Origin of the sequence: Pseudomonas sp. RGB, from assembly GCF_007713445.1 — a bacterium.
Taxonomy (GTDB): domain Bacteria; phylum Pseudomonadota; class Gammaproteobacteria; order Pseudomonadales; family Pseudomonadaceae; genus Aquipseudomonas.
In genome coordinates this window covers 173,015-288,357 of the sequence record NZ_VMSH01000004.1, presented here as the reverse complement: position 1 = coordinate 288,357, position 115,343 = coordinate 173,015, and the positions used below count along the sequence as shown (strand labels likewise).

Genomic DNA, 115,343 nt, shown 5'->3' with positions numbered 1-115,343 from the left:
TCGTCGCCAATTTCGTCCAGGCCAAAGAAGGTGTAGCTGACGATGGCGGTGAACACCGGCGTCAGCCAGCCCAATGGCTCGGCCATGGCAAACGGCAACAGAATGCAGAACAGGTAGATGGTGCGGTGCAGCAGCAGCGTGTAAGGGAAGGGCAGCGGCGTGTGCTTGATCCGCTCGCACGAAGCCTGCACCTGGCTGAGGCTGACCAGTCGGGTTTCCAGCTGGGTGTAGCGCCATTCGCTGATGACGCCTTGCTCGGCCAGCCCGCAAAAGCGCGCGCCCAGTTGTTGCAGCACAGCGTCAGGGAGGTTCGGGTGCGCGCGATCAATGCCGATCCACGGCGTGATGGCGCCGGCCTCGTCTTCATGGCGCAGGCGCGCAATCAGGCCATGGGCAAAACCGCACAAACCCCGCAGTAACCCACTGCGCTCAACCGGGTCAGTCAGCACCTGGGTTTCGCGGATCAGCGAGCGCACATCGATGATCATTTGCCCCAGCTGCTTGCGGCCTTCCCACCAGCGGTCATAGCAGGCGTTGTTGCGAAAGCTCATGAAGATAGACAACGACAAGCCCAGCAAGGTGAACGGCGTGGCGTTGACCTTGGAAAAGTACGCCGGGTGCAGGGTTTCAACCAGCACGATCACCGAGGCCAGCAAGGTCACCAGCAGGCTGCGCAGCGCGATGCGCTTGGCAATCGAGCCCTTGAGGGAAAACAGGATACCCAGGAGGTTGGGTTTGGGACGAACGATCATTGCAGGCAAGCTTCTTCGGTGGCGCAGGCCCCAAGGTTAGAAGCAACCCCGGCGAGCGTCCAATCACTTGAACTGACCGGCTGATCAGCGCGATCAATGATTGGCCAAACCAGTCAGCCAAGTTGAAGGCTTTGACCATTGCTGCTGTAACGCTGCAGAGCGACTATTTCCACGGTTTACGTGCTCAAAAACGTCCTGAAAATAAAAACCACAAGGATTTGAAGCGATGCGTGAGTATTTGGCTGCCACTACCGAGTTTGATTACCAGCACACCGTCGACGCCGCACTGGCCGGCAACCTGCAGGCGCTCAATGCCTGCGTGGAATGCTGCGACCGGCACGCACTGCCGGGCCGCATCGCGCTGTTCTGGGAAGGCAAGGACGGGCGCAGCGCCACGTCCACCTTCACCGACTTGCAGGACCAGGCTGCCCGCTTCGCCAATTTTCTGCTGGCCCAGGGCGTCAAACGCGGCGACAAGGTGGCCGGCCTGCTGCCGCGCACCGCAGAATTGCTGGTGGTGGTGTTCGCCACCTGGCGTATCGGCGCGGTCTATCAGCCGCTGTTTACCGCCTTCGGGCCCAAGGCCATCGAGCATCGCTTGAGCAGCTCCGGCGCCGCGCTGGTGGTCACCGACGCGGTGAACCGGCCCAAGCTTGTGGACGTGGAAGGTTGCCCGACTATCGTCACCGTCGCCGGGCCCAAAGGCGAAGGCATCGTGCGCGGCGACTACAGCTTCTGGGCCGAATTGCCGAATTACGCCAACGCCTGCGAGCCGGTGATGCTGGACGGTGACGCGCCGTTTCTGCTGATGTTCACCTCGGGCACCACCGGCCCGTCGAAAGCCCTGTCGGTGCCGCTCAAGGCCATCGTTGCCTTTCAGCGCTACACCCGTGACGCAGTAGACCTTCGCCCCGAAGACGCCTTCTGGAACTTTGCCGACCCGGGTTGGGCTTACGGCATCTATTTTGGCGTGACCGGGCCGTTGTCCATGGGCCACCCGATCACCTTTTACGATGGGCCGTTCACCCTGGAGAGCACCTGCCGGGTGATCAACAAGTACGGCATCACCAACCTGACGGGCTCGCCGACCGCGTACCGCCTGCTGATTGCCGGCGGCGAGCAGTTCGCCCGCGCGATCAAGGGCAAGCTGCGCATTGTCAGCAGCGCCGGCGAACCCCTGAACCCGGAAGTGATCCGCTGGTTCGCCGATAACCTGGGCGTGACCATCCACGACCACTATGGCCAGACCGAACTGGGCATGGTGCTGTGCAACCACCACGGCCTGGCGCATCCGGTGCATGTCGGCTCAGCCGGGTTTGCCTCGCCGGGGCACCGCATCGTGGTGCTCGATGACAACCATCAGGAACTGCCCGCCGGCCAGCCGGGCATTCTCGCCATTGACCGCGAACAGTCGCCGATGTGCTGGTTTGCCGGTTACGACGGCGTGAAGACCAAGGCCTTTGTCGGCAAGTACTACCTCAGCGGCGACACCGTGGAGCTGAACCCGGATGGCAGCACCAGTTTTGTCGGGCGCAGTGATGACGTGATCACCACCTCTGGCTACCGCGTCGGGCCCTTCGACGTGGAAAGCGCCTTGGTCGAGCACCCGGCCGTGGTCGAAGCCGCGGTGGTCGGCAAGCCGTGCCCGGAACGCACCGAGCTGGTGAAAGCCTTTGTGGTGATCAACGAGCAATACCGCGCCACGCCTGAGCTGGCCGAAGAGCTGCGCCTGCACGTGCGCAAGCGCCTCGCCGCGCATGCCTACCCGCGAGAAATCGAATTTGTCAGCGACTTGCCGAAAACCCCGAGCGGCAAGCTGCAACGTTTTATTTTGCGTAATCAGGAAATCGCCAAGGCTCAAGCAGCCTTGGCGTGATCCCTTTCAAAGGAAATCAAGATGCAGATTGAAAACAAGGTATTCCTGGTCAGCGGCGGCGCTTCGGGCCTCGGCGCGGCCACCGCTGACATGCTGGTAGCCGCCGGCGCCAAGGTGATGCTGGTGGACCTCAACGCCGAAGCCGTCGCGGCCAAGGCCCGGCAGTTGGGCGATAACGCCCGCAGCGCGGTGGCGGACATCAGCCAGGAAGCCGCTGCCGAAGCGGCCGTGCAAGCCGCCGTCGCTGCGTTCGGCGGTTTGCATGGGTTGGTGAACTGCGCTGGTGTGGTGCGTGGCGAAAAAATCCTCGGCAAGAACGGCCCGCACGCGCTGGCAAGCTTTGCCCACGTGATCAACGTCAACCTGGTCGGCAGCTTCAACCTGCTGCGCCTGGCCGCCGCCGCCATCGCTGAAACCGAGGCGAATGCCGACGGCGAGCGCGGCGTGATCATCAATACCGCGTCGGTGGCCGCCTTTGACGGGCAGATCGGCCAGGCGGCGTATGCCGCGTCCAAAGGCGCCATCGCCAGCCTGACGCTGCCTGCCGCTCGCGAACTGGCGCGCTTCGGCATCCGGGTCATGACCATCGCCCCGGGCATTTTCGAAACGCCGATGATGGCCGGCATGACCCCAGAGGTGCGCGATTCCCTGGCCGCCGGCGTGCCATTCCCGCCACGCCTGGGCAAACCGGCCGAGTACGCCGCGCTGGTGCGGCACATCATTGAAAACAGCATGCTTAATGGCGAGGTCATCCGTCTCGACGGCGCCTTGCGCATGGCCGCCAAGTAAGGAGAATTTTTCATGCACGATCCGATTGTTATCGTCAGCGCCGTCCGCACGCCCATGGGCGGCTTCCAGGGCGACCTCAAGGGCCTGACTGCGCCGCAACTGGGGGCCGCCGCGATTCGCGCCGCCGTCGAGCGCGCCGGCATCGCCCCGGACGCGGTGGATGAAGTGCTGTTTGGCTGCGTATTGCCCGCAGGTCTCGGCCAGGCGCCTGCGCGTCAGGCGGCATTGGGCGCCGGGCTGGACAAGGCCACGCGCTGCACCACGCTGAACAAAATGTGTGGTTCGGGCATGGAGGCGACCATTCTCGCCCACGACTCACTGCTGGCCGGCAGCGTCGAGGTAGTGGTGGCCGGTGGCATGGAAAGCATGTCCAACGCGCCGTACCTGCTGGACCGCGCGCGCAGCGGCTATCGCATGGGCCACGGCAAGGTGCTCGACCACATGTTCCTCGACGGCCTCGAAGACGCTTACGACAAGGGCCGCCTGATGGGCACCTTTGCCGAAGACTGTGCCGAGCACAACGGCTTTACCCGTGAAGCCCAGGATGCCTTCGCCATCGCCTCGCTGACCCGTGCCCAAGAGGCAATCACCCACGGCAGCTTCGCCGCCGAAATCGTCCCGGTGCAGGTCACCGTCGGTAAAGAGCAAAAAACCATCCTGCATGACGAACAGCCCCCCAAAGCCAAGCTGGACAAGATCGCCAGCCTGAAACCGGCCTTCCGCGAAGGCGGTACGGTGACGGCGGCCAACTCCAGTTCGATCTCCGACGGCGCGGCGGCGCTGATGCTGATGCGTCAGTCTGAAGCGCAAAAGCGTGGGCTCAAGCCGCTGGCAATCATCCATGGGCACGCGGCGTTCGCCGACGAGCCGGGGCTGTTTCCGGTGGCGCCGGTGGGGGCGATTCGCAAGCTGATGAGCAAGACCGGCTGGCACCTTGGCGACGTGGATTTGTTCGAGATCAACGAAGCCTTTGCGGTGGTCAGCCTGGTGACCATGAGCAAGCTGGAAATCCCCCACAGCAAGGTCAACATCCACGGCGGCGCCTGCGCGCTGGGGCATCCGATCGGCGCTTCGGGCGCGCGCATCCTGGTGACCTTGCTCTCGGCGCTGCGCCAGAAAGGCCTCAAGCGCGGCGTTGCGGCCATTTGTATTGGCGGCGGTGAAGCCACGGCCATGGCCGTCGAATGCGTGTATTAAGGACTTTTTATGCTGCCCAATGACGAACAACTGCAAATCAGCGACGCGGCCCGGCAATTTGCCCAGGAGCGCTTGAAACCTTTCGCTGCCGAGTGGGACCGCGAGCACCGCTTTCCCAAGCAAGCCATTGGCGAAATGGCCGAGCTGGGCTTTTTCGGCATGCTGGTGCCGGAACAGTGGGGCGGTTGCGACACCGGCTACCTGGCCTATGCGATGGCGCTGGAAGAAATCGCCGCCGGTGACGGCGCCTGCTCGACCATCATGAGCGTGCACAACTCGGTGGGCTGCGTGCCGATTCTGAAATTCGGCAACGATCAGCAGAAAGAACAGTTCCTCAAGCCGCTGGCCAGCGGTGCCATGCTCGGCGCCTTTGCGCTGACCGAACCGCAGGCCGGTTCCGATGCCAGCAGCCTGAAAACTCGCGCGCGCCTGGACGGCGATCACTACGTGCTCAATGGCTGCAAACAGTTCATCACCTCCGGGCAGAACGCCGGGATCGTGATTGTGTTTGCGGTCACCGACCCGGCCGCCGGCAAGCGCGGGATCAGCGCGTTTATCGTGCCCACCGATTCCCCCGGTTACACCGTGGCGCGGGTCGAAGACAAGCTCGGCCAGCATGCGTCCGACACCTGCCAGATTCTGTTTGAAGACGTGAAGGTGCCGGTCGCCAACCGATTGGGCGAGGAGGGCGAAGGCTACAAGATCGCCCTGGCCAACCTTGAAGGCGGCCGCGTCGGCATCGCTTCGCAATCGGTGGGCATGGCGCGTGCGGCATTTGAAGCCGCGCGTGACTATGCACGCGAGCGCGAAAGCTTCGGCAAAACCTTGATCGAACACCAGGCCGTGGCGTTTCGCCTGGCGGACATGGCCACGCAAATTGCCGTCGCCCGGCAGATGGTGCATTACGCCGCTGCCCTGCGCGACAGCGGCAAGCCAGCCTTGGTCGAGGCCTCGATGGCCAAGTTGTTCGCCTCGGAAATGGCCGAAAAAGTCTGCTCGGCCGCCTTGCAAACCTTGGGCGGTTACGGTTACCTGAGCGACTTTCCCTTGGAGCGGATCTACCGCGATGTGCGGGTCTGCCAGATTTACGAAGGCACCAGCGATATCCAGCGCATGGTCATCTCACGCAATCTTTAAGGAGCCATTACATGAGTTACGAAACCATTTTGCTCGAGGTCCAGGACCGCGTCGGGCTGATTACCCTTAATCGCCCGCAAGCCCTGAACGCCTTGAATGCGCAACTGGTCAGCGAGTTGAACCAGGCGCTGGACAGCCTGGAAGCCAACCCGCAAATCGGCTGCATCGTGCTGACCGGCTCGAAAAAAGCCTTCGCCGCCGGTGCCGATATCAAGGAAATGGCCGAGCTGACCTACCCTCAGATTTACCTGGACGACCTGTTCAGCGACAGCGACCGCGTGGCCAACCGCCGCAAGCCGATCATTGCCGCCGTCAACGGCTTTGCCTTGGGCGGCGGCTGTGAGCTGGCGTTGATGTGCGACTTCATCCTCGCGGGCGACGGCGCCAAGTTCGGCCAGCCGGAAATTAACCTCGGCGTGCTGCCGGGCATGGGCGGCACCCAGCGCCTGACCCGCGCGGTGGGCAAGGCCAAGGCCATGGAAATGTGCCTGACCGGGCGCTTTATCGATGCGGTGGAAGCCGAGCGTTGCGGGATCGTGGCGCGTATCGTGCCGGCGGATGAGCTGCTCGAAGAGGCGCTGAAGGTGGCGACGCTGATCGCCGGCAAATCCGTGCCGATCAGCATGATGGTCAAGGAAAGCGTGAACCGCGCGTTTGAAGTAAGCCTTTCCGAAGGCGTGCGCTTTGAGCGCCGGGTGTTCCATGCGGCGTTTGCAACGCAGGATCAGAAGGAAGGGATGGCAGCGTTTGTGGCCAAGCGCGCGCCGGAGTTCAAAGATAAGTAACCGGCTTTAGGACTGCTGAAACGCAACTGGTGGGAGCGGGCTTGCTCGCGAATGCGCTGGATCAGTCGATACATTCGCTGACTGATACGCCGTATTCGCGGGCAAGCCCGCTCCCACTTTGGTTTTGCGGCGTGTTGATTAGCCTGGTGAGCGCTTGATGTGGGAGCTGGCTTGCCTGCGATAGCCTCACCTCGGTCCGGCACGTGAACCGAGGTGCCTGCATCGCCGGCAGGCCAGCGCCTACACAGCCGGTATTGGCTTAGAGCTGGTAGTTTTTCAGCTCGCGCGCGATCACCATCCGCTGAATCTCGCTGGTGCCCTCGTAAATCTGCGTGATCCGCGCGTCCCGGTAGTAACGCTCCACCGGATAATCCTCCAGATACCCATACCCACCGTGAATCTGCATCGCGGAGGAGCAGACCTTTTCGGCCATTTCCGAGGCGAACAGCTTGGCCTGGGACGCCTCCGACAGGCACGGCTTGCCGGCACTGCGCAAGCGCGCGGCGTGCAGGATCAGCAACCGTGCGGCATTCAGGCGGGTTTGCATGTCGGCCAGCAGGTTGGCGACACTCTGGTGCTCGATAATCGCCTGGTTGAACTGCACGCGATCGCGCGCATACGCCAGCGCCGCCTCAAAGGCCGCGCGGGCGATGCCCAGGGCCTGGGCAGCAATGCCGATGCGCCCGCCCTCGAGGTTGGACAGGGCAATGGCCAAGCCTTTGCCACGCTCACCGAGCAAATTGGCTTCGGGCACCGTGCACTGGTTGAGGGTGACGGCGCAGGTATCCGACGCGCGAATGCCCATCTTGTGTTCTGTGCGGTCAACCACGAACCCTGGCGTACTGGTGGGCACCAGGAACGCGGAAATGCCGCGTTTGCCCAAATCCGGATCCGTCACCGCAAACACAATGGCCAGCTTGGCGCGTTTGCCGTTGCTGACAAACTGCTTGGCGCCATTGATCACCCACTGGCCATCGCGCAGTTCGGCGCGTGTGCGCAGGTTATGGGCTTCGGAACCCGCCTGGGGTTCGGTCAGGCAAAAACAGCCGATGGCCTGGCCACTGGCAAGGTCGGGCAGCCAGGTTTCTTTCTGCGCTTGTGTGCCGTAGTTGAGGATTGGCCCGCAACCGACTGAATTATGGATACTCATCAGGGCGCCGGTGGCGCCGTCGCCGGCCGAGATTTCTTCGACCGCCAGGGCGTAGGCGACGTAATCGACATAGGTGCCGCCCCATTCTTCGGGCACCACCATCCCCAGCAGGCCCAGTTCGCCCATCTTGGCGACCAGGGCATCATTGATCCAACCGGCTTTCTCCCACGCTTGGGCATGGGGCGCGATTTCACCGCGGGCAAAGTCGCGCGCCATGTCGCGAATCATCACTTGTTCTTCAGTGTATTCAATATCTTGCATGGCTTATCTCCCAAACTGCTTGAAGTCGTGGAAGAAGCTCTCCACATGGCTGGCGTCCAGTTCGTGGATCGTGGCTGGCCGCCAGCGCGGCGTTTTGTCCTTGTCGATGATCAACGCGCGCACCCCTTCGATCAGGTCGCCGCGCTCGAACCACTGGCGATCCAGGTGCAATTCCAGCGCGAAGCACTGCTCCAGCGGCAGGCGGCGGCCACGGCGCAGCATTTCCAGGCTAACGGCCATCGCCAGCGGTGAGCGGGTCTGCATCAGGGCGACGGTGTTCAGCGCCCACTCATGGGTGTCGGCGACGGTGACTTGCTGCAACTGCTCGACGATGCTTGGCACGTCCGGCAGGGCGAAGAAATGGTCGATAGCCGGGCGCAATGCTGCCAGCGGCGCGTCGGGCAATTGCTGGACGGCCAGTTTGGCGAGCACGCCTTGCAAGTCCTTGAGCGGCGAGTCCTGCCATTGCAGGCGGTCGAGTTTCTGGTCCAGGTCAGTGAGCCGGGTGCTCTCCAGATACCAGTCCGCCAACCCGCAATACAACGCGTCGGCCGCGCGGATCTGTACGCCGGTGACGCCCAGGTAAATCCCCACCTCGCCGGGTATGCGCGGCAGGAAGTAGCTACCGCCCACATCCGGAAAATATCCAATGGCCGTTTCCGGCATCGCCAGGCGGCTGCGCTCGGTGACCACGCGCAGATCAGCGCCTTGCACCAGGCCCATGCCGCCGCCGAGCACGAACCCGTCCATCAACGCCAGGACGGGTTTGCGGTAATGGTGGAGGGCCAGGTCGAGGGCGTACTCCTCGACGAAGAAGTCGGCGTGCAGGCTGTCGCCGTTCTTGAAGCTGTCGTACAGCGAACGGATGTCGCCACCGGCGCAAAAGGCTTTTTCGCCAGCGCCGCGCAGCACCACGGCGTAGACCTGCGGGTCATCCGCCCAGGCCTGTAACTGCGCCGTCAGGCTGCGAACCATGTCCAGGGTGATGGCATTCAAGCCAGCGGGGCGATTGAGGGTGAGGTGGCCAATGTGGTTGCGAACGTCGGCCAGCACTTCGTCCTGAAGAATTTCGGCGCGGCTTGCTTCGGATGAAACCTGAGCAGTCATCTGTAACTCCCTGCTTTTATTGTTCTTTATCAAGATGTTCGCGGAGGAACTATCTCGCGATCGTACCAGTGCAAATTTGCCCAGTACAACCCGGAATCATGCAGGTCGTTTTTGCATTTATGCACGCAGGCTCAGGCGGCGCGACGGGCCAGTACTTCGCCGATGCTGCGGCGTCTTGCGTGGCCTTCTGCGGCATGGATCAACTGTTCGAGCTCGCTCGGTTGCACATCGTAAAACTGCTCCATCTCGGCCAGCGCCAGCTTCAAGTCGGCCGCCGTGATTGCCGGGTCTGTTGGGGCCGCCGCACTGCCAATGACCGCCGCAGGCGACTCGACCGCACCCCTGGGATAGCGCGTGCGCGTGGCGTTGTTATACGCCAATGCACACGTCAGCAGCGCGCCCGCGCCGAGCATGACCGGCGCCAGTTCCTGCCATCCAAGGGCCATGGAGGCCGGGTCTGCCAGTACCAGCGTCATCGCCAGGCCACCGGCCGGCGGGTGCAGGCAACGCAGCCAGCAAATCAGGATAACGGTCATGCCCGCCGCCAGGCACGCGCTGCCCAGCGTACGCCCCAATACACGGGCGACCAGCAGTGCCACCACGCCCGCGCACAAATAGCTGCCGATGATCGACCAGGGTTGAGCCAGCGCACCGGAAGACACCGCAAACAGCAACACAGCCGAGGCACCGAGCGGGCCGAGCAGGTGCAGCGCGACCTGCATGCCAAACACTTGGGCGCACAGCCAGACACTGAACAGCGTGCCCAAGGCCATGCCGATCGCGGCACGGCTCCATTCAGCAGGGCGGGTATTGATTGCAGCAGGTAACCAACGGGTAAGCATTCAAAGGGTCCTGAACGTGCGGGCGAAAAAAAAGGCTTGCCTGGTTGCCCGGAAAAGCCCTTGAAAGTTCCAACGTTTGGGGAGGAACCTGCACAGTGTGCCGACCTTTGCTGATGGGCTCCACTGCATATTAATGAGGGTTGAGTGCAAGTTTATTGAACTCAAATCGCTTTGCGTGAGCTTAAATGACTTCGCCGAAAGGAATCAGGCGCGTCATCTGCGCAAAGGGTGGGCTGATATGGCCCAGTACGCGCCTGTCGATTTCTTCATTGAACAGCTGTTTTTGCAGGTTTTCCCGCAGTGTCAGGTCGCTGGCCAGCGGCCCCTTCAACGCCACCAGGGCGTCGCGCAGTGCCATCAACCGATCCAGCTTCGGCACGGGAATTGACATCGGATCTTCCGCCACGGCATTGCCCTCGTATGCGTAAGCCGCCGTGTGTATGGGCAGCCTACTGCGTCCTTGTTATCCAGGGTGCGCCAGCCTCGAGCTGGCGAGATAAGCCACACGTTGGGGCTGTAATGGGTTACCGCACCTGGCAAACGAGTCTACATTTGGGTTCCAGGCGCCGGAAGACAAAGTGCACCAGCCATTACGCATAGCTGTGTAGGTGCTTTCTCGGTTGCAGCAACGAAAACGCCCACTCTTGTTGAAGTGGGCGTCGTCTTGTACACGGGGCCAATACTGCGATCAGGGCGCCGGGGTTTTCTCCAGATGCAGCAACACATAAGGGTCTTTGTCGAACTCCCCGGTGAGCGTCGGCGTAACCGATTTCAAGCGCGGATCCTGCAGGTTTTCGAAATCCTGCGCGCTCATCACCAGCCAGGCAGGCCCTTGCAGCGGCGCCAGGTCCGCTGAGGAATGGGTAAACAACGGCACCTTGTCACAGTTGAAGTTGACCATGAACTTGATGGCTTTCGCATCCTTGCCCAACCCGTGCAGTACCACAGGCGCCGGCTGCTGCGTGATCTGGTCTTTGACCGCAAGGGTGAAGGTGCGCGTGTCGTAAAGCGCACGCTCCAAGGGTTCAACCACCACGATGTAAGTCGTCCAGAGCGCCAGCACCGCAGCGAAGGCCGGCCCCGTCGCGCGTAACCGCACGTTGAAGACCGCCAGCAGCGCCACTACCTGAAGCACGCCCAGTACGCCGAAGATCACCCCCAGGCTGCCCAGTTGCTCTGCGTAACGTCGGCGCGCTACCACCAGCCCGACGGCCAGCAGTGCCGGCATCAGCGTCCAGATGCCCAGCATCAAGGCGCGCAGCCCTGCAAACAGCCGCCCCTGGGTGACCTGGAACGGGTAGGCCGCCAGGATCGCCGCCATCGGCAACATCGGCAGGATGTAGCGCGCCTTTTTTGCCTGAGGCACCGACAAGCCCAGCATCACCAGCAACCCGGCCGCTGCGCAATACAACACCAGCTGCAAGGCCGGGTCTGGCGTGCGGCGCCCGCCGATGGCCACCGCCACCAGCACCAACAGTGCCAGTGGATAGGCCAGGGCGTAATTGCCCAGGGAGCTGGTGAAGTAATACAGCGCGCCGCTGGAACCTTCGGTGCCATCCATGCGCCCCAGGAACTGCATGCGGATCACGTCCTGCATGAAGTCCTCGCCACCGCTGAGCTTGGCCAGCAGCAGCAACAGGCCCACACAGGCCGCCAGCAGCGCCAGGGCAATCAGGCCGAAGGTGAACAGTTGGCGCCACTGCCGGTTGAGCAAGTAATAGCTGCACAGCACGCCCGTTGGAATTACCAGGCCGATCGGCCCACGGATGGCGAAGCCGATGATCAGCAACAGGAACAACCAGTGCAGGCGTTTCGGGCTGGCGAAATGATCATGCGCATAACCCAGGTAAAACACCGCCAAGGCTACCGCCGCGAGCATCTGGTCGAGGGACACCGCCCGGGTTTCACTGATGAACGTGCTGCTGAGCAGCAACATCGCAATACTCAGCAGGCCCCAACGCACGGAGTAGGGCGCCGTCAGCCGATACACCAGCACCACGATCAGCGCCGAAGCGATGGCCGTGGGCAACCAGGCGGTCAAGCTGGTGACCTGGCCCAGGGGCAACGAGAACAGCCACGTCAACACGGTCGAGGTGGCCAGGTAATCGGCGTAGGGCTGCCCGTAGGTCGTGGGGAAAAAACTCGGCCCATGACGCAGCATTTCCTGGGCAAACACCACGAAGCGCGAGTCAAACCCGATAATCGCCTGGTGCCAGTTGCCGGCAATAAACAGCACCAGCGCCAGGAGCCCAAGCCCCAGCGACTGGTGACGGATCGTTGCAGTGAGCAGGGGCGGATAAGCTTTGTTCACGTATCAGGCTTCCTTGACCTGCTCTACCCAGTTTTGCTGAGGGATCGGCAGTTCACACGAGTCGCCACGGCCCATCGGGAAGTACTTGAAGCCTTTGCGTGCCAGGCGTTCGCCGTCATACAGGTTGCGACCGTCGAAGATCACCGGGTTTTTCAGGCGAGCGTGGATCAGGTCGAAATCCGGCGCCTTGAACTGCTGCCATTCGGTGCAGACGATCAGCGCATCGGCGCCGCTCAAGGCCGATTCCGGTGTGCCCAGCAGCGTCAGGCGTGACTCGTCGCCGTAGATGCGCTGGGTTTCCTGCATGGCTTCCGGGTCAAATGCACGGACATTGGCGCCCGCGGCCCACAAGGCTTCCATCAGCACGCGGCTCGGTGCATCGCGCATGTCATCGGTGTTGGGCTTGAATGCCAGGCCCCACAAGGCAAAGGTCTTGCCCTGCAGGTTGCCCTTGAAGTAAGCGTTGATGCGCTCGAACAGCTTGCTCTTCTGGCGCTGGTTGATGGCTTCCACGGCTTCCAGCAAGTCACTGGAGCAGTTGGCTTGCTTGGCGCTGTGGATCAAGGCGCGCATGTCCTTGGGGAAGCAGGAGCCGCCGTAGCCGCAACCGGGATAGATGAAGTGGTAACCGATCCGCGAGTCGGCACCGATGCCCAGGCGCACGGCTTCGATGTCCGCGCCCAGGTGTTCGGCCAGCTCGGCGATCTGGTTGATAAAGCTGATCTTGGTCGCCAGCATGCAGTTGGCGGCGTATTTGGTCAGTTCGGCGCTGCGCAGGTCCATGAAGATGATGCGGTCATGGTTGCGGTTGAACGGCGCGTAGAGGTCGCGCATCACTTCACGCACTTCCTCGCGCTCGCAGCCGATGATGATGCGGTCCGGACGGCGGCAGTCGGCAACGGCCGAGCCTTCCTTGAGAAATTCCGGGTTGGAGACGATATCGAACTCCAGGTGCCGGCCGGCAGTGCGCAGGTTCTTTTCGATGTGCGCACGCAGGGTGTCGCCGGTGCCGACGGGAACGGTGGATTTTTCCACCAGGATCACCGGCTCCACGCGGTGGCGGGACACGGCATCACCCACCGACAGCACGTATTTGAGGTCGGCCGAGCCGTCTTCATCCGACGGCGTGCCCACGGCAATAAACAGCACTTCACCGTGTTCGACCGCGAGCTTTTCATCGAAGGTGAAGTGCAGGCGCCCGCTTTCCAGGTTTTCCTTGACCATGGCCGCAAGCCCCGGCTCGAAGATGGTCACATGGCCTTTCTGGAGCGACTCGACCTTGCTCTTGTCCACGTCCATGCAGATCACATCGTGACCGACTTCGGCCAATACGGTGGCCTGCACCAGACCGACGTAACCGCTACCAAATACACTGATTTTCATGGGGCATTCCTGGGGCTTGCAACGCTAGCACGACGAGAGTTAATAACCAGAACACCGAGGATGACCAACGCCACCCCCAGGGTTTTTGAAAGCGAAAAAGCTTCGTTGAACACCGGCAGGCTGGCGGCCAGCAGGTAGACCAACGCGTAGCTGATGCTGAGCAGCGAATAGGCGCGGCCCAGCGGCAAGTGCTTGAGTGCGCCGAGCCAGCAGAGCATCGACAGCGCATAGGCGATGATCGCCAGGATCACCACGCCCAAGGCGCCAAGGTCGATGGCATTGCTGTTGAACGCGTTCAGCCAGTCGGCTGGCAGCGGCAGGCGCGTCATGCTCCAGCGCATGCCCAATTGGGCGGCGCTGACCAGGCCGACACTGCCAAGGGCCAGGGCAAAGCCTTGAGCCCGGCTCATACGTGACGCCCCAGCAACACCACACCGCCGATCACCAGCGCCACGCCCAGCCAGTGCCGGCCGTCGATGTGTTCATGAAAAACAAAGCGTGCCATCAGCGTGACCAGTACAAAATTCAGGCTGAGCATCGGGTAGGCGATGCCCACTTCCAGGCGCTGCAGCACCAGCAGCCAGACCAACAGGCCCAGGCCCAGGCACACCAGCGCCGACCACAGCCACGGCGAGCGCAATTTGGGCGCCCAACCGTCTGGCTGGTCGCGCCAGCTTTCGACAGCAAACTTTTGCGAGACTTGGCCCATGCACGTCAGCAGGCATGCGCCCAGCAATAGAAGCAGGGTGATCATTGCGCGGCCTGTGGGAAAATCAGGATCACAATGTTGCCTTGCTCATAGCGTTTACCGTCCTTGGGCAGCAGGTTGACTTCGGCGACTTCATCGTCACCCTTGACCCGCATGACCACACCGACAGAACCTTTCTTGCGCGCCTCGCTCATCCATTGCTGGACTTCGTTGGTGTCGATCCTGCGGTGCGCGGTGTCCGGGTAGGCGATGCCGTATTTCACTTCGCCGACCGTGTTGTAGAGGCTGACGTCCGGACGCCCCATGCGCCACGACAGCGCCGATGCCGCGCCAAGGTCATTGCTGAGCAGGGAGGCAGTGGGTTGCAGTTCGTCCAGGTGATCGATGATGAACTGGTCCGGGGTCTTGTTGTAAACCACCGAATGCGGCAACGCGGCGGGCACCAATGCCACCAGCAACCAGCTGCCGATCACCGGCGCGGCCCACAGCTTCAGCGGTCGCGCCGCCTGGAGCAGGTTGACCACGATCCAGCCGAACAGGAAGGTGAACAGCAGCACCAGGCTGAAGGTTTCTTCGCCGTGTTCATACACGGGCTTTTTCAGTTGGAACCAGCTGAGCGCCAGCACCGCCAGAACACCCAGCGCCAGGTTCAACCCGCCGTTGATGCGCAATGCGCGGTCGTGGCCCAGGGCAAGCTTGTCGCTCAGGGTCGAGCCCATCAACAAGGCCAACGGCAGCAGGCACGGCATGATGTAAGACGGCAGCTTGCCTTTGGCCAGGCTGAAAAACGCCAGGGGCATCAGCAGCCACAGCAACAGGTAGGCAGTCTGCGGCACGCGCTTTTGCAGCCACGCCTGTTTGATCGTGGACGGCAACAGGGCAATCCACGGCAACGAGAACGCGACCATCAGCGGCAGGTAGAACCAGAACGGCTCGGCGTGCTGGGCGTCGTCACCGGCAAAACGCTGGATATGTTCGTGCCAGAAGAAGAAGTTCCAGTAATCCGGCTCTTGCAGGTGCACGGCCAGCGCCCAGGGCAGGCTGACGATAATGGCGACGACCACGGCAACCACGCCGTACCCGAGCAGCTCACGAAAACGCTTGTGCCAGATCGCATAGGGCAGGGCGATCAACACAGGCAGCAACCAGGCCAGAAACCCCTTGGTCATGAACCCCATGCCGCAGGCAAAACCCAGCAACGCCCAGGACCACAGGCGGCTCTGGCGGGTGTGGCTGTCAAAGCAGAACCACAGCGCAACGCCGGTCAGGTTGACCCAGAAGGTGAATTGCGGGTCCAGGTTGGCGTAGCCACCCAGCAAGGCCACGCTGACAAAGCTCATGTACAGCACGGTGCTGATCAGGCTTTTTTGCGGGTCATTCCACAAGCGGCGCGACACCAGGTAAACCAGCACAATGCTCAGCCCGGTGCTCAAGGCCGAGGCAAAGCGCACGCCGAACAGGTTCTGACCGAAGATCGCCTGGCCCAGCGCGATCATCCAGTAGCCGGCAGCGGGTTTCTCGAAGTAGCGGATGCCCATGAAATGCGGCGAGGCCCATTTGCCGGTCAGCAACATTTCCTGGCTGATCTGCGCGTAACGGGTCTCATCGGGAATCCACAAGCCGTGGCTGGCCAGCGGTAACAGGTAAAACACACCAAACGCCAACAGGAGCAGGGGCAATGCCCAGCGCCGGATCATGCCTGTTGCACTCCGAGCCAACCCTCGCGGCCGCTCAACGCGCCGCGCACCAGGTGTTGCTGGGGCAGGGTGGTCACATCCGCAGGCAGCAGCTCGCCCAGGGGTTGGAAGTCGATGCCGCGCTGCCCGGCCTGGGCAAGCAACTGGCGAAAATCATCAGCCATCAGAATCCCTTCTACTTCTGCGTGGATCGTGTAGACGTTCAGCTTCGACGCGCTAAACCGGTCAAGAATGAAGCTGTTGAAGTCTTTGGCAGCCACTACCGGCCCGACGACTTCGTCGAAGGTCGGCAGGTCTACCGGAATTTGTGGGGTGCCCGCACTGCCATCGGCCAAGGTCGGACGAAACAGGCTGGTGCCCCGGCAATCGCTGTTGTAGCGAAAATTGAACGCTTGTTTGGCTTGCACCACACGCTCATCGGCACGCCAACCGGCGGCAGCTGAACAGTCGATGCGTTCACCCAGGATGTCGCTCAGGGTGTCAACGCCACGACGGATCTGCTCGATGAGTTGTGCCTCGCTCCAGCGCCCGGTGTTGGCCTGCCAGCCGTGGTGATCCCACGCGTGCAGGCCGACTTCATGGCCGGCGGCCTTGGCCTGGCGCATCAAGTGCCCCAGGTCACGGCCAATCGGTTTGCCCGGCCAGGCGGTGCCGGCCAGCAAGATATCCCAGCCATACAGCCCGGCGGCATTGGAACGCAGCATCTTCCACAGAAATTGCGGGCGGATCAGGCGCCACAAGTGGCGCCCCATGTTGTCCGGCCCAACGCTGAAGAAGAACGTCGCTTTAACCCCGGCTTCATCCAGGGATTCGAGCAACCGCGGCACACCTTCACGGGTGCCACGGTAGGTGTCGACGTCAATGCGCAAGCCTGCCTTCATTACTTCTTGTCCGCGATTTCGAGCATGGCTTCTTTGAGGAAGAAGTCCAGGGTGTTGCCGATGGTTTCGCTCATCTCAACGGTAGGCTCCCAGTTCAGCAGGCGCTTGGCGTTTTCGATGCTTGGCTTGCGGTGTGCCACGTCCTGGTAACCGGTGCCGTAGAACGCCTTGCTCTCTACATCGCGGAAACCGGCGAACGGCGGGAAGTTGCTGCGCAGCGGGTGAGCTTCGAACTGACGCAGCAGTTCTTCGCCCAACTGACGGATGCTGGCTTCGTTTTCCGGGTTACCGATGTTGATGATCTGACCGTTGCAGTTGTCATTGTCGTTATCAATGATGCGCGCAAGGGCTTCGATGCCGTCGGCGATGTCAGTGAAGCAGCGCTTCTGCTCGCCACCGTCGAACAGACGGATCGGCGTGCCTTCCACCAGGTTGAGGATCAACTGGGTGATGGCGCGGGAGCTGCCGATACGCGCAGAGTCCAGACGGTCAAGGCGCGGGCCCATCCAGTTGAACGGACGGAACAGGGTGAACTTCAGGCCTTTGTCGCCGTAAGCCCAGATCACGCGGTCCAGCAGTTGCTTGGAGACCGAGTAGATCCAGCGTTGCTTGTTGACTGGACCGACGACCAGGTTGGAGGTGTCTTCGTCGAAGTACTGGTCTTGGCACATGCCATAGACTTCGGAGGTCGACGGGAAGATCACGCGCTTGTTGTACTTGACGCAGTAGCGAACCAGTTTCAGGTTCTCTTCGAAGTCCAGTTCGAACACACGCAGCGGGTTGCGGGTGTATTCGATCGGCGTGGCGATGGCCACCAGCGGCAGGACCACGTCGCACTTCTTGATGTGGTACTCGATCCACTCGGAGTGAATGCTGATGTCGCCTTCCACGTAATGGAAGTTCGGGTGGCTGCGCAGGCGCTCGATGGCGTCGGAGCCGATGTCCAGGCCGTAGATTTCGTAACGGTCGTCACGCAGCAGGCGCTCGGACAGGTGGTTACCGATGAAGCCGTTCACACCCAGGATCAGTACACGGGTACGGCGTGGCTTGCGGCCGGACTCGGCGCCGCGCAGCACGGAACCGTCCACCAGGCCCAGCTCATCGGCCAGGGAAGGGCCGGCCAGGTACAGGCCGTTTTCGTTACGCTGGCCGAACTTGACCACCAGCGAGTCTTCGCCGCAGGCGATGCGCAGCGGGTTGACGCTGATTACGCGGCCTGGGGCCAGGCCTTCGTTGCCCTTGACCACTTCAGCGTGCCAAACGATCAGTTTGTGCTCGCCCACAGCGCAGAAGGCGCCCGGGTACGGTTGGGTGACGGCGCGAACCAGGTTGAACAGCTCTTCAGCCGGCTTTTTCCAGTCCAGCTTGCCATCGGCAGCCGTGCGACGGCCGAAGTAGGTGGCCTTGGTTTCGTCCTGTGCGGTTTCAGCCAGTTTGCCCTGGGCCAGTTGCGGCAGTGCGTCGCGCAGCAGGCTGGTGGCGGCGTCACGCAGCTTGGCGTGCAGGGTCAGGCCGGTGTCGGTACGGTCGATGACGACTTTCTGCTGGGCCAGGATCGGGCCGGCATCGGCGCGTTTGACCATACGGTGCAGGGTCACGCCGGTTTCGGTTTCGCCGTTGACCAGCACCCAGTTGGCCGGTGCACGGCCACGGTATTGCGGCAGCAGGGAGCCGTGCAGGTTGAATGCGCCTTTTTTGGCGGTGGCCAGCAAGGCTTCGCTGAGCAGGTTGCGGTAGTAGAACGAGAAGATGAAATCCGGGTTCAGCTTGGCGATGCGCTCGATCCACAGCGGGTGGTTGGCGTCTTCCGGTGCGTGCACCGGGATGCCGTTGCGGGCGCAGAGTTGGGCGACGGAACCGTAGAAATTGTTTTCCTTGGGGTCGTCGGCATGGGTGAACACGGCAGCAATGTCGTAGCCGGCGGTCAGCAGGGCTTCAATGCCTGCACAGCCAATATCGTGGTAAGCGAAGACAACAGCTTTTGAATTCATGACGAAACCTGATCGGAAGGAGAAGTAGAAGTGGAGGTATGGGAGGACACCAGGCCGTCAACAACGACCACGGGTGCCGGTGCTGCCGGTTGGTTGCGCAGCACTTTTTCAATAAAAAAACGGGGGCGGGCGCGCACATCGCTGTACATGCGACCCAGGTATTCACCCAGCAGGCCCATGCCGATGAACTGGCCACCGGTGAACACGAACAGCACCGCGAACAGCACGAACATGCCATCGCCGGCCCACTGAGCACCAAAGGCCAGGCGCAGGACGACCAGCGCAAAGGCGAACAGCACGCCCAGGGCGGCCAGGCTGAAACCGACAATCGACAGCAGGCGCAGCGGCGTGGTGGTCATGCACGTCAGCAGGTCGAACATCAGGCTGATCAGGCGCATGGCGCTGTATTTGGATTCGCCGTGCTCACGCTCAGCGTGATGCACCAGAATTTCCGTGGTGTGGCGGGCAAAACCGTTGGCCAGGATCGGGATAAAGGTGCTGCGCTCGCGGCAGGCAAGCATGGCGTCGACGATGGTGCGTCGGTAAGCGCGCAGCATGCAGCCGTAGTCGGTCATGGCCACGCCGGTGGAGCGTTGCACGGCCAGGTTGATCAGGCGCGAGGGCCAGCGGCGGAAGGCCGAGTCCTGGCGGTTGTTGCGTACGGTGGCGACCACGTCGTAGCCCAGGGCGGCTTGCTCGACGAGGCGCGGGATTTCTTCCGGCGGGTTTTGCAGGTCGGCGTCGAGGGTAATCACCACCTCACCACGGCACTGCTCGAAGCCGGCCATGATCGCGGCATGCTGGCCGTAGTTACGGTTGAGGATCACCGCCACTACATGGCTGCCTTCTTGCGCGGCAGCGTCTTCCAGCAATTGGGCCGAGTTGTCGCGACTACCATCATCCACCAGGATGATTTCGTATTCGTAGGCCAGTTGCTTGCAGGCTGCGCTTGTGCGACGCAGCAATTCAGGCAGGCTCTCTTGTTCGTTGTAGACCGGGATGACGATCGACACGCAATGAATAGGGTAGGGTTTCAAAGATTCATGACCTCGGGGCTAGAGCAGGTTGGCGCGTGAAAACAGCAGTCATCAGCGGCTGAAGGTTCAGAAAACTGATTAAACATAGCGTGGGTTTGCGGTGTTCATTCGACCTTCCTGAGACTGGCAATAATTTCTTCCATGGGCAAGCGTAGTAAAGACGAAATGTCTCAAAGGTAAAGCGTAATCAACAAGTTAGTTCGATAACACGCGCCTCGTTCTCAAGTCCTGGGGCCAAGATTAAGCGGAAAAATGTTGAACGAATATGAAAGGCGGATGAAAAACTCGTTTATTTGACAGGTAGACAGCTAGGGTTCAGCTAACTAACTGAGGCGCCAGGGGATACCTTGAACAGGTAAAACCGCGGCGTTTTTTGCAGCTTGCAGTGTGCCGCCTGTTTTATTCAACAAACTTCTCTGCATTGCCCCTCAAGTGCCGGTAAAGTAAGCCATCTCTTGCCAGGGTACTCGGATGAATAGCGTGCAGCTTTTACGCGGCCAATTGCGGCCCGCGTTGATGGGATTGTTGATGGCTGTGGCCTGCGTCACAACCGTACGCGCCGACGATGGCGTGGCGCTCACCTCGGTCGATCAGGTGCCCGAAGGCGTCGAAGTGCGCGGCAAACAGGTCGCGGCCTACACCTGGGACGACAGCCAGGGCAAGAACCTGCTGGTGCTCGCCGAGCAGGTCAGCGAACGCGATGACGATGGCACCCAGTCGGCGTTCGTCTACGCGGCGCAGTACCTGCTCGCTGGCGATCATCCCAAGCGCGTGTGGATGCTCTACGACGATGTGCAGCATTGCCAGTTCGACGCCGCGCTGCGCTTTGACATGGCGGCCACCAAAGTCACCGACCTCACCGGCGACGGCATCACCCAGGCCACTGTGGGCTATTCGCGTACCTGCACCAGCGATGTCAGCCCGAATGAATTCAAGCTGATCATGCACGTCGGCAAAACCCAGAAGTATCGCCTGCGCGGCGTCGATCGCGTTGGCGCGAGCTGGTGGGACGAGGAGGCCGGCGCCTTGCGGGGCATGCCGCTGCCCAAGGATTGCAGCGTGGCGGCGCAACAGGCGCTGGTCAGTCAGTACAAGGAGCAGGGCACCGAGTTACCTCTGCCGGGCTGCTATGGCGATGAAAAGGACTTTGCCAAGGCGCCGGACAGCTACCTGGCGTTCATGCGCCAGCACTGGTTCGCGCTCATGCAGAAGCAGGACACCGAGTGGAGTCAATCCCAGACCCAGCCTCAGCCCGACGACCCTACCGGGGATGACGAAACGGCCCCGTGATTTTGTGCCAGGGCCGGTCCTGCGCTAGACTCGGCCCTCGCCAATTCACTAAATACCTCGATTAAACAATGGCTTGATCGAGGTATTTAATCCAAAGGCTGATCTCCCTTGACTGAGTCTATCCGCAACCCGCTGACCCTTTATCTCACCCGCCTGGCGCCCTCCAGCCAGCTGACCATGCGTTATGTGTTGCAGGACGCCGCTGACCGCCTGGGCTTCGAAGACATCAACCTCGAAGACATCGACTGGCACCTGCTGCAGCCTGAACACGTGATTGCCTTGGTCGCCGCACTGCGCGAGGACGGCTACGCGCCCAACACCTCTTCGCTGTATGTGAATGCCGTGCGTGGGGTGATGAACGAAGCCTGGCGCATGAGCCTGATCAGCCAGGATCACCTGCTCAAGATGCGCTCGGTCAAGGCGGCTCCCGGTACTCGGCTGGGCCAGGGGCGCAATTTGCGTCGCAGCCTGATCCGCGAATTAATGGAAGTCTGCGCCGCCGACCCACGCCCACAGGGCCTGCGGGATGCGGCGGTGATCGGCATTTTGTATGGGTCGGGCATGCGCAAGTCGGAGTCGGTGAACCTTGACCTGACGCAGATCAACTTCGAAGAACGCAGCCTGCGCGTGACCGGCAAAGGCAACAAGGCGTTGATCAAGTACGCGCCCGCCTGGGCATTTGAAAAGCTGACAGCCTGGCTGGACTTTCGTCGCGAGCAGCTCAAGGACGGCGAGCAGGACGATACGTTCCTGTTCAACCGCATTCGACGGGGCAGCCATATCACCCGTGAGCGCATTACCAAACACGCGATTTATTACATCGCCCGTCAACGCGGCGAACAGGTTGGCGTGAAAATCATGCCGCATGACTTCAGGCGTTCGTTCATCACCCGGGTGATTGAGGAACATGACCTGTCAATTGCGCAGAAACTGGCTCACCACAGCAATATCCAGACTACCGCCAGCTATGACGTACGCGACGACAATGAACGGCGGCGGGCCGTGGACCGGTTTGATTTATAACTTCAGCCAAAAATGCGAGAGGGGGCTTGCTCCCGAAGACGCAGGGTCAGCGACTCACTGACTGACCCTCCGTTATCGGGAGCAAGCCCCCTTCTTTACTTGGTTGTGTACCAGGTTTAAAGGATTGGCTTGCCGCCGGTGACCGCGTAGCGCGAACCGGAGATATAGCTGGCTTCATCCGAGGCCAGCAACACATAGATCGGCGCCACCTCTACCGGCTGGCCGGGGCGACCCAGCGGGGTTTCGCTGCCAAAGCTCTGCACGTCTTTGTCAGTCATGGTCGACACGATCAGCGGTGTCCAGATCGGGCCCGGCGCCACGCTGTTGACGCGGATGCCTTTGTCACCCAGCAATTGCGCCAGGCCGCCGGTGAAATTGGCGATGGCGCTCTTGGTGGCGGCATAGGCCAGCAGCGTCGGCTTGGGCATGTCGGAATTGACCGAACTGGTATTGATGATCGAACTGCCGGCTTTCATGTGCGGCAGGGCGGCCTTGCAGATGCGAAACATCGCGGTGATGTTGATATCGAAGGTGCGTACCCATTCCTCGTCTTCGATCTCTTCCAGGGTTTCATGGGTCATCTGGAACGCGGCGTTATTCACCAGGACGTCAATGCGCCCGAACTGCTCGACGGTCTTGTCGACCAGCGCCTGGCACGTGGCCTTTTGCGCAATATCACCAGGCAGCAGCAGGCATTGGCGGCCCGCTTCTTCAACCCAGCGTGCGGTCTCCCTGGCGTCCTCATGCTCGTCCAGGTAAGCGATGGCCACATCGGCGCCTTCACGGGCAAACGCAATGGCGACTGCGCGGCCAATGCCGCTGTCGGCACCGGTGATCAACGCGATCTTATTGGCCAGCCGGCCCGAGCCCTTGTAGCTCTTCTCGCCGCAGTCGGGGTACGGGTCCATTTTTTTCTGGGAGCCGGGTACGGATTGGGCTTGTGGGGCGAAGGGTGGGCGAGGGTAGTCAGTCATCTCAGTCTCCATAGGTCTTTAAGGGTGCTATGGAGTTAGTAGTTTTGCCGGCGGCGATAGTTGTAGTGAATGTCGGGCGAGCCCGACGAATGGTTTCAGCCAGCCGCAGGCAAGAACTCAAGGCCTGGCAAATGCAGGGTTGGAACGAGCGCGGTCAGGCACTCGTACAGTTCACGCAACTTGGGTGAGTGGCGGCTCTCCCTGGGCCAGACCAGATAGTAGCCATCGCCCGAGGCGACGGCCGCTGCACAGGGCAGCCTGATCAGGCCGTCGCGCACATCGTTGGCCACCAGGTGCAGGTCGCCGATCGAGACACCATGGCCGCGCATGGCCGCCGAGATCGCCTGGTCGAGCGTATCGAAGACCTTGCCACGGTCCAGGTCGATACGCGCGTGAGACGGTTGGGCGGCCAGCCAGCGTCGCCAGTCCCGGCGATCGGCAGTGGGGTGGATCAGTTCGGCCTCGGCCAGGTCAGTGCCAACCCAGCCGGGCGCGCAAATGGGGATCAGCCATTCATCAAACAATTTGTGTGCGTGCACATCGGCGCCGAACTGACCGTTGCCGAGCAAAATCGCGCAGTCGTAAGGCTCTGCGTAAAAATCCACACTGTCGAAATCCATCCAGACACTGGCGAGCTGTATCGTCAGTTCAGGCGCGCTGAGCTTAAGGAGGTCCAGCGTGTGCAGCAGCCAGCGCATGGTCAGCGTCGATGGGGCCTTTAAACGTAAATCGCCAGTGCCTGCGCGGAAGGGCGCGCACGCTTGCTCGATGATGCGAAAGCCGACCTTGAGTTCCTGCGCGAGCCGTTCGCCCGCAACGGTGAGTTTCAGTCGAGGCCCATGGCGTTCGAACAAGCGGCAATCGAGGAGGCCCTCAAGGGTTTTGATATGGCGGCTAACCGCACTTTGAGTCAATGACAGGGCTTGCGCCGCGCGTGTAAACGAAGACGTACGGGCCGCCACTTCAAAGGCGCGCAGGGCATACAGCGGTGGAAGGCGTTCGGCCATGGGCGTCATTCATTGTGATTAATACTCATAGTAGGGCACAGGCTTTTACGTTTTTCAACGCGCGCGGCCTGGCGCAAGCTCGCACGCCTTACCTCACGAGGCGTTTTAGCGCGATGAATAGCTCGTTACTTCTGATTTACGTCTTCAGTGTGTTGGCCCTGATCGTCACGCCGGGGCCGGTGGTGGCGCTGATCATCAATACCAGCCTGCAATCCGGAAGCCGGCGCGCGCTGTTGACGGCAGCGGGCACCAACCTGGCATCGCTGATGCTGGCCCTGGTGGCGGTACTGATTTTGTCGGGGAGTTTTTCCGTCAGTCCAGGTGTGCTGAGCGCGATCAGCTTTCTGGGCTGCCTGTTCATTTTGTACCTGGCGGTCCAGGGGCTGCGTTATCCACCTGGGCAAGTTCCCCAGGCCCGCCGCGCGCGAAGCGGTATCAGCACGGGGTTTGTGGTGGGGATTTCCAACCCCAAGGACATCATTTTCTTCGTCGCCTTCTTCCCTCAATTCATCCACGTGGCTGACTCGTTCAGCGCCAGCGTGGCGTGGTTGACCGGGCTGTGGGTGCTTATCGACTTTATGGTGCTGGCGGGGTACATCGCCCTCGCGCGCCAGGCATTCGCGCTCAAATACCGCGTGGGTATCAATCGCGTGGCATGCCTGGTGCTGCTGGCCGTGGCCCTGATGGGAATCGTGCATTCAGGGCGTTGGCTGCTGGGATGACGAGGCGTATCAGCGCCGTGGAGAAGGCTGTAGATGTGCGGGCAAACGGCGCAGTGTCCACCAGGTGGTCAGCATTGCCGCGACTGCGCAGAGGGCGATGCCGATCAGCATCGGTGCCGGCGTGTGGTCGGCGTACAGCCCGATCAGGGTCATGGACACGGCAGCGGTGATCATCTGGATGGCGCCCAGCAGGGCTGACGCGGAGCCCGCGACGGCGCCGTGGTCCTCCAGGGACAATACGCCGGCCGCTGGCAACAGCAGGCCGAGAAAGCCGAAGCCGATAAACAGCAGCGTCATCATCACCGCCAGGTGATTGCCCCACAGCGTGGTGGCGGCCAGCAGCACCATGATCGCCGCCACCGCCATGACCGACCAGCGAATCACCGGCGCCAGACCAAAGCGCGCGCTCAGGCGTGCGGTCATTTGGCTCATGGCGAAGAACGACGCGGCATTGAGCGCAAAGCACAGGCTGAATTGCGTCGGCGTCAGGCCGAAATATTCGATGTACACAAACGGCGCGCTGCCGATGAACACAAAGAAGGTCGCCAGTCCAAAGCCGCTGACCACCGCCAAACCGATAAACACCGGGTCGCGCAGCAGTGCGCCGTAGCTGCCGATGGCGTCGCCCAGGGTCTTGCCCAATCGGCGTTCGGCCGGGTGGGTTTCCGGCAACTGCACAATGGTCATCACCAGGCACAGCACGGACACCACAGCCAGTACGGCAAACACTTCGCGCCAACTCCAGAGTGAAATCACCACGCTGCCGGCCAACGGCGCCAGGATCGGCGACACGCTCATCACCAGCATCAGCAAGGCCATCAGGCGCGCGGCTTCGTGGCCTGTGTACAGGTCACGCACAATCGCCCGCGGGATGACCATGCCGGCGCACGCGCCGAAGGCTTGCAGGGCGCGAAAGCCAATCAGCACTTCGATGCTCGGTGCCAGGGCACAGCCGACACTGGCCACGGCGAAAATCACCAGGCCGGCATAGATCGGCGGCTTGCGCCCGTACACATCGCTGAGCGGACCGTAGAACAGCTGGCACACGCCGATGATCATGAAAAACACTGTCAGGCTCATCTGCACCGCCGCCGGCGAAGCCTGCAGGCTCGCGCCCAGGGTGGGCAGGGCGGGCAAATAACTGTCGATGGCAAAGGGGCCGATGGCGGTGATCAACCCCAGCAACAGGGCGAGGTGGGCGATGCTTCGAGACATGGGGTGTTCCGGATGACGGCGAAAGACCGGCCAGCTTAGAGAGCCGCCCGAGGGGTTACAAGGTGGCGTTTACACAGGCGCTACATTTTTTGGCAGTGAGTCTGTCGCGACGGCCATTCGGGCTGACCATTGATCTTTGCGCTGAAAAATAGATTGAATATTCACACTTAATGTTATTTAAATAACAAAACAAAAGCGCCACGACCTGCCTGGTCGTGCTGCAACAAGGTGGAAGAGCAATGAGCAAGATCGCAGTCATCGGCAGCAATATGGTGGATCTGATTACCTACATCGACCGCATGCCGGCGCAGGGCGAAACCCTCGAAGCGCCGGGGTTTGCCCTCGGGTGTGGCGGCAAGGGCGCCAACCAGGCGGTGGCGGCAGCCAAGCTTGGGGCCGATGTGTTGATGCTGAGCAAGGTCGGCGACGACATGTTTGCCGACAACACCCTGGCCAACTTCCAGCGCTTTGGCATCGACACCCGTTATGTGCAACGGGTGCCTGGCGTTTCCAGTGGTGTGGCGCCGATTTTTGTACGGGCCGACTCCCATAACAGCATCTTGATCGTCAAAGGCGCCAATGCGTATTTGTCGCCGGCGGACATCGAGGCGGCGGCGGCTGATTTGCGTGGCTGCACGCTGATTGTGTTGCAGTTGGAGATCAACCTGCAGACGGTCTACTACGCCATCGAATTCGCCCACCGACATGGCATTGCCGTGCTGCTCAATCCAGCGCCGGCGCTGCCTGGTCTGGAGGCCGACTACCTGGCAAAACTGGACTTTCTGATCCCTAACGAGTCGGAGCTGGCGCTGATCACCGGCCTGACCGTGGACTCACCGGACTCGGCCCGCGTCGCCGCGCAAACCCTGGTGGCCAGCGGCGTTCGCCACGTCATCGTCACCCTCGGCGAGCAGGGGGCGTTGTACGTAGGCGAGGAGGGCACATTCCAGGTGCCGGGCCAGCGGGTTGTCGCCCGTGACACCACCGGTGCCGGCGACGCCTTTATCGGGTGTTTCATTCAGCACTGGACCCTTGACGGCGATATTCGCCATGCCATGGAGCAGGCCGTGGCGTATTCCGCGTGCTCGGTGACGGCGCTGGGTACGCAGACCTCCTATCCCGACAGCGAAGCGTTCACGCGCTTCCAGCAACAGCGCCAAGCCGTCTAACTCGGCTCCTTAATCCAGCCCGGAGAACAATAATGAACAAACCTGCGCTGCAACAGGCACCCGATGGGTTCTACCTGAACCGCACGCCCTGGTTCGCGTTTATTCTGCTGTGCAGCATCTTCGCGTTGTGGGCCGCGGCGGCGAGCATGAACGACGTGCTGATCGCACACTTCAAGAAAGCGTTTTTGCTCAGCGATTTCCAGACCGCCTTTGTGCAATCGGCGTTTTACCTGGGCTACTTTTTTGTGGCGATTCCGGCAGCGATGGTGGTGCGCCGCCTGAGCTACAAAAGTACGATCCTGATCGGCCTGTCGTTGTACATGCTGGGCTGTTTGCTGTTTTTCCCTGCGGCGTCGACGGCCAAGTACGGCATGTTCCTGCTGGCGCTGTTTGTGATCGCGGCCGGGCTGTCGTTCCTGGAAACCGCGTGCAACACCTACTCGACGTTGATGGGCCCACGGGAAACCGGGACGCGGCGCTTGAACATCTCGCAGACCTTTCACCCGTTCGGCGCCATGGCCGGGGTTTACGTGGGCAGCTTTGTGATGTTCAAGGACACCGATGCCACCACTGCACAGCTCAAGCAGATGAGTGCCACCGATGCGGCGGTGCAGCAGTTGCAAATGATCCAGTCCACGCTGTTGCCTTACAAGTGGATGATCGCCGTGCTGGTGTTGATGTTCATCCTGATCGCCATTACCCGTTTCCCGGCCTGCAAAGGCAACGCACCCGTCGACAACACCTCGGGCAGCTTGCGCAAAAGCCTGGGTCGGCTGTGGCGTAACCCGCGGTTTACCTTTGGTGTATTGGCGCAATTTCTGTATGTGGGTGCACAGGTGGGCGTGTGGAGTTTCACCATTCGCCTGGCCATGCAAATGGGCGGCATGAACGAACGCAGCGCTTCATGGTTTCTGCTGACCACCTTTGCCGGCTACTTTGTCGGCAAGTTGATCGCCAACCTATTGATGCGGCGTCTGCACCCGGCCAAGGTCTTGGCGATCTACGGGGTGCTGTGCATTGTGCTGCTGGCCTACACCATTCTGGTGCCGAATATTTCCGCGGTGTACGCCGCCGTCGGCGTGAGTATTTTTCTCGGTCCGTGCTGGCCGACCATTTACGGCCTGACCATCGATGGCCTGGGTGAAGACACCGGTGTCGGCGGTTCATTGCTGGTGATGAGCATTGTTGGCGGCGGGGTAATTCCGATCTTCCAGGGCCTGTTGTCCGACGCCAGCGGTGGCAATATGCAGCTGGCCTACAGCGTGCCGCTGCTGTGCTTTATCGTGATTGTGATGTACGCGGTCAAATGCCTTCGCCAGCCGGGCGCGTTGCCCTCAAATGCAGCCGCGGCGGTGGCCTCATGAATACGCGTATCCCGTTGTACCGGGCGGTGTTTGCTGAGCAGGAAAGGGTGCTTTTGCAGTCTGAGGATTTCAAGGTCAGCGCCTGGACTTATCCGTCCGGCGTGCTGGCGGTGAGCATGGAGAACAGCCGTGGACGTCTGGTCGTGTTGCCGTATCAAGGGCAGATGATCTGGTCGGCCGTATTTGACGGCTGCGACCTGACCATGCGCAACTTGTTCGACGAGCCCCGGCCAAGCCCGACGGTCATCGACACTTACGGCTGCTTCATGTTTCACAGTGGCCTGTTGCGCAACGGATGCCCAGCGCCGGATGACACGCATGCCTTGCACGGCGAAATGCCCTGCGCGCCCATGGACACGGCCTGGCTGGAACTCGGCGAGGGCTTTGTGCGCCTGGGCGGCTCGTATCAATACGCCAAGGGGTTCGGCGATCGCTACCGGGCGAGCCCGAGTGTGACGCTGCGCGCCGACTCAGCCTTGTTCGATATCGATATGGACGTGACGAACCTGGCCGGCAAGCCGATGGACCTGATGTACATGGCCCACATGAACTACGCATACGTGGACGGCGCGCGATTCGTCGAGCCACTGGGCATGCAGCGCCTGCGCCTGCGAACCAGTGTGCCGGACCACGTCAAGCCGACGCCGGACTGGAGCGCCTACATGGCGCAACTGGCCGAGCATCCAACCCAGTTGGCCAGCCTCGACACGCCTGCGCTGTACGACCCTGAAATCGTGTTTTTCTTCGACGACGTGGGCACAGACGCCACCGGCTACGCGCATTTTTTGCTGGACCATCCTGCAGGTACAGCGTTCTACACCCGTTACCGCCCCGAACAATTCGCACACGCGGCACGCTGGATTCTGTACACGCCGGATCAGCAAGTGGCGGCGTTCGTGCTGCCATCGACCTGCGAACCCGAAGGCTATAACGCCGAGAAAGCCAAAGGCCACGTGCGCTGCCTGGCGGCCGGGGCCAGCGCCTCGTTCAGCGTGACCACCGGTTACTTGAATGCGCAGGAACGCCAGACATTATTGGGTTAGATCAGCAGCTGCGCGCCGCTGGCCTGGATGACTTCTTTATAGGCGCGGGGGATTTTCTTGTCGCTGACCACGTACTGGAAGTCTTCCAGGTTGGCGAAGTGAGCGGTGCGCACCGTGTCGAACTTGCTGAAGTCGGCCAGCAACACGCGTTGCTGGGCCTGGCGCAGAACCTTTTGTTTGACCTCGACTTCATTGAAGTTGAAGCACGTCACGCCGAACGCCTGGCTGACGCCGGCGGCAGTCACGAAGGCCCAGGTCAGGCGCACGCTGTCGAGGATGCTGCTCTCGGCGCTGCTTTCAAAGACCTGGTTCTTTCGGTGAAAAGTACCGCCGCACAGCACGATGTGGCAGTTGGCTTTGTTCTGCAGCCTGAGCAGCACGTTCAACGAACTGCATACGGCGGTGAACTCCAACTCATCGGGGATGAAATCAATGACAAAGGGCGAGGTGGTGCCGCAGTCGAAAAACACCGTGTCGCCCGGTTGTATCAGCCGCGCAGCGAGTTTGCCGATACGGCGTTTCTCCTCGACGTGGCGCGTGTCCTGGTCGGCTACGCGGTAATCGCTGGCCTCGCTGCTGACCCGGGTGATGTAGCCGCCCAACAGGCGCACATGCTCGGAGAAGTGGTTGAGGTCGCGGCGCAGGGTCATCTCGGACACCTCCAGCAGCGCAGCCATTTCCCGCAGGTGGATGGCGTTCTGGTCCTGCAAAGCTTGTTGGATAAGCTTGAGTCGCTCGGCTTTTTTACTGTCCACGCGTATTCCAGGGCTTGATTGTTGGTGTTAGATAAGTAACATTTAATGATATTATTGTAACGTATAAATGTGGGCATTGTGACAACCGCGTCCCACGATCATTGGCAACATACAGGCAAGGGCACGTTAAATGAACTCTCTTCAACCCGCAGCATTGGCCAAGTACATCGATCACACATTACTGGCGCCCGACGCCTCCCGTGAGCAAATCCGCACCTTGTGCGAGGAGGCCATGGAGCACGGTTTTTATTCAGTGTGCCTGAACTCCGCGCAAGTGCCTTACGCCGCCTCATGCCTGACTGACAAGAACGTGGTGATCTGTGCGGTGGTGGGCTTCCCACTGGGCGCCGGCTTGAGCGACACCAAGGCCTTTGAAGCTGAACGGGCGATTGCCGCCGGGGCAGGGGAGATCGACATGGTGCTCAATATTGGCTGGCTGAAAGAAGGGCTGCTCGAGGCAGTGCGTGAAGACATCGCCGCGGTCCACAGGGCCTGCGGCGCCGTGCCGTTGAAGGTCATCCTGGAAACCTGCCTGTTGAACGACGAACAGAAAGTCCAGGCGTGTGAAATCTGCCGGGACCTGGGTGTGGCCTTTGTCAAAACGTCCACCGGATTCAGCCGTAGCGGTGCAACTGCTGAAGACGTCGCGCTGATGCGCAAAACCGTGGGCGCCGGCGTTGGCGTAAAAGCATCCGGTGGCGTGCGTGATTATCCGACGGCGGTGAAGATGATTGAGGCCGGGGCTACACGCCTGGGCAGCAGTTCGGGCATTGCGATAGTCGGTGGGGCAACGACGGCGGCGAGCGGTTATTGAATGCTTTTAATATAACTCAACTAAATATCTATTTAGTTGAGTTATGCGTTTTAATTATATTGAGGGGCAACTTTCAAGACGGGCGAGGGCAGCCATTCGACGCTCGCTGATGCGTTCAACCGCGTCCATGTGTTCTGTTCCCCACACACACAGCGCCCCCAGTGCCGTGGCCAGCGAGCGCCCGAATGGCGTCAGCGAATATTCAACCTTCGGCGGGATTTCCTGATAGTCGACGCGCGCGATGATCTCATCACGCTCCAGCTCCTTGAGTTGCTGGATAAGTACCTTATCAGTCACGCCACCGATCGCACGCCGTAGCTCACCATAGCGGTGAACGCTCTGTGCCAGATGATAAAGAACCAACGGCTTCCATTTCCCGCCAATCACCGCCAGGGCCGCATCGAGCCCGCAACTGAACGTGTTATTCGACATGGCTTTACTCGCTGAATTGGGTACTTACTAAAAGGTGCATACTATTCAAAAGAATAGCCTGGATCTAGAGTCGAGCTCCAACATTCTTGGGAGTTCACCATGAGCAGGCTCAACGGAAAAATTGCAGTGATCACCGGCGGCAACAGTGGCATCGGCCTGGCAACCGCCATTCGCTTCGCAACCGAAGGCGCACAGGTGGTGATTGTGGGGCGCCGGCAGCAGGAATTGGACAATGCGCTACGCCTGATCGGCCCTGAAGCCATTGCCATTCAGGGCGACATTTCAAACCTGGACGACCTGGATCGCATCTTCACACAAGTCAAAGCTGCAAAAGGCCGAATTGACGTATTGTTCGCCAATGCGGGCCTGGGGGATTTCCAGCCGATTGGATCGATCACGGAGGAATCGTTTGACCGTACGTTCGGCATCAACGTCAAAGGCACCTTGTTCACCGTGCAAAAGGCCTTGGCATTGATGGGCGCCGGAGGCTCGGTAATCTTGACGGGTTCAACTACAGGCACCATGGGCACACCGGCGTTCAGCGTGTATAGCGCCACTAAGGCCGCGCTGCGTAATTTCGCCAGAAGCTCGGCGCTGGACCTCCAAGGCACCGGCATTCGCGTCAACGTACTTTCGCCCGGACCGATCGCGACGCCTGGCCTGGACCTGGCGTTGTCAGGCACTGGTCAGAAGGATGCGATCATTGACGGCATGACTGCACAGGTTCCCCTGGGGCGCATCGGCCAGGCAGAAGAAGTTGCGGCTGCAGCGTTATTTCTGGCATCGGATGAAAGCAGCTTCATGACCGGCAGTGAAATGTTCATGGATGGAGGGTTTGCTCAGGTTTGAAGCCAATAGGGGTTTTGCCCGTTGAAATCTGACGGACACTGCCCCTGATTATGTAACATGATATTACGCATAATGTATATTATGTTAAATTATATGTCATGCCTTGTGAGTCTCTGCGTCGGCGTGCCCCCTATGCCGCAGTCCGACGCTAGTTAGCTTGTGACTTTGATAAGGCCGCAGACAATATGCGTAACGAGGGTCGAGCCCTTCATGAGTTGGAAAGCCTGCGTTGCGCTTCGGCTCATTGGCTTCAGTCGAAATGCAGTCGATCGGTGGTGCAACGCCAATCCCCACACCGCCTCCTCATCGGCAGTGCAGGTGACTTGGCAAGCTGGAGGTGACTTCAGTGGCGCAGCAGTTTGCGCAGGGGCACGCCGTCCTTGAGCACGGGCGACTTGATGACGATATAGCTGAAATACTTGGAGATACCAATGTTCTTGTCCAGCAGGCTCTCCACCACTTCCTGGTAATGCTGGATGCTGCGGGTCATGAAGCGCACCAGGTAGTCGTAACCACCACTGATCAGGTGGCATTCGAGCACTTCGTCTACCAGGCGGATATTGGATTCGAACTTGGCGAAGTCTTCGCGCTTATGGTCGCTGAGGGTGATCTCGGTGAACACCGTGACCGAATCGGTAATCTTGGCCAGGTTCAAGTGCGCCTTGTAGCTGGAAATATACCCCGCCGACTCCAACCGCTTGACCCGTTGCAAACACGGGCTGGCAGACAAGCCCACGGCGTCGGCGAGACTGACATTGGTCATCCGGCCGTCCTTTTGCAGTTCAACCAGAATACTGATATCGATCCGGTCCAGTTTCACTTGCCCTTCCATTGCGTACCTCTTGACTGCCGTTTGTAAGACAATCTTCTAGCAAAATCAGCGCCGTAAAGACAGCTGATGCTGAGCCACCAGATCCGCCATGCTGCTGATGCAGTAATCCGCCGCGCACCGCGAAGGCTGCCGGGGCCGCTGGCGGCCGATCAAACAGCGGTCTAGCCCCCCGTGCGCCGCGACCGAAGGTCGTGTCACATGCAGCACGGGATGCACATCCTCTGCTTGCTCGCTGAGCCATTGCAGGTCATCGGCCAGGGAAATGAAATCTTCCGGTGCAATACCCAGCCGCTCACACAACACACCACGATCCTCTGCGTCACGGTCGCCACGCACCAGTAGCCGATAGAACTTGCGTAAATACAGCATAGCCCCCGGTGCATCCTCGAACAGCGCCCAACTGCCGGCGCTGCGGGCAAAGCTCATGCCCTCCTCCCAACTGGCGTGGAGCCCCCAGCGTTCGGCGAGTTGGCGGTGGGCAAAACACAGCAGGCCACTGAAGCCCAACTCGGCGAAGCGCGGGTAGAGATTCGCGACCACCGTGTTGTACTCGGCCAGCACCTGCTCCCTGGGCGGCTGCCCGCTACGGCTGTCGAGCAGCGGTTGCAAGGCGGCCAACACACCCGAGTCGCGGTCCACCAGCACTTCATCGCAATCGATCAGCAGCGCTCGATAATCTGTCAGTCCCATGTGGGGTCAAGTCTCCAATGATGCAGTCCACCCTGAACAAGTACAGGCTCAGTTCAAGACCCGTGCCAAGGCGCCGTCGAGTATCTGCAAGGCTTCGTCGACCTGGGCCTCGGTGGCCACCAACGGCGCGAGAAAGCGCAGCACGTTGCGATGCACGCCGCATTTGATCACCAGCAACCCGCCAGCGCGGACTTCATCGATCAGCCGTTGGTTGAGGTCGGCATCCGGCGTGCGCGCCGGGTCATCCTGGATCAGCTCGATCGCCAACATGAAGCCGGTGCCGCGCACATCACCGATACGCGGGTAGCGCGCCTGTAAACCAAGCAGGCCTCGGCGCAGGCGTTCGCCCAGCCGTTGGCCGCGTTCGAGCAGTTGCTCCTGCTCGAACGCGCTGATCACCGCCAGTGCCGCCGCACACGCCAACGCATTACCGCCGTAGGTTCCGCCCAGGCCGCCAGGCAGCGGTGCATCCATGATGTGCGCCTTGCCAACTACACCGGACAACGGCAAGCCACCGGCCAGGCTCTTTGCCACGGTGACCAGGTCAGGCTGGATGCCCGCATGCTGGTAGCCGAACCAGGTCCCGGTACGGCCGAAACCGGTCTGAATCTCATCCAGGATCAACACGATGCCGTGCTTGTCCGCCAACGCACGCAGTGCCTGGAGAAACTCCACAGGCGCGGCAAGGAAGCCGCCGTCACCCTGCACCGGTTCGATGATGATTGCCGCGATCCTCTCTGGCGCCACCTGGGTCGCCAGCAGTTCATCCAGGGCTTTGAGTGCCAGCTCGCTGGTCACCCCGCGATAAGCATTCGGATACGGCGTGTGGAACACCTCCGGTGCAAACGGCCCGAAGTTCTGTTTGTAGGGTTGGCTCATACCGGTGAGCGTCGTGCCAAGCAGCGTACGACCATGGAAGCCGCCCCGAAAGGCGATCACCGCCGAGCGATTGGTGTGGGCGCGTGCGATCTTCACCGCATTTTCCACAGCCTCGGCGCCGGAGGTGAAAAACGCGGCCTTATAGGCTTCCTGCCCGCCGACCATTTCGCACAGCCGCTGTGCCAGGTCGAGGTATGGCTGGTAGGCCACCACCTGGAAGCAGGCGTGGGAGACCTTCTGCAACTGGGCCTGCACCGCAGCCACCACCTTGGGATGGTTATGCCCGATGTTCAGCACGCCGATCCCGCCGACGAAGTCCAGGTAACGCTTGCCATCCACGTCCCACAACTCGGCGCCCTGGGCACGGTCGATCACCAGCGGGTGAGCGGTCACCAGGCCACGGGGAACGAATTGATCGCGCTGACGGAGCAAATGAGGGGTTTCGTCGACCTTGCTATTCATGGCAGTTCCCATCGTGAATGCAGCAACCCGGAAAGTGGTTGCGATGTGGTTCAGAGTAAGGCTTGCAGGCAACCAACTACGCCGAACTTGGCCCGTGAGAAATTCGGATCGACTGTTTTGCCCCCACCTTTCAACAGATCCTGCGCCGGGCTTGGGGGATGATGAGGGCTACCCAAACCCTGCAGGAAATGCCCATGGCCTTGCTCTACAAAGCTGACCCGGTGCGCGGCCAACATTGGCAGGCACTGTTCGCCGCACACGCGCCGCAGATTGAATGGCGTGCCTGGCCCGACATCGGTAATGCCGAAGACGTGGACTACCTGGCCGCCTGGCAGGCGCCCGACAACCTCATGCAATTACTGCCCAACCTGAAAGTGCTGTTTGCTTTGTCGGCCGGGGTCGACCAACTGGACCTCTCCCGCCTCCCGCCCGGCCTGCCCGTGGTGCGCCTGCTCGACCCGGGCATCACCCGCGGCATGTGCGAATACGCCAGTTGGGCGGTGCTCAGCCTGCACCGCGATATGTTGCGCTACCGCCAGCAGCAAGCAGCGCGCTGCTGGCAGGCACACCTGTTGCAACCGGCCGTGAATCGCAGGGTCGGCGTGATGGGCTTGGGCACCCAGGCCCAGCAGATTCTGGCAACGTTGGCGCCGTTGGGGTTTGCGCTGTCGGGCTGGGCGCGCAGCGCTCATCAGTTGCCAGGTGTGGACTGCTACGCCGGTGAACACCAATTGCCGTCGTTTCTCAGCCAGTGCGATATTCTGTTGTGTGTGCTGCCGTTGACCGAGCAGACCCAAGGCATTCTCGACCGGCAGCTGTTTGCACAGTTACCGCGTGGGGCGGCGCTGATCAACATGGGCCGTGGCGGGCACCTGGTGGAGGAAGACTTGCTGGAGGCATTGGGCAGTGGGCAACTGAGCGGTGCAGTGCTGGATGTGCTGCAGGAGGAACCTGCGCCAGCGGATCATCGATTCTGGGATCACCCGCAGATTGTGCTGACGCCCCATATCGCAGCGATGACCCAGCCGGCGAGTGCGTTTGGGGTATTGCTGGAGAATATCCGGCGTTATGAACGTGGGGAACAGATGGTGGGTGAGGTGGATCGGCGCAAGGGTTATTGACGCGTGGAGATCCAAATGCGGGAGCACCTGGCTTGATGTGGGAGCCGTCGAGCTTTAGCGAGGCCGCGATAGCGGTGGGTCACGCAACATCGATGTCGATTGTGCCAACGTCATCGCAGCTTCGCTGGGGCTCGGCAGCTGCTACGGTGTTAGTGCCAGGCCGCGCTCCTCCAGCAACCGCACAAAACTGTTCAAACTCTGCGATACCGTGCACCGCGCCAGATCAGCCGAATGCGGGGTGTCAGCCAAAGATATTTCAACTGCCCCCTGCATTCGCGAGCAAGCCCGCTCCCACATTTTCGAGCTTGCTCGCTTTAGATCTGAAGCCTTTGGGCAATCGCCAGCCCGACATCCTGAGTAGAGCCCTTCCCGCCCAGATCTGGCGTTACCACGCCCTCGGCAATGACCGCCTCAATCGCCCGCAAGATCCCGTCATGGGCCGCCCGATACCGCGCCTCCCCATTGCCAAGGAAATCCAGCATCAACGCCCCCGACCAGATCATCGCTATGGGATTTGCAATGTTCTGCCCATAAATATCCGGGGCCGAACCGTGCACCGGCTCGAACAACGACGGAAAGCGCCGCTCGGGGTCGAGGTTGGCCGACGGCGCAATACCGATCGTCCCGGCGCACGCCGGCCCGAGGTCGGAGAGGATGTCACCGAACAGGTTCGACGCCACCACCACATCAAACCGGTCCGGTTGCAGCACAAACCGCGCGCACAGGATGTCGATGTGCTGCTTGTCCCAGCTCACTTCGGGGTAGTTGGCGGCCATCAATGCGGTGCGCTCATCCCAGTAGGGCATGCTGATGGAAATGCCATTGGACTTGGTCGCCGCCGTGAGCTTCTTGCGCGGGCGGGACTGGGCCAGGTCGAAGGCAAACTTGAGGATGCGGTCGACGCCGCGCCGCGTGAATACCGACTCCTGCAGCACGAATTCATGCTCGGTGCCCTCGAACATCTTGCCGCCCACTGACGAATATTCGCCCTCGGTGTTTTCGCGGATCACCACAAAATCGATGTCCCCCGGCTCGCGCCCGGCCAAGGGGCACGGCACCCCAGGGAACAGCCGCACCGGGCGGATGTTCACATACTGGTCGAAGTCGCGGCGGAACTTGAGCAACGAGCCCCACAGGGAAATATGGTCGGGCACCTTGCCCGGCCAGCCTACGGCGCCGAAGTAAATCGCGTCAAAGCCCTTGAGCTGCTCAAACCAGTCCTCAGGCATCATCTGCCCGTGCTCCAGGTAGTAATCGCAGTGGGCCCAGTCGAGCACCTCGATGCTCAGGTTCAAGTTCCAGAGACTGGCCGCCCGTTCCAGTACCCGCAGCCCTTCGGGCAGCACTTCCTTGCCAATGCCATCGCCGGCAATCGCGGCGATTCTGAATGCCTTGCTCATGGTGCATGCCTCGTGGGAATTCAGTTGAGCCCGCCGATGTGGAAGGCTTTGACTTCAAGGTACTCATCCAGGCCATATTTGCTGCCTTCACGGCCCAGGCCCGATTGTTTGATACCGCCAAACGGCGCCACTTCCATGGAGATGATCCCGGTGTTGAGCCCGACCATGCCGAACTCCAACGCCTCGCCAAAACGCCACGAGCGCTGCAGGTCCTGGGTGAAATAGTAGGCGCCCAGGCCATACGGCGTGGCATTGGCCAGGGCCAGCGCCTCGGCTTCATCCGTAAAGCGCATCAGCGGGGCCACCGGGCCGAAGGTTTCTTCATTGGCCAGCAACATGCCGGCGTGGGTGTCACTCAGCACCGTGGGCTGCACAAACTGGCTGTCACCCGTGGGGATCGCGCCACACAACAGCTTCGCGCCCTGGCTCAGGGCATCGTCGATATGCCGTGCGACCTTGTTCACCGCCGCCGGGTTGATCAGCGGGCCGATGGTCACGCCCTCCTCCAGACCGTTACCGACCTTGAGCTTGCTCACCTCCTCCACCAGGCGCTCGGCGAAACGCGCGTAGATACCGGCCTGTACCAGGATGCGGTTGGCGCACACGCAGGTTTGCCCGGCATTGCGGAACTTGCTGAGCATCACCCCGGCCACGGCCTTCTCCAGGTCGGCGTCGTCAAATACGACAAACGGCGCATTACCGCCCAGCTCCAGGCTCAGGCGCTTGATGTGCTCGGCGCTCTGGCGCATCAGCAAGCGGCCAACGGCGGTGGAACCGGTAAAGGAGATCTTGCGCACCGCCGGGTTGCCGGTCAGCGCCTCGCCGATGCCGGCAGGCAACCCGGTGATCACGTTGAACACCCCGGCCGGAATGCCGACTCGCTCAGCCAGCACCGCCAGGGCCAATGCCGACAACGGGGTAAGGTCCGACGGCTTGACGATGATCGGGCAACCAGCGGCTAACGCCGGTGCGCATTTGCGGGTGATCATCGCGTTGGGGAAGTTCCACGGCGTAATGGCAGCGCACACGCCCACCGGCTGCTTGAGGGTCAGCAGGCGTCGGTCGCCGCTGGGCGCCGGCATGGTTTCGCCATAGACCCGGCGCGCTTCCTCGGCGAACCATTTGACGAAACCGGCACCGTAGCGAATCTCGCCCTTGGCTTCAGCGAGCGGCTTGCCCTGTTCCCAGGTCATGATCAGCGCCAGGTCATCGAGGTTGTCGAGCATGGCCTGGAACCAACGTTCCAGCAGTGCCGCACGCTCTGCTGCCGGGCGTGCGCGCCAGGCGGGCCAGGCCCTTTCGGCGGCGGCGATGGCGCGGTGGGTATCCACGGCGTCCATGGCCGGCACCCGCGCCAGCAGGTGGCCGGTGGCAGGGTCGCGGATGTCCAGGGTGGCGCCGCTGTCGGCAGCGATCCACTGGCCATCCACATAGGCGAGTTCAGCCAGGAGGCTGGGGTCTTGCAAGCGATTATTGAGCATGGTCGAGTCCTGATCCGAGACACGCTCCAGTCTAGGGAGGTGCCGCGAATCAGGATGCCGAAAGCGCAGATTAAGCAGCGTCCCGTGCTGAAATTGGCCCCAGGACGGCAGGCTCTGCTAGGCCGTAAGCGAACCCAGCAAACCTTGCAAAAAGCGCTCGCCGGCGTCCATTTGGCTGATCTCGATAAACTCGTCGGGCTTGTGCGCCTGCTCGATCGAACCCGGCCCGCACACCACCACCGGCACATCCAGGCGCTGCTTGAACAGGCCGCCCTCGGTACCGAACGAGACCTTGGAAGTGCCGGTGCCTGGCGCGGCGAATTGCTTGAGAAAACGCACGGCTTCTACACTGGGGTGGGTGTCGAGGCCGGGATACACGTTGACGGTTTCGATCTCGATGGCCGCCACGCTGGACAACTTCTGTGCCTCGCGCACGATCACTTCAGCGCGCTCGCGCATCTGCTCCAGGAATTGCTCCAGATCGTCGGCCGGCAGGTTGCGCACTTCGAAATCCAGGGTGCACAGGTTAGGCACGATATTCAGCGCCTTGCCGCCGACAATCTGCCCTACGTGCACGGTGCTATAGGGCACGTCGTAGTCGCTGTCCTGTGCGCCGTGGCGTTGCAGTTGCTGCTGGCTATCGCGCAGGGCAGCGATAAAGTCGCACGCCACATGAATCGCATTGACCGAGCGTGGCGCCAGGGACGAATGGGCTTCCTGGCCCCGGCAATACGTGCGGTAAGAGCCCTTGCCCTTGTGGCCCAGCACGAACTGCATATTGGTCGGCTCTCCGATCACGCACAGAAACGGCCGCACCGGCGCCAGGTGCAGCACGTCGAGCAAGCGTCGCACACCGACGCAACCGATCTCTTCGTCATGGGACAGCGCCAGTTGCAGCGGGCGGTTCAGGCTGTGTTGGGCGGCATCCAGCATCGCGTCGATGGCCAGGGCGATAAAGCCCTTCATGTCGCAACTGCCGCGCCCATAGATGCGCCCGTTCTGCACGGTGGCGGCGAAGGCGGGAAAGGTCCAGGCCTGCCCCGCTGCCGGTACCACGTCGGTGTGCCCGGACAGCAACACTCCTGGCTGCTCCTTGGGCCCGGTGCTGGCGAACAGGTTGGCCTTCTTGCCGCTCTGGTCTTTGACGATCAGCGACTCGATGCCTTTGGTCAGCAGCAGGTCGCGCACGTAGTCGATCAGGGCCAGGTTGGATTCCGACGACACGGTGTCGAAAGCCATCAGCTGTTTGAGAATCTCGAGAACCCGGGGTTTCATGAGGCTTGGCTCCGTTGCTCGACAGGTGGGGCGAACCGGGTGATGGAGAACGGTTCGATCGGGGTACTGGTGCTCCCGGTGCCAAGCAGTTCGGCCATCACATCGCCGACGCCCGGGCCGAGCTGGAAGCCGTGGCCGCAAAAACCGAAAGCATAAAACAGGCCGTCGACGGTGCCGCTGGCGCCCATCACCGGCAGCGAGTCCGGCAGGTAGCCTTCGATGCCGCTCCACACGCGGATGATATTCAGGTTACCCACGCCCGGCAGCAGGCGGCGCATCTGGCTGACCTGGTTGAGGATGCTGCGCGGTTCCACATAGGCACGGCGGTTGAGCATGTCGGGCTTGCTACGGTAACCGCCGCCGATGACGATATTGCCCCGGGGAATCTGACGGAAGTAGATCACTTCTTCCGGGATCTTGGTGTAGACGCCGATCACTGTCGGCAATGCGTAGGGCACCGGCTCGGTCACCGCCATTTGCGGGCCGTGGGTGTCCAGCGGTACCGGTTCACCGAACTGCGCCGAGAGTTTCTGACCCCAGGCGCCGGCGGTGATCAACAGTTGCGCGGCGTGGAACTGGCGACCGTCGGTGGTGGAGACATGAAAGTCAGCGCCGACCTTCTGCACCTCAGCGACTTCAGTGCGTTCTTCAATTTGCGCCCCCAGGCGTCGTGCAGCCCGGGCAAAGGCTGGTGCGGCCAGGCGCGGATTGGCGTGGCCATCGTGGGGCGCATAGGAGCCGCCCTTGACGTCCTGGCCGAGGAAGCCGAAGCGTTGATGCAGCTCGGCGCCACGATAAATTTTCAGGTCCAGCTGTTCAGCTTCCGGCGCGGCCGCGTAGGCTTCCAGCTCGGCGATTTCATCTTCGCGATAACACACGCGCATGTGGCCACTGGGAATGAACTCCAGGTCATCATCGATCAGTTCCGGCAGGCGCTTCCACAGCGCCCAGGAGCGGTTGGCCAGGGCCAGTTGACCAAGGAAGCGCCCTTGCCGGCGCACGTTGCCGAAGTTGACGCCACTGGCGTACTGGCCGATCTGGTCGCGCTCCAGCAGGATCACCGACAGCCCGCGACGCCGCAGAAAAAACGCGGTGGCCGAGCCCATCACGCCGCCACCGACAATCACTACATCGGCTTTTTGTACACTCATGAAGGCACCTCCTCGGTGATCAGCATCGACAAGGGTTTGACCGGCGCCTGGCCGCGCTGGCGCCCCACCTCCTGGACCTGCACGCCGGCAGCGGCGGCGATCACTTCAGCCCCGGCCTGGGAGCAATAACGCCCCTGGCAACGGCCCATGCCCACGCGGCTGAACGCCTTGGCGCGATTGACCTCGCAGGCGCCCTTCTCCTTCACCGTGCGGCGCAACTCGCCGGCACTGATCATCTCGCAGCGACACACGATGGCGCTGTCTGGCAGGGCCCTGGCCTGTTCACTGGGCCAAGGGAACGCCTGGGCCAGGCCGAGGCGGAACTGGTCCATCACTGCCAAGGCCTGTTGTTGTTCATCACGCAAGCCGGTGTCCATCGGTTGTTGCTGGTCTTCCAGCAGTGCCAACGCCACCAGGCGCCCGGCGTGCTCGGCGGCATCCGCGCCGCGAATCTTCGAACCGTCACCGGCTGCATACAGGCCCTTCACCGAGGTGCGTCCGGCGTCATCGGTGGCCAGCCACCATTGGCTGGAGGCTTGATCAAACGTCATGGCGCACCCGGCCAGATCGCCCAATTGCGTCTCGGGGCGCAGGTGATAACCCAGCGCAACGGCGTCCGCCTGCACCGTGACCACCCGCCCACTGCCCGTGGTGAACCGCACGCCCATTACACCCTTGGCGGCGTCGCCCATGACCTGCAGCGGCTTGATCCCCAGGTGCACCGCCACCTTGGCACGGTACAGTTGCGCCAGCAGCTTGATCCCGGTGAACAGCACGCCAGGCCGCGCCAACAGTTTGGGCATGGCTTTCAGGCGCAGGCTAAGTGGCGAGGTATCAAGCACGGCCGCCACCTCGGCGCCGGCCTTCACGTATTGGCTGGCAACCAGGTACAGCAACGGCCCGCTGCCCATGAACACCACGCGATGACCGATGGACACGGCCTGGTTTTTCAAGGCGATCTGCGCCCCGCCCAAGCTATAGGTGCCCGCCAGTTGCCAACCCTCGACAGGCATCAAGCGGTCGGTGGCGCCGGTGCACAGGATCAGCGCGTCATACTCCACGGTGGTATGGCGGCCCTGGCTCACGCAGCACAGTTGCCCCGGCGTGAGGTTCCACACCAGGGTGTCGGGGCGGTAGTCAATGGCGCCGCGCAGGCGATCGAAACTCTGGTGCAGGTCCTGGGCCTTGGCAGCCTCGCTGCCGTACAAGGTGGTGTAGTCGCGCGTGAACCCGTCGGGCTGGCGGCGGTAGATCTGGCCACCGTCACGGCGATTTTCATCAATCAGGATCGGCTTGATACCCGCCGCCAACAGGGTTTCGGCGCAGCGCACCCCGGCAGGTCCGGCGCCCACAATAACTACCCGTGCAGTGGCCATGTCGCCTCCGGTTGTGTGGTAACGATGTCCAGCCCGTCACGGACTTCATTGGAGCAGGCACGCAGGCGTTCACCGCTGCGGGTCCATACCCAGCAGTCCTGGCACGCGCCCATCAGGCAGAAACCGGCGCGGCGCCCGCTGTCGAATTCCGACTGGCGCAGCGCATTGCCCTGGGTCAGCAGCGCCACCATCAAGGTGTCGCCCTGCAAGGCCTCGATGGCTGCACCATCCACGGTCAGGCTGACCGTCGGCCGGCCCTGTTCGGCCAACCTCACAAAACGCCCCTTCATGCATAGGCTCCCAAGCTGGTGGTGGTGACGCCCCGCTGGGTATTCAGCAACTGGGCGCTGTCGTGGTGGCAAAGGATTTCACCGCCGTTGTCGAGGGCTCGGCGACTCGGCGCAGTGCGGTTGCACAGGCCGTCGACGCGTACCGGGCAGCGATTGAGGAAGGTGCACAGCTCCGGCACATTGGCCCGCTCGCCAATCGCTGGCAGCGTTTCGCACGTGGTGCCGCAGGTTTCCAGCCAGCCTTGGCGCAACTCGGGCACCGAGTGAATCAGCAGGTCGGTGTAGGGGTGGAACGGTGGCTCGGCAAACGACTGGCGGTTGCCGGCCTGCACCTTGTGGCCGCTGTACATCACCACAATGTCATCGCACAACGCACGCACGGTGGAGATGTCATGGCTGATAAACAGGTACGACACCCCCAGTTGCTGGCGCAGGTCCCGCAGCAGTTCGAGGATCGCCGCGCCCACCACCGTGTCGAGGGCCGAGGTCACTTCATCACACAGGATCAGGTCGGGCTTGGCCGCCAGCGCGCGGGCCAGATTGACCCGCTGCTTTTGCCCGCCGGACAGCTCGTTGGGACGACGTTCAGCCAGGGTGCGCGGCAGGCGCACCAGGTCCAGCAACTCACCGACGCGCGCCTTCAAGGCAGCGCCCTTGAGACCGAAATACATCTTCAGCGGGCGGCTGAGGATGGTCGCCACGCTGTGCATCGGGTTAAGCGCGGTGTCGGCGTTCTGGAACACCATCTGGATCCGCCGGAACTGCTCCGGCGTGCGCTCAGACAGGTGGCCGCCCAGCGGCTGGCCATCGAACGTCAGCCCCCCCAGGGCCGGGGTCAACAGCCCCGCGACCACACGCGCCAAGGTGGACTTGCCGGAGCCCGACTCACCGATCACACCGATGGCCTGGCCACGACGCACGGTCAGGTCGATATCTTCCAGCACCCGAATCGCCGGCATGCCTTGCATGTTCTTGTTGCCGTAGCCGGCGGTGAGGCCGCTGATGGTCAGCAGCGGCACGTCTTCGGCAATCCCGCTGGGCGGGCGGATGGTCGTGTCGGGCCGTGCGGCGGCCAGCAAACTGCGGGTGTATTCGTGGGCAGGGGTCTTGAGCAGCGGCGCGGTGGCGCTCTGTTCGAGGATTTGCCCAGCGTTGAGCACCACGATCTGGTCGGCCATTTGCGCAACCACCGCCAGGTCGTGGGACACATACACCGCCGTGGCGCCACGCTCGCGCACCACGCGTTTGAACGCGCGCAACACATCAATCTGGGTGGTCACGTCCAGGGCCGTGGTCGGCTCGTCGAGTACGACCAGCACCGGGTCGCTGATCAGCGCCATCGCCGCCATCACCCGCTGCAGTTGCCCGCCGGAGACTTGATGCGGGTAACGCCGGCCAATGCGTTCGGGATTGGGCAGGGCCAGGTCGCGAAACAAGCCGATGGCCTTGGCTTCCAGCTCGACCCGGGTGCCCAGGCCATGAATCAACGCGCCTTCCACCACTTGGTCGATGAGTTTCTTGGCCGGGTTGAAAGCCGCTGCGGCGCTTTGGGCGATATAGGACACGCGATTGCCGCGCAGGCCCTGCAGCTGTTTTTCGCTCAAGGCGAGCATGTCGTGTTCACCGACCTGCACCACCCCGCCGGACAGGCGACAGCCGCGCCGTGCATAGCCGAGCAACGCCAGGGCGATGGTGGTCTTGCCCGAGCCGGACTCGCCAATCAGCGCCAGCACTTCACCTTTTTCAAGGGAAAAGCTCACGCCTTTGACGATTTCCACCTCGCCGCGCTCGTCTCCAGCAACGACACGCAGGTCTTCGACGCGAATCAATTGGGTCATTTCAATGGCCTCCCGTGCGTCGACTGCGTCGTGATGACAAGTAATCAATCAGCAGATTCACACCGATGGTCAGCGTGCCAATGGCCAACGCCGGAATGATGATGGCCAGCGCACCCTGATTGAGGCCGCCGATGTTTTCGCGCACCAGCGAGCCGAGGTCGGCGTCTGGCGGTTGTACGCCGAGGCCGAGAAAACTCATGCCGCTGAGCAACAGCACGATGTAGCCGAACCGCAGGCCCAGGTCGGTCAATACCGGGTTGAGTATATTCGGCAGGATTTCCATGCACGCCACGTACAAACGGCCTTCGCCGCGAGTGCGCGCAACCTGCACGTACTCCAGGGCCTCGATATTGACCGCCATGCTGCGGGCGACGCGGAACGAGCCTGGGATATAACTGATAACCGCCGTGCAGATCAGCAGCGTCACTGACGAGCCAAACGCCGAGACCATGATCAGCGCAAGCATTTTGCTTGGGATCGAGATAAAGGCATCCATGATGCGGCTGATGATCTCGTCCAGCCACTTGGGCGAGACCACTGACAGCAGCGCACACCCGGTGCCGAAGGTGCTGGCCAACAGCGCCGCCACCAGCGCCAGCCCGACGGTGAATCGCGCGCCTACCAATACCCGGCTGAGCATGTCACGCCCCAGGTAGTCGGTGCCGAACGGATGAGTGAGGCTGAAGCCTTCGAAGATGTTATCGGACACCACTTCACCCACCGGGTGGGGTGCCAGCCAGGGGCCGAACAGCGCCACCAGCAACCAAACGACGCACACAACGGCGCCCACCAGCCCCAACCAGGACGGGCCGCTGGAAACCTTGGCAAGGGCCAGCGCGGAAGACACAGGCTTGGATTTCGCAATGACCGGGTTCATTGGTTTCTCAGCCTCGGATTGGACAGGATTGCGCACAGGTCGGCGATCAACACCAACCCCAGGTAGGCCGCGCAGAACAACATGGTGCACGCTTGTACCAGCGCCATGTCACGGTTGGTCACGGCATCGACCATCAAGCTGGCAATGCCGGGATAATTGAAGATGGTTTCGACGATCACCACCCCGCCCAGCAGGTACGACAGGCTGAGGGCGATGGCATTTGCGATCGGCCCGATCGCATTGGGCAGGGCATGGCGCAGCACAATGCGAATGGGGCTGACGCCTTTGAGTCGGGCCATTTCCACGTAGGGGCTGTCGAGTTGATCGATCACGGCGGCGCGGGTCATGCGCGCCATTTGCGCGACGATCACGCAGCACAGCGTCATCACCGGCAAGGCATAGGTACGCATGAATTGCAGCGGTGAGGTGATGTCGCTGGCGTAAGACAGCGCCGACAACCAGCCGAGGTTGACCGCGAAAATCAGCACCGCCAAGGTTGCCACCAGAAACTCCGGCACCGCGACCATCGCCAGGGTAATAAAGCTCAGGCAACTGTCGATGCGCCCGCCACGGCCCATCGCCGAGCCGATACCCAGTACCAGTGCCACCGGCACCGAGACCAGCGCCGTGGCGCCCGCCAGCATCAGGGTGTTGGGCACCCGGCCCGCCATCAGTTCACCCACCGGCATGGCGTTGGACACTGACACGCCCAGGTCGCCGGTGAGCAGGCTCATCAACCAGTGCAAATAACGCAATACACCGGGCTGGTCCAGCCCCAGCTTCAGGCGCAGTGCCGCCACCTGCTCAGGGGTCGCGAACTGGCCGAGGGATTGCTGCGCCGCGTCCCCCGGCAGCACCGCCGTGATCGCAAACACGACCATGGACACAATCAACAAGGTCACGGCCCCGGCGCCGAAACGCCGGGCGATCAACCACAGTGTATTGCCATTCATCGCACTGCCCTCCTCACGCGTCCAACCACACCTGCTCGGCAAACATGTAGCCCATGAAACCGCCCAGCGGGTTGGTGCCGTATCCCTTGACGCGCTGGTCCACGCCGTCAATGTTGCTGATGAACACCGGCACGCCGATACCGCAGTGGTCGTGCACGAGGGTCTGCATGTCGCCATACATTTTGGCGCGCTTGGCGTCATCGTTTTCGCCACGGGCCAGCATCAACAGCTGGTCGAACTGATCGTTCTGCCAGCCGGATTCGTTCCACGGCGCCTTGGACTGGAAGAACTGCGAGAACATCACGTCGGCATTCGGCCGAGGGTTGATGTTGCCGAAGCTCAACGGGTGCTTCATCCAGTGGTTGGACCAGTAGCCGTCGCTCGGCAGGCGGTTCACGTCCAGCTTGAGCCCGGCCTGTTTCGCCGACTGCTGCAACAGCACGGCGATGTCCACCGAACCGGTGGCGGCAGGCGATGCCATGACCGGCATGGTGATGCTTTCCATGCCGGCTTTCTTCAGCAGGAACCTGGCTTTTTCCGGGTCGTACACCGTCTGCGGCAGATCGGCGTTGAAGTAACGCGAACCCGGCGCGATCGGGTGGTCGTTGCCCACCACGGCAAACCCACGGAACACCGCAGACTTGACCTGCTCACGGTCGAGCAGCAGCTTCATGGCCTGGGTGAATTCCGGGCTTTTGCCGGGTAACTGGTCCTGGCGAATGATCAAGTCAGTGTAGTTGCCCGACGGCGCATCCACGACTCGGTGCTTGGTACTCGCGGCGATGCGCGTGGTGGAACGCGGGTTGACCTCGTTGATCATGTGCACGTCGCCCGACAGCAACGCGTTGACCCGCGATGGCTCGTCGGCGATGGCAATGAACTCGATCTCGTCGAGGTACGGCAAGCCCGGTTTCCAGTAGTTCTTGTTGCGCACGGCAATCGAGCGCACACCCGGCTTGAACTCACCGACAGTGAACGGGCCGGTGCCGATGCCTTTGTTGAAGTCGGTGGTGCCCTCGGGAACGATCAACAAGTGCGACACGGCGAGGATCGAAGGCAACTCGGCGTTGGGCGCGCTAAGGCGAATTTGCACCTCGTTCGGCCCGCTGGCCTTGATCTCGGCGAACTGCTCCATCAGCGGCATGACTTTGGAGCCGGTAAGCGGGTCTTTGTGGCGGTTCAGGGAGAACACCACGTCGGCGGCGGTCAGGGCCTTGCCATTGTGAAAGGTCACGTCTTTGCGCAGGGTGATGGTCCACACCGTGGCGTCGGTATTGTCGATGCGCTCAGCCAGTTCCAGTTGCGGCACCAGGTGCTTATCGAAACGGGTCAGACCGTTGTAGAACATGTAGTGGCGTGCATAGTCGGTGGACAGCGCGCCCTTGGCCGGGTCGAGGGTGTCGGCGGTGGAGCTGGACATGCCGGCCACGCGGATCTTGCCGCCCGGCTTGCCTTTGCCCTCGGTGGCCGCTTCATCGGCGAACAATTTGCCGGCGGCGCCGAACAGGCTGCCCGCACCAGCGGCGGCGACGCCCGCAACGCCGAGCATTTGCAGGGCATTGCGGCGCGACATGCCACGGTTGAGACTTTCGAACACCCGCAGGCTTTCCTGGCCGGAGATGAGCTCGGGTGTGTTTTTGTTGTCAGTCATAGCAAGGCTACCTGTCGATAATCGGAAGAATCGAGTGCTCACGGATGTCCGGAGCGTCCTGGAAACGCAAACGACGGTCACGCAACAACGGCAACTCAGTGCAAATAGTCCTGGAAACGGTAATAGGCGCCCACGAACGGCAGGAACCAGGGTTTGCCGAAATGCCCGGGAATCGCCGGCCATTCCAGTTCACCCCACGGGTTTGCCGCCGCGTTGCCCGCCATGACGTCAGCCATGACCTGGCCCATGTGCACGGACATCTGCACGCCATGGCCGCTATAGCCCATGGAATGGAACACGCCGCCGTGCTGGCCGGCGCGGGGCAGGCGGTCGGACGTCATGTCCACCAGGCCGCCCCAGCAGTAGTCGATCTTCACGTGCGCCAACTGCGGGAACATGTTCAGCATCGCCGCCTGCAGCACCTTGCCGCTCTTGGCGTCGGAGACGCTGTCAGACATGGCAAACCGGGCACGCCCGCCAAACAGCAGGCGGTTGTCCGGGGTCAGGCGAAAATAGTTGCCGATCATGCGGCTGGTCACGTAGGCGCGGCGCAGCGGCAGCAACTGATCGATCAACGCTTGGGGCAAGACTTCGGTGACGATGACAAAACTGCCCACCGGCACAATGCGCCGACGGTACCAACCGAGGTCGCCATGCTGGCAGGCGCCGGTGGCCAGCAGCACTTGCCCGGCGTGCAGCGAGCCTTTGGCGGTGTTGACCTGATAGCCACCGGCCTGGGCCTTCCAATCCTTGACGGTAGTGTGCTCGTAGATCATCGCGCCGCGCCGCGCGGCCGCCTCGGCCAGGCCAACCCCGAAGCGACCGACATGCATCTGCACGCCGTTGCGCTGCAGCAAGCCGCCGTGGAACTGGGTCGAGTTGACTTCTGCACGGGTCTGTTCGGCGCTGAGCAACGCGACATCGGCATCCACCTCCTGGCGGATCAGCTCACAGGTGCGGGCCAGGCCTTCGTAATGCAGGGGCTTGGCCGCCAGCTTGAGCTTGCCGTTGCGCACCAGGTCGCAGGCAATCCCTTCCTGCTCGACCAACGAAACGACGGTCTGCACCGCGCTTTCATAGGCCTGGTAATAGGCGCGCGCCTTGGCGGCACCGAGGCTGGCGTGCAGCCCGGCATAATCCTGGGCCACGCCGGTGTTGCATTGGCCACCGTTGCGCCCAGAGGCCTCGCCGATCACACGCCCGGCGTCGAGCACCACCACACTCGCCCCTTTGCTCGCCAACGCACGCGCCGCCGCCAGGCCAGTGAAGCCACCACCTACCACAGCCACATCGACCTGCCCGGGCAAGCTGCCCAGTTGGGCACCGGTGAACGCCGGTGCGGTGTCGAGCCAATAGGATTCACTGCCCATGCTTTACCCCTTGGTGTGCTGTTACAGACCGACCAACGCTGGCAGCCCACCGATATCGGTGATCTGCTGGTAACCGTAAAACGCATTGCCTGGCACTTCGTGGCCACGGGCAACGAACGCTTTGTTTTTGATCTTCATGTCATGGGCCGGCATCAGGTCATAACGGAAGCTGGAAGACACATGCAAGATGTCGTCCGGGCCGCAACCCAGGTTATCGAGCATGAATTCGAAGGCGGCCAGGCGCGGCTTGTAGGCCTGGGCCTGTTCGGCAGTGAATACTTTGTGGAATGGCGCGCCGAGCTTGTCGACGTTGGACATGATCTGGCTGTCGCTGGCATTGGAGAAGATAACCAGGGGAATCTTGTCGGCAATCTTCGACAGGCCGGCCGGCACGTCCGCGTGGGGGCCCCAGGTCGGCACGGCGTCGTAATACAGCTGGCCTTCCTTGCGATACTCGATACCCCAGCGCTTGCAGGTACGGGCCAGGGCGGTCTTGAGAATTTCGTCGTAGGGGCGCCAGTCGCCCATGACCTGGTCGAGGCGGTAGGCCGAGAAGTCCTTGACGAATTGGTCCATCTGCTCAGGGGGGATACGATCGGCGAAGAGCTCGCGGGTCATGGTGCCCATATGAAAGTTGGTCAGCGTACCGTAGCAGTCGAACGTAATGAATTTGGGACGAAGAAAGCTCATGGAGTGCGGTCCTGAAGTTCGTTGAGTGTGACAAGCGTTCACTGCCCTGGCGGCGGCTCCGCCTCGTTGCAGCACAGGTTCATTACACCACTGTGAAATCAGCATATGCCGTCTAAAAAGACCTTCGCTCAATACAAACCACCGTTTTGGTGGCCGGGCTCAGCAGACTTTGCGGTGCGCGCCAGGCTTGGGCAGGGCCTGTGTTTGTGCGCTTTTTGGGGGCTTTGAGGGGCAGAAAGGCTTAAGGACGGGGGTGGGGGCGGCAGAAAGTGTGGCTGGCCGGGATTGCTTGCGTGGCCGTGACCGCGCTATGGAGATGTACCCGGAAAACACCCTTGGCATTTGCTGCTGCCCCCCTACCCCAATTAAGTAGTAACTGTGGCCGCGCAACACACAGCCCAAGGAATCTGCCGAATATTCCCGACCCACTTGCCAGCCTCTAAAACAGGTGGGATACAAGCATCCTCGTGCTGAACAATACGCTCTATGGAGGCTCGCCATGTCCGCCCTGCCACACCCTGCTTATGTATACCGCCCCATGACCGCGGCCGACCTGCCGGCCGCCCATACCTTGTCGGTGCAACTCAAATGGCCGCACCGCCTGGAAGACTGGGCCATGTTGCAACGTGTCAGCGACGGTTTCGTGGTGATGGATGGCGAGCGCCTGATCGGCAGCGCCTTCGCCTGCCCCCAGGGCGACTACGCCACCATCGGTTTGGTGATCGTGAGCAATGACTACCAGGGCCAGGGCATCGGCCGTCGTTTGATGGAAAAAGCCCTCGCCGCCTGCGATGCGCGCACGCCGGTCCTCAACGCCACCCTCGCCGGCGCCCCGCTGTATACCAGCCAGGGGTTCGTCGAATTTGGGCGAGTGCAACAGCATCAGGGCCAGGCGTTGGTGCCCGCCCTGCCGGGACTGGCCGATGGCGAAACCTGCCGCGCCCTGCACGCCGACGACCACCCCAGCCTGCTCGCGCTGGCCAAAGCCGCCAGTGGCCTGGACCGCCGCGAAGTACTGCGCGACCTGCAGGTGGAGCACGCGGTGGGCATCGAGCGCGATGGCCAGCTACGCGGCTTCGCCCTGCTGCGGCCGTTTGGTCGTGGGCGCTGCATCGGCCCGGTGGTTGCCGAAAACATCGATCAGGCCAAGCACTTGATCGCGGTACTGCTGGCCCAGGTGCCGGATGCCTTTGTCCGCATCGACATTCCCGTCGCCTGCGGCCTCAGCGACTGGCTCGAATACGCCGGGCTGAAGAACATCGACACCGTCGCGCAGATGGCTCTGGGCACGCCGCCCCGGGCCAGCCACGGCGTACACCCCTTTGCCCTGATCACTCAGGCGATCGGCTGACTTTCCTCCCGGAGCATTCCCCATGTCATCTCCCCGTATCCTGCTGTTGGCTCGCGCCGACGGCAGCCGCGTTGCCACGTCTTTCAATACCGGCGCCTTGAGCGCGCTGGACCCCTTCGGCGACACCCGCCAACTCGCCTGGCTGGGCGATGATGGCGTGTCCGCAGGGCTGGTGACATTCAGCGGCGAAGCCGTGATCGAAGGCTTCCCCCACAGCGAAACACTGGTGGTACACGCAGGCCATGTGCTGCTCGGCAGCGCAGACCAGACACTGGAGCTGGGGGTCGGCAGCAGCGCCGTGATCGGTCGTGGCACACGCCTTACAGTGCAGGCGAGCGCAGGCAGCCAATGGGCGTTCTGCGCCGTCGACCAAGCCGATGCTCCGGCGCGCCCGGGCCTGACCTTGCTTGCCCCGCATACCCTGCTCAATCCCTCCGCCGCGCCCGAACCACAGATCCTGATCGGCCCTACCCCGCAGTGCCGCGCGTTCAACCTGTTCGATGATGAGGTCACTGAGCTGCGCATCGGCATCTGGGACTCGACGCCCTACGCCCGCCACGGCCGCCCGCACAAACTGCATGAATTGATGCACCTGCTCGAAGGCAGCGTCACGCTGCAAGACGACGAGGGAGTTGCGGTGACGGTCGACCGTGGCGACACGGTATTCGTGGCCAAAGGTGCGCCGTGTGCCTGGAACAGCACGGTGTATGTACGCAAGGTCTACGCCGTGAAATAAGGCGCAAATCAGGCTTTCAGCGCCTCCTCCATAAACGCCACCAATGCCTGGACGCGCGGGCTGCGAAGCTTTCGCGACGGCACCAGGAGGATGATCGGCGCACTGTCAAAACTCCAGTCTGCCAACACGCGCACCAGGCTGCCGCTGGCAACGGCGTCGCTGACATCCCACTGCGAACGCAACACCAACCCCAAGCCTTGCTCGGCCCATCGCCGGGCAACGCTTCCATCATTGCTCAGCAACGCCGGCTCCACGCGCAGCGTCTTGCGGCCCTGCCCCTTGCGCAGGTGCCAGAGCGTAACGTCCTCATCATTTTCACGAATGCAAATGCAGCGATGGGACGCCAGTTCGTCCGGTGATGACGGTACACCGTGGGCTTGCAGGTAGGCTGGGCTCGCGCATAGCCAACGCTCGTTTGGCGTGAGCGACCGCGCCGTCCACAGGCTGTCGTTGAGATGGCCGATGTGAATCACCGCATCGCTGTCATGACGATCAGGCCAGGGGGTCTCGCGCAAATCCAGGTGCAGGCACAGCTGGGGGTGCATCCTGGCAAAACGCGCCAACAGCGGTGCGATTCGCTGCCGACCATAGCCAAATGGCGCCGCCAACCTCAAGGTGCCCACCAGCGTTTCGTCCTTTTGCCTGAAGGACTCCGGCAGCGCTTCGAGCTGCTCCAGCAGCAGCGCACTTTCTCGCGAGAACCGCTCGCCATCTGCCGTAAGGCTGAGGCGTCGGGCGTCGCGATTGGCCAGGGTCAGCCCCAGGAAGGTCTCCAGTTTACGCAGGCGCATGGAGAGCGCCGGCGGAGTGACGTTCAGGGCTCGGGCCGCAGCGCTCAGTGATTCAGAGCGCGCAAGGGTGACGGCCAGACGCAGGTCTTCGATAGAAATCATTCAATTTTACTTAATGATTGATTAGTCATGATTGAACCACAACTTAAGGACAGCTGAGTAGAGTGCCGCCTGTACCCAGTCACTCGAGTTCCGCCATGTCCATGCAGATTGCCTCCCTAGACACACCTGTCGCACTCATCGACCTTACGCGAATGCAGCACAACATCCAGCGTATGCAAGAGCGCATGGGCACCCTTGGCGTACGTTTGCGCCCGCACATCAAAACCAGCAAGTGCTTGCCGGTGATCCAGGCACAGATTGACGCAGGCGCCAGCGGCGTCACGGTTTCCACCCTCAAAGAGGCCGAGCGTTGTTTCGCCGCAGGCATCAGCGATGTGTTCTACGCCGTTGCCATAGCGCCGGGCAAACTGCCTCAGGCCCTGGCCCTGCGGCGCAGAGGCTGCAACTTGAGTCTGCTCACCGACAGCGTCTCAGGCGCTCGCGCCATCGTCGCGTTCGCACAGCAACATGACGAACGCTTCGACGTATGGATCGAGATCGATTGCGACGGCCATCGCTCAGGCCTGGCCGCGCAAGACCCTGTGCTGATTGAGGTGGCGCACCTGCTCAACGACGGCGGTATGCGCCTGCGGGGGGTGATGACCCACGCGGGCTCCAGTTACGAGCTGGACACCCTCGAAGCCCTGCAGGCGCTGGCCGAACAGGAACGTGCCCTCTGCGTCAGCGCCGCCCGCACCATCCGCGAAGCCGGGCTGGCGTGCGCCGAGGTCAGTATCGGCTCAACCCCCACTGCCCTCTCGGCGCTGAACCTGGACGGTGTCACCGAAGTGAGGGCGGGCGTGTATGTGTTCTTTGACCTGGTGATGCGTAACATTGGCGTGTGTCAGGCCGACGAGTTGGCACTCAGCGTACTGACCACGGTGATCGGCCATCAGCCGGACAAAGGCTGGATCATTACTGACGCCGGCTGGATGGCCATGAGCCGTGACCGTGGCACACAGCGCCAGCGCCAGGACTTCGGTTATGGCCAAGTGTGTACCGAAGCCGGCGACTGGATCGACGGTGCGCTGGTCACGGGCGCCAACCAGGAACATGGCATCGTCACCCTGGGCACCGCCGCCATTGACGACCTTGTTACGCGCTTCCCCATCGGCAGCCGGCTGCGCATCCTCCCCAACCATGCCTGCGCCACCGGCGCGCAGTTCCCGGACTATCACGCCGTGGACGCCAAAGGCGGCGTACACATCTGGAGCCGCCTCCATGGCTGGTAATCAATCAGGTTCGAAAAGCCAGGTGCTGATTATCGGTGGCGGCATCATGGGCGCCTCGTCGGCGTTTTTCCTGCGGCGGCGCGGCTGCTCGGTCACGCTGCTGGAACGCGACCAGATCGGTCAGTACGCCAGCGGTGTGAACTTCGGCAACGTGCGCCGCCAGGGCCGCTACCTGGGGCAACTGGAGCTGGCCAATCGTTCTTGGGCGCTGTGGAAACGCCTGCCCGAGCTGATCGATGACGACCTGGAGTTCATCCCCAGTGGCCACATGCGCGTGTGCTATCGCGAAGATGAAATCGCTGAACTTGAGGCCTACGCCGCCGCGCCGGAAGCCGCGCAACTGGACTTGAAAATCTATCGTGGCGCCGAGCTGCACCGGCGCTTTGGTTTCCTCGGCCCGGAGGTGAAAGGCGGCTCCTATGCGCCTCACGATGGTCACGCCAACCCGCGCCTCGCAGCGCCGGCGTTTGCCCGTGCAGCCCGGCGTCTCGGGGCACGAATCGAGGAAAAGACCGAAGTCGCCGACGTGGAAAAGGTCAATGGTTTATTCCAGGTCACCACCACCGACGGGCAGTTGTTCGTCGCCGAGCAGCTGTTGATTACAGCCGGTGCCTGGGCTGCCCGCTTGTCCGAGCGCTTTGGTGAGCCGGTACCGCTGGAGCCCAACGGCCCGCAGATGTCGGTCACGGAACCGGTGCCCTACGCCTTGCCGACCGTGATCGGTGTGTTCACCAAAATCAAGGAAGAGGTGATCTACTTCCGCCAGATCCCGCGCGGCAACATCATCATCGGCGGCGGCAACCGCTGTACGCCGGACATGATCAACCGACGGGCGTTTTTCAAACCCGAAAGCCTGCTCAACCAGATGCGCCAAATGCGGCGACTGTTACCGGGGGCCGAGAAGCTGAACATCATTCGTGTGTGGAGCGGTATCGAGAGCTACACCCCGGACTCCCTGCCGGTGATGGGCCCGAGCGGCAGCGTGGACGGGTTATTTTATGCCTTCGGCTTCTGTGGGCACGGCTTCCAGCTCGGCCCGGGCGTGGGGGATGTAATGGCCGAGCTGATCAGCACCGGCAGCACCAGCACCTTGATCAGCCCCTTCGATATCCGGCGGTTTACCCAACCTTCTACGGTGCCTGCAAACGCCCCCACTACAGGAAAACTGATATGAGCCACTCCTACGTTTATCGCACAGTCACCGCCGCCGACATGCCCGCCGCCCACGCACTGTCCGTGCACCTGAAATGGCCTCACCGCGAGGAAGACTGGGCGATGGTGCAGCGCACGTCCGAAGGCTTTGTCGCCGAACATGAGGGTAAGCTGGTGGGCGTGGCGTTCGCCTGCCATCAGGGGGCTTATTCCTCCATCGGTCTGGTGATTGTGAGTGATCAACACCAAGGCAAAGGCATCGGGCGCCAGCTGATGAACCTGTGCCTGGACGCTACGGGCCCGCGTACGCCGATCCTCAACGCAACCGAATCAGGGGCGCCGCTGTACACCAGCCTGGGCTTCGTCGACTTTGCGCACATTCAGCAACATCAGGGCGTACCGCACGCTCCGGCACCAATGCCGTTGACCCGGCATGCGCACTGTCGCGTATTGAGCCTGGCTGATTACCCCACGGTGATCGAACTGGCCAATGCCGGCAGCGGCCTGGACCGCACCCAGGTACTCAACGACCTGCTGTCTACGGCCGAGCACGTGGTCGGCATTGAGGTCGAAGGGCAACTCAATGGTTGCGCCCTGCTCCGCCGATTTGGTCGGGGCCATATCGTGGGTCCTGTCGTTGCACACAATCAGGAACAGGCCCAACAGTTGATCACTCACCTGCTGCGGTTGATCCCGGGTCAGTTCGTGCGCTTCGACATTCCCACCGCCTGCGGGTTGGCCGACTGGCTGGAGAGCCTGGGGCTGCCATGCGTCGACAAAGCGCCGCGAATGGTACGGGGTGTGCCCCCGCAATCAAGCGGCGGCATCAACCAGTTTGCGCTGGTGACGCAAGCAATCGGCTAGGTCGCAAAGCCAGCCTGCCAGATTCAGCAGATTATCCCTTGCAGCGTTGAATAACGGCATCTTCGGGCTGAAACCTTTTGCTAGCTTAGCGAGACACCGGGCCTTGCTGTTCGCAGGGCCTATTGCCGCTCCAGGGAGCCAGTTGGATGACCATACACGCGTCGAACAAAACGTCTCAGCAGCTTTATATCGATGGCTGCTGGGTTTCCCCGACCATTGCCGCCAGTTTGCCGGTGGTCAACCCGGCCAATGAGGAGGTGGTTGCACAGGTCGCAAGCGGGTCTGCCGAGGATGTGGATCGTGCCGTTGCGGCAGCACGTGCGGCGTTCGCCGGTTGGTCTGCAACGCCCGCGGCGTCCAGGGCGTTGGTGCTTGGGAAAATCCACGAGCTTATCCTTGAGCGCAAAGAGCAGCTTGCACAGGCGCTCTCCTTGGAAATGGGCGCCGCCATCGGCTTCGCTCGGGCAATGCAAGTGCCGTTGGCGGCCGAACACGTTCGGGTCGCTCGTGATTTGCTGTCCAGCTATCGCTTCCAGACGGTGGAAGGCGGTACCGCCATCCAGCGCGAGCCCATAGGCGTCTGCGGTCTAATCACGCCGTGGAACTGGCCGTTGTATCAGATCACCGCCAAAGTCGCCCCGGCCATCGCCGCAGGCTGCACCGTGGTCTTGAAACCCAGCGAACTGTCGCCGCTGAGTGCCCTGCTGTTTGCACAACTGGTGCATGACGCAGGCCTGCCGCCCGGGGTGTTCAACCTCGTCAACGGAAGCGGTGCCCAGGTTGGCGCAGCCATGGCGGCACATCCGGATATCGATATGATCTCAATCACCGGCTCCAACCGAGCAGGCGCGCTGGTTGCCCAAGCGGCAGCCCCTACGGTGAAACGCGTCACCCAGGAACTGGGGGGCAAGTCGCCGAATGTGTTGCTGCCCGACGCCGACTTCGCCAAGGCCGTACCGCTGGGGGTGATGTCCGCGTTTCGCAACGTCGGGCAATCGTGCAGCGCTCCGACCCGCATGATCGTGCCAAAAAACCGTTTGGCCGAGGTCGAAGCCCTGGCGGCGGCGACTGCAAATGCGCTCATGGTTGGCGACCCGCAATCGGAAGACACGCAATTGGGGCCGATCGCCAACGAAGCCCAGTTCAATCGCGTCCAGGCGATGATCCAGGCAGGCCTCGACGAGGGTGCGAAACTGGTGTGCGGTGGGCCTGGGCGTGTGCTGGGTTTTGACAAGGGTTTTTATACCCGCCCCACGGTTTTCTCCGACGTGAACAGCGCCATGCGCATTGCCCAGGAAGAAATCTTCGGCCCGGTGCTGTGCATCATTGCGTATGAGACGGTGGATGAAGCCGTCGCCATCGCCAACGACACGGTATACGGTTTGGGCGCCCACGTTCAGGGCCACGACTTGACGCAGGCACGTGCCGTGGCGTCGCGTATTCGTGCGGGCCAAGTGCACCTGAACTACCCCGCGTGGAATCCGATGGCGCCGTTTGGTGGCTACAAGCGCTCAGGGAATGGTCGGGAGTATGGCGTGCAGGGCTTTGAGGAGTATTTGGAAACCAAGGCTATTATTGGATTTGGTGAATGAGTCATGGGCCTGTGGCGAGGGCTTAATTTTGCAGGCATGGAAAAGCCCAAGCGTTACCGTTTGGCCTAAGTCATTGAGTTATAGGGTCGGGACGGAGTGATTCGAACACTCGACCCCTGGCACCCCATACATGGCGTAGGCAGATATGCACGTGGCCAAGGCGGCGATACTCTAAGAGTTGAGATCCTTGGCGCGACCCAGGTTGCCAAATTCCTGTGCTTCGCACGCAGTTATCGCATAGGGGCCGAAACCGACCAACTCCGATTAGGCTTGTTGCACCTCGCCGCTCATGCCGGCGTCATTGTTGAAAGCCCGGAGTACTTGGGGAATGGCGACATTAGCGAACGTACAGGTTTGTCCAAGTCCACGACCAGTCGCCTGACCCAGACGCTTATCCGCAGCGGCATGCTGGTGTACGAGGAAACGGAGATTGCTGACGCCTGCGAAAGCGTGCGACTTCGAGGCTATTGCGCTGCTTCCTGGCAGGCCGAAGTTGTGGCCATTTCCACGCCACTTGGCATACGTAATTATCAGGACCACATATTGAATATCAGCGTATCGACCCCTAAGTCGATTGAAGCAGTGATCGCTCAATATGCCAAACCATTGATGGCGCTGGCTGACAAAATTCGAGCCAGTTTCTTCGATAGCGACGGACGCTAATCACGGGCTGAACAGCCTGGCCAACAAGCCGAATTCAGCCTGCAATAAAAAAGAACGCGGTCAATGGCGGTCGACGGGTGGTGTTCATTTCGCACAAGAAACTGTTCCAGCGGATACTTGAAACGCGAAGGCGCGTTCTCAATACATTTCAACAAAACGGCTTCAACTCAAAAGTCCGCCACCTTACCCCAGGCGGACGTCTGAAAACGGTCTGGGTGATAAGGACGCGGATCAACAATGGGGGTCATACCGCTGACGATATCGGCAATCAGATGACCCGCGCCCGGACCAATACCAAAACCATGCCCGCTGAACCCTGCCGCGATCACCAACCCTGGCAGGCTGGCCATTTCGCCGATACCGGGAACACCGTCCGGCGTACTGTCCACATAGCCGGCCCAGGACGCCTTGATCGACGTTCCTTGCAAAGCCGGCACCAATTGCACCGCGCGCTTGTAAGTCAACGCAACTGTCGAGGCATCAGCGCTTGGATCGAGAATTCGCATTCTCTCCATCGGCGTGGGCTGGTCCAGGCGCCAGCGCTTCAAGCTTTCGTGGCCTGCGTGCCAGCCTTCCAGCCCCCCAAGCGCAAGGTTGCGCCAGCGGCGCTGAAACATCGGCAAGAATTGCGTAGAGAACCCCAGCAACTGCGGAGTGATGTCGACTCGACCTCGTCCGCTGATCGCCAGCGTGTAACCGCCATCGAAGCGGCGGGTCATGGACGCGCCAGCGGTATGCAGCGCACTGGGTATTTCCTGGCTCGGAGCGGTGACCGAAAGAACGGTCTGACGAATCGTCGCTTGCGGGAACCGAATACCGTATTGGCGGCAGAACGACGAAGCCCAGGCGCCGGCGGCAAGCACCGCGAGCCGGGTGCGTATGGTGCCTTTTTCGGTGATCACCGCCGACAATCGACCGCCTTCGGTCTCGACGCCCCGCACGGCGCAATCCTGGTGCACGCTACTGCCCAGTGCCATGATCGCGCATGCGACCGCGGGGGCTGCGCGGGAAGGGTCGGCTATGCCATCGGTGGGCGCAAACACCCCACCCCTCCAAGACGTGCCAGTCGCCCTGCCACGCTCTGCGGCCTGCTCGGCGGTGAGCATCTGGGTTTGCACGTTGACCGTACGCGCAAACTCGCCCCAGCGCGCCCACCCTTCCAGCTCCTCGTCGTTGTTGCTTAGGTAAAGTAAGCCGCACCGCGTAAAACCGGTCTGCTCACCGGTTTGCGCGGCGAATTGCTCCCACAGTTCGAGGCTTTTGGTGGCCATCGGCAACTCACGCGCATCGCGATTCTGCTGACGGCACCAGCCCCAGTTACGGCTTGATTGCTCGGCGCCTATGCGGCCCTTTTCGACCAGCGCGACCTTCATGCCGCGCCTGGCAAGATAATAGGCGGTAAAGGCGCCGATGATACCGCCGCCGATCACGACCACATCGGCCTCTGCCGGCAGATCGGCAGAGGTATGCACGGGAATTAAGGGTGCTGGCATGTTCTAGTTATCCAAATGGGGTCAGAAGAGTGACCTGTTGCTAAAGCCCGACCAGTCCGGCCAGCCCGCCGATATCCGGGATCTGGTGGTAGCCGAAGGCAGCATTGGCCGGCTGTTCATGCCCCCGGGCCACGAATGCTTTGTGCTTGATCTTCATGTCGTGGGCCGACATCAGGTCATAGCGAAAGCTCGATGAAACATGCAGCACATCCTCCGGCCTGCAGCCCAGGTTATCGAGCATGAACTCGAAAGCCGCCAGACGTGGTTTGTAGGCCTGGGCCTGCTGGGCGGTGAAGACCTTGTGAAACGGTGCGCCGAGCTTGTCGACGTTGGACATGATTTGTTCGTCCATGGCGTTGGAAAAAATCACCAGGGGAATCTTGCCGGCGATTTTCGCCAGACCCGCCGGCACGTCGGGATGCGGTCCCCAGGTCGGCACGGCGTCGTAGTACACCTGGCCTTCGTCGCGGTATTCGATGCCCCAACGCTTGCATGTGCGCGCCAAGGCTATCTTGAGAATCTGGTCATAAGGCAGCCAGTCACCCATGACCTGGTCCAAGCGATAGGCCGCGTAGTCCTTGATGAACTGGTCCATTCGCTCAGCCGGGATGCGATCGGCAAACAGATCGCGCGTCAGGGCTGCGGTTTTGAAGTTGGTCAATGTGCCGTAGCAGTCGAAGGTAATGTACTTGGGGCGAAGAACGCTCATGAATGCGGTCCTTAATCAGTGCTGAGGTCATTACGGCGCAAGCCGCTGTGGGGTGCCGAGCATCCGGCCCTCATGAATTTATTACATCACCATGAGGCCGTGCATAAGCGCTTAAACGCAGGGTTACTTGGTACAAACCACCGTTTTAAAGGCACGCCCCAGCAGCTTTATCGAGGCGCCGGGGTGGGCTTTACAACTCGGCAAAAGCGCTTTCCAAGGCGTCCAGCAGCCGACCCGCCTCCCTTGCTGTCCAGATCAAGGGCGGGCGAATTTTCAGAATGCTCGCATCGGGTCCGGTCGCAGAAATGAGCACGCGTTTTTCCCGCAGATGGTTGACCAGGCGCAAAGCGGTCTGCATGTCCGGCGTTTTGCTGGCCCGGTCCTTTACCAGCTCGACCGCGAAGTACATGCCGGTGCCTCGCACGTCGCCAATCTGCTCGTACCGGGCAGCCAGGTCGTTGAGACCCGCCATGATCAGGCTGCCCACACGGTTGGCGTTGGCCATCAACTGCTCTTCGGTAATGACATCCAGCGTCGCCTGAGCGGCCGCAATCGCGACGCTGTTGCCGCCAAACGTATTGAAATAGCGCATGTCGCGACCGAAGCTTGCGACCACTTCCGGACGCACCATCAATCCCGCCACTGGGTAGCCGTTGCCCATGGGTTTGCCCATGGTGATGATGTCCGGCACCACCGCGTGGCGTTGATGCCCCCAGAAATGCGTGCCACTGCGACCAAACCCCGACTGGACCTCATCGGCGATGAACAGGCCTCCCGCCTTGCGCACCACCTCGGCGATCGGCCCGAATACATCGACCGGATCACAAAACAGGCCATCGGACGAAAACAGGCAGTCGGCAATGAACGCCGCGACTCCCCCCCCATGGCGTTGGATATCGCGGATCTGCGCCGCCACTTGGTCGGCCATATAGCGGCCCAGTGCTTCACGTGGGATGCGATAGGAGTCCGGAGCAGGTACCCGGCGCACGAACGGGTCGAGCTTGGCATTAATACCCAGCGACGGCGAAAAGGCTGCCACGGTCGCCGAGTTGCCGTGGTAGGCCTCGGCGGTGACGATGACGCCCGTATTGCCGGTGTGATGCCGTGCAATGCGGATGGCAAGATCGTTGGCTTCCGAACCACTGCAGGTGAACATCAAGTGCCCTTCGGCGGCCATCTCTCCGTCCGCCGTGGCGCGCAGCTGTTCGGCGTAGTCAAGAATGCCGTCCTGCATGTACCGAGTGTGGCTGCACAGCTTATTCATCTGTTCAGTGACCGCAGCGATAACGCGCGGATGGCAATGCCCCAACGACACCACGTTGTTGTAGGCGTCCAGGTACTCGTTGCCGTCCTTATCGTACAGGTAAGCCCCTTCGCCACGCACAACCCCCACCGGCTCGTTGTAGAACAACCGATAGGCGGGCCCCAGCAAATCGATCCGACGCTGAATATGTTCACGTGCAGCAGGGTCCAGGCGATCGGCGTTGGCAGGGTTGAAGCCGTTAGGCATGTCACCACGGACAGCCCGGATATTTGAGTTGCTCATTTAAACCCCCCTAAGCAATGGATGAATCAGTCGGCGAAGTGCATCAAAAGCGCTGACATCTGTGACGGTGACCGGTTAAGCATCCAATCCAACTGGCCCCATCCCGGAGCGGCATTCCTTAAGATGTAGGCGCTGTTCTGCGGGAAAAGCTGCGAGCGCCAGGTGGTAATCAACGCTCTGGCAACCAGGCGTGCCATGGCCAGGTGCGGGATAAGGGCCAGCTCCTCTGGCGTCAGGTCGGCGACCCGCAGGTAACCTCTGAGCAGATCCTTGGCGGGGGCAAAAATATCGAGGTCCTGGCCGGGTTGCACCGCGAGCAACTGGTTCATCATGGCTGTAGACACATCGATGGCAATAGCGGTCTTGACCGTGTCGCCGAAATCGATGATCGCTCCGACACATTGCGGGCGATGCGCATCGATGACGATGTTCGAGGTATTGAAGTCGTTATGCAGCACTTGTTGTCGGCACCCAGCGATCAAGCCCTCCACCTCGCCAAAGCGTTCGAGTGCCCGCTCCAGCGAGTGCCGGCGCGCGGGCTCGACGACACCGTTGAGCATCGGCTCAAGCATCCGCAGGTGCTGCACATCCCAGCAGACCTTGCGCGATTCTGCCGGGTGGGTAAAGTCGGCAGTGGCCAGCCTCAGGTGCGCAAGCAATTGGCCGATCTGCTCGCGCCCCAGGGAGTTGAGGGTGGTTTTATCCAATGGTGTGCCTGGCATAAAGCTCAGAAGCCTCACCTGCCTTGACTCACCACTTTCAGTTACTACGGTGGTCAGGTACCTGTCGTCCAGTGCGGGGTAAACCCTGGGGATCGGTAACTGAGGCGCCCTGCGCCCAATATGCTGCATCACTTCGATTTGCAGCGAGAGCTCAACGGGCGCTTCCTGCGGGTTGGCGATCTTGAGCACGTAGGATTGGCCGCTTGAACAATCGCAGCGAAACGTATCGTCTTTTTCCGTGGCAAATCGCGTCAACTGCGCGCTGATACCAAACTGCTCCAGCACAATACGCCGGCCTTCCTCAAGCGACACTGGCGTGAAAGGCGCCGCCAAATCTCCCTGTAAGGCGACAAGGCTTTCGCTGGACTCATCTTTCCCAATTACTTGCATTGCCGGACTCCTGGGCGTGGAAAGCCATGCATGGCACGACATCGATGCAAATATATTGTGCTACAATTATTTTAATTGGAAGGAAATATTTCGAGCTTCTGGCTGTATTTCAGGCAAGACATTTAACAAAATCAATAATAATCAATAGCTTATAATGATTTAAAAACTCAAAAAAAAACTCAAAAAAAATATAGTTGTTGCACAATTTATAAGGAGGCTAGCGACCTCGCTGGTGAGCGTCACCGCGGGCGTATTAGAATCGCTCGCTCTACCGAGCCCCAACCCTCGTCGTGGTTAACATGATTTTTTCCAGCACGAACATTGAAACATCCCCAGTCAAGCTCTCAGCGGTCGAAGCACTGGCTGCAAAGCTCAAGGCCAGGATCCTGAACGGTGACTTCGAGCCAGGCGAATTCCTGCGAGACGTCAAGATGGCGGATGAGTACGAAGTGGCGCGCAACACGTTTCGCAGCGCAGCACAGCTGCTGGTGTCATTCGGCTTGTTGCTGAAAGTACCTCATCGCGGGTTCTGCATACCCGAGTTCGGCCCGGATGACATCGTCGATATTGCTCGGCTGCGCGGGGTACTGGAAACTGAAGCGGTGCGCATGATTATCCTCAATGGCACGGTTCCAGCTGACGCGCTGGACGCCGTTGAAAGATTGCGCAATGCCGCACCCGACACTCCACGCTCAGACATTGTCACCGCCGATGGTGACTTCCACCGAGCCATCATCCGCGCCAGTGGCAGCGCACGCCTGCAGCGCAGCTATGCCATGCTGGAGAGCGAGATTGAGCTGCTGCTAGTACTGCAACAGCCCTGTTATGAGGACCCCAAGCAAATCGTCGAGGACCATGAGCACTTGATAGCCTGCCTTCGCAGTCGCGACTTCGAAACAGCCCGCACAGCGTTTGTCGAGCATTGGGAGGATTTGAGCGCCAAGCTATTACGCGCACAGTTCGAGCGACGACAATCGCTTTGAACAACAATAAAAGTGCAGAATGTGGCTGGAATGCTTGATGCAGTACTCAGTGATGATACTGCTGAAGGAGGAGTTCTGCGTGCAGAGCTGGTCAACCAAGCGCGCTTGTCTTCAAGGGAATGGAACCCTCTTTGCTATCGAACAGTCCGCTTCGCCCGAGCAGCTTCCTCGCGAGCCCCTTACCCTGCTAACCGACTGAGAGCTCCTGCAACAACCACCTCCATTGAGCAGCTCATTACGGCAACCAGGCCATGCCCATCCACGACTGGACCATGGCTCTGTGAGCCAACCTTCAACAGGCGCCACCCCCTTAAAATGTGGTGGCGGCGCGAACGATCTACTAATAATTAAGCGCGAAGAGCCAACGCGACCAATTCCTTCATCGGTATCGATGGACGGCCAATCAACGTTGATAAAACACCTCCGTCATCAAACAGCGCTCCGCGGGACGCCGCGGCATCTGCGTCAGCCAGCAGGGCGGCAAGATCAGCAGGAAGCCCAAAATCAACCAGCAATTTTGCGTAGTCCTGCTCAGGAAGATCGTTGTAGACCACAGGCTTGCCGGACTGGCGGGAGACCTCAGCCGCCAGTTCGGCCAGGGTGAAGGCCTGATCGGCTGCCAGCTCATATATTTCGCCTGCATGGCTGCCTTTAGTCAGGACCGCCGCTGCCGCCGCTGCGTAATCTTTACGCGCCGCCGAGGAAAAGCGTCCGTACTTTGCAGAGCCTACGAACGCACCATGCTCAAGTGCAGCAGACAACGCGTATAAGTGGTTTTCAGTGTACCAACCGTTGCGCAGGATGACGGCTGGAAGCCCGGACGCAGCGATCGCGTCTTCAGTTTGTCGGTGCTCTATCGCGAGCTGAGCGGTCGATGAATCGGCGTGTAACATACTGGTGTAAGCCAGCAGTGAAACGCCCGCCTGTTTCGCCGCATCAATGACGGCACGGTGTAAAGGCAGCCGCCCGTTTACTTCGCTAGAGGAAATCAAAATAAGCTTTTCCACTCCCTCAAACGCACGGGCTAATGTTTCAGGCCTTGCGTAGTCTGCCTCGCGCACAATCACTCCGCGTTCAGCCAGGTCTTGTGCCTTCGCAGGATTGCGGACCGCCGCGATAATGCGAGAACCCGGCGCGCTCTTCAAAAGCTGACGAACATCCGGGAATATGTTGACACGCAAGCGCTGGCACAGGCCTCAGAGGGCGTCGCGAGCCCCAAACACTGAGCCCCAGGGACCACCATTAACGGAGGCGACCCGCAAAGGGCTTATATCCTGGTCTTGAGCTTGCCGCCATTCGACGATTACTTGCGCGCACTCCAGTTTAGATTGAACCTCCGTTGCTCAGGTGGACTCCCAACTCTAAATCTAGGAGGAACTCATGAGCCAAACAGCTTTAGTCGTCGGCGCCAGCGGCATCGTTGGCAGCGCCATCACTCAATTACTGATCGACAACAAGTGGCAGGTCGCCGCGCTATCGAGGCACCCGTCGCAATCGCAAGGCGTGATCCCCATCGCGGCAGACCTTCAGGATCCTGCCTCGCTGGAACATGCGCTTGCGGATCTGAAACCTACTCATGTGTTCATCACCACATGGTCGCGGCAAGCCACGGAGGCGGAAAACATTCGCGTTAATGCCGCCATGGTTCGCAACGTGCTGGCCGCCGTTCGACCCGCCAAGAGCGTTGAGCACGTAGCACTGGTTACTGGCCTGAAACACTACCTCGGCCCGTTCGAAGCCTATGGTAAAGGCAGCCTTCCGCAAACACCGTTTCGCGAAGAGCAGGATCGTCTGAATGTCGAGAATTTCTATTACGCCCAGGAGGACGAACTTTTCGCCGCGGCTGAAAAGGACGGCTTCACCTGGAGCGTTCATCGCCCGCATACCGTCACCGGGGTTGCCGTAGGCAACGCGATGAATATGGCGACCACCCTCGCCGTCTACGCCTCGGTTTGCAAACAGACGAATCGCCCTTTTGTATTTCCGGGATCAAGAGTGCAGTGGGACAGCCTCACCGACATGACGGATGCACGGCAGTTGGCGAAACAACAACTGTGGGCGGCCACCACGCCGGCGGCAGCCAACCAGGCATTCAACGTGACTAATGGCGATGTGTTTCGCTGGAAATGGATGTGGGGCCGAATTGCCGAATACTTCGACGTGCCTGCTGCCGATTATCCTGCCTCACTCTCACCGCTCGAGCAGCAAATGGCTGACGACCAAGCGGTGTGGACGCAAATAGTCGCGGAGCACGGCTTGAAGGAAGCTGATATTGGTCGCCTGATATCCCCATGGCATACCGATGCAGACCTTGGTAGACCCATCGAAGTCGTGACTGATATGTCGAAAAGCCGTGCAATGGGCTTCACCGCCTACCAGGCGAGCGATCAAGCATTTTTCGATGTGTTCGACAAACTCCGCGAGATGCGCTTGATCCCCTAGGTCGTGCCACAACGGATAGGCTTAAGGGCATTCGCTTAAGCCTTCTGTAGCACAAACACCAAGCAAAAGCGTGTACCTGCTCCAGTGCTCTCAACGGTTACCCGCCCGCCATGCAATTGCATAATTGAACGGACGATTGCTAATCCCAAGCCACCAGAATCGTCCGGCTGATTGCGTGACGGGTCGCACCGGTAGAAGCGCTCAAACAACCGAGGTAGATGTTGCGCCGAAATCGGCGGGCCTTGGTTGTGCACAGTGACTTCGACCCTGTCCTCCCACACCACACTGCTAATCGTCACTGCGCTAGCAGTAGCGCCATAACGCAGCGCGTTGGACAGCAGGTTAGCCAATGCTCGACGGACCAAGGCCGGATCAGCACGCACGTGGTCATGGGCCTGATTGATCAGCGTGACGTCACGCTCTTGCGCCACGCCTTCAAAATACTCACACAGTTGCTGGACTAGATCGTGCAGGTTGATGAGCTCATCACTCACCGATGCATGCGACTGCTCGTTACGAGCGAGAAACAGCATGCTGTCGATCATTCGCGCCAGACGCTCATATTCTTCCTGATTGGAAACCAGCAGGTTCTGGTAGTCCTCAATTGAACGACCATGCCTGAGCGATTGTTGGGTATGCCCCATCAGGTTAGTGAGCGGGGTGCGCATTTCATGGGCGAGATCCTCTGAGAATCGTGAGAGCTGGGCGAAGCCCTCTTCAAGGCGTGCGAGCATTTGATTAAGCGCCTGGCTGAGCACTTGCAGTTCACTGAATTCGTTGAACTCATCCAGCCGCAAATGCAGATGGTGTGCATCAATGGCAGCAGCACGCTTGGCCAGCAGGCGCACAGGTCGTAAGCCTCGCTGACTGACCCACCCGCCGAGTACAAAAGCCAGCAGCGCGCCCACCGACATCGCGAGCCAGAGCTTGAGTCGGTAAGCCCCCAGCATTTGCTCGCGCTCGTTCAACAACTTGCCAGCAATCAGGGTCAAGCCGCGATCACCCTGCATGACATGCTGCCAGGCAAGCCGCACCGGCATCGAAGTGTCACCGTCACCCACCTGAGCCTGGGCTGCAGCCGGTAACCTGGGCAAGCTCATGCTGACGGGGTTGATTTCGATCAGCACCTGGCCTGTGTCATCGATGATCCACAGCAGGTTGTCGCGATTGCCCAGCATGTTTTCGTATAGCTTGGGCCGATTTCTGAGTTGCTCGACGCTGACACTGTCGTTGATCAACGCCTGCATGCGCTCCAGGCGCCCGAGCAGGGCCTGGTCATCGCGCCAGGCGATTTCTCGCTGTAACGACTGGTAAAGATAAAAACCAATGGAGCCCAGCAGCAGCGCACTGACCAACGCGAACATGACCGCCAGGCGCAGGCTCAGGGCGCGCGGAAACAGTTTCAGGATTGCACCTCAAGCATGTAGCCGATGCCACGCACTGTCTGTATCAACTTGAGCGGGTAAGGATCGTCAACCTTGGCGCGCAGTCGCCGGATGGCGACGTCGACCACATTGGTATCACTGTCAAAGTTCATCTGCCAGATCTGCGAAGCAATCAACGAGCGCGATAGCACCTCCCCTTCACGGCTGACCAGCAGGTGCAACAGGGCAAACTCCTTGTTGGTCAAGGTAAGGCGCTCTCCCCCGCGCGTAACTTTACGCCGCAACAGATCCAGGCTCAGGTCTGCAACCAGGAACTGCTCGACCTCACGTGGCGGCCCCCTGCGCAGCAGAGTACGTACGCGCGCCAACAACTCGGCATAGGAAAAAGGTTTGACCAGGTAATCATCGGCCCCTGACTCAAGCCCCTTGACCCGATCCTCCACAGAGTCCCTGGCAGTCAGAAAAAGCACCGGGGTTTGCCACTTGCGTCGAATAATCTGCAGCAATTGCCATCCGTTCAGGCCCGGCAGCATGACGTCCAGAATAATCAAGTCGAACTCACTTTCCTGCGCCAGATACTGGCCCTCCAGGCCATCCAGGGCGACTTCCACCACGTAACCCGATTCAGTCAGGGCTTTGTGCAGGTAGTCCGCTGTTTTCGCTTCATCTTCTACAACCAGGATACGCATCTTTTCCTCCGGAACTGGCGCATAGGCTAGCGCGCCCGAGCGTTTTGGCACATTACATCTTGGTAATCATCAGGCAATCATTCTGACGGAGTGCACGGGGCATCATGCCTGGCCATGACTCAGCCAGACCACACAAAGGACAAAGCATGCGTATACGCCTATCGACCTCATTGCTGATGTCACTCGCAATGAACTCAGCGCTCGCCGTTGCAGCCCCGGATCAAGTGCTGCAGCGCAACGACGTGTCACTGGCAATGGCCAATGATTTGCTGAACGCCGCGCTGACAGCCTGTCATGCCGATGGCCGTACAGGTGTTGCTGCCATTGTCGACCGTGGGGGCAATCTGGTCGCCTTACAGCGTGACGATAACGTGGGCCCACACAACACATTAGCCGCCCAACGCAAGGCCTATACCGCCCTATCGACCAAGACGCCAACACGACTATTGGCAGAGCGTGCCCGCAGCACCCCCGATGCGGAAAACCTCAACACCCTGCATGAGCTATTGCTGCTGGGCGGCGGCGTGCCGTTGCTGTTTGAAGGGCAAGTCATTGGCGCGATCGGCGTGGCCGGTGCCGGTGGTGCAGCAAACGATGAAGGTTGCGCATTGGCCGCTATCAACAAAATCTTACCTACCGTCAAAAACTAAGGACATCATCATGACTGGATTAAAAACGTTCTTCGCGGGCCTTGTATTGAGTGTCGTATCGTCACTGGCGTTAGCGGCAGGAAACCCGCTCAGCGTGCATGTACTCAACTTACAAGATGGTCTGCCCTCCCCTGGCGTCAATGTCACGCTGGAAAAACAGGACGGCAAAAGCTGGAACATGCTCAACAGCGCCGCGACAAATGAGCAAGGGCGTATTCCCGGGTTGTACCCCGATGGTCAGGCGCTGGAGAAAGGCACCTACCGTGTCACCTTCAAAACCGGGGAGTGGTTCAAAGCGCACAAAGTTGCAAGTTTCTTCCCGGAGGTACCGGTCATTTTTGAGGTAGACGGGACACTTTCGCACTACCACATCCCATTACTGCTCAGCCCCTACGGTTTCTCTACCTACAGAGGCAATTGAGCGTCGACCCGACAGAGCAACAAGGCCTCCCCTGATCTCATGGGCGGCCTTTCTTTTTGATTATTTTGCATCACCACCCACCTTGATATCGAAGGCGCAGGCGATCCGTTCATGACAGCAGGCATGACCGTGCGCAGCACAGCAAAAAAGTCACCTCGCCCAGACAGTGGCCGCCGCTGTGTCGATAGCCGTTGCGCGGTGCCTGCTTCCAACCCCGGCTCAGACGAGCAGCCCACATCGAAAAAAAAGCACACCTGGAACGCTTTGCCTGGTCATGGGCCGAAGAAGAGCCTGGATGACCACTCCCTCAGCGGTGCAACGCCTTGGTCCGGCGGCGCAAATACCGCACCAGCGCCGCAAGGGCTACAAGTGCTACCACCCCGATGAAGATTGGCAGGCGATACGGTCTCAGGTCGCCAAAGAAATGCTGCAATGCTTCGCCAGCCCAATAGCCGGCGCTGACGAACAGGGTGGCCCAGATCGCCGCACTCAAAACATTGATCAGGGCGAAACGCCAGGGCGCCAGACCGCTTGCACCGATCACCATAGGCCCCACCAAGCGCATTCCGTAGAGAAAGCGCACAGCGAATACAGACGTCATGGGGTAGCGATGGATAAGGCGCTCCACCCGTTGAATGGCAGACTGGTGACGCTTCAGTTTGGGCAGCAGGCGACTCCCGGAATAACGTCCGGTCCAGAACAGTAACTGATCGCCGAGTATGCCGCCCAGGGTGGCCCAGCCGATCACATGCAGCCATTGCAGAGTGCCCTGGTGTGCAGCCATACCGCCGAGGAGCAAAACTGTTTCGCCTTCCAGCAGGCAGCCCACGAAGATGACCCAGTAGCCGTAGACGGCAATCAGAGCGTTGAGGTCGAAATGTTCGAACATGGGCATTCCTGGATGCGGTGGAGGCAATGGCGGCATCATTGCATTTGTTTGACCCAGCATTAATGGGCATAAACAGATCTGTTCCTCGATCGATTCACGCCAATGCTTTTGTAGGCACGTTCAACGCCTTGGCGAGCCGGGTATGCGCCCCGCCGAGCCATACCTCGGTGATTGACCTAAGGTCGGTGGCCAGTTGATCCGAGTGATTGTCTTATCCATTGCGCTGCGCCTTACCAATAAATAGATATGGGCAGGCTTGCAGGCCTATAAGCACTTGGGAGTATCAGGTCCTCGCACAGCCAAAGCAAACGCCCTGGGCAGTGCGAGGGAAAGCTGTAGAAGCCCTCTCCTTGCGGCTTAGCGGCGCAAGAGACGGTCTAGCACAAGCAGGGCTATTGCGCCGATGGCCAGTGCAGCAACCGGTTTTTCCTTAACGAACGTAGACACGCTGTCGAGTGCATCGCCATAGGTTTGGGTCAGCTGACCAGAAGCTTGACGTCCAGCGCCTTCAGCTTGCAGCTTCGAATCACCCATCAGCTTTCCGACCGCGCTCTGCGCCTTGCCGGCCAGCTTCTCTGCAACACCTTCAACCTGTTCACTCTTCATATTCATAAACCTTCGTGTCAGTGGGACGCTCAAAAAAAACCCACTGCGATGGCGCCACGTTCAACACCATCGCAGCCAAGGGATGTGGACAGAAAAGTTGACCGGTGGTGAAGAGTCGGAGTTCCACTTTTAATGACCACCGCTCGTCAGTGACGCCCCGAACGCGCTCAACCCCCAAGTTGTCCTAGAATGATCTGAATTTCGCCGAGGCGCTAAAAATGATCGATGCAGAACTGCTGAAACTGATGGTTGAAACCTCGGACGATGGCATTGTCATTGCGGAGCAGGAAGGCGATGAGCATATCCTGATCTACGCTAACCCCGCCTTTATGCGCCTTACGGGGTATAGCGCTGACGAAACGCTGTACCAGGACTGCCGCTTCCTGCAGGGTGACGACCGAGACCAGGCGGGCCTGGTTGCGATCCGCGAGGCGATCAAGTCGCATCAGCCGTGCCGGCAAATCATTCGCAACTACCGTAAGGACGGCAGTGCCTTCTGGAATGAGCTATCGATTACTCCCGTGTTTAACAAGGCAGATCAGCTCACCTATTACATCGGCATCCAGAAGGATGTCAGCGTCGAAGTTGCGGTCAGCGAACGCGTGCGCGAACTTGAAGCGCAAGTCGCCAGCTTGAAAGCTCAACTGGATCAATCGCATAGGCTGTCATAGGGCAAGGCACCCTCACGGCTGCTGGCGTAGTTGACGATCACGCCGGCGCCGTCCTGGGCCAATTGCTCGGCAATCGCCGCGCCGATACCCTTGGAAGCGCCGGTCACAGGCGGGTCAGAGTCGATCCCGCGCGATGCCGCTACGCGTGCGAAGAATATCGGCCAGCACCGCCAACGCGATTTCCGCCGGGGTCTTGCTGCCCAGGTTCAAACCGATAGGCGCGTGGATGCGCGCCAATTCGGCCTCGCCCAACCCGCCAATGCGTCGCAGGCGCTCGAAGCGCTTTTGTGAGGTGCGCATCGAACCCATTACGCCGATGTAAAACGCGTCGGTGCGCACCGCCTCCATCATTGCCAGATCATCAATACGCGGATCATGAGTCAACGCGACCACCGCCGTGTCGCTGTGGCAGCCGCCGTCAGCGATGAACACCGACGGCAGCTGGCGTCGGATCTCGACGTTGTGCAGCACCACGCCCTCGAGCACCTCGTCGCGGGGATCGCACAAAATCACCTCAAACCCCAGGCCCACGGCAAACTCGGCGCAAGCCTGGGCAACACTGGAATAGCCCGCCAGCAACAAACGCTGCGCCGCGCCGACGCGCACACGGACCCGGTCGATCTCGCGCTCGATGCACGCGCCCTGCTCGCTGTCTGCACGCACGCGGCGCGCACCGCTGGCCAGCTCGACTTCGCGGATCAATCGGCGCTGGCCCAGCAACGCGCACTCCAGCTCGCGCAGATGGGCCTGAACCTCGCAGTCCGGCGCAAGCTTTTCCACCAGCACATCAAGCACGCCGCCACAGGGCAGGCTGACTCGCGAGCGCGGGTCCTCGCCTTCGCCGTAACGAACGACGTTGACTGCCTGTTCGAACGCGCCTTCGGCTACCCGCTCAAGGAAGTCTTCCTCAACGCAGCCGCCCGACAGCGAGCCGATCCATTGCCCGCTCACGTTCACTGCCAGCAACGAACCCGGCGCACGGGGCGCCGAGCCGTAGGTGGCGAGCACCGTGCACAGCCAAACCGGCTGGCCGGCCGTCGACCATTCCAGCGCACGGCGAATGACTTGCAGATCCAGATGCTGCATGTCAGTGCGCCTTGTGCTCGGCTGGTGGTGCATCGGCCTGAAGCTTCTGCACGTCGCTGACCGCCAGCTCACTCGATTGGCCGCCCCAACCCTGGCGCAGATAGTTGAGCAGATCGGTCAGCTGTGCCTGATTGAGCTTGTCGGCAAAGCCAGGCATTGGTTGCATGCGTTCGAACCCGGTGAATGTCTGCTCGCCGATGCCGTCCTCGATCACCCGCAACAGGTTGCGCGGATCGTCCAGGCGCAGCGTGGTGTTGCCGCGCATGGCCACGGCGATGTGCGGTTTGCCCTCGCCGTTCGGCGCGTGGCAACCGGCGCACACGTTCAGGTAATCCTGACGACCGCGTTGGGCGCTTGGGCTCATTTTGTCGAGCGGCACTTCGGTCAACACTGCGGCGGTTGGGGCGGGATCGCCGAGCAGGTAGGTGGCCATCGCCGCCAGGTCCGGGTCACTCAGGCCCTGGGTGCTGTTGTGGAACACCGGGAACATCTCGTTGAACATCGTGCCCTGGGCGCTCATGCCGTGCTTGAGGAAGGTGCTCAGGTCCTGTTGATTCCAGCCGCGAGCGGCCAGGTCAGTGGCCAACAGGCTCGGCGCCAAATAGCCGTTGAGCAGGCCGCCGGTCAGGCGTTTATCCTGCTGCATGGCGCCAGGCAAGCCGCGTGGGGTATGGCATTCGCCGCAGTGGCCGAGCACTTCGACCATGTATTCACCACGCTTGAAGGTTTCGCTTTTGCCCTCGCCCGGCGCGAGTTTCACGTCTTTGGCGTAGAGCAGGTTCCAGCCCATCAGGCCCAGGCGCACGTTGAACGGGAAACTCAGGCGAGTGACCGGCGCTGCACGTTCAATCGGCTCGATGGTTTTCAGGTACGCATGGATCGCGTCCGAATCTGCGCGCGGCATCAGGTGATAGGAGGTGTACGGCATCGCCGGGTACAGGTTTGCACCATCGCGGCGTTTGCCTTCGGTCAGCGCGGCGAAGAATTCGTCATCGTTGTACAAACCAATGCCGTGCGCTTTGCTCGGGGTGATGTTGGTGCCATAGATGGTGCCGAACGGCGACACAATCGGCAGGCCACCCGCAAACGGCGCGCCGCCCGGTGCGGTGTGGCAGGCCATGCAATCAGCGGCGCGGGCAAGGTATTCGCCGCGCTTGACTTGATCATCCGCGTGCGCCAACAACACCGGCGCAGCCAGACCAACCGCCAATGCCAGGCGGGACAGTAGAGGCTTCATGCTTAACCCTCCTTGACCAGGCCGAGATCGGTGAGCACGTTACGGGTCGCGTTGTAGTAACGCACGTAGCCTGTGCAACGGCAGATGTGGTGACCGAGGCTGTCCTCGATGACTTTTTCCAGCTGACTGTTGACGATGGGCTGACGCTGCAGCTTCTCGACCAGTAAGGTCGCGGCATTGACGAAACCCGGTGCGCAGTAGCTGCACTGGAAGGCGAATTCATCGACGAAACGCTGCTGGATCGGGTTCAGCTCAGTGACGTTGCCCTGCTCGTCGCGAGTCGCGTGGCCTTCGATGGTCCGCACTTTTTTGCCTTCAAAATAGTGGGCGCCGGTGATGCAGGTGCGCACTTCTTCGCTGGTGCCGTCCGGGTTGTCGACGATCACCACGCAGGCGTGGCAAATGCCCTGGCCGCAGCCGAGCCGCGAGCCAGTGAGGTTTTTGTATTCGTGCAGGTAGTCGATCATCGGAAGGTCATCAGGGATGTCCACCGGGCCGATGGATTGACCGTTAAGGGTCAGTTGAAACGGACGGTTAGCCATTGAGGGCCTCCTTGATGCGCGCAGAAGTGATAGGCAGGTCGCGGACACGTTTGCCGATGGCGTGGGCCACGGCGTTACCGATAGCGCCGACGATCGGGATCATCACCACTTCTGCGATGCCCTTGGACGGGTCGCTCGGCGACAACGGCGGCAGGATTTCAGCCGTCTGGTTCCACACGGCAACGTGTCGGGCCATCGGCAAGCGGTAACGGTTGAAATTCCAGTCACCCTCCCCCGGCCCGCCTTCGTACAGCGGCATCTCTTCCATCAACGCATGGCCGATGCCCATGGCGATCCCTCCTTCGAGCTGCCCCTTGACCAGCTCTTCCACCAGCACCCGACCGCACTCGACCCACGAGTGGTGGTTGAGCACTTGCACTTGGGCGGAGCCCTTGTTCACTTTCAACTCCACCAGCGTCGCAACCGGGCTGTAGTAAGTCACCGCCGCGTTGTTCAACTGGGTGTCCGGGTAGTGGACGTTCTGGCGATCCAGCAGGTGGAAACCGTTGCTGGTCATCTGTGCCCGTTTCGCCTGCGGCGCGCCGTCGCCGTACTTCACCGCCAGACCATCCAGGGGCAGACGCTCGCGCACGCCGTCGATGCTGTACTCGGCCTCGGCCCAGCTCCAGCGGTTGAAGCCGTGCACGGTAGCGCCGGTCACCAGGCCCTTTTCGTGGGCGTGTTTGGCCAATTGCTCAAAACTCAGCGGCTGCATGCCGTTGGCGGTGAGTTTGCCGTCGACCCAATGCGCATCTTCGCGGCGCACCACGTACGGGTTGGCCTGGCCGCCGTAAGGGCCTTGGCCCCAGATCTGCAACGCTGCCGGCCACAAGCCGTGGTTGAACAGCACCCGGGAGGCTTCACGGGTGGCGTGGCTGAAGTAGTACGCGGAGTTGGTCGCCGACGAGGCCGACGCCAGTTTGCCGACCCAACGCGGGTTGCGCAGAAAACCATCCTGTTCGGCCTGGCTCATGGTGTACGGGTTGCCGCCCGTGATCAGTTGCAACTCTTTCCATTCGGTTTCGCCGGTCTTCACTTGCGTGGCCGGTATGCCGATGAAATCCGCCACCACCAGGGCTTGCGAGGTGGACATGCCGGTGCCGATTTCAATGCCGATATGGCGCAACGTCACGTGCCCTTCAGCGGTGAATTCGATGCTGGCCATCGGCGCCTCGGAACCGGTGCCGAAGTCTTTTTGGCAGATGGCAAAACCGACGCCATACCAGTTATCCGGGTCAGCGGCTTCGCGCGTCTTTTTGATCTGGTCGCGGTTTTTCCAGACGTCGTGGGCAGCCGCTTTGTCGAGAATTTCGTGCAAGCGCAATGCACCGGCCGGCACCGCGCCCTGGGTGTTTTTCATGCCCGACAGCAAGGCGTTTTTCTTGCGCAGGTCGATAGCGTCGATACCCAGGCGATCAGCGATTTCGTCGACCATCATCTCGGTCGACGCCATGCTTTGCAGGGTGCCGTAACCGCGCATCGAGCCCGCTTCCACCGCGCGCGAATGGTAGGCCGTGACCTGCAGATCGTTCTGCGGCATGTAGTAGATCGACTGCGCTGCCGTGGCGCCAACCGCGGCCACCGAAGGGCTGTAGTTGATGCGCCCGCCGCCATCGACGTTCATCTCTGCGCGAAAAATCTGGAAGCTGTGATCGTTTTTGTCTACCGCCAATTGGTAGCGGATATCGAACGGGTGACGCTTGATGCCGCTCTGAAACTGCTCATAGCGGTCGTTGGCCAGGCGCACCGGCACACCCGCGCCGTACAACGCAGCGAGGGCTGCGTAGTAGACAAAAATGTTGTGGTCCTTGGAGCCGTAACCGACGGTGTAGCCCGGGTGCATGTTCAGATTCGCCAGGCCGAAGCGCGAGGGCGCGATCATCTTCGCGGTTTCGGTGGCGGCTTCCAGCGGGCACTGGGTCGCGACAACAAAGTGCAAGGTCTTGGTGGCCGGGTCGTACCAGCCGTTGCCGTTGTCCGGTTCCATCGCGGCCGGCTCAATCGACGGGGTTTTGTAGCGCTCGTCGAACACCAGCCAGTGGTCGGGCGGCGCGTCGATCTGCTGCTTCATCCGGTCGGCGTAAAACAGCCCGCGCTCGGTGAGATTGCCGTGCAGGTCCGGCTGGGAATTCCACACCGGGCGACGGTTTTTCAGCATCGGAAACAGAATCGAATCCTTGAGGCTGGCGAATTCATCTTCGTCCGCCGAGGTCGCACCGCCGACGCGCACATAGCGGAAGCTGCCATACGGATCACGTTCGTAATACGGCGCTGGGGCGCCGTAACGGATCGCTTTGTCGTTGAATTTGAGCTTGGCCTTGGCCTGGCGGAACCGCTCGAAGTCGTTCCAGATCAGGATCGCCACGGGATGACCGATGAACATCGGCACCTGGCCTTCCGGCAACAGCGGATCCGGCGCGTGCTCTTCCGGGAAGACGATGCCGTCTTTGTCCAGGTCGGCGGCCGTCACGATGCGGTCAGGTTGCAGGTCGGCGCCAAGCCACGACAGATCGTAGCCGGCGTAGATGCGGTCGGCCTTGGTGATTTTCAGCAACATGGCGTGACCCTGTTGCTGCGGCCAGCCCGGCATGTCTTTGGAACGGATGTCGCGGGCAAAGACTTTGCTGCCGCAGACCTTGGACAAGGCATCGTTACGCGAGCGCGCCTTGCCATTGTTGCCGAGCCAATGCTCGGACGGCACGGTCACGCTGTTTTCCATCAACGCAGCCAGCGCCTGGGTGCTGAGCGGTGTAAGCGTCACGCTCACACCCGCCACCAGCCCGCCCTGAAGGAACGAGCGCCGGGAGATATCACGGTTGGACATGGATCATCCTCTGGGCGGTTATAGGTCCGCCCTTATGGTTATGTTCTGGGGATCTCGGGTCTGGCAGAAGCGCTTTTGCCGGAACAAAAGGCTGTGTGTGGCAGTGCAAAGCTGACCGAAAGGTTAACTTTATAGGTTTATGCGTCAGCCGCAAACAAGCTGTTACAAAAAACTGACCGAGGAATCAAACCAGCGAACCGCGTGCCAACGCGGCCTACAAGATCTTGTAGGTGCCAAGCCTGAACAAGTCCTCTATAAAACCCCGCACTTCCCCCATCCCCCAGGAACTCCCAGCCATGCACATGGAAGAGCACACGCTGAGCGCAATGAGCGACGAGCTCAAACTCAGGCTAGGCCGCTTTCGGCACGAGCAATTTGTCGAGAAACTCGGCTGGCGGCTGCCTGGCCATCCGCACCCGGCGGGTTGTGAATGGGATCAATACGACACCGAGCATGCGCGCTACCTCTTGGCGTTCAACGAGTACTGCGACATCGTTGGCTGCGCGCGTCTGATACCCACCACATTGCCAAACCTGCTGGAAGGTGTTTTCAGCCATACCTGCGCTGGCACGCCGCCCAAGGATCCTGCCATCTGGGAAATGACACGCTTCACCACCCGTGAACCGCAATTGGCCATGCCGTTGTTCTGGAAAAGCCTGAAGACCGCCAGCCTGGCAGGCGCCGATTTCATTGTCGGCATCGTCAACAGCACGATGGAGCGCTATTACAAAATCAACGGGGTCAACTACGAGCGATTGGGACCGGTCACCGTGCACCAGGACGAAAAAATCCTTGCGATCAAGCTCTCGGCTCACCGTGAACACCATCGAGGCGCCCGCCCGCCTTCAGCCTTCATGCCCGCCGCATTGTTGAAAGACACCGCTTGATACCGGCCGAGTCATCCTTTTGGGAGGGCTCGGCGGCAGTCGATGAACCTCAGATATACCCCAGCGCAACCGCGTAAGACACCGCCTGCACACGGTTGCTGGCGCCGATTTTGCGTTGGATGTTGCGGTGATGGTAATTCACCGTGTCGGTGCACACGCCCATGATCACGCCAATTTCCTCGGAGGTTTTGCCGTCTGCGGTCCAGCGCAGCACATCACACTCCCGTTCGCTGAACTCGACATCCGTATTGAACACACGCGCGTCACTCTCCAGCTCAGAAATTTTCTGGTGGGCCGCCGCGGCAAACGCTTTGGTCACCGGCTTCAAGGCTTCGAACTCCTGAAGGCTAATGACCTTGTCCTTGCGTGCGATGCTCAACACCCCTACCCGGCCCTGGACGTTGAACGAAGGTTGCGCCAGGCCATGACACAGATTCGAATCGTTGGCCTCGGACCACAGGTCCGAGCACCCCTTGAATAGCTCATTGCTCCACAAAATGGGGGCGGACGAGACTTTGCTGTGTTTCACCGTGGGGTCGATCGCCGCGTAGTTCGCTGCCTGATATCGCGCTATCCAGTCCTTGGGATAATTGCTGTACATATAGGTTTTCGGGCGCATGAACGGCGTCGCGCTGCACATGCCGTAGGCGAAAAAATCAAACTGCAGTTCACGTAAAGCCCTCAATGCAACAGCAGTAAACTCCTGCATGTTCATAGTTTGCGCAAAGATACTGTAAAAATAAGCATCCCATCCCAACAGCTGTCCTAATTCCATTTGAACACCACTAGAGTTGGAAACGAGTCGTGAGACTAGACCAACCTGAACTCATGTCAATACACAAAATTCAACGGTTATAGACCACTTCGCAATAGCGAAGGCTTTATTGTGCCTAACCAACTAACTAGCCATAGGCCATTGATAGCCAGGCGATGTTAGCGGGCTATCGTTGCGGCTTGGCCGACGAATGAACCTGCTGATTCATAATAGTGCAACACACTACCCGATGGACCGTATCCGCCCCCTCCATGGCGGAACCGCTACAAGATCTGGTAGTTCCTGCCGCGAGAAGTGCAGGTGTATAAACAACACGCCTCAGCACGCTCTCAATATACAAAGTTAAACCTGTAAATGCTGGCGCGCCTGATTAACTAAATATTTACTTGATTTTCGAAAAACCTTAATTTAACTAAGGAGGTTACGGCTTATGTCGGTTTCGCTTTCCGCCAGCGGCTTTAATGATCAGCTTGAACTTCGCCGTAAAAACCGCGCCACCGTCGAACAGTACATGCGCACCCATGGCCAAGATCGCCTGCGTCGGCATGAACTGTTCACCCCGGATGGCAGCGGCGGTTCGTGGAACACTGAAACCGGTGAACCCCTGGTATTCAAGGGCCACGCGAAACTCGCCGCCCTTGGCGTGTGGCTGGAGCAGTGCTTTCCAGACTGGCAGTTTCACAACGTGCGGGTGTTTGAAACCGACAACCCCAACCACTTCTGGGTCGAAAGTGATGGCCGTGGCAAGACCCTGGTCCCCGGCTACCCAGAAGGGTATTGCGAAAACCATTACATCCATTCCTTCGAATTGGACAACGGCAAGATCAAGCAAAACCGTGAGTTCATGAACCCCTTCGAACAACTGCGCGCCTTGGGCATTCCGGTGCCACGCATCAAGCGTGAAGGTATTCCCGCCTCATAAGCCCTTTCATTATTGGAGAGTGAACATGCCTACTCATGCAGCGCGACAACTAACCGCTGACGACAGCAGCGAACTTCGCCGCAAGAACCGCGCCACGGTCGAGCAATATATGCGCACCAAAGGCCAGGATCGCCTGCGCCGCCATGAACTGTTTACCGATGACGGTTCGGGTGGCTTGTGGACCACAGACACCGGCGCACCCATTGTAATCAGTGGCAAAGCCAAGTTGGCCGAACATGCTGTTTGGTCACTCAAGTGCTTCCCGGATTGGGAATGGTACAACGTCAACGTATTTGAAACCGACGACCCCAACCATTTTTGGGTCGAGTGCGATGGCCACGGCAAGATCCTCTTTCCAGGTTACCCGGAAGGGTATTACGAGAACCACTTCCTGCACTCCTTCGAGCTGCAAGACGGCAAAGTAAAACGCAATCGCGAGTTCATGAACGTCTTTCAACAACTGCGCGCCCTGGGCATTCCCGTGCCGCAGATCAAGCGTGAAGGCATTCCTACTTAATCCTTAGGGAGAGTAATCGCATCATGGAAGACTTACTGAAACGGGTTCTAAGTTGTGAAGCGTTCCAGCAGCCTCAATGGAGCGAGCCCTCACAATTGCATGACGCGCAGGCCTACCTCAGGGACAGCGCATCACTGATTCGCGTCGAAGACATCCTGGTGCTGCGTGCCACCTTGGCCAGGGTGGCGGCGGGCGAAGCGATGATCATCCAGTCCGGTGACTGCGCCGAGGACATGGATGAAAGTGCTCCCAGCCACGTGGCCCGCAAGGTCGCGGTGCTGGACATCCTGGCCGGTGCGTTCCGGCTGGTCACCCAGCAACCGGTGGTGCGCGTCGGGCGGATTGCCGGGCAGTTCGCCAAGCCGCGCTCCAACAATAGCGAGCGCATCGGCGATGTCGAGTTGCCGGTGTACCGCGGCGACATGGTCAACGGCCGCGAAGCGGTCTGCAACCATCGCCAGCATGATGCACAACGCCTGGTACGAGGCTATCGCGCCGCCCAGGACATCATGCACCACCTGGGCTGGAAGGAACCGGCCAGCAAGGAACAGCTCAGCGGCTCTCCCGCCTGGACCAGCCACGAAATGCTGGTGCTCGATTACGAACTGCCGCAAGTGCGCAAGGACGAACAGGGCCGGGTGTTTCTCGGCTCAACCCACTGGCCGTGGATCGGCGAACGTACCCGTCAATTGACGGGCGCTCACGTGGCACTGCTCAGCGAAGTGCTCAACCCAGTGGCCTGCAAGGTCGGCCCGGACATCACCCAGGACCAGTTATTGAGCCTGTGCGAGCGCCTGGACCCACGACGCGAGCCCGGCCGACTGACCCTGATTGCGCGCATGGGCGCCCACAAAGTCGCTGATCGCCTGCCACCGCTGGTTGAAGCGGTGCGCCATGCCGGCCACAAGATCATCTGGCTCAGCGACCCGATGCACGGCAACACCATCATCGCGCCGTGCGGCAACAAGACCCGCATGGTGCAGACCATCACCGAGGAAATCACCGCCTTCAAACATGCCGTGACCTCGGCCGGTGGTGTGGCTGCCGGCCTGCACCTGGAAACCACCCCCGACGACGTCAGCGAGTGCGCCTCCGATGCCGCCGGCCTGAGCCAGGTGGCCAGCCACTACAAAAGCCTGTGCGACCCGCGCCTGACCCCTTGGCAAGCCATCACTGCAGTGATGGCCTGGAAAAACCTGCCCTCCTCCACCCTTGCTTACCTTTGACTGGAGTTTGTCGCCATGACTGGCATTCCATCGATTGCCCCGTACTCCCTGCCTACAGCCCGCGACCTGCCCGTCAACCTCGCGCAGTGGCGCGTCGACCCCGAGCGCGCCGTGCTGTTGGTGCATGACATGCAGCGCTACTTCCTGCGGCCCTTGCCCGATGCCCTGCGTGAAGCCGTCGTGGCTAATTCCGCGCGCATTCGCCAGTGGGCTGTCGACCACGACGTGCCGGTGGCTTACACCGCCCAGCCGGGCAGCATGAGCGAGGCACAGCGCGGGCTGCTCAAGGACTTCTGGGGCCCTGGCATGAAGGCCAGCCCCGCCGACCGCGAGGTGGTCGACGCGCTGACGCCCAAGCCGGGTGACTGGCTGCTGACCAAGTGGCGCTACAGTGCGTTCTTTAACTCCGACCTGCTGGAGCGCATGCACGCCAACGGGCGCGATCAGTTGATCCTGTGCGGGGTGTATGCCCATGTCGGGGTACTGATTTCTACCGTGGATGCCTACTCCAACGATATCCAACCCTTCCTGGTTGCCGACGCGATTGCTGACTTCAGCAAGGCGCACCACTGGATGGCGATCGAATACGCCGCAAGCCGTTGCGCCATGGTCGTTACCACCGACGAGGTGGTGCTATGAGCCAAGCTGCCGCCCGCCTTATGGAACGCATTCTGCAACCGGTGCCCGAGCCGTTTGCCCTGTTGTATCGTCCGGAATCCAGCGGCCCGGGGCTGCTGGATGTGCTGATTGGGCAGATGTCGCAGCCGCAGGTCCTGGCCGATATCGACTTGCCTGCCCCCTCGATCGGTGCCCCGCACCTGGATGTACTCACGCTGATTCCCTACCGCCAGATTGCCGAACGCGGCTTCGAGGCGGTGGACGATGAGTCGCCGCTGCTGGCGATGAACATTACCGAGCAACAATCCATCGGCATTGAACAGTTGCTGGGGTTGCTGCCAAACGTGCCGATCCAGCTGAACGGCGAACGCTTCGACCTCAGCGACGCCCGCTATGCCGAGATCGTCAGCCAGGTGATCGCCAACGAAATCGGCTCTGGGGAAGGCGCCAACTTCGTGATCAAACGCACCTTTATGGCGGAAATCAGCGAGTACGGCCCCGCCAGCGCGCTGTCGTTCTTTCGTCATCTGCTGGAGCGCGAGAAAGGTGTTTACTGGACCTTCATCATTCACACCGGCAGCCGCACCTTCGTGGGTGCCTCGCCCGAGCGGCACATCAGCGTCAAGGATGGGCTCGCGGTGATGAACCCCATCAGCGGCACTTACCGCTACCCGCCGGCTGGCCCCTGTCTGACGGACGTCATGGCCTTTTTGGCCGACCGCAAGGAAGCCGATGAGCTGTACATGGTGGTTGATGAAGAGCTGAAAATGATGGCGCGCATTTGTGAAGACGGCGGCCACGTCCTCGGCCCTTACCTCAAGGAAATGACGCATCTGGCCCACACCGAGTACTTCATTGAGGGCAAGACCCGTCGCGACGTGCGCGACATCCTGCGCGAAACCCTGTTCGCCCCGACCGTCACCGGCAGCCCGCTGGAAAGCGCCTGCCGGGTCATCCAGCGCTATGAGCCGCAAGGCCGCGCGTACTACAGCGGCATGGCGGCGCTGATCGGCAGCGATGGCAAAGGTGGACGTTCCCTGGACTCGGCCATCCTGATTCGCACCGCCGACATCGATAATGGCGGCCAGGTACGCATCAGCGTGGGCTCGACCATCGTGCGTCATTCCGAGCCCATGACCGAAGCCGCCGAAAGCCGCGCCAAGGCCGCCGGCCTGATTGCTGCCTTGAAAAACCAGGCGCCCTCGCGCTTTGGCAGCCACCTGCAGGTACGCGCAGCGCTGGCCAGCCGCAATGCCTACGTCTCGGACTTCTGGTTGATGGACAGCCAGCAACGCCAGCAGACCCAGGCCGATTTCAGCGGGCGCCAGGTGCTGATCGTCGATGCCGAAGACACCTTCACCTCGATGATCGCCAAGCAGCTGCGGGCCCTGGGCCTGATAGTCACGGTGTGCAGCTTCAGCGATGAATACAGTTTCGACGGTTACGACCTGGTGATCATGGGCCCTGGCCCCGGCAACCCGAGCGATGTCCAGCTGCCGAAAATCGACCATCTGCACGTGGCCATCCGTTCCTTGCTCAGCCAGCAACGGCCATTCCTCGCGGTGTGCCTGAGCCATCAGGTGTTGAGCCTGTGCCTAGGCCTGGAGCTGCAACGCAAGGCCATTCCCAATCAGGGCGTGCAAAAACAGATCGACCTGTTCGGCAACGCCGAGCGGGTGGGTTTCTACAACACCTTCGCCGCCCAGAGTGCCAGTGACCGCCTGGACGTCAACGGCATCGGCACCGTCGAGATCAGTCGCGACAGCGAAACCGGCGAGGTGCATGCCCTGCGTGGGCCGTCGTTCGCCTCGATGCAGTTTCATGCCGAGTCGCTGCTCACCCAGGAAGGCCCGCGCATCATCGCCGACCTGCTGCGCCATGCCCTCATCCACACACCGGTCGACAGCAACGTGTCGGCGGCGGGGAGATAACCATGCACAACTACGTGATCATCGACGCCTTCGCCAGTGTCCCGCTGGAAGGCAACCCGGTTGCGGTGTTCTTCGACGCCGATGATTTGCCGGCGCCGCAAATGCAACGCATCGCCCGCGAGATGAACCTGTCGGAAACCACCTTCGTGCTCAAGCCACGCAACGGCGGTGATGCGCTGATCCGGATTTTCACCCCGGTCAACGAACTGCCCTTTGCCGGCCACCCGTTGCTGGGGACGGCCATCGCGCTGGGGGCGCACACCGACAATCACCGGCTGTACCTGGAAACCCAGATGGGCACCATCGCCTTTGAACTGGAACGCCAGAACGGCAACGTGATCGCCGCCAGCATGGACCAGCCGATACCGACCTGGACGGCCCTGGGCCGCGATGCCGAATTGCTCAAAGCCCTGGGCATCAGCGACTCGACCTTTCCCATCGAGATCTATCACAACGGCCCACGCCATGTGTTTGTCGGCCTGCCGAGCATCGCCGCCTTGTCGGCCCTGCACCCTGACCACCGTGCGCTGTCGAACTTCCACGACATGGCGATCAACTGTTTCGCCGGCGCCGGGCGGCGCTGGCGCAGCCGCATGTTCTCACCGGCCTACGGCGTGGTCGAGGATGCAGCCACCGGCTCGGCTGCCGGGCCGTTGGCGATTCATCTGGCGCGCCATGGCCAAATCGAGTTCGGCCAGCAGGTGGAGATTCTGCAGGGCGTGGAAATCGGCCGCCCTTCACTGATGTTCGCCAGGGCTGAGGGCCGCGCCGATCAACTGACGCGCGTCGAAGTCTCCGGTAATGGCGTCACCTTCGGGCGGGGGACCATCGTGCTATGAACCTTTCAGTACAAGGCAAGCCGCTGCTGGGTAAAGGCATGTCCGAATCGCTCACCGGCACACTGGATGCACCGTTCCCCGAGTACCAGACACTGCCCGCCGACCCCATGAGCGTGCTGCGCAACTGGCTGGAGCGCGCACGGCGCGTGGGCATCCGCGAACCCAGGGCGTTGGCGCTGGCCACCGCCGACGGCCAGGGCCGGCCCTCGACGCGCATCGTGGTGATCAGTGAGATCAGCGACACGGGGCTGTTGTTCAGCACCCATGCCGGCAGCCAGAAAGGCCGTGAGCTGAGCCAAAACCCGTGGGCGTCGGGCGTGCTGTATTGGCGCGAAACCAGTCAGCAGATCATCCTCAATGGCCAGGCCGTGCGCTTGCCGGACGCCAAGGCGGATGAGGCGTGGCTCAAGCGCCCGTATGCCACGCATCCGATGTCGTCGGTGTCTCGCCAGAGCGAAGAACTGCAGGATGTTCAGGCCATGCGCAACGCCGCTCGCGAACTGGCCGAAGGCCAAGGTCCGCTGCCGCGTCCCGAGGGCTATTGTGTGTTTGAGTTGCGCCTTGAATCGCTGGAGTTCTGGGGGAATGGGCACGAGCGGCTGCATGAGCGGTTGCGCTATGACCGCAGCGATACGGGCTGGAGGGTGCGGCGTTTGCAGCCCTGATCGTACAAAGCTACGCACATCGAAGGACGCTGTATATCTCAGAAACCACCTGCGCCGTGGCGTCCTCGATCGTTGTTTCATTGCGGCATAAAACCCAGCCGTGATCGCTAATCGCGCGCTCGAACGCCTGAGTACACGCGACATGTTCTTCCAGCTTATGCATCACCGTACTGCTCAGCCCACGCCGTCGTTCGGCTGCTCTGGCCCATGAAATATCAGGGGCGGTGACCACGCCGACATGCAGGTCGGGCACTTGCACGTCTCGATCAATGTTTAACTGCAGAATGTCTGCAAACCCGACGATCCGGCGAAACGCTGCATCAGAGGGGTACCAGCGATCAATCAAGATGATGCTACCGGCTGGCTGTTTGGCCAGTACGTGCCGGGAAATCCAGGCACGGCTATCAGCAAAGCGCTCACACACCCTCAACTCCAACTCCCGGCTGGGGTTTCTGACGAGAGTGTTAACGAGGGCCATTGTTTCAGCCCTATGGGGATCGCTTTTTTGCTCGCTGAGTCGGATCACCTTTTGCTTGTCTGCCCTCAGCACTTGGGTCACGGCCTCCAAAAGCGTGGTTTTACCCGTTCCCTTGGGGCCATCGAGAGATACAAAGAGTGGACGACTCATACTTCACATCATGATTGGTAGCGGTTCATTGGGCGCTGCTCTTCGCTGGAGTCGCCTGGCGCGACGATGCGAATCGAGTGCAGCGCCCATAGGAACAGACATTACTGAAGGCGTCGATCAATGATGCTCCCTGAGCAGAAAAGAACTTCCCCACGCCAACGGCGCCACGCCCAAATGCGTGGCCAGCGTCTGGCCGATATCGGCAAAGCTGCCGCGCTCGCCCAGCCAGCCGGCCGCCACGCCTGCCCCGTAAGCCAGGACCGGCACATGCTCACGGGTATGATCGCTGCCCGGACGCGATGGGTCGCAACCGTGGTCGGCGCTGATGATCAGCAACGTCTGCGGGTCCATCAACGCCAATAATTCCGGCAGCCTGCGGTCGAAGGCTTCCAGTGCGGCAGCGTAGCCGGCCAGGTCGCGGCGGTGCCCGTAAAGCATGTCGAAGTCGACGAAATTGGCGAACACCAGGCTGTTGTCTGGCGCTTGCTGGTAAGCCTTGAGCGTGGCATCGAAGAGCGCGTCGTTGCCGTCGGCCTTGTACAACCGGCTGATGCCGCGGTGCGCGAAGATATCGCCAATCTTGCCCACCGCATGCACGCTGCCGCCGGCTTCGCACAGATGATCCAGCAGCGTCGGCGACGGCGGTGGCACGGTGTAGTCGCGGCGATTGCCGGTGCGGCGAAACTCGCCCGCGTGCTCGCCGGTGAACGGCCGGGCAATGACCCTGCCGACCGTGTATTGATCACACAAATCGCGCGCGATTTCACACACCCGGTACAGCTCATCGAGCCCGAAATGGCTTTCATGGGCGGCGATCTGCATCACGCTGTCGGCCGAGGTGTAGCAAATCGGCTGCTGGCTGCGGATGTGTGCTTCGCCCAACTCGTCCAGCACCGTAGTGCCAGAGGCATGGCAGTTGCCCAGGACACCCGACAACCCTGCCCGCTCAATCAGGTCGGCCAGCAACCTGGGCGGAAAGGACTCAACCGGCCGCTCGAAATAACCCCAGTCGAACAACACCGGCACGCCCATCATCTCCCAATGTCCGGACGGTGTGTCTTTGCCTGAGGATTGTTCGCGCGCATGGCCGTAGGCGCCGACCGGTGCAGCGTCGCCCCAGTGGCCCGGCAACGGTCCGTCACCGCTGGCTGCCGCAGCGGCGCCCAAGCCCAGACGACCCAGATTTGGCAGCCACAGAGGCCCCCGGCGCAATGGCCCATCGGCCTCACCGCGGGCACACGCCTCGGCGATATGGCGCAAGGTGTCGGCGCCGGCATCGCCAAAAACAGCAGCGTCGGCACTGGCGCCGATGCCCAACGAGTCCAGCACCAATACGATGGCTTTGCTCATAGGATGTCCTGGATCAAATCACGTGCGGCCAGGCTCGAGCCGCCTAACCGATAGGCTGCGCGCAAAGCGGATGCGCCCTGCTCGGCCTGCTCTGGGTTGCGTGCGTGCACCCAGCCCAGAGGCCGTTGCGCGTTCACCTGTTCACCCACAAAGGCCAACTTGCTGAAGCCCACGGACAAGTCCAGCACATCGTCGGGATGACTGCGTCCGCCGCCCAATGCCACCACCGCCAAGCCCACCGCCCGGGTGTCAATCTCGGTAACGCAGCCCTCTTCCTCGGCCCACACCGGCACCGACACGGCGGCCTTGGGTAAATACGCTTCAGGGTCTGCCGTAAAGCCCGGCGGGCCGCCCAGAGCGACGACCATTTGCTCGAAGCGCTGCAAGGCTGCACCGCTCTGCCAGGCCTGGAGTAATTGATCACGGGCCTGGGCGTCATCCCGCGCCAAACCGGCCATCGTCAATGCTTGGGTGGCCAGCGCCAAGGTCACCGCCCACAAGCGCTCACTGCGCACCTCGCCCTTGAGCAAAGCGACTGCTTCGCCAACCTCCAGCGCGTTGCCGGCACTGCGGGCCAGCGGTTGGTTCATGTCGGTGATCAGCGCGCGGGTGTTGACCCCGGCACCGTTGGCCACCGCGACGATGCTGGCGGCCAGCTCGCGCGCCTGTTGCGGCTCGGCCATGAAGGCGCCGTTGCCGGTTTTCACATCCATGATCAGTACGTCGAGGCCGGCGGCGAGTTTTTTGCCGAGGATCGACGCGGTGATCAGGTCAATCGACTCCACCGACCCGGTCACGTCGCGGATCACATACAAGCGCTTATCCGCCGGCGCCAGGTTGGCAGTCTGGCCGATGATCGCGCAACCGACGTCGGCCACCACCGCGTGCAGGCGTTCGGTGCTGGGTTGGCAGTCGTAGCCGGGAATGCTCTCGAGCTTGTCCAGGGTGCCGCCGGTATGCCCCAGCCCACGCCCGGAAATCATCGGCACGTAACAACCGCAGGCCGCCAGCAACGGCGCGAGCAGCAAGCTGATCATGTCGCCGACGCCGCCGGTGGAATGCTTGTCCACGACCGGCCCTGGCAGGTCCCACTTCAGCACTTGGCCGGAGTCGCGCATCGCCTCGGTCAAGGCCAGGCGTTCGCTCACGTCCATGCCCTTGATGAACACCGCCATGGCGAACGCCGCCACCTGCCCATCGCTGAGGCTGGCGTCGGCAATGCCGGCGACAAAGCGTTGAATGTCCATCGTAGCCAGGGCGTGCCCGTCGCGTTTGCGCCGAATCACTTCTTGTGGCAACCACATACTGTGCTCCTTACAGCGAAATGAAAAAGCCGACAATCGCCGCGCTCATCAGGTTGGAAAGCGTGCCGCCGATCATGGCCCGCAAGCCCAGCCGCGCGAGTTCCTCACGGCGTTGCGGGGCGATACCCGTGAGGCCGCCCAGCTGAATGGCAATCGAAGAAAGATTGGCAAAGCCGCACAGGGCGAAGGTCACGATCACCTGGGTGTGCACCGACAACAGCGGCACGCCGGCTTCGGCAGCCTTGGCCGGGGTCAGGTAGTTGGCCAGGTCGGCGTAGGCGACAAACTCGTTGAGCACCAGTTTTTCGCCGATAAAACCGCCGGCCATCACTGCTTCATGCCACGGCACCCCGAGCAGAAACGCGATGGGCGCCAGCACGTACCCGAGAACCAGTTGCAAGGTCAATTGCGGGTAGCCAAACCAGTTGCCCGCCCAGCCCAGTAGCCCGTTGAGCAGCGCAATCAACGCGATAAACGCCAGCAGCATGGCACCCACCGCCAAGGCCAGGCGCAAGCCAACCTGGGCGCCATCGGCGGCGGCATCGATGATATTGGTGGGGCGATTCTCGGCCTGGCCCAGCTCCTCGATCACCTGTTCGGTACGTGCCGCTTCGGTTTCCGGCTCCATGAGTTTGGCCATCAACAGGGCCCCCGGCGCCGACATGAAGCACGCCGCGATCAGGTACTTGAGCTCCACGCCCAGCCCGGCATAGCCCAGCAGCACCGAGCCGGCCACTGCGGCGAAACCACCGACCATCACCGCAAACAACTCAGAGCGCGTCAGCTTGGCGATGAAGGGCCGTACCACCAGCGGCACTTCCGACTGGCCGATGAAAATCGCCGAGGTCACCACCATTGATTCGATGCGGCTGGTGCCCAGCAACAGGCGCAAGGTGCCGCCCACCAGCCGAATGATCCAGCCCATCACACCGATGTAATACAGCACAGAGATAAAGCTGCCGAAGAACACGATCATCGGCAAAACCCGGATGGCGAACACAAACCCGCCACTGCCGAACACTTCAAACATGTGCGGTGAACTCAGGCCGCCGAACAGAAACTCGATGCCTTTGTTAGCGTAAAGCTGCAGCGATGCCACCGCGCCTGACAGCGAGGCGAGCGCCGTCTGGCCCCACGGCACGTAAAGCGCAAAGGCGCCAATCAAGACCTGGATCAAAAACGCGACCGAAACGGTGCGCCAGTTGATCGAGCGTCGTTGATGAGATAAAGCAATGGCAATGAGAATAAGGGTCGCTATTCCGACAAGACTGATCATGCAGGCGTCTCAACAATGGACCACGCGGATGCAGACCCGAAGGCCTGCCCAGGATTAGAAAGCGTCGAAGGCGCCCGGCAGCAATTGCTCCAGGGTCCAGGTGCGCGTGGCGGCCGGGTCACTGCCCTGACAAATCACCACTGCATCCTTGGCCATCAACTCCAGCATCACCTGGCGGCAGGCACCGCAAGGGCTTATCAGTGAAACGTTGGGTGCATAAACAGCCATGGCTTTGAAACTGCGCGGGGCATGGCCCTGGCTGATGGCGCTGAACAACGCGCTGCGCTCGGCACAGTTGGTCAGCCCGTAGGAGATATTCTCCACGTTGCAACCCTGTACCACCTCACCGTCGGCGGTCAGCAATGCCGCGCCCACGGGGAAATGGGAATAAGGCGAGTACGTGCTCTGGGCGGCACGCTTTGCCTGTTCCATCAAACGCTCTTCAATTGTCATGCACAGGGTCATCCCATCTTATTACGAGCACGTCCAGGGCGGTCGTGACGCTATTGTGGTGTTATTTAAATAACAATTGATGTGAATATTCAATCTTTTTTATGCTCGCGAACAAAGGTAGGCGCCGAAATCCTTGGCTGCCTCACGTGCACGCGTCTATGAGGTAGACAGGTGTTGTAGCGCTGTTGGCTCGCCAAGATCTAAGGCTAAAACCCTTTGTTTTCCGATAGTACAGCCTGAATACTGATAAGTTTTAGAGTGAAAATTCGGGAGCCATCATGGGAATTCAAGTCACGATATTAAAGGGCGTTTGCATCCTGACGATGGGGGCTATAGCGCTCGACGCGTTCGCGGAGGCTTCGGAACAGCGCTATCTGTGTAAGGCGCAAGAAACGCTATTGTTCGGATGCGACTCCGGCCGGAAGATGATCTCGGTGTGCGCGTCGCAGGATTTCTCGGCGACAACAGGCTATGTGCAATACCGATTTGGTACGCCCGGCAACATTGAGTTGAGCTATCCCGAGAAGCTGAGTCCACCCAATGGTCATTTCTGGTTCAGTTCTACCGGCTACTCAGGTGGTGGCGAAGCACATCTGCGCTTCATCAATCACGGGGTAACCTACGCCGTTTTCGACCGCATGGTGCGCACAAACTTTACTCCAGGGGAACCCAACGACCCAGACATGAGCGAGGGAATAGTCGTGCGGCCGCAGGGAAAGAAGGCGACAACTCGACTCTGCACCTATTCCGAAGGCGGCATTCGCGCGCAAGCATACACAACCATCGAACGTGAAGACTTCGACGACGACCTCGTTCCGTAAGCGCGAACGTGGGTGTTTTGTGGCGCGGATGACTTGGGGTTGGGCTTGGAGGTTCTTTAGGAAGGGTTCGGGCAATGAAAACGCTGAAAGGCGTTTTAAAGGCGTTAGACGCGAGAATGTTCGGCAACCAGGTTACGCAATCCATGCGCGCTAAATAACCTGATTGCCAAACACGAGGGCTGTGTACTTTCACAAGTAATTTTCCCAACCACTAGGTATGCTCCGCGTTTATTGCCGATCACTGACACCGGGATGCCAGCCCAAGCCTCTGCTGCCCAGGCGCAGCTTATGGAGCCGTATCCTCAAGGACGTTTGAACGATGAGTACCCCCGCGCTGGACATCAGCAGCCTCACGCCACTGCCTTATCACCAGCAGGTGGTCGACTACCTGAAAACCAGTGAGCCCGCCGTGTGGAGCTGGGCCTCGTCCCTGGGCGTGCAGCAGGAACATGCCCAGGATGTACGCGCGCAATTGCTGCGCGACACCTACCGCCTGAGCCCCGAGACTCACCCGCAGGCTTACCTGGCCTGTGAGGCAGCGTTGCAAAGCTTGCAGATCCAGGCGCCCGCCACGCTCTACCAGGCGGGCGACGGCGCGATGAATGCGAGCCTGTATTACCTTGCCGGTGAGGTGCATGTGGTGTTTTACGGGCCGATCCTTGAACGGCTCGACGCCCAGGAGTTGCTGGCATTGCTGGGGCACGAGCTGGCCCATTACCGTTTATGGTCGGAGCACGACGGCGACTACCTCACTGCCGAGCGCATTCTCAACCACGCGATGGCCGATGTGTATACGCCGCCCAGCCTGGAACAGACCGCACGTTTATATAGCCTGCACACCGAAATCTACGCCGACCGCGGCGCGGCCCTGGTGGCCGGCGGGCCCGAAGCGTCCATCACCTCGCTGGTAAAGATTCACACCGGGATTGTCAGCGTCGATGCTGCAAGCTACTTGCAACAGGCGCGCGAGCTGGATGGCAAGGATGCGCAACTGTCCCAGGGCGTCTCGCACCCGGAGACTTTCCTGCGTTCCCAAGCGGTAGACAGTTGGTGGCGGCAAGTTCCGGAAACCGACGCCTGGCTGCACCGCCGGCTGCGTGGGCCGTTGTCGCTGACGCGCCTGGACGTGACCGACCAGGTCGAGCTAACCGCCCTCACCCGTGGCTTTATAGCCACCTTTATCGGCGCAGCGGTGTTGCAGTCCGAGGCGGTACTCAATCAGGTACGGGGTTTCTTCCCCGACTGGAAGACCACGCAGACGCCGCTGGACCTGGCCACGCTGAATGCCGAGCGTATCGACGCGAGCATCCATGAATACCTGCACTTCGTCATGCTCGACCTGAGCCTGGTCGACCGTGACCTGCGTGATGAAGCCTTGCTGCATGCCGCGCGCACGGCGAAGAAGCTCGGCAGCGCCGACGACTTTATCAACGTGCTCAAACGCGATATCAAATTACCCAAACGTGAGCTCGACCCGATCGTTCGCGCACTAAAAGCGGAGGTCGACACATGGACCCAATAACCCAACCCGTCACGTTCACGCAATTACTGGCGAGCCACGACGGCGCCGCCGTGCCTATCGACGATGTATTGTTCCTGGCGCTGCCGCTGCTGCGTCAGGTGGCGCAACTGCATGAATTGGGGCGTGTCGCCCAGCTCAGTTACCTCGATGTACTGCAAGGGCCAGAGCGAACCCTGCAACTGCGCAACCCCGAGGGCGTGCCGCCGCGCCTGGCGCTGGAGGCGATCAAGCAGGTGCAGCCCAACCCTGAGTCGGCGCTGAATATCGTCGGCAAGGTCCGCCTGACCCGCGATTCGCAAACCGGTGTGGCAATTACCGACCTGCAAGTCCAGGAAGACCCGCACCAGGCCATCGACCACCCGGTGTTCCTGACGGACTTGCGCAGTTGGGAACATCAGCTTGGGCATCACGACGAAATCACCGATATTTTCCAACTCGGCCAGTTGCTGGCATGCCTGGCTTGCGGGTTGGATTTTGCCGATATCAACGACCTCAAGACGTTTGCCCGGCACCGGCGCAACCTGTTCCAGCTCAATGGCCGGCTCAACCCGGTGCTGGCCAATGTAATCGTCGAGATGACTGAGCTTAACCGCCATGAGCGCGCCACCGATGTCGGCTCGCTGGCCAAGCGCCTGGAGTCCTGGCGCGAACAGCCGGCGAGCCTGGATGTCGAGCGTGTGCTCGCCGAGGCTGAAGGCCCGGCTTCGCGGCGCACCGTGGTGCTTGAGCATCTGCGCAACCGGCTGTTCGATCTGTCGCGACGCAACCGCCTGCTGCACTTTCGGCCGACCCAGGCGAACGTCAATTTGACCGTGGCCAGCGTGCCACTGGTGATGCGCATCGAAAGCATCCGCCCCGAAGCGTTGTGTACCTGGCAGCCTACCTTCGGTGGCTTTTCCGAGCAGGTACTGAGCGGCAAACCCGTTGGCCTGCAGCAATGGCTGCGGTTTGAAGACCAGACCTGGTTGCAGGCATCGCTGGAACGCCTGATCCAGGAAACCCGCCGCGACCGCGCCGAGTTCGGCTTCAGCAACCTGCGCCTTGTTGTCGCCTTCATGCGCTGGCACAACCTCAAGGACACCCCGGAAGAACGCATTGTCACCCCGTTGCTGTGGCTGCCGGTGGAGCTGAGCCGTAAAAAAGGCGTGCGCGACCAGTTCATGTTGCAGTGCGACGAAACCGAGGCTGAATTCAACCCGGTACTGCGTCATCAGTTGCGTCAGCTTTACGATATCCAGTTGCCGGAAACCGTCGACCTGCAAAAGACCTCGCTGGAAGACATTCACGCCGATATTGCCCGTCAGATCAAACTGACCGAGCCCGGCGTCGAGCTGCGCTTGCAGAGCAAGCCGCAAATCGAACTGATCCACCAGAAGGCCGTGCAGCACCTGCATCACTTCCAGCGCCGCCGCGCCCGTCAGCGCTCGAGTATGCCGTTGGTAAGACCGGATTTCAGCTACGACCGCGAAGACTACCGCCCGCTGGGCCTGCAACTGTTCCAGCAAAAAGTGCTGCCAAGCCAGTTGCCGCTGCGCCTGGCGGTAGGCGGCAAACCTTCGCTGCGCGACCAGCATCCGCAAATGGTCGCCAGCAGCACTGAAAACAGCACCTTCGCCCTGCCCGAGAATCAGGGGCACCGCTACGCCTGGGATATCGACCTGACCCAAGTGACACTGGCCAACTTCAACTACCGCAAGATGTCGTTGGTACGCGACTACGCGCAGTTGATCGACGAACCGGCGCAAAACGAAGCGTTTGACCGGATGTTCTCCATCGAGCCGCGAGACGTTGAAGTGCAGGCCCCGGACCCGATTCCGTTGCCCGAACAATGGAACGTGGTGGCCGGCGACGCAACGCAAAATGCCGCCGTCAGCCTGGCCCGCACCGGGCGCAACTTCATCATTCAAGGGCCGCCGGGCACCGGCAAGTCACAGACCATCACCAACCTGATCGCCGACTATGCCGGTCGCGGCCTGCGGGTGCTGTTCGTGTGCGAAAAGCGCGCGGCGCTGGACGTGGTATTCCACCGCCTGCAGCAAAGTGAACTGGGCGACTTGTGCTGCCTGATTCACGACTCCCAAACCGACAAGAAGGCCTTCGTGGGCGATCTGCGCGAGTGTTATGAGCGCTGGATTGCCGGCGACGCCCAATCAGCGCAACTGCAAGCTCGACGCAGTGCCACACTGGCCACCTTGAGCCAGCAGCTGAGTTTGATCGAGCGCTTCGAACAGGCCATGGCCGCGGTTCCGCAAACCTTGGCGTGCTCGGTGCGCGAGCTGGTGCGCCACCTGATCGAACTGCCTGCGGCGTCTGCAAAACTGCCGCCTGAGGTACTCGAACGCCTGCCCGACTGGCGGCACTGGCAGGCCCACAGTGAGCTGATCAGCCGCGTGTATGAGGCGATCAACGAACGCTTCGGCCTCGACAGTTTTGCGCGCCATCCTTTCAGCCACCTGGCCTCTAATCTCATCAGCCACGAACACGCGTATGGCCGGCTCAAGGCATTCCTGGATGAAGCCGGCGAGCTGATGGACAGTGTCGAGCAACTGATGGAGTCACCCTCAAGCCTGCTTTCGAGTGACACACCCCTGGCGGATGCGTGCGTGCTGACCCACGCGGCCGAGCAACTGACCAGCGCCAACCTGACCTCGCACCTCGACCTGCTGGAGCCGGGCTCACCCGGCTCCCAGGCGCTGCATGCCGAACAGGCGACGTTGCAGGCGCTCACCGTGCGGCAACACAGTGCCGGCGAAAGCACCCGCCATTGGCGCGACAAACTGGGCCCCCAGGACACCCAGGCCGCCCAGGATCTGGTGCAGCGCCTGGAAGGCTCGCTGCTGCGTTGGCTACAACCGTCGTGGTGGCGGCTGCGTGGCGAGCTACAACGGCGCTACGACTTCAGTCAGCATGCCATCCGCCCACATTACCGCAGCGTGCTCGACAACCTGGCCGATGAACACCGCGCCACCGCCGAGTTGCAAGCCGAACAGCAGCGCCTGCAAAGCCGCTACGGCATTCAGGACATCGACCTGTTCGTGCACAACCTGCAAGCCCTGCTGGCGCAACTGAGTGCATCACCGTTATTGCGCCAGTGGCTCGAAAGCCTGCGCGGCAACCCGGACGCCCTGCCCGGTGTGCGCCAGGAAGCTAACCTGCGCCAGCCAGTAGCGCGCCTCGCCCAATTGGTTGCGCAACACTGTGTATTCGAACCGGCGCCGAGCCTGGGCGCGTTGGCCGAATACCTGCGCGACCTGCGTGAAGAACTCGACGAACTGCCCGACACCCTGCCGCTGCTCAACGAGCTGCATCAAGCCGACCCCGCTTGCCTGTTGGCCGTGCAGCAGCACGCCTTGGCGCAACCGGTGCTGGATGGTTTGATTGCCGAGGAAAACCTCACCCGTCTGTATCGCGCCAACCCTCAGCTGTCGCGCTTCGACGGCCCGGCCTTGGGCCTGGCGGCTCGTCAGGTCAGCCAGGCTGAAAGCAGCCTGCTCAAGCACAACGCCCATGTACTCAGCGCCACGCTGCATCAGCGCTTCCTGGAGCATGTGAAGCAATCGGCGATGTCGGTGACCCAGCTTGACGCCCAGGCCCGTGAGTTCAAAAAAGCCTATGCCAAAGGCCGACGCGAACTGGAACATGAGCTGGGCAAGACCATGCGCTATCGCTCCATCCGTGAAATGGCGAGTGGCGACAGCGGCCGGGTGATCAACGACCTCAAGCCCATCTGGCTAATGAGCCCGCTGTCGGTGTCCGACACCCTGCCGTTGACCCCGGACTTGTTCGACGTGGTGATTTTCGACGAAGCCAGCCAGATTCCCAGCGAGGAAGCCGTGCCGGCCTTGAGCCGTGCGCAACAAGTGATTGTGGTGGGTGACGAGATGCAATTGCCACCCACCAACTTCTTCTCCAGCGCCGGCGACCAGGACGATAACGAGCTGGTCGCCATGGAAGACGGCGAACAGATTGCAATCAACCTCGACGCCGACAGCTTGCTCAGCCAGGCCGCGCGTAATTTGCCGGCGACCCTGCTGGCCTGGCACTACCGCAGCCGTCATGAAGCGTTGATCAGCTTCTCCAACGCGGCGTTCTATGAAGGCCGGTTGATCACCATTCCCGACCGTCGTATCGAGCGCCCTGCCCCGGCGCAGGCTGCACTGGATTCCACGGACACCCAGGCAGCGATGCAGGGCGCCGACACGCTGCTCGACAGCCCGATCAGCTTCTTGAAGATGAGCGATGGCGTCTACCTCAGCCGCAGTAACCTGGCCGAAGCGCGGTACATCGCCAACCTGGTGCGTGAACTGCTGCACCGCGAGACCGGCCTGAGCCTGGGCATCGTGGCCTTCTCCGAAGCCCAACAAGGTGCCATCGAGCAAGCCTTGGAGGACTTGGCGGCCAGCGACTCAGCCTTTGCCACCCGCCTTGAGCGTGAGTACGTGCGTGAAGACGCCGGGCAGTTCAATGGTCTGTTCGTCAAGAACCTGGAGAACGTCCAGGGCGATGAACGCGACGTGATTATCCTGAGCATCTGCTACGCGCCAGGCCCGAACGGCAAGATGCTGATGAACTTCGGCCCGATCAACCAGCGCGGCGGGGAAAAACGCCTGAATGTGATCTTCAGCCGCGCGCGCAAACGCATGGCAATCGTCTCCAGCATTGAGGCAGATGCCATCACCAATACCCACAACGACGGTGCCGCCGCGCTGCGCGCGTTCCTGCAGTTTGCTCAAGCCAGCGCCAGCGGGGACGCGCCGCGCTCCCAGGGCATCCTCGCCAACCTCAACCCCGGCGCCAAACAATCCTTTGCCGTCAGCCTGCCCAAGGACAGCCTGCGCAGCGCTATCGCCGCCGCCTTGCGCAAACGCGGGCACACGGTGCAGGAATATGTCGGGCGTTCACAGTTTCGCTGCGACCTGGCGATCAGTGATGCCAGCGGTGAACACTTCAGCCTCGGCGTTTTGCTGGACAGCGATAGCGCGGCGGCGGCTGACGTGCGTGAGCGCTATATCTTCCGCCCGACCGTATTGCGCAGTTTCGGCTGGAAGATCATCGACGTACTCAGCCATGACTGGCTGCGCGACCCGCAAGAGGTGCTGAATCGCATCGAAGCGCTGCTGCGTGGCGAAGAAGCGCCCGCGTTGCCAGAGCCGCAACAGGCCGTGGCGCTGGAAACGGTTGAGGTCGAACCGCCGCCAGCCACTGAAGCAACCACCTCAATGCGTGAGTTCACGTTTGGTGAAGGTAACTCCAACAAGTTCTGGCGGATCGGCGTGACGGAATCGGAGGTTGTGGTGAACTTTGGGCGTATCGGCACTAAGGGCCAGACGTTGATCAAGTCACTTGAAAGCCCTGAGCGCGCAGTGCGTGAAGCGCAAAAGCTGATTGCGGAGAAATTGCGCAAGGGCTATCAAGAGCAGGTCGAGGGCGAATAGTCCGGTCCCTCAACCCTCATTTAAGCGCAGATGCCCTCTGGGAAGGGGCTTGCCCGCGAAATCGACGTGTCAGTCAGCATCAATGCTGGCTTGGCCGGCGCCTTCGCGAGCAGGCCGGCTCCCACCTTTGCTCCCAGCCAGGGCAGCTAACCGTGGTGCTTGAACCGGGAAATTCCCAGCCCCAAACTCTCCCGCAACGTCGTCCCTTCATACGCCGTGCGATACACCCCACGCGCCTGCAGCAACGGTATGACTTCCTGCGTAAACCGCGCGAACTGCTGCGGATGGCCAATATAGATATTGAACCCATCCACCGCCCGCGCCTGCAGCCACTCCTCCATCTTGCGCGCAACCGTGTCCGCCGTGCCCACAAACGCGCCCGGCCGCAGTTGGCGGCCAAACTCCACTGCCTGGCGCAGCGTGAAACCTTTGTCCCGCGCCTGGTCGGCAATGCGTTTGGCATTGGTGAAAAAGCTGCTGCGCGCAGCTTCCAGGCTCTCCTGTGGAAACGGCGCATCGAGGTCGTACTGGCTGAAATCATGCCAGCCGAAATTACGCCCGAACTCCTTCAGCGCGAGCTCGAAACTGTGATCGGCGTGATGGTAGTGCTGCTCGATTTCACGGGCGTGCTCATCGGTGTCGCCCACATAGATCTCGGCGCCGGGCATGACCAGCAATTGCTCCGGGTCGCGACCGTGTTGCGCCGCCCTGCCCTTTATATCGCGGTAAAACGCCTGTCCCTGCTCGATGCTGGCCGCGTGGGTGAAGATCACGTCCGCCGTGGCGGCGCCCAGGTCGCGACCTTGCTCTGAGTCGCCGGCCTGGAAGATCACCGGCTGGCCCTGCGGCGAGCGTTGGATGTTCAGCGGGCCGACCACCGAAAAGTGCTCGCCCTTGTGGTTCAGGCTGTGCAGTTTGCTGGGGTCGAGAAACTGGCCGGTGGCACGGTCACGCACGAAGGCGTCTTCCTCGTAGGAGTTCCACAGGCCTTGCACCACGTGGACGTGCTCGGCGGCGCGGCTGTAGCGCGTGTCGTAATCGTAATGTTCGTCGCGGCTGTAATTGCCGGCGGTGCCGGCGTCGCCGCTGGTGACCACGTTCCAGCCGGCGCGGCCTTTGCTGATCAGGTCGAGTGAGGCCAGGCGCCGGGCGACGTTATAGGGCGAGTTGTAAGACGTGGTCAGCGTACCGACCAAGCCCAGATGTCGCGTGCTGACGGCCAGCGCAGAGAGCAGCGTCAGCGGTTCCAGGCGGTTCAGGTAGTGGGACGGCGAGCCCGGTGTGATGAATTGGCTGTCGACGATAAACATCAGGTCGAACAGCGCCGCCTCGGCCTGGCGGGCAATGTCGATGTACCAGTCGACGTTGACGCTGGCGTCGGCCGGCAAGTGCGGGTCCAGCCATAGATTGTGGCGGCCCGGACCGCCGCAACCCATGGTCAGGGCGCCGAGTTTGAGCTGTCGTTGGGTCATATCAGAAGAGTTCCTTGAAACGTTCACGGCTGGGTCTGGGCGACGGCGGGTTGCAGCGAGGCCGAGAAGGAATCATCGAACAGGCTGTCTGCGGAGTAAGACTTGACCAGGCCAAGGCTGGCGAAAAAGTCCACGGTCTTTTGCGCTTCGACCGGCGACTGGGCCGTGAGCGGTTCGACCGTGGTGCGCGCACGTGCAAACCAGGCGCGGGCGATGTCGGCGTCGGCGCGGGTGCGCTTGGCCCATGCATCGGCATACGCGTCAGCGTTGGCCGGGCTTTGGCGCGCCCAGTCACGGGCTTTTTTCAGGCGCTGGAGGAAGTCACTGATTTGCGCGCGTTTGGCCTCGACAGCCTTGGCGTTGGCGGCGATAAAGCTCTGGGCCGGGATCAAGCCCTCCGCGGTTGCGAGTACCCGCGCCCCTTGGCGTTCCTGTTGCGTGACGTAGGGTTCCCAGGTGGCGATGACGTCAACCGAGCCACCTTCCAGCGCATGGGAAGCGTCGAGTGCGCTGAGGTAGCGCAGCTCGAGTGAGTCGCGCGGGACGCCGGCGTTGTCCAGCGCGGTGAGCAGCAATTGCTGGCTCCAGGAGCCCTTCCAGAGCGCCGCACGTTTGCCGGCAAGGTCGGTCAGGCTGTGAATCGACGAGTCCTTCCTGACCAGGATGGCCACGCCGTCGAGGTTTTGCCGGCTGACGGCAATCACCTTGATCGGCGCACCCAATGCGCCCAGGAACAGCACCGGCGCGTCCCCCAGCAAGCCAATATCCAGGCTGTTGGCATTCAGCGCTTCGGCGACCGGCGAGCCTGCAGTGAACTGCTTCCACTCAAGCGTGTACGGCAGGTTTTCCAGCACGCCCGCCGCCTCCATCACGGCTTGGGCGTTGTAGCTTTGGTCGCCCACCACCAGCGTTTGCGCGTTCGCGGTCAGGCACAGCAAGGTGGCGGCCAACCCGGCCGCCAGTGTTGTCAGGTAACGCACGTTCGTCTCCAGATGCCTGGTCAGGCATGCAAGTCGATCCGCGCGTGCGGTCTCGGCAGTGTTCGTAGGGGTTCATACGATGCGGTTATAAATACCGCCTGTAAAATACTGATAACGCATAACCTAATTCACAAATAATGCAACTTAGGCATTTTCAGGCCGCACGCGTTGCACCCGCACATTGCACAGTGCCCTACGCCACCTACACTGGTTGAAACCCCGACACCCCGCGGCCTTCTCAAGCCGCCCGGCCGGACGCAACCGCACGCATCGCTCAACCATTACAGCCGTTGGCCAACTGATTAATCCGAGTAAATATGAAAGAGCAGCGTCGCCAGCGTGCACCCGCAGTGGTGCCAATCCGCACCCCGTTTCGACATGCCTGTTTGCTGGCGCAGCTGAGCCTGCTGTGCCTCGCCCTCGCCGGCTGTACCGTGGGGCCCGACTTTGCACGGCCCGATGTACCGGCCAATGCAGGCTTTGCAAAGGACCCACTCACGACCACCGCCCAGGCGGACATTGACGCCGGTGGCGCGGCGCAGCGGCTGATCGCCGGGATGGATATTCCCGGGCAATGGTGGACGCTGTTCCGCTCGCCCTCACTCAATGCGCTGGTCGAAGAAGCCCTGCGCGCCAACCCGGACGTCAGCGCCGCGCAAGCGGCACTGCGCCAGGCCAACGAGCTGGTGTACGCCGACCAGGCGTCACTGTTTCCGTCGGTGAGCGCCAATGTGCAAAAAGCCCGCGAGAAAGTCTCCGGCGTCACCTCGGGCATCCCGGAGTCGCCGATTCTCACAGTGAGTTCGGCGTCGCTGAGCGTTTCCTATGCGCCGGACGTGTTTGGCGGCACGCGCCGGCAAATCGAATCCACCACCGCGCAAGCCGAGTACGAGCGCTTTCAGCTGGAGGCGACTTACCTGACCCTGACCTCCAATGTGGTCAACACCGCGGTCAGCCTGGCGTCGCTGCGTGATCAGGTGGCCGCCACCGAAGAAATCATCACACTGCAGGGCGGTCAACTCGACCTGCTGCAAGCTCAGCGCCGACTGGGCGCCATCGGCGACAGCGATGTACTCACGCAGCAAACCGCACTGGCGCAAACCCGCGCGACCTTGCCGCCACTGCAAAAGCAATTGGCACAGACCCGCAACCAATTGATGGCGTATCTGGGGCGCTTTCCAAACCAGGATCAAGGCGAACGCTTCAATCTGGCCTCGTTGCATCTGCCAGAAGAGCTGCCGGTCAGCCTGCCCTCGGCCATCGTCGGCCAGCGCCCGGATGTGCGTTCGGCGCAGGCGCAACTGCATCAAGCCAGCGCCAACATTGGCGTGGCCGTCGCCAATCAGTTGCCGCAATTCAGCATTACCGGGTCGTTGGGTTCCACGGTGGCAAGCGGCACCAAGCTGTTTTCGGCGGGCAGCGGTGTCTGGAGCCTGGCGGGCTCGATTACCCAGCCGATCTTTGACGCCGGCGCACTCGAACACCGCAAACGTGCGGCCGTGGCCGCTTACGACGAGTCGGCGGCGCGCTATCGCGGTACGGTGATTACCGCATTCCAGGATGTCGCCAACGCGCTGCGGGCGCTGGAGGCGGATGCCGATGCGCTGAATCAGCAGGTCGTGGCCGAACACTCCGCACAAGCCAACCTTAACCTGGTGCAAGCCCAGTTCCGCCTTGGCGCGGTGGCGTACATCAACTTGCTCACGGCCCAGCAAACCTACCAAAACACTGTGCTCGCCCGCGTCAAAGCCCAGGCCGCGCGCTACAGCGACACCACGGCGCTGTTCCAGGCATTGGGTGGCGGCTGGTGGAACCGCACGGATGTGGACCCCGCCACCCAGGGCACGCCGGACCGCTTCGGCCTGCCGTCGTGGCAAGAGATCATGCCGGCTCACAGTAAAGCCGCTCCCGACTTGAATCATTGAAACAGTGAGAACCCCCATGGCTGACGTTCAGACTGCCTCTGCCCTGCCCCCCGAGCCCGGAGTACCGCGCAAGCGTCGCCTGTGGCGACCGATGCTGATCATGATCGTGGTGGTGCTGGTGATTGTCGCGATCATTGCCGGGGTGAAATTCGTGCAGATTTCGGCGCTGATCGCCCAATCCAAAGCGCCCTTGCCTGCCGCCGTGGTGACGGCCCTGCGGGTGCCGTTCAGTGACTGGCAACCGAGCGTCTCCGCCGTGGGCTCGATGAAGGCGGTGCGCGGTGTGGATGTGACCACTGAAGTCGGCGGCATCGTGCGCACCCTGGGCTTCACGCCCGGGCAAGAGGTGGCGGCCCAGGCGCTGCTGGTGCAGTTGAACGCCGACTCGGACATCGCCCAATTGCATTCCCTGGAGGCGACTGCGGACCTGGCCGGTATCGTGCTCAAGCGCGACAAGGCGCAACTGGCGGTCAACGCCATTTCCCAAGCCCAGGTGGACACCGACACCGCCGACCTCAAGGCCAAACTCGCGGCTGCCGAACAACAGCGCGCGCTGGTGGCGAAAAAGACCATTCGCGCCCCCTTTGCCGGGCGCATCGGCATCACCAGCGTCAACCCCGGCCAATACCTCAACCCCGGCGACAAGATCGCCACGTTGCAGACCTTTGATCCCATCTATATCGATTTCTCGGTGCCGCAGACCCAACTGGAGGCCATTGCCATCGGCCAAGTGGTTTCGGTGACGGCTGACGGCCTGTCAAAGCAGACCTTCACCGGCCGGATCAGCACCATCGACACCCAGTTCGACTCAACCACGCGCAACGTCACCGTCGAGGCGACCGTTGAGAACCCCAAGCAAAGCCTGGTGCCCGGCATGTTCGCCCGTGCGGTAGTCAACTCGGGGACCACCCAGCGCTACCTCACCGTGCCGCAGACGTCAGTGACCTACAACCCTTACGGCACCACGGTGTTCATCGCCACGTCGAGCAAAAACGACAAGGGCGATGAAGTACTCACCGCGCAACAAACCTTCATCAAGACCGGGCCGACCCGCGGCGATCAGGTCGCGATCCTGTCGGGCGTGAAGGAAGGCGATCTGTTGATCACCAGCGGCCAGATGAAGCTCAAGAATGGCTCGCCGGTGAAGGTCGATAGCAGTGCCGCGCCGCTGAACGACCCGGCGCCCACGCCCCAAGAACAGTAAAGGTGTCCCATGAAGCTTACCGATACCTTTATTCAGCGACCGGTGTGGGCAGTGGTGGTTTCGCTGTTCATTCTGATCCTGGGCCTGCGCTCGATCTTCGAGTTGCCGGTGAACCAATGGCCGCGCACCGAAAACACGGTGGTCACCATTACCACCGCCTACTACGGCGCGGATGCGTCCACGGTCGCCGGTTTTATCACCCAGCCGCTGGAGTCGGCCATCGCCCAAGCCCAGGGCATCGACTATTTGTCCTCGACCAGCATCACCGGTGTCTCCACCATTACCGCGACGTTGCGGCTGAACTACGACGCCAGCAAGGCCCTCACCGAGATCAATACCCAGGTCAATTCGGTGAAGAACCAACTGCCGGCGCAGTCCCAGGAACCGGTACTCACCATTGCCGTCGGGCAGACCACCGATGCCATGTACCTGGGGTTCTACAGCGACACGCTGCCCACCAACAACATCACCGATTACCTGGTGCGGGTGGTCAAGCCCAAACTGGATTCGATCCAGGGCGTGCAGACCGCAGAGATTCTCGGCGGGCGCCAATTCGCCCTGCGCGCCTGGCTGGACCCGGACAAGCTGGCCGCGCATAACGTCACGGCGCAGGACGTTTCCACGGCCCTGGCCAACAACAACTACTTGTCTGCCGTGGGCTCGACGCGCGGGCAAACGGTAACGGTCGACCTCACGGCCGGCACCGATCTGCACACGGTGGATGAATTCAAACGACTGGTGATCAAGCAGAAAGGCGACGCCTTGGTGTATCTGGAGGACGTGGCCACCGTCACCCTTGGCGCCGAAAGCTACGACAGCAGCGTGGCGTTTTCCGGCAAGCGCTCGGTGTTCATCGGCATCAAGGCGGCGCCGACCGCCAATATCCTGACCGTCGCCGACAGCGTGCGTGAGGCCTTCCCCGAGCTGCAATCGCAACTGCCCACTGGCGTGCGCGGCGAGATCGTGTACGACTCAACCGAGTTCATCAATACCTCGATTTACGAGGTGGTGAAGACCCTGGTCGAAGCGATGATCATTGTCTCGGTGGTCATCTACCTGTTCCTCGGCTCGTTCCGCGCGGTGATCGTGCCGTTGGTGGCGATCCCGCTGTCGCTGGTCGGGACCTTCTTCATCATGTACCTGCTGGGGTACTCGATTAACCTGCTGACCCTGCTCGCGCTGGTTCTGGCGATTGGCCTGGTGGTGGACGACGCGATCATCGTGGTGGAAAACGTCGACCGGCATATCAAGGAAGAAGGCAAAGGCGTGCTGGAGGCCGCGCTGATCGCGGCGCGGGAACTGGGTGGCCCGATCGTCGCGATGACCGTGGTGTTGATCGCCGCTTACGTGCCCATCGGCCTGCGCAGCGGGCTCACTGGTGCGCTGTTCAAGGAGTTCTGTTTCTCGCTGGCGGGCGCCGTGACCGTGTCGGCCGTGGTGGCGTTGACCCTCTCGCCAATGATGACGTCCAAGCTGTTCAAGTCCGGGCAGGAAGAAGGTCGTTTTGCGCGTAAGCTCGACCAGTATTTTGACTGGCTGCGCGGGCGTTACCACCGTGTGTTGTCTGGCGGGCTGAACATCTGGCCGGTGCTGGTGACCTTTGGGTTTGTGCTGTTCCTGCTGGTGGCCGCCAGTGGCATGACCGCCAAAAGTGAACTGTCGCCCACCGAAGACCAGGGGCTGGTGTTCATGCAGATCAAAGGCCCGCCGACGGCCTCGCCCCAGCAGATGGAGCGTATTGCCGACCAGGCCTTCCAGATCGCCAGTAAAGAGACGGAATACGCGCAGATGTTCCAGCTGACCGGGCTGCCCATCCTCAATCAAGGCCTGGGCGGCGTGCTGCTGAAAACCTGGGGCGACCGCACGCGCTCCCAGGCCCAGCTGATACTCGACCTGCAGCAAAAGTGGAATCAGGTGCCGGGCGCCACCATCGCGGCCTTTCCGCTGCCGTCGCTGCCGGGCGCCCAGGGTTTGCCGGTGCAATTTGTGATCACCACCACCGACTCCGTGGAAAACCTCAATGAGGTCGCGCAGGCCGTGATGGCCGAGGCGCAGAAACAGCAGTTGTTCTGGTTTGCCGACATGGACTTGAAACTCGACAAGCCGCAAGCCCGGCTGGTGGTGGACCGGGAGAAGATCGCCGCATTGGGCCTGACTCAGGCCGACGTCGGCGCGGCGCTGTCGGCGGCGTTGGGCGGTAACTACGTGAACTACTTCTCGACCGCCGGCCGCTCCTACAAAGTCATTCCCCAAGTGCTGCAGGTCAACCGCCTGAACCCGGAGCAGATTCTCGATTACTACATTCGTACCCCGTCTGGCGCGATGATCCAGGCACGCACCGTCGCGCATATCGAGACCTCGACACAGCCCGAATCGATCAACCACTTCCAGCAACTCAACTCGGCCACCCTGTCAGGCGTCAGCGGCGTGGCCCAAGGTGAGCTGCTGGGCAAACTCAACACGATCCTGACCAACGTGGCGCCCTCGGGTTACACCTCGGACTTTGCCGGCGAGTCGCGCCAATTTATGCAGGAGTCTGGTGGGTTCTTTGGTTTGCTGATGTTCTCGATTCTGATCGTCTACCTCGCCCTGGCCTTCCAGTTTGAGAGCTTTCGCGACCCGGTGGTGATCCTGTTCTCGGTGCCGCCTGCACTGTTTGGCGCACTGGCCTTCATCACCATGGGCTACGCGTCGATCAACGTGTACACCCAAGTGGGCCTGGTGACGCTGCTGGGGTTGATCACCAAGCACGGGATCCTGATCGTGCAGTTCGCCAACGAACTGCAGCGCGCAGGTCACAGCAAGCGCGAAGCCATAGAAGAGGCCGCCGGCGTGCGTCTGCGCCCGATCCTGATGACCACGGCCGCGATGGTGCTGGGCGTGGTGCCGCTGGTGTGGGCCTCCGGCGCCGGTGCTGCGGGGCGGCACGACATGGGGCTGGTGATCTTCGCCGGGTTGTCGATTGGTACGCTGCTGACGTTGTTCATGGTGCCGGCGATGTATATGTTTATTGGGGAAACGCACCATCAGCAAACACCGCAGACACTCCCAGGCTCAGACTTGAGGACAACATAAACCCAAGCCCGGCAGGTCACACTTGGATTATTTCACCGCGCTGACCGCCTTCGTCGAAGCCGCCGAAGGCAACAACTTCTCGCGCGCCGCCGAGCGGCTCGGTATCAAGGCGTCAACCGTTTCTCGCTACGTGAAGGACCTTGAACAGGACCTGGGCATCGCCCTGTTCAACCGCTCGACGCGCACGCTGCACCTGACCGAGGGCGGCCAGACGTTTCTGCTGCATGCGCGCAGAGTGCTGGATGAGCTTGAACAGGCCAAGGCGGCGACGTCGGCGCTGAACCAGGAGCCTCGTGGGCTGCTCAAGCTCAACTTGCCGCCAGCGTTTGCCCGTCACCATATCCTGCCGCTGTTGAATACATTTGTGGCTCGCTACCCGCAGATCAAGCTGGAACTGGTATTGGATAACGCCCAAGTCAACCTGATTCATACCGGCGTCGACCTGGCGATTCGCATTGGCGCGCTGGCTGATTCCACGCTCAAGGCGCGCAAGATCTGCGCGGGCAACTACCTGCTGGTGGCCAGCCCGGGCTTTTGCGCTGCGCACCCTGCCCCTTCAACGCCGGCAGAGCTGGCCCGCCTGCCGGCGGTACTGAGTCAGCATGATTTTGCGTTTGCATCCGCTGATGAAGTCGTGCCGCTGGTACCTCACGACTGTGTCCGTATCAACGACCTGGATGCGCAGCTGATCGCGGCGCGCCAGGGTCTGGGATTTGCCCTGTTACCCGACTGGTTGGTGGCGACCAGTATCGAAGCGGGCGCGTTACAGGTGTGGCTGCCAGAATGGAACATCCTCGGTGCCGAGCAGGCATTTTCTGTGTGGTTCGTCTATCCACCCAAGAAGATCGTGTCGTCGAAGGTCAGGTGCTTTATCGACTTCATCGTTGAGCAGTTGGGCGACACACCTGATTGGAAGCGCCAGAGCTGTCCGTGCCCAGCCGACCTAAAGGGTGGCTGTTAAACTCGGTCACATTGTGGGAGCGGGCTTGCTCGCGAATGCGGTCGTTCAGTTAAAAATGAGCTTGCTGACACAGCGCGTTCGCGAGCAAGCCCGCTCCCACATTAGGGTCTCATCACATCAGCTAAAGCGAATATCCAGCGCGCGCAAGTACGTTTGCAACCCGGCGTCCTGGATAGGGATCAGGAATGCTTCCTGATCGGACTCATTGAAGTGCGCGTGCCAGTACCCCGGCGGTGTGACAAACGCCAACCCCGGCGACCAGTCAACGCGTACCGGGTTGCGAATCTGCCCGTCGGCGTCCAGTTCGGTGCCTACCAGCGAGTAGCAGCCCGTGGGGCAGTCGATGATGAAGTCCAGTGCAATCGACTGGTGCCGGTGCGGCTTCTGGATCGAGCCGGGCGGCAGGATGCCGTACATGGCCCACAGCACATGCGTGACGGTTCGGGTCTGTGGAAAGTTGCGGTTACCCAGCAGAATGCTGATACGGCTGCGGTCCTGGGCACGCGGATCATCGGCGGCTTCACGCAGCTTCAGGTTGGCCAGTGCGGCCGGATACAGCGTCGGCGCGAAACGGTCGGTGCTGCGCGTAACCCCCAGGTAGCGCAACAGCGGCTCATCGTGCACGTAGTACAGGCGCGCATCCTGCGAGGCGCGGAACCGGGCTGGCAGCAAGCCTGGCAGCGCGATAAAACAACCGGCCGACCATTCGATCTGGTGTTCGCCCTGAACGACGCTGCCCTCTCCGGTGATCACATAAAACACTTGAGAGGTGGCATTGGGGTGCAGCTCCAAGGTGTCGTCGGCGTTCAGGCGGATGAAGTTGGCACACAGCCCAGGCCCGGTTGCCGGGCCCTCACAGCCCAGCGCAGCGCTGAGGTCCAGCGCGACCACCCGCGACGGGCCACTGTCATACAACGAGGCCGGGAAGCTGTGGTAAGGAATTCGGGTAATCAGATTGGCGCTGATCGGGTTGGCTGCCTTGCTGTATTCAAAATACTCGGCATCCACTTGTTCGCGTGGGGCATCAACGCTCAGGTCGGGCTTGAATTCGCTGTTCATGGTTCACCTCAGTCTTGGGCTGGTTTGAAACAACTATAGGCATTGCGCCCACCGCGATTAAGCACTCGGTTGGCACAGCAGTTGTGCAAGATGGGGCGGCTATGCTCCTGGATGGTGCGAAAGGCCTGTCCATCGCCAAAGCGTGAACCGATGATCCATGTGTCAGGCATCTGTCTCATGCTCAAACGTCATAATCCCCCGTTCGTCTGCGTGGTAATCTGGCGCCACCATGAATAGACATTGATCGTCACTTGACGATGACCAGAGCCAGGAAAGAACATGCCAAAGATTTCTCACTCAGCACTGCGCCGCAACTTCCGTGAACTGCTTGCCAAACAAATCTGCGTTGAAACCGCCTCCGTCTTTGACCCCATGTCTGCGCGCATCGCTGCCGACCTGGGTTTCGAAGTCGGTATCCTCGGCGGTTCGGTCGCATCGTTGCAGGTCCTCGCGGCACCCGATTTTGCGTTGATCACACTGAGTGAGTTCGTCGAACAGGCCACCCGCATTGGCCGTGTGGCCCAACTGCCGTTCATCGCCGACGCCGACCACGGTTACGGCAATGCCCTGAACGTGATGCGCACCGTCGAAGAGCTCGAGCGCGCCGGGGTTGCGGCACTTACGATTGAGGACACGCTGTTGCCCGCGCAGTTCGGGCGCAAATCCACCGACCTGATTTCGGTTGAGGAAGGCATCGGCAAGGTCAAGGCCGCCCTTGAAGCGCGGGTCGATCCAGAGCTGTCGATCGTCGCCCGTACCAACGCTGGCGTGTTGCCGACCGAAGACGTCATCGCCCGCACCAAAGCTTATGAAAAAGCTGGCGCCGACGTCATCTGCATGGTGGGCGTCAAAGACTTCGACCACCTTGAGAAGATCGCAGAAAACCTCAGCGTGCCGTTGATGCTGGTGACTTACGGCAACCCGCAGCTCAATGACAGCGAACGCCTGGCCGCGCTGGGTGTGCGCATTGTGGTGGCCGGCCACGGCGCCTACTTTGCATCGATCAAGGCGACTTACGACAGCCTGCGTGCGCAACGCAAGTTGACCAGCAGCACCTCGAACCTCAGCGCGACTGAACTGACGCATACCTACACGCTGCCGGAAAGCTACGTGGCGTGGGCGGAAGAATTCATGGACGTGAAAGAGTAAGCCTCAGTCAATCGGCGGCCAGTTCCGACTGGCCGCCGACTTCGGTCAGTAATTGGCGTTGGGATTACCCACGTCCACGTAGCCATTTTTGGGCGCAATGATCACATCCAATGGCGGCGGCGTAACGCCGAAGTCATCGAGCTGATCCTTGAGCCCGGTGTACCACTCTTCCTGCTGTTTCTTGCGCGCATTGTCGGCCTTGATGTCGGCAATGATCGCGTAGATCAAGCCACCGACCGCCGCGATGCCGCCCACGGCACCCGCCAGGGCGCCGGCCGCGCCGCCAATCACGCCGGCCGCTTCTGCAACCCCGGCTGCCACCGTGGTTATGCGCGGCACCACATAGGTGGCGACCTCCACCATGCCGGCCACGGCCGACAGGCCATTAAGCCCCGCGAAGGTGCCCTGGAAGCCGGCGCCGACCTTGTCGCCGCTCTGGGCCGAGTTTTTCGCGGAAATGGCCCCGGTGACCAAGCCCAGTACGTTACCCGCCACGCCGCCCAGGCTCTTGCCGACGTTTTCCACGTCTTTGACGTACTTGGGCGCGTCGAACTTGTACGTGCCCTGCTGGGTGCGATCGAACTGGTCCTGGACAAACTTGGCGCCACCTTCCAGGAACAGTCCGGCCGCCTGAAACGACTGCCCCACTGTCTGCGCGGTGCTGCCGCCCTTGCCGCTGGCGATGCGCGTACCGATGGCGCCCGCCAACAACACGCCCGACACGCCGTGCATCACCCCGGCCTTGTACGTCGCGCTGACTCCGGCCGGCAGCTTGCCGCCCCAGGTGCTTTGGACTTTTTTGATCGCATCGTCGAACTTCGCGCCGCCGCGCATGGCATCGTCCACCGCCCGAATACCACTGATGATATCGGCGGTTTTCGGTGGGGCCTCACCCGGTGGCGTGAATGCAGCGATGTTGTCGTTGATCACTTGCTCAAGGCGCGGGTCATTGGCGCCGGTAACGCCCAGGCCGCGGTAGAAGTCGTCAATCGACTGGCCTTTAAGCAGGTCTTCGCGCCCCAGCTTGGCGGCGACGTCGTTGAAGCTCGAACTGCCCGCCTGCACGGTCTTGTCGTCAAGTACCGCGTCAAAGATTGCCTTGTTCACACCGGACTGAATCACCGCCTTGTCTGCCGGCACACCACTGGCGATCAGGTCGTTGATCTGCTTGCCGGAGGTGATGTCTGCGTACTCGGCGTTGACCTTGTCCTTGATGGCTTGCGGGGCGTTTTCCAGGGCTTTCTTGTAGTCAGGCTGTTTGCCCAGGGCCTGGGCGTAGAAGTCCGGGTACTTGATAAAACTCGACAGCGCATCGGTGGTGCTGGCGCCCTTGGCGGCAAACGCGCTCTGCAGCGCGTCGCAACTGGATGAAGCGTCCAGGCGCCGCTCCATCTCGGCTTTCAAGGCTGGGTCGGCGGCGACCATTTTCTGCAACTGTTCGGTGCCCTGGGTGTTGAGGAACTGCTGCACGTCCGGGTCTTTGCTGAGCGTGTCGATGCGCCCTTGCACATCCTTGATAAAGTCTTCGCGTTGCTGGCCCGGTGACGGGCCGTCGCCTGACCACTCATTGGCCGCATCCGGCCCCTGGTGCGCAAACGCATCGGCACCCGCCTTGTAGTTGGCCAGGCCCGTGGACAGCTGGATGATCGCTGCAGTCTTGTCCGCACCGCTGGCGCTGCTGTTGCCCGTGGCGAAATAGTCAGCGCCCACCTTGGAGGCGTCACCACCGGCCGCCTTCACGGCGTCTTCGGTGGCCTTGGCATTCAAGTCCTTGATCTGGTCATCCGCGCTGTTGCCGTCCAGGCCCTTGAGGTTGTCGTAGCCGTATTTGCCGAAGTCCTGCAGGCGCCCCGCTTCCGTGCCGTGGCGCGCTTCGCCATCCTTGGTGAAGCCGTCGATGCGGCCATTGCCCAGGTTGCCGCCTTCGATGTGCTTGCCGGTCTCGTCGTAGTTCTCGACATAGTTGAGCACCTGCGCGGCACGCCAGGCCGCATCGGCGTCGTGTTCAAAGTCGCCGACACGCTCGCGCAGAGCGTCCTTGACCCCGCTCTGGTTGCCGAGGTTTTTCAGCAACGGGTTGTCTTCGATGATTTGCTCGGCACCGCGGTTGTCGCCCATCGGCCGGCCTTCACCCGGCAAGGGCAGATGGTTGGACGGCGCATCGCCCTTGGGCGGCGTGCTGGGTGGGCTCTGCGGTAGCTCGCCTTTAAGGGTCTCCCAGCCGTACTTGCCGAAATCCTGCAGGCGCCCGGCTTCGGTGCCGTGACGGGCGTCACCGCCTTTGGTAAAGCCGTCAACCTTGCCGTTGCCGGCTTCATTGAGTTCTGGCCGCTTGACGGTGGGCTTGCCGTTTTCGTCGAGTTTTTCGATGTGCTCCAGCACCCGGCTCGCGCGGTAAGCGGCGTCTGGATCGTGCTCAAAGTCGCCGACGCGTTCACGCAATTTGTCTTTCACGCCGCTCTGGTTGCCGAGATTCTTGAGCAGCGGGTTGTCGTCGATGATCTGCTGCGCAGTGCGAAAGTCACCTTGGGGCCGCTTTGTATCGGGGCCGAGGCGGTTGTCGTCGGGCTGATTGTTTAGCGCTTTCGACACCGCTTTATTCCAGTTGGGGTTGTCGCCCGCGTTGGGGGTGCTATCAACCTGACGAAGCTGATTGACTTGCATGGCCTGTCTCCTGATCTGGCGTGGGAGAAAGGATTATTAAAGGGCAAGTGCAACAGTCTTGTTACATGGGCGAAATTGAATCAAGCGCAATCATATAGCCACCACTGAACGGCGGTGGCGTACATGAACTTTTATATAACTAAGCATTAAAAAATCCGCCGCAGAGCCTGCGGCGGCAAACCAAAGGTTTTTGTCGAAGCAGAGCGGCTAAGACCCTATCAACGCTACACCCGCTGGTGATTAAAAGACGTGAAGTTTAATTAATCGAGTTTAATCCGCCACACCGCTGCAAGCCGCGAAAAATATGATAAAAATCGGCTTCGGCAACCCTGTCGAACACAATAAAAACCGTCACTACGCTCACCTGAAAACATCTGCCCATAACACTGTATGCGCCATAAAAATTGCGATGTTTCTGCGCGCGCGTTACTTATTCCGGGGAAGTAAATACCATGATCAAACCCATGATTAGACAATGCAGCCTGCTCACACTGGCAGTGTGCGCGAGTGTCAGCCAAGTGGCCTTTGCCGAGTCTGTCAGCGACCAGGCCGATTCCAAGGGTTTTATTGACGGCAGCAGCATCACGGGCCTGTTGCGCAACTATTATTTCGACCGCGATCGCCAAAGTGGCAAGGCAGACAACCGCGACTGGACCCAAGGCGCAATGCTCAACTACGCCTCGGGCTTTACCCAAGGCACCATTGGTTTTGGCGTAGACGCCTACGCCTATGGCGCGATGAAGCTCGACGCCACCCACGCGGATGCCGGCACCGGTGACCTGCCGACCGACCGCCATGGCGACCCGGAAAACGGCTATGGCTCCGTCGGCGCCGCGGTGAAAATCAAGGTGTCCAAGACCCAACTGAAGTTCGGTGACATGCAACCCACGGCGCCGGTCTTTGCCACCGGCGGCACGCGGATTCTGCCGCAGACCGCCACCGGGTTTGACCTGACCAGCAGCGAAATCGCCGGGCTGGACCTGGAAGCCGGGCACTTCACCAGCACCAACAGCGGCATG

General features: G+C 61.2%; 100 protein-coding genes and 1 pseudogene (2 of these 101 running past the window's edge). 43 read left to right on the top strand and 58 right to left on the bottom strand.

Going from position 1 to position 115,343, the window contains the following annotated elements; all coding sequences use genetic code 11:
• Nucleotides 1-752: the 5' portion of a bestrophin family protein gene (locus FPT15_RS11000; protein WP_145160821.1), read on the bottom strand. 142 nt of this gene lie to the left of the window's left edge; 752 of the gene's 894 nt are visible here — the first part of the coding sequence; the start codon lies at nt 750-752; its stop codon lies beyond the left edge, outside the window.
• Nucleotides 753-978: 226 nt separating this feature from the next.
• Between FPT15_RS11000 and FPT15_RS10995 the strand changes: the two genes are divergently transcribed.
• Genes FPT15_RS10995 through FPT15_RS10975 form a run of 5 tightly spaced genes read left to right on the top strand, consistent with a single transcriptional unit; the run spans nt 979 to nt 6,536 of the window.
• Entirely contained in the window at nt 979-2,628 is a 1,650-nt protein-coding gene (locus FPT15_RS10995; RefSeq protein WP_145160819.1) for an AMP-binding protein, read from the top strand.
• 21 nt (nt 2,629-2,649) lie between these two features.
• The gene (locus FPT15_RS10990) at nt 2,650-3,417 is read left to right on the top strand and encodes an SDR family NAD(P)-dependent oxidoreductase (protein ID WP_145160817.1); all 768 of its coding nucleotides are present in this window, start codon (nt 2,650-2,652) and stop codon (nt 3,415-3,417) included.
• Nucleotides 3,418-3,429: 12 nt separating this feature from the next.
• Nucleotides 3,430-4,614 carry an acetyl-CoA C-acyltransferase gene (locus FPT15_RS10985; RefSeq protein ID WP_145160815.1) on the top strand — a complete coding sequence of 395 codons (1,185 nt, stop codon included), beginning with the start codon at nt 3,430-3,432 and terminating at the stop codon, nt 4,612-4,614.
• A 9-nt stretch (nt 4,615-4,623) separates the two neighbouring features.
• Nucleotides 4,624-5,751, top strand: coding sequence for an acyl-CoA dehydrogenase (locus FPT15_RS10980; protein WP_145160813.1), 1,128 nt, complete (start codon nt 4,624-4,626; stop codon nt 5,749-5,751).
• An 11-nt stretch (nt 5,752-5,762) separates the two neighbouring features.
• A complete protein-coding gene (locus FPT15_RS10975) occupies nt 5,763-6,536 on the top strand; it encodes an enoyl-CoA hydratase (protein ID WP_145160811.1) in 774 nt (257 codons plus the stop codon).
• 259 nt (nt 6,537-6,795) lie between these two features.
• Here the strand turns inward: FPT15_RS10975 and FPT15_RS10970 are convergent, their stop codons facing one another.
• The 12 genes from FPT15_RS10970 to arnC all read right to left on the bottom strand — a co-directional run bounded on the left by FPT15_RS10970 (nt 6,796) and on the right by arnC (nt 19,905).
• Nucleotides 6,796-7,947 carry an acyl-CoA dehydrogenase family protein gene (locus FPT15_RS10970; RefSeq protein ID WP_145160810.1) on the bottom strand — a complete coding sequence of 384 codons (1,152 nt, stop codon included), beginning with the start codon at nt 7,945-7,947 and terminating at the stop codon, nt 6,796-6,798.
• Nucleotides 7,948-7,950: 3 nt separating this feature from the next.
• Nucleotides 7,951-9,054: an enoyl-CoA hydratase/isomerase family protein gene (locus tag FPT15_RS10965; RefSeq protein ID WP_145160807.1), complete on the bottom strand. Its 1,104-nt coding sequence runs from the start codon at nt 9,052-9,054 to the stop codon at nt 7,951-7,953.
• 131 nt (nt 9,055-9,185) lie between these two features.
• The gene (locus FPT15_RS10960; protein WP_145160805.1) at nt 9,186-9,896 is read right to left on the bottom strand and encodes an HPP family protein; all 711 of its coding nucleotides are present in this window, start codon (nt 9,894-9,896) and stop codon (nt 9,186-9,188) included.
• Between the two features lie 181 nt (nt 9,897-10,077).
• Entirely contained in the window at nt 10,078-10,287 is a 210-nt protein-coding gene (locus tag FPT15_RS10955) for a type VI secretion system contractile sheath small subunit (protein ID WP_145160803.1), read from the bottom strand.
• A 297-nt stretch (nt 10,288-10,584) separates the two neighbouring features.
• A complete protein-coding gene (locus FPT15_RS10950) occupies nt 10,585-12,207 on the bottom strand; it encodes a glycosyltransferase family 39 protein (protein ID WP_145160801.1) in 1,623 nt (540 codons plus the stop codon).
• A gap of 3 nt (nt 12,208-12,210) precedes the next feature.
• Entirely contained in the window at nt 12,211-13,590 is a 1,380-nt protein-coding gene (locus tag FPT15_RS10945; RefSeq protein ID WP_145160799.1) for a UDP-glucose/GDP-mannose dehydrogenase family protein, read from the bottom strand.
• Complete coding sequence (gene arnF / locus FPT15_RS10940; RefSeq protein ID WP_145160797.1) at nt 13,587-14,000, bottom strand: 4-amino-4-deoxy-L-arabinose-phosphoundecaprenol flippase subunit ArnF; 414 nt, start codon at nt 13,998-14,000, stop codon at nt 13,587-13,589. Before arnF ends, FPT15_RS10945 begins: the two co-directional genes overlap by 4 nt.
• On the bottom strand, nt 13,997-14,344 hold the full coding sequence (gene arnE, locus FPT15_RS10935; protein WP_056860014.1) for a 4-amino-4-deoxy-L-arabinose-phosphoundecaprenol flippase subunit ArnE: 348 nt from the start codon (nt 14,342-14,344) through the stop codon (nt 13,997-13,999). Before arnE ends, arnF begins: the two co-directional genes overlap by 4 nt.
• Nucleotides 14,341-15,996: a lipid IV(A) 4-amino-4-deoxy-L-arabinosyltransferase gene (gene arnT / locus FPT15_RS10930; protein WP_145160795.1), complete on the bottom strand. Its 1,656-nt coding sequence runs from the start codon at nt 15,994-15,996 to the stop codon at nt 14,341-14,343. The genes arnE and arnT overlap by 4 nt, the downstream gene beginning before the upstream one ends.
• Nucleotides 15,993-16,877 (bottom strand): 4-deoxy-4-formamido-L-arabinose-phosphoundecaprenol deformylase, encoded by an 885-nt coding sequence (gene arnD / locus FPT15_RS10925; protein WP_145160792.1) that lies wholly within the window; start codon nt 16,875-16,877, stop codon nt 15,993-15,995. Before arnD ends, arnT begins: the two co-directional genes overlap by 4 nt.
• Nucleotides 16,877-18,868, bottom strand: coding sequence for a bifunctional UDP-4-amino-4-deoxy-L-arabinose formyltransferase/UDP-glucuronic acid oxidase ArnA (arnA, locus tag FPT15_RS10920; protein WP_119740370.1), 1,992 nt, complete (start codon nt 18,866-18,868; stop codon nt 16,877-16,879). Before arnA ends, arnD begins: the two co-directional genes overlap by 1 nt.
• The gene (gene arnC / locus FPT15_RS10915; RefSeq protein WP_145160790.1) at nt 18,865-19,905 is read right to left on the bottom strand and encodes an undecaprenyl-phosphate 4-deoxy-4-formamido-L-arabinose transferase; all 1,041 of its coding nucleotides are present in this window, start codon (nt 19,903-19,905) and stop codon (nt 18,865-18,867) included. The genes arnA and arnC overlap by 4 nt, the downstream gene beginning before the upstream one ends.
• Before the next feature lie 471 nt (nt 19,906-20,376).
• On the opposite strand from arnC, the gene FPT15_RS10910 reads away from it, so the two are divergent.
• Nucleotides 20,377-21,195: a M949_RS01915 family surface polysaccharide biosynthesis protein gene (locus FPT15_RS10910; protein ID WP_145160788.1), complete on the top strand. Its 819-nt coding sequence runs from the start codon at nt 20,377-20,379 to the stop codon at nt 21,193-21,195.
• Between the two features lie 108 nt (nt 21,196-21,303).
• Nucleotides 21,304-22,218 carry a tyrosine recombinase XerC gene (gene xerC / locus FPT15_RS10905; protein ID WP_145160786.1) on the top strand — a complete coding sequence of 305 codons (915 nt, stop codon included), beginning with the start codon at nt 21,304-21,306 and terminating at the stop codon, nt 22,216-22,218.
• Between the two features lie 116 nt (nt 22,219-22,334).
• Here the strand turns inward: xerC and FPT15_RS10900 are convergent, their stop codons facing one another.
• Both FPT15_RS10900 and FPT15_RS10895 read right to left on the bottom strand, forming a co-directional pair.
• A complete protein-coding gene (locus tag FPT15_RS10900; protein WP_145160784.1) occupies nt 22,335-23,192 on the bottom strand; it encodes an SDR family oxidoreductase in 858 nt (285 codons plus the stop codon).
• Between the two features lie 95 nt (nt 23,193-23,287).
• Nucleotides 23,288-24,199 carry a LysR substrate-binding domain-containing protein gene (locus tag FPT15_RS10895; protein ID WP_145160782.1) on the bottom strand — a complete coding sequence of 304 codons (912 nt, stop codon included), beginning with the start codon at nt 24,197-24,199 and terminating at the stop codon, nt 23,288-23,290.
• A 113-nt stretch (nt 24,200-24,312) separates the two neighbouring features.
• Between FPT15_RS10895 and FPT15_RS10890 the strand changes: the two genes are divergently transcribed.
• Nucleotides 24,313-24,921 carry a LysE family translocator gene (locus tag FPT15_RS10890; RefSeq protein ID WP_145160780.1) on the top strand — a complete coding sequence of 203 codons (609 nt, stop codon included), beginning with the start codon at nt 24,313-24,315 and terminating at the stop codon, nt 24,919-24,921.
• A gap of 9 nt (nt 24,922-24,930) precedes the next feature.
• On the opposite strand, the gene FPT15_RS10885 is transcribed toward FPT15_RS10890, so the two are convergent.
• Nucleotides 24,931-26,136: a multidrug effflux MFS transporter gene (locus FPT15_RS10885; RefSeq protein WP_145160777.1), complete on the bottom strand. Its 1,206-nt coding sequence runs from the start codon at nt 26,134-26,136 to the stop codon at nt 24,931-24,933.
• A 239-nt stretch (nt 26,137-26,375) separates the two neighbouring features.
• Here FPT15_RS10885 and rbsK point away from each other — a divergent pair, with 239 nt between their 5' ends.
• The 3 genes from rbsK to FPT15_RS10870 are packed head-to-tail and all read left to right on the top strand — an operon-like array spanning nt 26,376 to nt 29,712.
• Nucleotides 26,376-27,305: a ribokinase gene (gene rbsK / locus FPT15_RS10880; protein ID WP_145160775.1), complete on the top strand. Its 930-nt coding sequence runs from the start codon at nt 26,376-26,378 to the stop codon at nt 27,303-27,305.
• Nucleotides 27,306-27,337: 32 nt separating this feature from the next.
• A complete protein-coding gene (fucP, locus tag FPT15_RS10875) occupies nt 27,338-28,669 on the top strand; it encodes an L-fucose:H+ symporter permease (protein ID WP_145160773.1) in 1,332 nt (443 codons plus the stop codon).
• Nucleotides 28,666-29,712 carry an aldose 1-epimerase family protein gene (locus tag FPT15_RS10870; protein ID WP_145160771.1) on the top strand — a complete coding sequence of 349 codons (1,047 nt, stop codon included), beginning with the start codon at nt 28,666-28,668 and terminating at the stop codon, nt 29,710-29,712. Before fucP ends, FPT15_RS10870 begins: the two co-directional genes overlap by 4 nt.
• Here FPT15_RS10870 and deoR read toward each other — a convergent pair.
• On the bottom strand, nt 29,709-30,467 hold the full coding sequence (deoR, locus tag FPT15_RS10865) for a DNA-binding transcriptional repressor DeoR (RefSeq protein WP_145160769.1): 759 nt from the start codon (nt 30,465-30,467) through the stop codon (nt 29,709-29,711). The genes FPT15_RS10870 and deoR overlap by 4 nt on opposite strands.
• Before the next feature lie 130 nt (nt 30,468-30,597).
• On the opposite strand from deoR, the gene deoC reads away from it, so the two are divergent.
• Nucleotides 30,598-31,281, top strand: a complete 684-nt coding sequence (deoC, locus tag FPT15_RS10860; protein WP_145160767.1) for a deoxyribose-phosphate aldolase — start codon at nt 30,598-30,600, stop codon at nt 31,279-31,281.
• A 54-nt stretch (nt 31,282-31,335) separates the two neighbouring features.
• Here deoC and FPT15_RS10855 read toward each other — a convergent pair whose 3' ends face one another.
• Entirely contained in the window at nt 31,336-31,713 is a 378-nt protein-coding gene (locus tag FPT15_RS10855) for a helix-turn-helix domain-containing protein (RefSeq protein WP_145160765.1), read from the bottom strand.
• A 99-nt stretch (nt 31,714-31,812) separates the two neighbouring features.
• Here FPT15_RS10855 and FPT15_RS10850 point away from each other — a divergent pair, with 99 nt between their 5' ends.
• Nucleotides 31,813-32,562 (top strand): SDR family oxidoreductase, encoded by a 750-nt coding sequence (locus FPT15_RS10850; RefSeq protein WP_145160763.1) that lies wholly within the window; start codon nt 31,813-31,815, stop codon nt 32,560-32,562.
• Nucleotides 32,563-32,905: 343 nt separating this feature from the next.
• Here the strand turns inward: FPT15_RS10850 and FPT15_RS10845 are convergent, their stop codons facing one another.
• From FPT15_RS10845 to gabT, 3 genes are read right to left on the bottom strand one after another with little or no spacing between them, the layout of a single operon-like run.
• A complete protein-coding gene (locus FPT15_RS10845) occupies nt 32,906-33,394 on the bottom strand; it encodes an Lrp/AsnC family transcriptional regulator (RefSeq protein WP_010449292.1) in 489 nt (162 codons plus the stop codon).
• 45 nt (nt 33,395-33,439) lie between these two features.
• Nucleotides 33,440-34,084, bottom strand: a complete 645-nt coding sequence (locus FPT15_RS10840) for an HAD family hydrolase (protein ID WP_145160762.1) — start codon at nt 34,082-34,084, stop codon at nt 33,440-33,442.
• A 48-nt stretch (nt 34,085-34,132) separates the two neighbouring features.
• On the bottom strand, nt 34,133-35,425 hold the full coding sequence (gene gabT, locus FPT15_RS10835) for a 4-aminobutyrate--2-oxoglutarate transaminase (RefSeq protein ID WP_145160760.1): 1,293 nt from the start codon (nt 35,423-35,425) through the stop codon (nt 34,133-34,135).
• A gap of 194 nt (nt 35,426-35,619) precedes the next feature.
• On the opposite strand from gabT, the gene FPT15_RS10830 reads away from it, so the two are divergent.
• Entirely contained in the window at nt 35,620-36,546 is a 927-nt protein-coding gene (locus tag FPT15_RS10830; RefSeq protein ID WP_145160758.1) for a glyoxylate/hydroxypyruvate reductase A, read from the top strand.
• 314 nt (nt 36,547-36,860) lie between these two features.
• Here the strand turns inward: FPT15_RS10830 and FPT15_RS10825 are convergent, their stop codons facing one another.
• From FPT15_RS10825 to FPT15_RS10770, 12 genes are all read right to left on the bottom strand, one after another.
• Nucleotides 36,861-37,946, bottom strand: coding sequence for a tartrate dehydrogenase (locus tag FPT15_RS10825; protein ID WP_145160756.1), 1,086 nt, complete (start codon nt 37,944-37,946; stop codon nt 36,861-36,863).
• 20 nt (nt 37,947-37,966) lie between these two features.
• Nucleotides 37,967-39,427, bottom strand: a complete 1,461-nt coding sequence (locus FPT15_RS10820) for an NAD-dependent succinate-semialdehyde dehydrogenase (RefSeq protein WP_145160754.1) — start codon at nt 39,425-39,427, stop codon at nt 37,967-37,969.
• 117 nt (nt 39,428-39,544) lie between these two features.
• On the bottom strand, nt 39,545-40,702 hold the full coding sequence (argE, locus tag FPT15_RS10815) for an acetylornithine deacetylase (protein ID WP_145160752.1): 1,158 nt from the start codon (nt 40,700-40,702) through the stop codon (nt 39,545-39,547).
• Complete coding sequence (locus FPT15_RS10810) at nt 40,699-41,853, bottom strand: FAD-binding oxidoreductase (protein WP_145160750.1); 1,155 nt, start codon at nt 41,851-41,853, stop codon at nt 40,699-40,701. The genes argE and FPT15_RS10810 overlap by 4 nt, the downstream gene beginning before the upstream one ends.
• Nucleotides 41,850-43,229, bottom strand: coding sequence for an NAD(P)/FAD-dependent oxidoreductase (locus FPT15_RS10805; RefSeq protein WP_145160748.1), 1,380 nt, complete (start codon nt 43,227-43,229; stop codon nt 41,850-41,852). The genes FPT15_RS10810 and FPT15_RS10805 overlap by 4 nt, the downstream gene beginning before the upstream one ends.
• Entirely contained in the window at nt 43,211-43,519 is a 309-nt protein-coding gene (locus FPT15_RS10800; protein ID WP_076014590.1) for a (2Fe-2S)-binding protein, read from the bottom strand. Before FPT15_RS10800 ends, FPT15_RS10805 begins: the two co-directional genes overlap by 19 nt.
• Complete coding sequence (locus tag FPT15_RS10795; protein ID WP_145160746.1) at nt 43,516-45,357, bottom strand: ABC transporter ATP-binding protein; 1,842 nt, start codon at nt 45,355-45,357, stop codon at nt 43,516-43,518. The genes FPT15_RS10800 and FPT15_RS10795 overlap by 4 nt, the downstream gene beginning before the upstream one ends.
• A 1-nt stretch (nt 45,358) precedes the next feature.
• Nucleotides 45,359-46,234, bottom strand: a complete 876-nt coding sequence (locus FPT15_RS10790) for an ABC transporter permease (protein WP_145160744.1) — start codon at nt 46,232-46,234, stop codon at nt 45,359-45,361.
• The gene (locus FPT15_RS10785; protein WP_017478859.1) at nt 46,231-47,187 is read right to left on the bottom strand and encodes an ABC transporter permease; all 957 of its coding nucleotides are present in this window, start codon (nt 47,185-47,187) and stop codon (nt 46,231-46,233) included. Before FPT15_RS10785 ends, FPT15_RS10790 begins: the two co-directional genes overlap by 4 nt.
• Before the next feature lie 13 nt (nt 47,188-47,200).
• Nucleotides 47,201-48,838 (bottom strand): ABC transporter substrate-binding protein, encoded by a 1,638-nt coding sequence (locus FPT15_RS10780; RefSeq protein WP_145160741.1) that lies wholly within the window; start codon nt 48,836-48,838, stop codon nt 47,201-47,203.
• Between the two features lie 95 nt (nt 48,839-48,933).
• Nucleotides 48,934-50,208: an FAD-binding oxidoreductase gene (locus tag FPT15_RS10775; protein WP_145160739.1), complete on the bottom strand. Its 1,275-nt coding sequence runs from the start codon at nt 50,206-50,208 to the stop codon at nt 48,934-48,936.
• 21 nt (nt 50,209-50,229) lie between these two features.
• Nucleotides 50,230-50,898 carry a haloacid dehalogenase type II gene (locus tag FPT15_RS10770; protein WP_145160737.1) on the bottom strand — a complete coding sequence of 223 codons (669 nt, stop codon included), beginning with the start codon at nt 50,896-50,898 and terminating at the stop codon, nt 50,230-50,232.
• A 499-nt stretch (nt 50,899-51,397) separates the two neighbouring features.
• Here FPT15_RS10770 and FPT15_RS10765 point away from each other — a divergent pair, with 499 nt between their 5' ends.
• A complete protein-coding gene (locus tag FPT15_RS10765; RefSeq protein ID WP_145160735.1) occupies nt 51,398-52,249 on the top strand; it encodes a GNAT family N-acetyltransferase in 852 nt (283 codons plus the stop codon).
• Nucleotides 52,250-52,271: 22 nt separating this feature from the next.
• Nucleotides 52,272-52,985, top strand: a complete 714-nt coding sequence (locus FPT15_RS10760) for a cupin domain-containing protein (protein WP_145160733.1) — start codon at nt 52,272-52,274, stop codon at nt 52,983-52,985.
• An 8-nt stretch (nt 52,986-52,993) separates the two neighbouring features.
• Here the strand turns inward: FPT15_RS10760 and FPT15_RS10755 are convergent, their stop codons facing one another.
• Nucleotides 52,994-53,878 carry a LysR family transcriptional regulator gene (locus FPT15_RS10755; RefSeq protein ID WP_017478853.1) on the bottom strand — a complete coding sequence of 295 codons (885 nt, stop codon included), beginning with the start codon at nt 53,876-53,878 and terminating at the stop codon, nt 52,994-52,996.
• Between the two features lie 95 nt (nt 53,879-53,973).
• On the opposite strand from FPT15_RS10755, the gene FPT15_RS10750 reads away from it, so the two are divergent.
• From FPT15_RS10750 to FPT15_RS10730, 5 genes are all read left to right on the top strand, one after another.
• Entirely contained in the window at nt 53,974-55,110 is a 1,137-nt protein-coding gene (locus tag FPT15_RS10750) for a DSD1 family PLP-dependent enzyme (RefSeq protein WP_145160731.1), read from the top strand.
• On the top strand, nt 55,100-56,284 hold the full coding sequence (locus FPT15_RS10745; RefSeq protein WP_145160729.1) for an FAD-binding oxidoreductase: 1,185 nt from the start codon (nt 55,100-55,102) through the stop codon (nt 56,282-56,284). Before FPT15_RS10750 ends, FPT15_RS10745 begins: the two co-directional genes overlap by 11 nt.
• The gene (locus tag FPT15_RS10740) at nt 56,281-57,126 is read left to right on the top strand and encodes a GNAT family N-acetyltransferase (protein ID WP_145160727.1); all 846 of its coding nucleotides are present in this window, start codon (nt 56,281-56,283) and stop codon (nt 57,124-57,126) included. The genes FPT15_RS10745 and FPT15_RS10740 overlap by 4 nt, the downstream gene beginning before the upstream one ends.
• A gap of 146 nt (nt 57,127-57,272) precedes the next feature.
• A complete protein-coding gene (locus FPT15_RS10735) occupies nt 57,273-58,718 on the top strand; it encodes an aldehyde dehydrogenase family protein (RefSeq protein ID WP_145160725.1) in 1,446 nt (481 codons plus the stop codon).
• Nucleotides 58,719-58,988: 270 nt separating this feature from the next.
• Entirely contained in the window at nt 58,989-59,381 is a 393-nt protein-coding gene (locus FPT15_RS10730) for a helix-turn-helix domain-containing protein (RefSeq protein WP_256676422.1), read from the top strand.
• A gap of 167 nt (nt 59,382-59,548) precedes the next feature.
• On the opposite strand, the gene FPT15_RS10725 is transcribed toward FPT15_RS10730, so the two are convergent.
• From FPT15_RS10725 to FPT15_RS10710, 4 genes are all read right to left on the bottom strand, one after another.
• The gene (locus FPT15_RS10725; RefSeq protein WP_145160723.1) at nt 59,549-60,874 is read right to left on the bottom strand and encodes an FAD-binding oxidoreductase; all 1,326 of its coding nucleotides are present in this window, start codon (nt 60,872-60,874) and stop codon (nt 59,549-59,551) included.
• Nucleotides 60,875-60,914: 40 nt separating this feature from the next.
• Nucleotides 60,915-61,583, bottom strand: a complete 669-nt coding sequence (locus tag FPT15_RS10720; protein ID WP_145160721.1) for a haloacid dehalogenase type II — start codon at nt 61,581-61,583, stop codon at nt 60,915-60,917.
• Between the two features lie 190 nt (nt 61,584-61,773).
• Nucleotides 61,774-63,129: an aspartate aminotransferase family protein gene (locus FPT15_RS10715; protein ID WP_145160718.1), complete on the bottom strand. Its 1,356-nt coding sequence runs from the start codon at nt 63,127-63,129 to the stop codon at nt 61,774-61,776.
• Between the two features lie 26 nt (nt 63,130-63,155).
• Complete coding sequence (locus tag FPT15_RS10710; protein ID WP_256676421.1) at nt 63,156-64,136, bottom strand: phosphotransferase; 981 nt, start codon at nt 64,134-64,136, stop codon at nt 63,156-63,158.
• A gap of 404 nt (nt 64,137-64,540) precedes the next feature.
• On the opposite strand from FPT15_RS10710, the gene FPT15_RS10705 reads away from it, so the two are divergent.
• A complete protein-coding gene (locus FPT15_RS10705) occupies nt 64,541-65,224 on the top strand; it encodes a GntR family transcriptional regulator (RefSeq protein ID WP_145160716.1) in 684 nt (227 codons plus the stop codon).
• Between the two features lie 347 nt (nt 65,225-65,571).
• On the opposite strand, the gene FPT15_RS10700 is transcribed toward FPT15_RS10705, so the two are convergent.
• The gene (locus tag FPT15_RS10700; protein WP_256676420.1) at nt 65,572-66,405 is read right to left on the bottom strand and encodes an NAD(P)H-binding protein; all 834 of its coding nucleotides are present in this window, start codon (nt 66,403-66,405) and stop codon (nt 65,572-65,574) included.
• 199 nt (nt 66,406-66,604) lie between these two features.
• Between FPT15_RS10700 and FPT15_RS10695 the strand changes: the two genes are divergently transcribed.
• The gene (locus FPT15_RS10695) at nt 66,605-67,666 is read left to right on the top strand and encodes an SDR family oxidoreductase (RefSeq protein WP_145160711.1); all 1,062 of its coding nucleotides are present in this window, start codon (nt 66,605-66,607) and stop codon (nt 67,664-67,666) included.
• 35 nt (nt 67,667-67,701) lie between these two features.
• On the opposite strand, the gene FPT15_RS10690 is transcribed toward FPT15_RS10695, so the two are convergent.
• Nucleotides 67,702-69,072: a heavy metal sensor histidine kinase gene (locus FPT15_RS10690; RefSeq protein WP_145160709.1), complete on the bottom strand. Its 1,371-nt coding sequence runs from the start codon at nt 69,070-69,072 to the stop codon at nt 67,702-67,704.
• Nucleotides 69,069-69,740, bottom strand: a complete 672-nt coding sequence (locus tag FPT15_RS10685) for a heavy metal response regulator transcription factor (protein ID WP_145160707.1) — start codon at nt 69,738-69,740, stop codon at nt 69,069-69,071. The genes FPT15_RS10690 and FPT15_RS10685 overlap by 4 nt, the downstream gene beginning before the upstream one ends.
• A 146-nt stretch (nt 69,741-69,886) precedes the next feature.
• Here FPT15_RS10685 and FPT15_RS10680 point away from each other — a divergent pair, with 146 nt between their 5' ends.
• Both FPT15_RS10680 and uraH read left to right on the top strand, forming a co-directional pair.
• Nucleotides 69,887-70,390: a heme-binding protein gene (locus tag FPT15_RS10680; protein WP_145160706.1), complete on the top strand. Its 504-nt coding sequence runs from the start codon at nt 69,887-69,889 to the stop codon at nt 70,388-70,390.
• 10 nt (nt 70,391-70,400) lie between these two features.
• The gene (uraH, locus tag FPT15_RS10675) at nt 70,401-70,811 is read left to right on the top strand and encodes a hydroxyisourate hydrolase (protein WP_145160705.1); all 411 of its coding nucleotides are present in this window, start codon (nt 70,401-70,403) and stop codon (nt 70,809-70,811) included.
• Nucleotides 70,812-71,118: 307 nt separating this feature from the next.
• Here the strand turns inward: uraH and FPT15_RS10665 are convergent, their stop codons facing one another.
• Both FPT15_RS10665 and FPT15_RS10660 read right to left on the bottom strand, forming a co-directional pair.
• Complete coding sequence (locus tag FPT15_RS10665; protein ID WP_145160704.1) at nt 71,119-71,700, bottom strand: DedA family protein; 582 nt, start codon at nt 71,698-71,700, stop codon at nt 71,119-71,121.
• A gap of 357 nt (nt 71,701-72,057) precedes the next feature.
• On the bottom strand, nt 72,058-72,306 hold the full coding sequence (locus tag FPT15_RS10660; RefSeq protein WP_145160703.1) for a CsbD family protein: 249 nt from the start codon (nt 72,304-72,306) through the stop codon (nt 72,058-72,060).
• A 218-nt stretch (nt 72,307-72,524) separates the two neighbouring features.
• Between FPT15_RS10660 and FPT15_RS10655 the strand changes: the two genes are divergently transcribed.
• Entirely contained in the window at nt 72,525-72,977 is a 453-nt protein-coding gene (locus FPT15_RS10655; RefSeq protein ID WP_145160702.1) for a PAS domain-containing protein, read from the top strand.
• Nucleotides 72,978-72,982: 5 nt separating this feature from the next.
• Here FPT15_RS10655 and FPT15_RS10650 read toward each other — a convergent pair.
• The 5 genes and pseudogenes from FPT15_RS10650 to FPT15_RS10630 all read right to left on the bottom strand — a co-directional run.
• Nucleotides 72,983-73,084 (bottom strand): annotated as a pseudogene (locus FPT15_RS10650) (SDR family NAD(P)-dependent oxidoreductase); the annotation flags it as partial.
• A 7-nt stretch (nt 73,085-73,091) separates the two neighbouring features.
• Nucleotides 73,092-74,063: an XdhC family protein gene (locus FPT15_RS10645; protein ID WP_145160700.1), complete on the bottom strand. Its 972-nt coding sequence runs from the start codon at nt 74,061-74,063 to the stop codon at nt 73,092-73,094.
• Between the two features lies 1 nt (nt 74,064).
• On the bottom strand, nt 74,065-75,300 hold the full coding sequence (locus FPT15_RS10640; protein WP_145160698.1) for a cytochrome c: 1,236 nt from the start codon (nt 75,298-75,300) through the stop codon (nt 74,065-74,067).
• A gap of 2 nt (nt 75,301-75,302) precedes the next feature.
• Entirely contained in the window at nt 75,303-75,842 is a 540-nt protein-coding gene (locus FPT15_RS10635; protein WP_145160695.1) for a (2Fe-2S)-binding protein, read from the bottom strand.
• Nucleotides 75,835-78,666, bottom strand: coding sequence for a xanthine dehydrogenase family protein molybdopterin-binding subunit (locus tag FPT15_RS10630; RefSeq protein ID WP_145160693.1), 2,832 nt, complete (start codon nt 78,664-78,666; stop codon nt 75,835-75,837). The genes FPT15_RS10635 and FPT15_RS10630 overlap by 8 nt, the downstream gene beginning before the upstream one ends.
• 296 nt (nt 78,667-78,962) lie before the next feature.
• Here FPT15_RS10630 and FPT15_RS10625 point away from each other — a divergent pair, with 296 nt between their 5' ends.
• On the top strand, nt 78,963-79,553 hold the full coding sequence (locus FPT15_RS10625; protein ID WP_145160691.1) for an acyl-homoserine-lactone synthase: 591 nt from the start codon (nt 78,963-78,965) through the stop codon (nt 79,551-79,553).
• Between the two features lie 49 nt (nt 79,554-79,602).
• Here the strand turns inward: FPT15_RS10625 and FPT15_RS10620 are convergent, their stop codons facing one another.
• Nucleotides 79,603-80,328, bottom strand: a complete 726-nt coding sequence (locus FPT15_RS10620; protein ID WP_145160689.1) for an autoinducer binding domain-containing protein — start codon at nt 80,326-80,328, stop codon at nt 79,603-79,605.
• 430 nt (nt 80,329-80,758) lie between these two features.
• On the opposite strand from FPT15_RS10620, the gene FPT15_RS10615 reads away from it, so the two are divergent.
• Genes FPT15_RS10615 through phzG form a run of 7 tightly spaced genes read left to right on the top strand, consistent with a single transcriptional unit; the run spans nt 80,759 to nt 87,046 of the window.
• Nucleotides 80,759-81,250 carry a PhzA/PhzB family protein gene (locus FPT15_RS10615; protein ID WP_145160687.1) on the top strand — a complete coding sequence of 164 codons (492 nt, stop codon included), beginning with the start codon at nt 80,759-80,761 and terminating at the stop codon, nt 81,248-81,250.
• A 25-nt stretch (nt 81,251-81,275) separates the two neighbouring features.
• A complete protein-coding gene (locus FPT15_RS10610; protein ID WP_145160685.1) occupies nt 81,276-81,767 on the top strand; it encodes a PhzA/PhzB family protein in 492 nt (163 codons plus the stop codon).
• Nucleotides 81,768-81,790: 23 nt separating this feature from the next.
• Complete coding sequence (locus FPT15_RS10605) at nt 81,791-82,993, top strand: 3-deoxy-7-phosphoheptulonate synthase (protein ID WP_145160683.1); 1,203 nt, start codon at nt 81,791-81,793, stop codon at nt 82,991-82,993.
• Nucleotides 82,994-83,008: 15 nt separating this feature from the next.
• Nucleotides 83,009-83,632 carry an isochorismatase family protein gene (locus tag FPT15_RS10600; protein WP_145160679.1) on the top strand — a complete coding sequence of 208 codons (624 nt, stop codon included), beginning with the start codon at nt 83,009-83,011 and terminating at the stop codon, nt 83,630-83,632.
• Nucleotides 83,633-83,652: 20 nt separating this feature from the next.
• Nucleotides 83,653-85,542, top strand: a complete 1,890-nt coding sequence (locus tag FPT15_RS10595) for an anthranilate synthase family protein (RefSeq protein ID WP_372241466.1) — start codon at nt 83,653-83,655, stop codon at nt 85,540-85,542.
• Nucleotides 85,543-85,544: 2 nt separating this feature from the next.
• Nucleotides 85,545-86,381, top strand: coding sequence for a PhzF family phenazine biosynthesis protein (locus FPT15_RS10590; RefSeq protein ID WP_145160675.1), 837 nt, complete (start codon nt 85,545-85,547; stop codon nt 86,379-86,381).
• Entirely contained in the window at nt 86,378-87,046 is a 669-nt protein-coding gene (gene phzG / locus FPT15_RS10585) for a phenazine biosynthesis FMN-dependent oxidase PhzG (RefSeq protein WP_145160673.1), read from the top strand. The genes FPT15_RS10590 and phzG overlap by 4 nt, the downstream gene beginning before the upstream one ends.
• Nucleotides 87,047-87,056: 10 nt before the next feature.
• On the opposite strand, the gene FPT15_RS10580 is transcribed toward phzG, so the two are convergent.
• The 5 genes from FPT15_RS10580 to FPT15_RS10560 form a co-directional block, all read right to left on the bottom strand.
• A complete protein-coding gene (locus tag FPT15_RS10580) occupies nt 87,057-87,674 on the bottom strand; it encodes a dTMP kinase (protein ID WP_145160671.1) in 618 nt (205 codons plus the stop codon).
• 117 nt (nt 87,675-87,791) lie between these two features.
• Nucleotides 87,792-89,024 carry a phosphopentomutase gene (locus FPT15_RS10575; protein ID WP_145160669.1) on the bottom strand — a complete coding sequence of 411 codons (1,233 nt, stop codon included), beginning with the start codon at nt 89,022-89,024 and terminating at the stop codon, nt 87,792-87,794.
• On the bottom strand, nt 89,021-90,328 hold the full coding sequence (gene deoA / locus FPT15_RS10570; RefSeq protein WP_145160667.1) for a thymidine phosphorylase: 1,308 nt from the start codon (nt 90,326-90,328) through the stop codon (nt 89,021-89,023). Before deoA ends, FPT15_RS10575 begins: the two co-directional genes overlap by 4 nt.
• 10 nt (nt 90,329-90,338) lie before the next feature.
• Complete coding sequence (locus FPT15_RS10565) at nt 90,339-91,604, bottom strand: NupC/NupG family nucleoside CNT transporter (RefSeq protein ID WP_145160665.1); 1,266 nt, start codon at nt 91,602-91,604, stop codon at nt 90,339-90,341.
• A gap of 54 nt (nt 91,605-91,658) precedes the next feature.
• Nucleotides 91,659-92,057 (bottom strand): cytidine deaminase, encoded by a 399-nt coding sequence (locus tag FPT15_RS10560; RefSeq protein WP_256587063.1) that lies wholly within the window; start codon nt 92,055-92,057, stop codon nt 91,659-91,661.
• A 278-nt stretch (nt 92,058-92,335) separates the two neighbouring features.
• On the opposite strand from FPT15_RS10560, the gene FPT15_RS10555 reads away from it, so the two are divergent.
• The 3 genes from FPT15_RS10555 to FPT15_RS10545 all read left to right on the top strand — a co-directional run bounded on the left by FPT15_RS10555 (nt 92,336) and on the right by FPT15_RS10545 (nt 99,835).
• Entirely contained in the window at nt 92,336-92,878 is a 543-nt protein-coding gene (locus tag FPT15_RS10555) for a hypothetical protein (protein WP_145160663.1), read from the top strand.
• Between the two features lie 319 nt (nt 92,879-93,197).
• Entirely contained in the window at nt 93,198-94,400 is a 1,203-nt protein-coding gene (locus FPT15_RS10550) for a M48 family metalloprotease (RefSeq protein WP_145160661.1), read from the top strand.
• Entirely contained in the window at nt 94,388-99,835 is a 5,448-nt protein-coding gene (locus tag FPT15_RS10545; protein ID WP_145160659.1) for a WGR domain-containing protein, read from the top strand. Before FPT15_RS10550 ends, FPT15_RS10545 begins: the two co-directional genes overlap by 13 nt.
• 146 nt (nt 99,836-99,981) lie before the next feature.
• Here FPT15_RS10545 and FPT15_RS10540 read toward each other — a convergent pair whose 3' ends face one another.
• Both FPT15_RS10540 and FPT15_RS10535 read right to left on the bottom strand, forming a co-directional pair.
• Entirely contained in the window at nt 99,982-101,307 is a 1,326-nt protein-coding gene (locus FPT15_RS10540) for an LLM class flavin-dependent oxidoreductase (protein WP_145160657.1), read from the bottom strand.
• A gap of 23 nt (nt 101,308-101,330) precedes the next feature.
• Nucleotides 101,331-102,287, bottom strand: a complete 957-nt coding sequence (locus FPT15_RS10535; RefSeq protein ID WP_145160655.1) for an ABC transporter substrate-binding protein — start codon at nt 102,285-102,287, stop codon at nt 101,331-101,333.
• 317 nt (nt 102,288-102,604) lie between these two features.
• Between FPT15_RS10535 and FPT15_RS10530 the strand changes: the two genes are divergently transcribed.
• From FPT15_RS10530 to FPT15_RS10515, 4 genes are all read left to right on the top strand, one after another.
• Entirely contained in the window at nt 102,605-104,212 is a 1,608-nt protein-coding gene (locus FPT15_RS10530) for an efflux transporter outer membrane subunit (protein WP_256676419.1), read from the top strand.
• Nucleotides 104,213-104,303: 91 nt separating this feature from the next.
• Nucleotides 104,304-105,416: an efflux RND transporter periplasmic adaptor subunit gene (locus FPT15_RS10525; RefSeq protein ID WP_178119686.1), complete on the top strand. Its 1,113-nt coding sequence runs from the start codon at nt 104,304-104,306 to the stop codon at nt 105,414-105,416.
• Nucleotides 105,417-105,425: 9 nt separating this feature from the next.
• On the top strand, nt 105,426-108,491 hold the full coding sequence (locus FPT15_RS10520; RefSeq protein ID WP_145160651.1) for an efflux RND transporter permease subunit: 3,066 nt from the start codon (nt 105,426-105,428) through the stop codon (nt 108,489-108,491).
• Nucleotides 108,492-108,513: 22 nt separating this feature from the next.
• Nucleotides 108,514-109,452, top strand: a complete 939-nt coding sequence (locus FPT15_RS10515; protein ID WP_145160649.1) for a LysR family transcriptional regulator — start codon at nt 108,514-108,516, stop codon at nt 109,450-109,452.
• A 117-nt stretch (nt 109,453-109,569) separates the two neighbouring features.
• Here the strand turns inward: FPT15_RS10515 and FPT15_RS10510 are convergent, their stop codons facing one another.
• A complete protein-coding gene (locus FPT15_RS10510; RefSeq protein WP_145160647.1) occupies nt 109,570-110,511 on the bottom strand; it encodes a cupin in 942 nt (313 codons plus the stop codon).
• A 279-nt stretch (nt 110,512-110,790) separates the two neighbouring features.
• On the opposite strand from FPT15_RS10510, the gene FPT15_RS10505 reads away from it, so the two are divergent.
• Nucleotides 110,791-111,660: an oxaloacetate decarboxylase gene (locus tag FPT15_RS10505; RefSeq protein ID WP_145160645.1), complete on the top strand. Its 870-nt coding sequence runs from the start codon at nt 110,791-110,793 to the stop codon at nt 111,658-111,660.
• 45 nt (nt 111,661-111,705) lie between these two features.
• On the opposite strand, the gene FPT15_RS10500 is transcribed toward FPT15_RS10505, so the two are convergent.
• Entirely contained in the window at nt 111,706-114,324 is a 2,619-nt protein-coding gene (locus FPT15_RS10500) for a hypothetical protein (RefSeq protein WP_145160642.1), read from the bottom strand.
• 464 nt (nt 114,325-114,788) lie between these two features.
• Here FPT15_RS10500 and FPT15_RS10495 point away from each other — a divergent pair, with 464 nt between their 5' ends.
• Nucleotides 114,789-115,343: the beginning of an OprD family porin gene (locus tag FPT15_RS10495; protein WP_145160640.1), read on the top strand. The gene runs 768 nt beyond the window's last position; the window shows 555 of its 1,323 coding nt (coding positions 1-555); its start codon is at nt 114,789-114,791; the stop codon falls past the right edge of the window.

Excerpts from the sequence above, each read along its gene's own strand:
- FPT15_RS10995 (WP_145160819.1), top strand. The coding sequence starts at position 979 with ATGCGTGAGTATTTGGCTGCCACTACCGAGTTTGATTACCAGCACACC.
- FPT15_RS10990 (WP_145160817.1), top strand. The coding sequence starts at position 2,650 with ATGCAGATTGAAAACAAGGTATTCCTGGTCAGCGGCGGCGCTTCGGGC.
- FPT15_RS10985 (WP_145160815.1), top strand. The coding sequence starts at position 3,430 with ATGCACGATCCGATTGTTATCGTCAGCGCCGTCCGCACGCCCATGGGC.
- FPT15_RS10980 (WP_145160813.1), top strand. The coding sequence starts at position 4,624 with ATGCTGCCCAATGACGAACAACTGCAAATCAGCGACGCGGCCCGGCAA.
- FPT15_RS10975 (WP_145160811.1), top strand. The coding sequence starts at position 5,763 with ATGAGTTACGAAACCATTTTGCTCGAGGTCCAGGACCGCGTCGGGCTG.
- FPT15_RS10970 (WP_145160810.1), bottom strand. The coding sequence starts at position 7,947 with ATGCAAGATATTGAATACACTGAAGAACAAGTGATGATTCGCGACATG.
- FPT15_RS10965 (WP_145160807.1), bottom strand. The coding sequence starts at position 9,054 with ATGACTGCTCAGGTTTCATCCGAAGCAAGCCGCGCCGAAATTCTTCAG.
- FPT15_RS10960 (WP_145160805.1), bottom strand. The coding sequence starts at position 9,896 with ATGCTTACCCGTTGGTTACCTGCTGCAATCAATACCCGCCCTGCTGAA.
- FPT15_RS10955 (WP_145160803.1), bottom strand. The coding sequence starts at position 10,287 with ATGTCAATTCCCGTGCCGAAGCTGGATCGGTTGATGGCACTGCGCGAC.
- FPT15_RS10945 (WP_145160799.1), bottom strand. The coding sequence starts at position 13,590 with ATGAAAATCAGTGTATTTGGTAGCGGTTACGTCGGTCTGGTGCAGGCC.
- arnF (WP_145160797.1), bottom strand. The coding sequence starts at position 14,000 with ATGAGCCGGGCTCAAGGCTTTGCCCTGGCCCTTGGCAGTGTCGGCCTG.
- arnE (WP_056860014.1), bottom strand. The coding sequence starts at position 14,344 with ATGATCACCCTGCTTCTATTGCTGGGCGCATGCCTGCTGACGTGCATG.
- arnT (WP_145160795.1), bottom strand. The coding sequence starts at position 15,996 with ATGATCCGGCGCTGGGCATTGCCCCTGCTCCTGTTGGCGTTTGGTGTG.
- arnD (WP_145160792.1), bottom strand. The coding sequence starts at position 16,877 with ATGAAGGCAGGCTTGCGCATTGACGTCGACACCTACCGTGGCACCCGT.
- arnA (WP_119740370.1), bottom strand. The coding sequence starts at position 18,868 with ATGAATTCAAAAGCTGTTGTCTTCGCTTACCACGATATTGGCTGTGCA.
- FPT15_RS10910 (WP_145160788.1), top strand. The coding sequence starts at position 20,377 with ATGAATAGCGTGCAGCTTTTACGCGGCCAATTGCGGCCCGCGTTGATG.
- FPT15_RS10900 (WP_145160784.1), bottom strand. The coding sequence starts at position 23,192 with ATGACTGACTACCCTCGCCCACCCTTCGCCCCACAAGCCCAATCCGTA.
- FPT15_RS10895 (WP_145160782.1), bottom strand. The coding sequence starts at position 24,199 with ATGGCCGAACGCCTTCCACCGCTGTATGCCCTGCGCGCCTTTGAAGTG.
- FPT15_RS10890 (WP_145160780.1), top strand. The coding sequence starts at position 24,313 with ATGAATAGCTCGTTACTTCTGATTTACGTCTTCAGTGTGTTGGCCCTG.
- FPT15_RS10885 (WP_145160777.1), bottom strand. The coding sequence starts at position 26,136 with ATGTCTCGAAGCATCGCCCACCTCGCCCTGTTGCTGGGGTTGATCACC.
- rbsK (WP_145160775.1), top strand. The coding sequence starts at position 26,376 with ATGAGCAAGATCGCAGTCATCGGCAGCAATATGGTGGATCTGATTACC.
- fucP (WP_145160773.1), top strand. The coding sequence starts at position 27,338 with ATGAACAAACCTGCGCTGCAACAGGCACCCGATGGGTTCTACCTGAAC.
- FPT15_RS10870 (WP_145160771.1), top strand. The coding sequence starts at position 28,666 with ATGAATACGCGTATCCCGTTGTACCGGGCGGTGTTTGCTGAGCAGGAA.
- deoC (WP_145160767.1), top strand. The coding sequence starts at position 30,598 with ATGAACTCTCTTCAACCCGCAGCATTGGCCAAGTACATCGATCACACA.
- FPT15_RS10855 (WP_145160765.1), bottom strand. The coding sequence starts at position 31,713 with ATGTCGAATAACACGTTCAGTTGCGGGCTCGATGCGGCCCTGGCGGTG.
- FPT15_RS10850 (WP_145160763.1), top strand. The coding sequence starts at position 31,813 with ATGAGCAGGCTCAACGGAAAAATTGCAGTGATCACCGGCGGCAACAGT.
- FPT15_RS10845 (WP_010449292.1), bottom strand. The coding sequence starts at position 33,394 with ATGGAAGGGCAAGTGAAACTGGACCGGATCGATATCAGTATTCTGGTT.
- FPT15_RS10840 (WP_145160762.1), bottom strand. The coding sequence starts at position 34,084 with ATGGGACTGACAGATTATCGAGCGCTGCTGATCGATTGCGATGAAGTG.
- gabT (WP_145160760.1), bottom strand. The coding sequence starts at position 35,425 with ATGAATAGCAAGGTCGACGAAACCCCTCATTTGCTCCGTCAGCGCGAT.
- FPT15_RS10830 (WP_145160758.1), top strand. The coding sequence starts at position 35,620 with ATGGCCTTGCTCTACAAAGCTGACCCGGTGCGCGGCCAACATTGGCAG.
- FPT15_RS10825 (WP_145160756.1), bottom strand. The coding sequence starts at position 37,946 with ATGAGCAAGGCATTCAGAATCGCCGCGATTGCCGGCGATGGCATTGGC.
- FPT15_RS10820 (WP_145160754.1), bottom strand. The coding sequence starts at position 39,427 with ATGCTCAATAATCGCTTGCAAGACCCCAGCCTCCTGGCTGAACTCGCC.
- argE (WP_145160752.1), bottom strand. The coding sequence starts at position 40,702 with ATGAAACCCCGGGTTCTCGAGATTCTCAAACAGCTGATGGCTTTCGAC.
- FPT15_RS10810 (WP_145160750.1), bottom strand. The coding sequence starts at position 41,853 with ATGAGTGTACAAAAAGCCGATGTAGTGATTGTCGGTGGCGGCGTGATG.
- FPT15_RS10805 (WP_145160748.1), bottom strand. The coding sequence starts at position 43,229 with ATGGCCACTGCACGGGTAGTTATTGTGGGCGCCGGACCTGCCGGGGTG.
- FPT15_RS10800 (WP_076014590.1), bottom strand. The coding sequence starts at position 43,519 with ATGAAGGGGCGTTTTGTGAGGTTGGCCGAACAGGGCCGGCCGACGGTC.
- FPT15_RS10795 (WP_145160746.1), bottom strand. The coding sequence starts at position 45,357 with ATGACCCAATTGATTCGCGTCGAAGACCTGCGTGTCGTTGCTGGAGAC.
- FPT15_RS10790 (WP_145160744.1), bottom strand. The coding sequence starts at position 46,234 with ATGAACCCGGTCATTGCGAAATCCAAGCCTGTGTCTTCCGCGCTGGCC.
- FPT15_RS10785 (WP_017478859.1), bottom strand. The coding sequence starts at position 47,187 with ATGAATGGCAATACACTGTGGTTGATCGCCCGGCGTTTCGGCGCCGGG.
- FPT15_RS10780 (WP_145160741.1), bottom strand. The coding sequence starts at position 48,838 with ATGACTGACAACAAAAACACACCCGAGCTCATCTCCGGCCAGGAAAGC.
- FPT15_RS10775 (WP_145160739.1), bottom strand. The coding sequence starts at position 50,208 with ATGGGCAGTGAATCCTATTGGCTCGACACCGCACCGGCGTTCACCGGT.
- FPT15_RS10770 (WP_145160737.1), bottom strand. The coding sequence starts at position 50,898 with ATGAGCTTTCTTCGTCCCAAATTCATTACGTTCGACTGCTACGGTACG.
- FPT15_RS10765 (WP_145160735.1), top strand. The coding sequence starts at position 51,398 with ATGTCCGCCCTGCCACACCCTGCTTATGTATACCGCCCCATGACCGCG.
- FPT15_RS10760 (WP_145160733.1), top strand. The coding sequence starts at position 52,272 with ATGTCATCTCCCCGTATCCTGCTGTTGGCTCGCGCCGACGGCAGCCGC.
- FPT15_RS10755 (WP_017478853.1), bottom strand. The coding sequence starts at position 53,878 with ATGATTTCTATCGAAGACCTGCGTCTGGCCGTCACCCTTGCGCGCTCT.
- FPT15_RS10750 (WP_145160731.1), top strand. The coding sequence starts at position 53,974 with ATGTCCATGCAGATTGCCTCCCTAGACACACCTGTCGCACTCATCGAC.
- FPT15_RS10745 (WP_145160729.1), top strand. The coding sequence starts at position 55,100 with ATGGCTGGTAATCAATCAGGTTCGAAAAGCCAGGTGCTGATTATCGGT.
- FPT15_RS10740 (WP_145160727.1), top strand. The coding sequence starts at position 56,281 with ATGAGCCACTCCTACGTTTATCGCACAGTCACCGCCGCCGACATGCCC.
- FPT15_RS10735 (WP_145160725.1), top strand. The coding sequence starts at position 57,273 with ATGACCATACACGCGTCGAACAAAACGTCTCAGCAGCTTTATATCGAT.
- FPT15_RS10725 (WP_145160723.1), bottom strand. The coding sequence starts at position 60,874 with ATGCCAGCACCCTTAATTCCCGTGCATACCTCTGCCGATCTGCCGGCA.
- FPT15_RS10720 (WP_145160721.1), bottom strand. The coding sequence starts at position 61,583 with ATGAGCGTTCTTCGCCCCAAGTACATTACCTTCGACTGCTACGGCACA.
- FPT15_RS10715 (WP_145160718.1), bottom strand. The coding sequence starts at position 63,129 with ATGAGCAACTCAAATATCCGGGCTGTCCGTGGTGACATGCCTAACGGC.
- FPT15_RS10705 (WP_145160716.1), top strand. The coding sequence starts at position 64,541 with ATGATTTTTTCCAGCACGAACATTGAAACATCCCCAGTCAAGCTCTCA.
- FPT15_RS10695 (WP_145160711.1), top strand. The coding sequence starts at position 66,605 with ATGAGCCAAACAGCTTTAGTCGTCGGCGCCAGCGGCATCGTTGGCAGC.
- FPT15_RS10685 (WP_145160707.1), bottom strand. The coding sequence starts at position 69,740 with ATGCGTATCCTGGTTGTAGAAGATGAAGCGAAAACAGCGGACTACCTG.
- FPT15_RS10680 (WP_145160706.1), top strand. The coding sequence starts at position 69,887 with ATGCGTATACGCCTATCGACCTCATTGCTGATGTCACTCGCAATGAAC.
- uraH (WP_145160705.1), top strand. The coding sequence starts at position 70,401 with ATGACTGGATTAAAAACGTTCTTCGCGGGCCTTGTATTGAGTGTCGTA.
- FPT15_RS10665 (WP_145160704.1), bottom strand. The coding sequence starts at position 71,700 with ATGTTCGAACATTTCGACCTCAACGCTCTGATTGCCGTCTACGGCTAC.
- FPT15_RS10660 (WP_145160703.1), bottom strand. The coding sequence starts at position 72,306 with ATGAAGAGTGAACAGGTTGAAGGTGTTGCAGAGAAGCTGGCCGGCAAG.
- FPT15_RS10655 (WP_145160702.1), top strand. The coding sequence starts at position 72,525 with ATGATCGATGCAGAACTGCTGAAACTGATGGTTGAAACCTCGGACGAT.
- FPT15_RS10645 (WP_145160700.1), bottom strand. The coding sequence starts at position 74,063 with ATGCAGCATCTGGATCTGCAAGTCATTCGCCGTGCGCTGGAATGGTCG.
- FPT15_RS10640 (WP_145160698.1), bottom strand. The coding sequence starts at position 75,300 with ATGAAGCCTCTACTGTCCCGCCTGGCATTGGCGGTTGGTCTGGCTGCG.
- FPT15_RS10635 (WP_145160695.1), bottom strand. The coding sequence starts at position 75,842 with ATGGCTAACCGTCCGTTTCAACTGACCCTTAACGGTCAATCCATCGGC.
- FPT15_RS10630 (WP_145160693.1), bottom strand. The coding sequence starts at position 78,666 with ATGTCCAACCGTGATATCTCCCGGCGCTCGTTCCTTCAGGGCGGGCTG.
- FPT15_RS10625 (WP_145160691.1), top strand. The coding sequence starts at position 78,963 with ATGCACATGGAAGAGCACACGCTGAGCGCAATGAGCGACGAGCTCAAA.
- FPT15_RS10620 (WP_145160689.1), bottom strand. The coding sequence starts at position 80,328 with ATGGAATTAGGACAGCTGTTGGGATGGGATGCTTATTTTTACAGTATC.
- FPT15_RS10615 (WP_145160687.1), top strand. The coding sequence starts at position 80,759 with ATGTCGGTTTCGCTTTCCGCCAGCGGCTTTAATGATCAGCTTGAACTT.
- FPT15_RS10610 (WP_145160685.1), top strand. The coding sequence starts at position 81,276 with ATGCCTACTCATGCAGCGCGACAACTAACCGCTGACGACAGCAGCGAA.
- FPT15_RS10605 (WP_145160683.1), top strand. The coding sequence starts at position 81,791 with ATGGAAGACTTACTGAAACGGGTTCTAAGTTGTGAAGCGTTCCAGCAG.
- FPT15_RS10600 (WP_145160679.1), top strand. The coding sequence starts at position 83,009 with ATGACTGGCATTCCATCGATTGCCCCGTACTCCCTGCCTACAGCCCGC.
- FPT15_RS10595 (WP_372241466.1), top strand. The coding sequence starts at position 83,653 with ATGGAACGCATTCTGCAACCGGTGCCCGAGCCGTTTGCCCTGTTGTAT.
- FPT15_RS10590 (WP_145160675.1), top strand. The coding sequence starts at position 85,545 with ATGCACAACTACGTGATCATCGACGCCTTCGCCAGTGTCCCGCTGGAA.
- phzG (WP_145160673.1), top strand. The coding sequence starts at position 86,378 with ATGAACCTTTCAGTACAAGGCAAGCCGCTGCTGGGTAAAGGCATGTCC.
- FPT15_RS10580 (WP_145160671.1), bottom strand. The coding sequence starts at position 87,674 with ATGAGTCGTCCACTCTTTGTATCTCTCGATGGCCCCAAGGGAACGGGT.
- FPT15_RS10575 (WP_145160669.1), bottom strand. The coding sequence starts at position 89,024 with ATGAGCAAAGCCATCGTATTGGTGCTGGACTCGTTGGGCATCGGCGCC.
- deoA (WP_145160667.1), bottom strand. The coding sequence starts at position 90,328 with ATGTGGTTGCCACAAGAAGTGATTCGGCGCAAACGCGACGGGCACGCC.
- FPT15_RS10565 (WP_145160665.1), bottom strand. The coding sequence starts at position 91,604 with ATGATCAGTCTTGTCGGAATAGCGACCCTTATTCTCATTGCCATTGCT.
- FPT15_RS10560 (WP_256587063.1), bottom strand. The coding sequence starts at position 92,057 with ATGACAATTGAAGAGCGTTTGATGGAACAGGCAAAGCGTGCCGCCCAG.
- FPT15_RS10555 (WP_145160663.1), top strand. The coding sequence starts at position 92,336 with ATGGGAATTCAAGTCACGATATTAAAGGGCGTTTGCATCCTGACGATG.
- FPT15_RS10550 (WP_145160661.1), top strand. The coding sequence starts at position 93,198 with ATGAGTACCCCCGCGCTGGACATCAGCAGCCTCACGCCACTGCCTTAT.
- FPT15_RS10545 (WP_145160659.1), top strand. The coding sequence starts at position 94,388 with ATGGACCCAATAACCCAACCCGTCACGTTCACGCAATTACTGGCGAGC.
- FPT15_RS10540 (WP_145160657.1), bottom strand. The coding sequence starts at position 101,307 with ATGACCCAACGACAGCTCAAACTCGGCGCCCTGACCATGGGTTGCGGC.
- FPT15_RS10530 (WP_256676419.1), top strand. The coding sequence starts at position 102,605 with ATGAAAGAGCAGCGTCGCCAGCGTGCACCCGCAGTGGTGCCAATCCGC.
- FPT15_RS10525 (WP_178119686.1), top strand. The coding sequence starts at position 104,304 with ATGCTGATCATGATCGTGGTGGTGCTGGTGATTGTCGCGATCATTGCC.
- FPT15_RS10520 (WP_145160651.1), top strand. The coding sequence starts at position 105,426 with ATGAAGCTTACCGATACCTTTATTCAGCGACCGGTGTGGGCAGTGGTG.
- FPT15_RS10510 (WP_145160647.1), bottom strand. The coding sequence starts at position 110,511 with ATGAACAGCGAATTCAAGCCCGACCTGAGCGTTGATGCCCCACGCGAA.
- FPT15_RS10505 (WP_145160645.1), top strand. The coding sequence starts at position 110,791 with ATGCCAAAGATTTCTCACTCAGCACTGCGCCGCAACTTCCGTGAACTG.
- FPT15_RS10500 (WP_145160642.1), bottom strand. The coding sequence starts at position 114,324 with ATGCAAGTCAATCAGCTTCGTCAGGTTGATAGCACCCCCAACGCGGGC.